At 60.0% G+C, this 112,679-nt stretch carries 104 protein-coding genes, 1 tRNA gene and 2 pseudogenes (2 of these 107 cut by a window edge); 50 read left to right on the top strand and 57 right to left on the bottom strand.

What is annotated here, in order from left to right; genetic code table 11:
* From ASD60_RS25470 to ASD60_RS25460, 3 genes are all read right to left on the bottom strand, one after another.
* Positions 1–768 carry the 5' portion of a response regulator gene (locus ASD60_RS25470; RefSeq protein WP_056856635.1) on the bottom strand. Its footprint begins 387 nt before the window's first position, so the window shows 768 of its 1,155 coding nt (coding positions 1–768); the start codon lies at positions 766–768; the stop codon falls past the left edge of the window.
* Positions 769–882: 114 nt separating this feature from the next.
* Positions 883–1,557: a MarC family NAAT transporter gene (locus tag ASD60_RS25465; RefSeq protein WP_056856634.1), complete on the bottom strand. Its 675-nt coding sequence runs from the start codon at positions 1,555–1,557 to the stop codon at positions 883–885.
* Between the two features lie 48 nt (positions 1,558–1,605).
* Positions 1,606–2,184 (bottom strand): hypothetical protein, encoded by a 579-nt coding sequence (locus ASD60_RS25460; RefSeq protein WP_056856633.1) that lies wholly within the window; start codon positions 2,182–2,184, stop codon positions 1,606–1,608.
* Positions 2,185–2,588: 404 nt separating this feature from the next.
* Between ASD60_RS25460 and ASD60_RS25455 the strand changes: the two genes are divergently transcribed.
* The 3 genes from ASD60_RS25455 (at position 2,589) to ASD60_RS25445 (ending at position 4,339) form a co-directional block, all read left to right on the top strand.
* Positions 2,589–2,891, top strand: a complete 303-nt coding sequence (locus tag ASD60_RS25455; RefSeq protein ID WP_056856632.1) for an ArsR/SmtB family transcription factor — start codon at positions 2,589–2,591, stop codon at positions 2,889–2,891.
* 62 nt (positions 2,892–2,953) lie between these two features.
* Entirely contained in the window at positions 2,954–3,928 is a 975-nt protein-coding gene (locus ASD60_RS25450; protein WP_056856631.1) for a zinc-dependent alcohol dehydrogenase family protein, read from the top strand.
* 42 nt (positions 3,929–3,970) lie between these two features.
* Positions 3,971–4,339 carry an antibiotic biosynthesis monooxygenase family protein gene (locus tag ASD60_RS25445; RefSeq protein WP_056856630.1) on the top strand — a complete coding sequence of 123 codons (369 nt, stop codon included), beginning with the start codon at positions 3,971–3,973 and terminating at the stop codon, positions 4,337–4,339.
* A gap of 231 nt (positions 4,340–4,570) precedes the next feature.
* Here the strand turns inward: ASD60_RS25445 and ASD60_RS25440 are convergent, their stop codons facing one another.
* The gene (locus ASD60_RS25440; protein ID WP_056856629.1) at positions 4,571–5,704 is read right to left on the bottom strand and encodes an aminotransferase class V-fold PLP-dependent enzyme; all 1,134 of its coding nucleotides are present in this window, start codon (positions 5,702–5,704) and stop codon (positions 4,571–4,573) included.
* Between the two features lie 175 nt (positions 5,705–5,879).
* Positions 5,880–6,335, bottom strand: coding sequence for a GFA family protein (locus tag ASD60_RS25435; protein WP_056856628.1), 456 nt, complete (start codon positions 6,333–6,335; stop codon positions 5,880–5,882).
* A gap of 104 nt (positions 6,336–6,439) precedes the next feature.
* Between ASD60_RS25435 and ASD60_RS25430 the strand changes: the two genes are divergently transcribed.
* Positions 6,440–7,330, top strand: a complete 891-nt coding sequence (locus ASD60_RS25430; protein WP_056856627.1) for a LysR family transcriptional regulator — start codon at positions 6,440–6,442, stop codon at positions 7,328–7,330.
* A 244-nt stretch (positions 7,331–7,574) separates the two neighbouring features.
* Here ASD60_RS25430 and ASD60_RS25425 read toward each other — a convergent pair whose 3' ends face one another.
* Complete coding sequence (locus tag ASD60_RS25425) at positions 7,575–8,129, bottom strand: GNAT family N-acetyltransferase (protein WP_056856626.1); 555 nt, start codon at positions 8,127–8,129, stop codon at positions 7,575–7,577.
* Between the two features lie 76 nt (positions 8,130–8,205).
* On the opposite strand from ASD60_RS25425, the pseudogene ASD60_RS25420 reads away from it, so the two are divergent.
* A pseudogene (locus ASD60_RS25420) lies at positions 8,206–9,255 on the top strand (IS1182 family transposase); the annotation flags it as partial.
* Positions 9,256–9,484: 229 nt separating this feature from the next.
* Here the strand turns inward: ASD60_RS25420 and ASD60_RS25415 are convergent.
* The 3 genes from ASD60_RS25415 to ASD60_RS25405 all read right to left on the bottom strand — a co-directional run bounded on the left by ASD60_RS25415 (position 9,485) and on the right by ASD60_RS25405 (position 12,640).
* Positions 9,485–9,895 carry a DUF5329 domain-containing protein gene (locus tag ASD60_RS25415; RefSeq protein ID WP_156386297.1) on the bottom strand — a complete coding sequence of 137 codons (411 nt, stop codon included), beginning with the start codon at positions 9,893–9,895 and terminating at the stop codon, positions 9,485–9,487.
* Positions 9,896–9,920: 25 nt separating this feature from the next.
* Entirely contained in the window at positions 9,921–11,495 is a 1,575-nt protein-coding gene (locus tag ASD60_RS25410) for a phospholipase D family protein (RefSeq protein ID WP_056856625.1), read from the bottom strand.
* 323 nt (positions 11,496–11,818) lie between these two features.
* Positions 11,819–12,640, bottom strand: coding sequence for a helix-turn-helix transcriptional regulator (locus ASD60_RS25405; protein ID WP_056856624.1), 822 nt, complete (start codon positions 12,638–12,640; stop codon positions 11,819–11,821).
* Positions 12,641–12,735: 95 nt separating this feature from the next.
* On the opposite strand from ASD60_RS25405, the gene ASD60_RS25400 reads away from it, so the two are divergent.
* A complete protein-coding gene (locus ASD60_RS25400) occupies positions 12,736–13,692 on the top strand; it encodes a threonine dehydratase (RefSeq protein ID WP_056856623.1) in 957 nt (318 codons plus the stop codon).
* A 214-nt stretch (positions 13,693–13,906) separates the two neighbouring features.
* Positions 13,907–14,368 (top strand): HvfA family oxazolone/thioamide-modified RiPP metallophore, encoded by a 462-nt coding sequence (locus ASD60_RS25395; protein WP_056856622.1) that lies wholly within the window; start codon positions 13,907–13,909, stop codon positions 14,366–14,368.
* Positions 14,369–14,445: 77 nt separating this feature from the next.
* On the opposite strand, the gene ASD60_RS25390 is transcribed toward ASD60_RS25395, so the two are convergent.
* The gene (locus ASD60_RS25390; protein ID WP_056856621.1) at positions 14,446–15,474 is read right to left on the bottom strand and encodes a D-cysteine desulfhydrase family protein; all 1,029 of its coding nucleotides are present in this window, start codon (positions 15,472–15,474) and stop codon (positions 14,446–14,448) included.
* Positions 15,475–15,700: 226 nt separating this feature from the next.
* Between ASD60_RS25390 and ASD60_RS25385 the strand changes: the two genes are divergently transcribed.
* Both ASD60_RS25385 and ASD60_RS25380 read left to right on the top strand, forming a co-directional pair.
* Positions 15,701–16,921 carry a YbfB/YjiJ family MFS transporter gene (locus ASD60_RS25385; RefSeq protein ID WP_056856620.1) on the top strand — a complete coding sequence of 407 codons (1,221 nt, stop codon included), beginning with the start codon at positions 15,701–15,703 and terminating at the stop codon, positions 16,919–16,921.
* Positions 16,918–18,153, top strand: a complete 1,236-nt coding sequence (locus tag ASD60_RS25380) for an MFS transporter (protein WP_056856619.1) — start codon at positions 16,918–16,920, stop codon at positions 18,151–18,153. The genes ASD60_RS25385 and ASD60_RS25380 overlap by 4 nt, the downstream gene beginning before the upstream one ends.
* On the opposite strand, the gene ASD60_RS25375 is transcribed toward ASD60_RS25380, so the two are convergent.
* Positions 18,137–19,018, bottom strand: coding sequence for a LysR family transcriptional regulator (locus ASD60_RS25375; protein WP_056856905.1), 882 nt, complete (start codon positions 19,016–19,018; stop codon positions 18,137–18,139). The genes ASD60_RS25380 and ASD60_RS25375 overlap by 17 nt on opposite strands.
* Positions 19,019–19,278: 260 nt before the next feature.
* On the opposite strand from ASD60_RS25375, the gene ASD60_RS25370 reads away from it, so the two are divergent.
* The 4 genes from ASD60_RS25370 to ASD60_RS25355 are packed head-to-tail and all read left to right on the top strand — an operon-like array spanning position 19,279 to position 22,898.
* The gene (locus ASD60_RS25370; RefSeq protein ID WP_056856618.1) at positions 19,279–19,593 is read left to right on the top strand and encodes a DUF485 domain-containing protein; all 315 of its coding nucleotides are present in this window, start codon (positions 19,279–19,281) and stop codon (positions 19,591–19,593) included.
* Positions 19,590–21,263 carry a cation acetate symporter gene (locus tag ASD60_RS25365; RefSeq protein WP_056856617.1) on the top strand — a complete coding sequence of 558 codons (1,674 nt, stop codon included), beginning with the start codon at positions 19,590–19,592 and terminating at the stop codon, positions 21,261–21,263. Before ASD60_RS25370 ends, ASD60_RS25365 begins: the two co-directional genes overlap by 4 nt.
* A 57-nt stretch (positions 21,264–21,320) precedes the next feature.
* Positions 21,321–21,875, top strand: a complete 555-nt coding sequence (locus tag ASD60_RS25360; RefSeq protein ID WP_056856616.1) for a cytochrome b — start codon at positions 21,321–21,323, stop codon at positions 21,873–21,875.
* A 3-nt stretch (positions 21,876–21,878) separates the two neighbouring features.
* Positions 21,879–22,898, top strand: a complete 1,020-nt coding sequence (locus tag ASD60_RS25355; protein WP_056856615.1) for an NAD(P)H-dependent flavin oxidoreductase — start codon at positions 21,879–21,881, stop codon at positions 22,896–22,898.
* Between the two features lie 202 nt (positions 22,899–23,100).
* On the opposite strand, the gene ASD60_RS25350 is transcribed toward ASD60_RS25355, so the two are convergent.
* The gene (locus tag ASD60_RS25350; RefSeq protein WP_056856614.1) at positions 23,101–23,988 is read right to left on the bottom strand and encodes a LysR family transcriptional regulator; all 888 of its coding nucleotides are present in this window, start codon (positions 23,986–23,988) and stop codon (positions 23,101–23,103) included.
* A 115-nt stretch (positions 23,989–24,103) separates the two neighbouring features.
* On the opposite strand from ASD60_RS25350, the gene ASD60_RS25345 reads away from it, so the two are divergent.
* Entirely contained in the window at positions 24,104–24,772 is a 669-nt protein-coding gene (locus ASD60_RS25345) for an MOSC domain-containing protein (RefSeq protein WP_056856613.1), read from the top strand.
* Positions 24,772–24,969: a hypothetical protein gene (locus ASD60_RS28990; RefSeq protein WP_156386296.1), complete on the top strand. Its 198-nt coding sequence runs from the start codon at positions 24,772–24,774 to the stop codon at positions 24,967–24,969. Before ASD60_RS25345 ends, ASD60_RS28990 begins: the two co-directional genes overlap by 1 nt.
* 1,369 nt (positions 24,970–26,338) lie before the next feature.
* On the opposite strand, the gene ASD60_RS25340 is transcribed toward ASD60_RS28990, so the two are convergent.
* Positions 26,339–26,698 (bottom strand): DUF6124 family protein, encoded by a 360-nt coding sequence (locus ASD60_RS25340; protein WP_056856612.1) that lies wholly within the window; start codon positions 26,696–26,698, stop codon positions 26,339–26,341.
* Positions 26,699–27,259: 561 nt separating this feature from the next.
* Between ASD60_RS25340 and ASD60_RS25335 the strand changes: the two genes are divergently transcribed.
* The 7 genes from ASD60_RS25335 (at position 27,260) to ASD60_RS25305 (ending at position 34,535) form a co-directional block, all read left to right on the top strand.
* On the top strand, positions 27,260–28,777 hold the full coding sequence (locus tag ASD60_RS25335) for a CoA-acylating methylmalonate-semialdehyde dehydrogenase (protein ID WP_056856611.1): 1,518 nt from the start codon (positions 27,260–27,262) through the stop codon (positions 28,775–28,777).
* Between the two features lie 109 nt (positions 28,778–28,886).
* Positions 28,887–29,276 carry a tautomerase family protein gene (locus tag ASD60_RS25330; RefSeq protein ID WP_056856610.1) on the top strand — a complete coding sequence of 130 codons (390 nt, stop codon included), beginning with the start codon at positions 28,887–28,889 and terminating at the stop codon, positions 29,274–29,276.
* Between the two features lie 34 nt (positions 29,277–29,310).
* Positions 29,311–30,354 carry an NAD(P)H-dependent flavin oxidoreductase gene (locus ASD60_RS25325; RefSeq protein ID WP_056856609.1) on the top strand — a complete coding sequence of 348 codons (1,044 nt, stop codon included), beginning with the start codon at positions 29,311–29,313 and terminating at the stop codon, positions 30,352–30,354.
* A gap of 106 nt (positions 30,355–30,460) precedes the next feature.
* Complete coding sequence (locus tag ASD60_RS25320; RefSeq protein ID WP_056856608.1) at positions 30,461–30,703, top strand: hypothetical protein; 243 nt, start codon at positions 30,461–30,463, stop codon at positions 30,701–30,703.
* Positions 30,704–31,054: 351 nt separating this feature from the next.
* A complete protein-coding gene (locus tag ASD60_RS25315) occupies positions 31,055–32,437 on the top strand; it encodes an iron-containing redox enzyme family protein (RefSeq protein WP_056856607.1) in 1,383 nt (460 codons plus the stop codon).
* A gap of 17 nt (positions 32,438–32,454) precedes the next feature.
* On the top strand, positions 32,455–33,399 hold the full coding sequence (locus ASD60_RS25310) for a class I SAM-dependent methyltransferase (protein WP_056856606.1): 945 nt from the start codon (positions 32,455–32,457) through the stop codon (positions 33,397–33,399).
* A 14-nt stretch (positions 33,400–33,413) separates the two neighbouring features.
* Positions 33,414–34,535: a carboxylate-amine ligase gene (locus ASD60_RS25305; RefSeq protein WP_056856605.1), complete on the top strand. Its 1,122-nt coding sequence runs from the start codon at positions 33,414–33,416 to the stop codon at positions 34,533–34,535.
* Positions 34,536–34,539: 4 nt separating this feature from the next.
* On the opposite strand, the gene ASD60_RS29215 is transcribed toward ASD60_RS25305, so the two are convergent.
* The 19 genes from ASD60_RS29215 to ASD60_RS25215 form a co-directional block, all read right to left on the bottom strand.
* Complete coding sequence (locus tag ASD60_RS29215; protein WP_177336606.1) at positions 34,540–34,680, bottom strand: hypothetical protein; 141 nt, start codon at positions 34,678–34,680, stop codon at positions 34,540–34,542.
* Positions 34,681–34,773: 93 nt separating this feature from the next.
* Entirely contained in the window at positions 34,774–35,397 is a 624-nt protein-coding gene (locus ASD60_RS25300) for an eCIS core domain-containing protein (RefSeq protein ID WP_236708510.1), read from the bottom strand.
* Positions 35,397–36,962, bottom strand: a complete 1,566-nt coding sequence (locus ASD60_RS25295) for an amino acid permease (RefSeq protein WP_056856604.1) — start codon at positions 36,960–36,962, stop codon at positions 35,397–35,399. The genes ASD60_RS25300 and ASD60_RS25295 overlap by 1 nt, the downstream gene beginning before the upstream one ends.
* Before the next feature lie 88 nt (positions 36,963–37,050).
* On the bottom strand, positions 37,051–38,211 hold the full coding sequence (locus ASD60_RS25290) for an iron-containing alcohol dehydrogenase (RefSeq protein WP_056856603.1): 1,161 nt from the start codon (positions 38,209–38,211) through the stop codon (positions 37,051–37,053).
* A gap of 3 nt (positions 38,212–38,214) precedes the next feature.
* Entirely contained in the window at positions 38,215–39,606 is a 1,392-nt protein-coding gene (locus ASD60_RS25285) for an aldehyde dehydrogenase family protein (protein WP_056856602.1), read from the bottom strand.
* 7 nt (positions 39,607–39,613) lie between these two features.
* Positions 39,614–40,987: a glutamine synthetase family protein gene (locus tag ASD60_RS25280; protein ID WP_056856601.1), complete on the bottom strand. Its 1,374-nt coding sequence runs from the start codon at positions 40,985–40,987 to the stop codon at positions 39,614–39,616.
* Positions 40,988–41,179: 192 nt separating this feature from the next.
* The gene (locus ASD60_RS25275; protein ID WP_056856600.1) at positions 41,180–42,352 is read right to left on the bottom strand and encodes a GGDEF domain-containing protein; all 1,173 of its coding nucleotides are present in this window, start codon (positions 42,350–42,352) and stop codon (positions 41,180–41,182) included.
* Positions 42,353–42,474: 122 nt separating this feature from the next.
* Entirely contained in the window at positions 42,475–44,511 is a 2,037-nt protein-coding gene (locus ASD60_RS25270) for an LTA synthase family protein (protein WP_056856599.1), read from the bottom strand.
* Between the two features lie 32 nt (positions 44,512–44,543).
* Positions 44,544–45,161 carry a hypothetical protein gene (locus ASD60_RS25265; RefSeq protein ID WP_056856598.1) on the bottom strand — a complete coding sequence of 206 codons (618 nt, stop codon included), beginning with the start codon at positions 45,159–45,161 and terminating at the stop codon, positions 44,544–44,546.
* On the bottom strand, positions 45,158–46,456 hold the full coding sequence (locus ASD60_RS25260; RefSeq protein ID WP_056856597.1) for a sialidase family protein: 1,299 nt from the start codon (positions 46,454–46,456) through the stop codon (positions 45,158–45,160). Before ASD60_RS25260 ends, ASD60_RS25265 begins: the two co-directional genes overlap by 4 nt.
* Positions 46,457–46,572: 116 nt before the next feature.
* Positions 46,573–47,493, bottom strand: coding sequence for a DUF2950 domain-containing protein (locus ASD60_RS25255; RefSeq protein WP_056856903.1), 921 nt, complete (start codon positions 47,491–47,493; stop codon positions 46,573–46,575).
* Between the two features lie 26 nt (positions 47,494–47,519).
* On the bottom strand, positions 47,520–48,974 hold the full coding sequence (locus tag ASD60_RS25250) for a DUF3300 domain-containing protein (protein ID WP_056856596.1): 1,455 nt from the start codon (positions 48,972–48,974) through the stop codon (positions 47,520–47,522).
* 211 nt (positions 48,975–49,185) lie between these two features.
* Positions 49,186–50,925, bottom strand: a complete 1,740-nt coding sequence (locus tag ASD60_RS25245) for a dipeptidase (RefSeq protein WP_056856595.1) — start codon at positions 50,923–50,925, stop codon at positions 49,186–49,188.
* 161 nt (positions 50,926–51,086) lie between these two features.
* The gene (locus ASD60_RS25240) at positions 51,087–51,386 is read right to left on the bottom strand and encodes a hypothetical protein (protein WP_056856594.1); all 300 of its coding nucleotides are present in this window, start codon (positions 51,384–51,386) and stop codon (positions 51,087–51,089) included.
* 109 nt (positions 51,387–51,495) lie between these two features.
* Positions 51,496–52,452 carry an MBL fold metallo-hydrolase gene (locus ASD60_RS25235; RefSeq protein WP_056856902.1) on the bottom strand — a complete coding sequence of 319 codons (957 nt, stop codon included), beginning with the start codon at positions 52,450–52,452 and terminating at the stop codon, positions 51,496–51,498.
* Between the two features lie 228 nt (positions 52,453–52,680).
* Positions 52,681–53,805 carry a sensor histidine kinase gene (locus ASD60_RS25230; RefSeq protein ID WP_056856593.1) on the bottom strand — a complete coding sequence of 375 codons (1,125 nt, stop codon included), beginning with the start codon at positions 53,803–53,805 and terminating at the stop codon, positions 52,681–52,683.
* Positions 53,806–53,842: 37 nt separating this feature from the next.
* Positions 53,843–54,661 (bottom strand): alpha/beta fold hydrolase, encoded by an 819-nt coding sequence (locus ASD60_RS25225; protein ID WP_201783984.1) that lies wholly within the window; start codon positions 54,659–54,661, stop codon positions 53,843–53,845.
* 335 nt (positions 54,662–54,996) lie between these two features.
* Positions 54,997–55,764, bottom strand: a complete 768-nt coding sequence (locus ASD60_RS25220; RefSeq protein WP_056856591.1) for a metallophosphoesterase — start codon at positions 55,762–55,764, stop codon at positions 54,997–54,999.
* Between the two features lie 60 nt (positions 55,765–55,824).
* The gene (locus ASD60_RS25215) at positions 55,825–57,231 is read right to left on the bottom strand and encodes an aldehyde dehydrogenase family protein (RefSeq protein ID WP_056856590.1); all 1,407 of its coding nucleotides are present in this window, start codon (positions 57,229–57,231) and stop codon (positions 55,825–55,827) included.
* A gap of 394 nt (positions 57,232–57,625) precedes the next feature.
* Here ASD60_RS25215 and ASD60_RS25210 point away from each other — a divergent pair.
* Together ASD60_RS25210 and ASD60_RS25205 are read left to right on the top strand one after the other, a co-directional pair.
* A tRNA-Gln gene (locus ASD60_RS25210) sits at positions 57,626–57,700 on the top strand.
* Positions 57,701–57,853: 153 nt separating this feature from the next.
* On the top strand, positions 57,854–58,246 hold the full coding sequence (locus ASD60_RS25205; protein ID WP_056856589.1) for a GFA family protein: 393 nt from the start codon (positions 57,854–57,856) through the stop codon (positions 58,244–58,246).
* Positions 58,247–58,288: 42 nt separating this feature from the next.
* Here ASD60_RS25205 and ASD60_RS25200 read toward each other — a convergent pair whose 3' ends face one another.
* Positions 58,289–59,356, bottom strand: a complete 1,068-nt coding sequence (locus tag ASD60_RS25200; RefSeq protein WP_056856588.1) for an alpha/beta fold hydrolase — start codon at positions 59,354–59,356, stop codon at positions 58,289–58,291.
* Positions 59,357–59,660: 304 nt separating this feature from the next.
* On the opposite strand from ASD60_RS25200, the gene ASD60_RS25195 reads away from it, so the two are divergent.
* From ASD60_RS25195 to ASD60_RS25190, 3 genes are all read left to right on the top strand, one after another.
* Positions 59,661–60,587 carry a Gfo/Idh/MocA family protein gene (locus ASD60_RS25195; RefSeq protein WP_056856587.1) on the top strand — a complete coding sequence of 309 codons (927 nt, stop codon included), beginning with the start codon at positions 59,661–59,663 and terminating at the stop codon, positions 60,585–60,587.
* Positions 60,588–60,706: 119 nt separating this feature from the next.
* The gene (locus tag ASD60_RS28595; protein WP_082557668.1) at positions 60,707–60,865 is read left to right on the top strand and encodes a DUF2986 domain-containing protein; all 159 of its coding nucleotides are present in this window, start codon (positions 60,707–60,709) and stop codon (positions 60,863–60,865) included.
* A 66-nt stretch (positions 60,866–60,931) separates the two neighbouring features.
* Positions 60,932–61,627, top strand: coding sequence for a tRNA (adenine(22)-N(1))-methyltransferase (locus tag ASD60_RS25190; RefSeq protein ID WP_056856586.1), 696 nt, complete (start codon positions 60,932–60,934; stop codon positions 61,625–61,627).
* 46 nt (positions 61,628–61,673) lie between these two features.
* On the opposite strand, the gene ASD60_RS25185 is transcribed toward ASD60_RS25190, so the two are convergent.
* The 14 genes from ASD60_RS25185 to ASD60_RS25120 form a co-directional block, all read right to left on the bottom strand.
* On the bottom strand, positions 61,674–62,234 hold the full coding sequence (locus ASD60_RS25185; RefSeq protein ID WP_056856585.1) for a YSC84-related protein: 561 nt from the start codon (positions 62,232–62,234) through the stop codon (positions 61,674–61,676).
* 209 nt (positions 62,235–62,443) lie between these two features.
* Positions 62,444–62,626: a DUF1289 domain-containing protein gene (locus ASD60_RS25180; protein ID WP_056856584.1), complete on the bottom strand. Its 183-nt coding sequence runs from the start codon at positions 62,624–62,626 to the stop codon at positions 62,444–62,446.
* 2 nt (positions 62,627–62,628) lie between these two features.
* Positions 62,629–62,985: a hypothetical protein gene (locus ASD60_RS25175; protein ID WP_056856583.1), complete on the bottom strand. Its 357-nt coding sequence runs from the start codon at positions 62,983–62,985 to the stop codon at positions 62,629–62,631.
* Positions 62,986–63,024: 39 nt separating this feature from the next.
* Positions 63,025–63,957 carry a CDF family Co(II)/Ni(II) efflux transporter DmeF gene (gene dmeF, locus ASD60_RS25170; RefSeq protein ID WP_056856582.1) on the bottom strand — a complete coding sequence of 311 codons (933 nt, stop codon included), beginning with the start codon at positions 63,955–63,957 and terminating at the stop codon, positions 63,025–63,027.
* Between the two features lie 19 nt (positions 63,958–63,976).
* Positions 63,977–64,252 carry a metal/formaldehyde-sensitive transcriptional repressor gene (locus tag ASD60_RS25165; RefSeq protein ID WP_056856581.1) on the bottom strand — a complete coding sequence of 92 codons (276 nt, stop codon included), beginning with the start codon at positions 64,250–64,252 and terminating at the stop codon, positions 63,977–63,979.
* A 253-nt stretch (positions 64,253–64,505) separates the two neighbouring features.
* On the bottom strand, positions 64,506–66,092 hold the full coding sequence (locus ASD60_RS25160; protein WP_056856580.1) for an arylsulfatase: 1,587 nt from the start codon (positions 66,090–66,092) through the stop codon (positions 64,506–64,508).
* A gap of 714 nt (positions 66,093–66,806) precedes the next feature.
* Positions 66,807–67,439 carry an SDR family NAD(P)-dependent oxidoreductase gene (locus ASD60_RS25155; RefSeq protein WP_056856579.1) on the bottom strand — a complete coding sequence of 211 codons (633 nt, stop codon included), beginning with the start codon at positions 67,437–67,439 and terminating at the stop codon, positions 66,807–66,809.
* On the bottom strand, positions 67,436–68,083 hold the full coding sequence (locus ASD60_RS25150) for a TetR/AcrR family transcriptional regulator (protein ID WP_056856578.1): 648 nt from the start codon (positions 68,081–68,083) through the stop codon (positions 67,436–67,438). The genes ASD60_RS25155 and ASD60_RS25150 overlap by 4 nt, the downstream gene beginning before the upstream one ends.
* Before the next feature lie 139 nt (positions 68,084–68,222).
* Positions 68,223–69,047, bottom strand: coding sequence for an SDR family NAD(P)-dependent oxidoreductase (locus ASD60_RS25145; RefSeq protein WP_056856577.1), 825 nt, complete (start codon positions 69,045–69,047; stop codon positions 68,223–68,225).
* A gap of 30 nt (positions 69,048–69,077) precedes the next feature.
* Positions 69,078–69,494, bottom strand: a complete 417-nt coding sequence (locus ASD60_RS25140; protein WP_056856576.1) for a MaoC family dehydratase — start codon at positions 69,492–69,494, stop codon at positions 69,078–69,080.
* 14 nt (positions 69,495–69,508) lie between these two features.
* A complete protein-coding gene (locus ASD60_RS25135; RefSeq protein ID WP_056856575.1) occupies positions 69,509–69,949 on the bottom strand; it encodes a MaoC family dehydratase N-terminal domain-containing protein in 441 nt (146 codons plus the stop codon).
* 29 nt (positions 69,950–69,978) lie between these two features.
* Positions 69,979–71,163, bottom strand: a complete 1,185-nt coding sequence (locus ASD60_RS25130; protein ID WP_056856574.1) for a lipid-transfer protein — start codon at positions 71,161–71,163, stop codon at positions 69,979–69,981.
* A 29-nt stretch (positions 71,164–71,192) separates the two neighbouring features.
* Positions 71,193–72,293: an acyl-CoA dehydrogenase family protein gene (locus ASD60_RS25125; protein WP_236708514.1), complete on the bottom strand. Its 1,101-nt coding sequence runs from the start codon at positions 72,291–72,293 to the stop codon at positions 71,193–71,195.
* Positions 72,294–72,608: 315 nt separating this feature from the next.
* Positions 72,609–75,428: a LuxR C-terminal-related transcriptional regulator gene (locus ASD60_RS25120; protein ID WP_056856572.1), complete on the bottom strand. Its 2,820-nt coding sequence runs from the start codon at positions 75,426–75,428 to the stop codon at positions 72,609–72,611.
* A 197-nt stretch (positions 75,429–75,625) separates the two neighbouring features.
* Between ASD60_RS25120 and ASD60_RS25115 the strand changes: the two genes are divergently transcribed.
* From ASD60_RS25115 to ASD60_RS25035, 17 genes and pseudogenes are all read left to right on the top strand, one after another.
* A complete protein-coding gene (locus ASD60_RS25115; RefSeq protein WP_056856571.1) occupies positions 75,626–76,780 on the top strand; it encodes a CaiB/BaiF CoA transferase family protein in 1,155 nt (384 codons plus the stop codon).
* Positions 76,781–76,815: 35 nt separating this feature from the next.
* Complete coding sequence (locus ASD60_RS25110; RefSeq protein ID WP_056856570.1) at positions 76,816–77,619, top strand: enoyl-CoA hydratase/isomerase family protein; 804 nt, start codon at positions 76,816–76,818, stop codon at positions 77,617–77,619.
* Positions 77,620–77,676: 57 nt separating this feature from the next.
* Positions 77,677–79,236, top strand: a pseudogene (locus tag ASD60_RS25105) (acyl-CoA synthetase); the annotation flags it as partial.
* Complete coding sequence (locus tag ASD60_RS25100; protein WP_056856568.1) at positions 79,236–79,652, top strand: PaaI family thioesterase; 417 nt, start codon at positions 79,236–79,238, stop codon at positions 79,650–79,652. The pseudogene ASD60_RS25105 and the gene ASD60_RS25100, both read left to right, overlap by 1 nt.
* Positions 79,643–81,166, top strand: a complete 1,524-nt coding sequence (locus tag ASD60_RS25095; RefSeq protein WP_056856567.1) for a long-chain-fatty-acid--CoA ligase — start codon at positions 79,643–79,645, stop codon at positions 81,164–81,166. The genes ASD60_RS25100 and ASD60_RS25095 overlap by 10 nt, the downstream gene beginning before the upstream one ends.
* Before the next feature lie 186 nt (positions 81,167–81,352).
* Positions 81,353–82,492, top strand: a complete 1,140-nt coding sequence (locus tag ASD60_RS25090; RefSeq protein ID WP_056856566.1) for an acyl-CoA dehydrogenase family protein — start codon at positions 81,353–81,355, stop codon at positions 82,490–82,492.
* Positions 82,493–82,523: 31 nt separating this feature from the next.
* The gene (locus ASD60_RS25085) at positions 82,524–83,732 is read left to right on the top strand and encodes a lipid-transfer protein (RefSeq protein WP_056856565.1); all 1,209 of its coding nucleotides are present in this window, start codon (positions 82,524–82,526) and stop codon (positions 83,730–83,732) included.
* On the top strand, positions 83,729–84,886 hold the full coding sequence (locus ASD60_RS25080) for an acyl-CoA dehydrogenase family protein (RefSeq protein ID WP_056856564.1): 1,158 nt from the start codon (positions 83,729–83,731) through the stop codon (positions 84,884–84,886). Before ASD60_RS25085 ends, ASD60_RS25080 begins: the two co-directional genes overlap by 4 nt.
* A gap of 21 nt (positions 84,887–84,907) precedes the next feature.
* Positions 84,908–85,909 (top strand): acyl-CoA dehydrogenase family protein, encoded by a 1,002-nt coding sequence (locus ASD60_RS25075; protein ID WP_056856563.1) that lies wholly within the window; start codon positions 84,908–84,910, stop codon positions 85,907–85,909.
* Between the two features lie 9 nt (positions 85,910–85,918).
* Positions 85,919–86,707, top strand: a complete 789-nt coding sequence (locus ASD60_RS25070) for a crotonase/enoyl-CoA hydratase family protein (RefSeq protein WP_056856562.1) — start codon at positions 85,919–85,921, stop codon at positions 86,705–86,707.
* A gap of 168 nt (positions 86,708–86,875) precedes the next feature.
* Positions 86,876–88,708 (top strand): DUF1302 domain-containing protein, encoded by a 1,833-nt coding sequence (locus tag ASD60_RS25065; protein WP_056856561.1) that lies wholly within the window; start codon positions 86,876–86,878, stop codon positions 88,706–88,708.
* A gap of 26 nt (positions 88,709–88,734) precedes the next feature.
* On the top strand, positions 88,735–90,102 hold the full coding sequence (locus tag ASD60_RS25060; protein WP_056856560.1) for a DUF1329 domain-containing protein: 1,368 nt from the start codon (positions 88,735–88,737) through the stop codon (positions 90,100–90,102).
* Between the two features lie 136 nt (positions 90,103–90,238).
* The gene (locus tag ASD60_RS29680) at positions 90,239–92,413 is read left to right on the top strand and encodes a helix-turn-helix transcriptional regulator (RefSeq protein WP_056856559.1); all 2,175 of its coding nucleotides are present in this window, start codon (positions 90,239–90,241) and stop codon (positions 92,411–92,413) included.
* Positions 92,414–92,545: 132 nt separating this feature from the next.
* Positions 92,546–93,898 (top strand): coniferyl aldehyde dehydrogenase, encoded by a 1,353-nt coding sequence (locus ASD60_RS25050; RefSeq protein ID WP_056856558.1) that lies wholly within the window; start codon positions 92,546–92,548, stop codon positions 93,896–93,898.
* A gap of 29 nt (positions 93,899–93,927) precedes the next feature.
* A complete protein-coding gene (locus ASD60_RS25045) occupies positions 93,928–95,010 on the top strand; it encodes a Zn-dependent alcohol dehydrogenase (RefSeq protein ID WP_056856557.1) in 1,083 nt (360 codons plus the stop codon).
* Positions 95,011–95,181: 171 nt separating this feature from the next.
* Complete coding sequence (locus ASD60_RS25040; protein WP_056856556.1) at positions 95,182–96,375, top strand: acyl-CoA dehydrogenase family protein; 1,194 nt, start codon at positions 95,182–95,184, stop codon at positions 96,373–96,375.
* A 13-nt stretch (positions 96,376–96,388) separates the two neighbouring features.
* Complete coding sequence (locus ASD60_RS25035; protein WP_056856555.1) at positions 96,389–97,531, top strand: acyl-CoA dehydrogenase family protein; 1,143 nt, start codon at positions 96,389–96,391, stop codon at positions 97,529–97,531.
* Between the two features lie 123 nt (positions 97,532–97,654).
* Here the strand turns inward: ASD60_RS25035 and ASD60_RS25030 are convergent, their stop codons facing one another.
* Together ASD60_RS25030 and ASD60_RS25025 are read right to left on the bottom strand one after the other, a co-directional pair.
* Positions 97,655–98,089 (bottom strand): MAPEG family protein, encoded by a 435-nt coding sequence (locus ASD60_RS25030; protein WP_056856901.1) that lies wholly within the window; start codon positions 98,087–98,089, stop codon positions 97,655–97,657.
* Between the two features lie 82 nt (positions 98,090–98,171).
* A complete protein-coding gene (locus ASD60_RS25025; protein ID WP_056856554.1) occupies positions 98,172–99,125 on the bottom strand; it encodes a diiron oxygenase in 954 nt (317 codons plus the stop codon).
* A 200-nt stretch (positions 99,126–99,325) separates the two neighbouring features.
* On the opposite strand from ASD60_RS25025, the gene ASD60_RS25020 reads away from it, so the two are divergent.
* Positions 99,326–100,282, top strand: a complete 957-nt coding sequence (locus tag ASD60_RS25020) for an AraC family transcriptional regulator (RefSeq protein ID WP_056856553.1) — start codon at positions 99,326–99,328, stop codon at positions 100,280–100,282.
* A gap of 185 nt (positions 100,283–100,467) precedes the next feature.
* Here ASD60_RS25020 and ASD60_RS29965 read toward each other — a convergent pair whose 3' ends face one another.
* Complete coding sequence (locus tag ASD60_RS29965; protein WP_056856552.1) at positions 100,468–100,866, bottom strand: hypothetical protein; 399 nt, start codon at positions 100,864–100,866, stop codon at positions 100,468–100,470.
* A 305-nt stretch (positions 100,867–101,171) separates the two neighbouring features.
* On the opposite strand from ASD60_RS29965, the gene ASD60_RS28590 reads away from it, so the two are divergent.
* A complete protein-coding gene (locus tag ASD60_RS28590; protein ID WP_082557667.1) occupies positions 101,172–101,936 on the top strand; it encodes a tetratricopeptide repeat protein in 765 nt (254 codons plus the stop codon).
* 20 nt (positions 101,937–101,956) lie between these two features.
* Here the strand turns inward: ASD60_RS28590 and ASD60_RS25005 are convergent, their stop codons facing one another.
* Entirely contained in the window at positions 101,957–102,874 is a 918-nt protein-coding gene (locus tag ASD60_RS25005; RefSeq protein WP_056856550.1) for a bifunctional helix-turn-helix transcriptional regulator/GNAT family N-acetyltransferase, read from the bottom strand.
* Between the two features lie 618 nt (positions 102,875–103,492).
* On the opposite strand from ASD60_RS25005, the gene ASD60_RS24995 reads away from it, so the two are divergent.
* On the top strand, positions 103,493–103,717 hold the full coding sequence (locus ASD60_RS24995) for a hypothetical protein (RefSeq protein ID WP_056856549.1): 225 nt from the start codon (positions 103,493–103,495) through the stop codon (positions 103,715–103,717).
* A 121-nt stretch (positions 103,718–103,838) separates the two neighbouring features.
* On the opposite strand, the gene ASD60_RS24990 is transcribed toward ASD60_RS24995, so the two are convergent.
* The 3 genes from ASD60_RS24990 to ASD60_RS24980 form a co-directional block, all read right to left on the bottom strand.
* Complete coding sequence (locus tag ASD60_RS24990) at positions 103,839–105,959, bottom strand: TonB-dependent receptor family protein (protein WP_056856548.1); 2,121 nt, start codon at positions 105,957–105,959, stop codon at positions 103,839–103,841.
* Between the two features lie 170 nt (positions 105,960–106,129).
* On the bottom strand, positions 106,130–106,408 hold the full coding sequence (locus tag ASD60_RS24985) for a hypothetical protein (protein ID WP_056856547.1): 279 nt from the start codon (positions 106,406–106,408) through the stop codon (positions 106,130–106,132).
* An 85-nt stretch (positions 106,409–106,493) separates the two neighbouring features.
* Positions 106,494–106,928, bottom strand: a complete 435-nt coding sequence (locus ASD60_RS24980) for a hypothetical protein (RefSeq protein WP_442966031.1) — start codon at positions 106,926–106,928, stop codon at positions 106,494–106,496.
* A 275-nt stretch (positions 106,929–107,203) separates the two neighbouring features.
* On the opposite strand from ASD60_RS24980, the gene ASD60_RS24975 reads away from it, so the two are divergent.
* Entirely contained in the window at positions 107,204–107,827 is a 624-nt protein-coding gene (locus ASD60_RS24975) for an NIPSNAP family protein (RefSeq protein WP_056856546.1), read from the top strand.
* Between the two features lie 27 nt (positions 107,828–107,854).
* On the opposite strand, the gene ASD60_RS24970 is transcribed toward ASD60_RS24975, so the two are convergent.
* From ASD60_RS24970 to ASD60_RS24960, 3 genes are all read right to left on the bottom strand, one after another.
* On the bottom strand, positions 107,855–109,228 hold the full coding sequence (locus ASD60_RS24970) for an NAD(P)/FAD-dependent oxidoreductase (protein WP_236708508.1): 1,374 nt from the start codon (positions 109,226–109,228) through the stop codon (positions 107,855–107,857).
* Between the two features lie 44 nt (positions 109,229–109,272).
* A complete protein-coding gene (locus ASD60_RS24965; RefSeq protein WP_056856545.1) occupies positions 109,273–110,220 on the bottom strand; it encodes a dihydrodipicolinate synthase family protein in 948 nt (315 codons plus the stop codon).
* Between the two features lie 61 nt (positions 110,221–110,281).
* Positions 110,282–111,208, bottom strand: a complete 927-nt coding sequence (locus ASD60_RS24960; RefSeq protein WP_056856544.1) for a 4-hydroxyproline epimerase — start codon at positions 111,206–111,208, stop codon at positions 110,282–110,284.
* Positions 111,209–111,509: 301 nt separating this feature from the next.
* Here ASD60_RS24960 and ASD60_RS24955 point away from each other — a divergent pair, with 301 nt between their 5' ends.
* On the top strand, positions 111,510–112,283 hold the full coding sequence (locus ASD60_RS24955; protein WP_056856543.1) for an AraC family transcriptional regulator: 774 nt from the start codon (positions 111,510–111,512) through the stop codon (positions 112,281–112,283).
* 135 nt (positions 112,284–112,418) lie between these two features.
* Positions 112,419–112,679 carry the beginning of a polyphosphate kinase 2 gene (gene ppk2, locus ASD60_RS24950; protein ID WP_056856542.1) on the top strand. Its footprint extends 558 nt past the window's final position, so only the first 261 of its 819 coding nucleotides appear in the window; the start codon lies at positions 112,419–112,421; its stop codon lies beyond the right edge, outside the window.

Genomic DNA, 112,679 nt, shown 5'->3' with positions numbered 1-112,679 from the left:
AGCGTCGCGGCCCAACGTGGTGTGGGTCTTCATGATTTCAAATTCATCCGCAGTGAACCGCCCCGGTTTGAGCAGGATGTGATCAGGAATGCCGATCTTGCCGATATCGTGCAGCGGCGCCGACCTGAACAACTGGCGGATGCTGTCATCGTTGAGCACTGGATTGAAACGCGGATGATCGCGCAGCAATTCAGCCAGCAGCCTGACGTAGTGTTGGGTGCGGCGGATATGGTTGCCCGTCTCGTTGTCGCGGGTTTCGGCCAGCGAAGCCATGGCGTGGATAGTGACATCCTGAATGGCCACCACCTCGCGAGTGCGGCGCTGGACCTCCTGTTCGAGGAATTCATTCTGGTCGCGAAGGAAGTCAGCCGCAGCCTTGATCTTCAGTTGGGTCTGCACCCGAGCCAGGACCAATGGTGGACTGATGGGCTTGGTGATGTAGTCAACCGCGCCCAACTCCAGGCCGTGGATTTCGTTTTCCAATGACGCCAGTGCCGTGAGGAAAATGATCGGGATGTCGCGGGTGCGTGCGTCTTGCTGCAGCTTGCGTGCGACCTCATGACCGGACAGCCCCGGCATCATGATGTCGAGCAGGATCAGGTCCGGCAGTGGATTGTTTTGCAGTATGCGCAACGCCGTTTCGCCGCTGTTGGCGGCCTTGACCCGATATTTGTCCTTGAGCAGATCGGCCATCAACATCAAGTTGTCTGGCGTGTCATCGACCACCAGAACGGTGGTCGCAGGATAAACATCCTGTTCAATACCCATGTCTTTTGGCTCCGCTGCCCTTTGAAGGATTGCCCAAAGTCCTTCCATTGCAGTCAAGCGTAGCTCTATTCATCGCGTTTGCTGCTGGAGTAACCGTTGTACTTGAGTTGTCCGTTACGAATGCTGGAACAGATGAGCATTGCTGTCGATGATGGTCTGGATGATTTCCACTGAACCATTAATGGCGAATTGCGCGCCCATGCACACGAGAAGAAAACCCATCAGCCGTGATATGGCATCAATGCCTGACTGTCCCATGATTTTCATGATGATTCCCGAACCCCGCAGGCATACCCAAAGTATGAGTGCGGTGAACAGGAAAATCAGCGGTGGGGCGACCACCAAGACCCAGGCAGGAAACAAGGTACTGTTTTTGATCGTGGCGGCGGAGCTGATGATCATCGCAATGGTGCCAGGCCCGGCGGTACTCGGCATGGCCAGCGGGATAAAGGCAAAGTTCGGTTGTTCCTGTGGGCCGTTGCTCAAGGAAGAGGGGGCAACAGTCGGCGGAAACAACATCTTCAAGCCCATGATGATAAGAATTCCGCCACCGGCCATACGCAAGCCCGGGATGGAGATGTTAAACGCGTCCATGACAAACGCGCCTACGTAGTAGGTCACTGCCATGATCAGAAAAACATAGAACGACGTCAGAAAAGCCTGGGTGTTTTTTTCCTTGTGACTCAACCCTTTACTCAAGGCGAGAAACAGCGCAACTGTCGTAGGCGGGTTCGTCAGTGGCAGCAGTGCCAATAACCCAAGGCCGATTGCGTTGAACAGATCTGTCATATCGAACTCAAGTCCTGTTGTTCGAGGCCACGTTATCGGCAAACGCAATCAGCGTGAGGTTTTGACCGTCATGACTTCGGTATAGATGGCATCGATTGTCTGCCCCACCTGAAGCTTCTTCATTCTTTCCTGAAGCTTCGGATCTTCGACTTTCAGGACAGTCGCTTCGCCCTCTGGCGGAAGCAAGGTCACCTCATGCTGTTTCAAGTCAATGCGGGTGATCTTGGACGTGACCTTGACCTCGCGAACCGCTTCACCGCCGGGATTGGGATTGTCCTTGGTGGCGCGGATGGTCATCGATTCCTTGCTAACGCCGGGTGTGCCGCCCACATCGGTATCGAGCACATACGCCACCGAGCGAACCACATGGATGTCGACCGTGTCGCCGACTTTCAGATTGTGCAGGTTCTTGGCCTGGTCTGTGAGTTGGATGGGCACCGGACTCTTGTCACGTCCTTCGATGGTGACCTGGTGGTTGGCGGGATCAACGGCCAGTACACGGGAAACAATATGGCCTTGCATGGAATTGCTGCCCAACGGTATGTCGTCGGCATGGGCCGTCAGGCAAACCGTCGAGAAGAGTGAGGCGAGGGCAATGACGCAGGGAAGGGAGCGGATTGATTTCATGGGCTGCTTTTCCGTGGAGGTTGGAAAGGGCGAATCCGTGCGCAGCAAGTTGGTCACTCGGTTACACGTCGATGCCTCTAGTTAAGCGGCCATTCCTGGCTTTAGCCAACATCTGGGCTGAGTAAGCGCCGAGATGGCACGTCCCGTCACCGGCAGTGAGTTCAACATTGACGGCGGACTGCTGGTCCGGTCGGCCGTGACACCATTGGTTGTGGAAGACACTTCGAAGGCCACAGAACAGGAAAGCCTGCCGCGTTCTGGGGGGAACTTCCTCTAGCCAAAGGGGGGAGGTCCCACGCACACCAGCCTCCGAAGCCTGCTTTTTGGGACGGTTGCAATTAAAAGCACAGAATTGTCTGAATTCTCATATTGACATATCGATAAATCTCGATATCCTCGGGTTTATGGAATTGATCGAAATATTCAAAGCCCTCTCAAACCCTACGCGTCTTGAAATCCTGAAAGGTTTGAAGGATCCCGTAAAGAACTTCCCTCCACAGGATGAAGGTGACGTTCTCACGGTCGGAGTGTGCGTCAGCAGTATTCAAGAAGGCATCGGGCTGTCGCAGTCAACGGTGTCCGGTTACCTTGCCACGTTGCAGCGTGTTGGCCTGGTCGAAGTCAGGCGAATAGGCCAGTGGACCTATTACAAACGAAATGAAGCAACCATCAATGCGCTTGCCGAGATCATAGGGAAAGATCTGTAATTTTTTTACCGTAGCATATCGAGATATCTCGATATCCCATTTTGTCGATACGAGGATTCATTATGAAAGCGATGATACTTAAAGCATTTGGCGGTCCTGAAGCGTTTGAACTCTGCGAGGTGCCCAAGCCTGTGCCGCGCGCGGGGCAAGTCCTGGTGCGGGTACACGCAACCTCCATCAATCCGTTGGATTACCAGGTTCGACGTGGCGACTATCCCGACCTGGTGCAACTGCCGGCCATTACCGGGCACGACGTATCTGGCGTTGTCGAAGACGTTGGGCCGGGCGTGACGACCTTCGTTCCAGGAGACGAAGTCTGGTACACCCCGCAGATATTTGATGGGCCAGGCAGCTATGCCGAGTACCACCTCGCTGCCGAAAGCATTGTCGCGAAGAAGCCACCCACGCTGAGCCATCTTGAGGCCGCAAGCCTGACCTTGGTTGGCGGGACGGTGTGGGAAGCGCTGGTCGTGCGTGCCGCGCTCAGAGTCGGTGAAAGCATTCTTGTACACGGCGGCGCCGGAGGCGTCGGTCATATCGCGATCCAGCTGGCGAAAGCCATGGGAGCAAGAGTGTTCACAACCGTACGCGCAGCAAACGCTGAGTTCGCCCGCAGCTTGGGTGCCGATGTGATCATCGACTACGAAAAAGAAGATTATGTTGACGCCGTCATGCGGGAAACAGGCGGCCACGGCGTTGATGTTGTTTTCGACACCATCGGCGGCAACACATTGTCCCGCAGCCCCGACGTGCTCGCTCAACTTGGCCGTGTCGTCTCGATCGTGGACATAGCACAGCCACAAAATCTCGTTCAGGCGTGGGGCAAGAATGCGAGTTATCACTTCGTTTTTACCCGGCAAAACCGCGGCAAGCTGGATGAGTTGAGCGCATTGATTGCGCGCGGCCAGCTGCGGCCACACGTTGGCGCTGTCTATTCGCTTGCGGACATTGCGCTCGCCCATGCTCGGCTGGAAAGTCCGAACAACGGTATTCGAGGAAAAATTGCGATTGCAGTCGAGCCATCGCTTATCGCGTAAACGCATGTTTTTTAATCGTTCAAGTCAATTGAGAGGAACACCATGATCTATGAGATCGCTCTGCTCCCCGTTCACAAGGAACGCATTGAAATGTTCCGACGTGCATTTGCCGACGTCGCACCTTTGCTCCGCCGCGCCAAAGGTTACGGCGGCCACTTGCTCGCGCAGGGAATCGAAAGCCCTGAGCGGTTCAACCTGATCGTGAGATGGCAATCACTTGAAGATCACACGCCGGGCTTCGAAGCGAGCGAAGACCATCGGCTGTTCATGATGGGCTTGGAGGAATATTTTTCGGCAGAACCGACGGTCTACCACATTGAGGGGGCAGCCTTTATGACTGACGAACATGATGGTTTAGACCATTCCGTTGGCATGGCTGCTGCCAGCGCATCAAGAGGTTTGTGGCCTTGAAGCCAGTTTCGTTTTCTCAAACTGCTTAGCGGTAATGCTGTTCACTTAAGGACGAACACCCGTGGCGAGGGAGCTTGTCGGATCGCCGCACCGTCCCGCCGGGGCGCGAAGCGGCCCTAAAAGGGACTGCTGCGCAGCCCAGCGGGAGCGAGCTCCCTCGCCACAGGATGCTAATGTTCGCTTAAGTGAACAGCATTACGACCCTCGGCGGGGGCAATTGAAGATAAGGGCTTAGTGAGCCATCACCTCGTCCAGCGCCTGCTCAAGGGTGCTGACCGTGCGCTCGATATTGTGCAGCTTTTCGAGTCCGAACAGACCGATGCGGAAGGTCTGGAAGTCGGCCGGCTCGTCGCATTGCAACGGCACGCCGGCGGCAATCTGCAGGCCGTGGGCGGCAAATTTCTTGCCGCTCTTGATGTCGGCATCATCGGTGTAACTCACCACCACACCAGGGGCCTGAAAGCCGGCTGCGGCCACGCTCTTGATGCCTTTGCCAGTCAACATGGCGCGCACCCGATCACCCAGCGCCTGTTGTTCGTCGCGGACTTTGTCGAATCCGTAGGCTTGCATCTCTTTCATCACTTCGTTGAACCGCGCCAGGGAATCGCTGGGCATGGTTGCATGGTAGGCATGTCCGCCCTGTTCGTAAGCCTGCATGATCTGCAGCCACTTTTTCAGGTCGCAGGCGAAGCTGCTGCTCTGCGTCTGCTCGATGCGCTCGAGGGCCAGAGAACTGAGCATCACCAGCGCGCAGCAAGGGGAGGCGCTCCAGCCTTTCTGCGGTGCGCTGATCAGCAAGTCGACTGCGCATTTGTGCATATCCACCCAAATCGTGCCTGAGGCGATGCAGTCGAGCACCAACAGGCCACCTACCGCATGCACGGCGTCACCAACGGCGCGAATGTATTCGTCGGGCAGGATAATCCCGGATGAGGTTTCAACGTGGGGGGCGAAGACCACCTGTGGCTTCTGCGCCGCGATGGCCGCCAGCACTTCGTCCAGAGGGGGCGGGGCGTAGGCTGCCTGGCGACCCGTCTCGACCGGTCGGGCTTTGAGCACCGTGGTGGCCGCCGGAATGCTGCCCATCTCGAGGATCTGGCTCCAGCGATAACTGAACCAGCCGTTGCGTATCACCAGGCATGGTTGGCCGCTGGCAAACTGTCGCGCTACCGCTTCCATGCCGAATGTGCCGCTACCCGGGACCACCGCAACCGCCTCGGCGTTGTAGACCTGTTTCAGGGTCGTGGAGATGTTCTTCATCACGCCTTGAAACGACTGCGACATGTGATTGAGCGAGCGGTCGGTGTAGACCACTGAGTACTCGACCAGCCCTTCGGGATCGATACTGGGATATAGCTTTGACATGGAGTGACTCCTTTGGCAGAGATATCAGTGGTATCGACCCTGCCCTAAGCCTTGGCAAATGACAAGATTGCTCGATTGAAAGGCGAGCTCTGTGCTCGCAGGTGGCTGCTGGGTCGGAGGAGGGTGGGCCTTAAAGATGCCTGCCCCCCCTTACGTTCGGTCGTTAACCCGTTACTTAAAGTGCAGCAATTGGTGCCTGTTCGCTGATGGCCACTGCGAATTCTTCGGGAGTTGGGCTTTCCGGCCACTGCGCTACGCCTTCTGGCAGCGAAATCCACGGCTGCTTACGCTTGACCCAAATGTGTGCCAAGGGCGTCAAACGGTCTGCGCCGTGGAGTACGCCGGCACGCAGGACACGCATGCCCGGGGCGGCGTCAGTCTCATTGAACAGGCGGGTGAAACACGTACTGCAGGCGTACTGCGTAGAGGTATGTCCTTGTGCAGTATGGATGTACGTCGTTGTGCTTCCCGAGATCTCGATAGCCTGAGCGGCACAGAGCATATGCAAGGCAAAAGCACTGCCGCTCCAGCGCTGGCAGTCAAGGCAATGGCATGCGTACAACGGTGCAAGTGCTTCAATCTGCAGTTGAAGATGGACTTGTCCGCATCGGCATTGACCGGTGAAACCCATGGTATTGCTCCTTATACTGCTGCGTTACGAAAGAGACGTGCATCATCCACGTTCCTCAAACCCGGCAGAAGACAATAAACGGAGCAACCGTTGGTACGAAATAGATGAGCGGCCTTGAATGGGAAAGTCAGCGAGTATTCCTGGCAGTGTTGCGCAGTGGCAGCCTGTCAGGCGCCTCCAGATTGCTGGGCATTGCGCAGGCAACGGCTCGTCGACGCCTGGAAAGCCTTGAAGCGGGTCTGGGGGTGAAGCTGTTCACCCGAACCTGCGCTGGCCTGGTGCCTACTGCTTCGGCACGTGGGCTTGTTCACCATGTCGAATCCATGGCGATGGCTGCCGAGGCGTTCAATCGCATGGCCAGTGCTGAAACGGACGTATCGTGCGGCACTGTCAGGCTCACTAGCAGCGCCTTTTTGGGCGTTGAGGTACTACCCGGTTTGCTGCGCGAGTTTCATTACAGGCACTCAACGTTGAAGCTCGAAATCAGTATCAACGATTCGCTGGAGAACCTTGCCCGACAGGAGTCAGACATCGCTGTGCGGCTCGTGCGGCCCAGAGAAGCCGAAGTCGTCGTGCGACGTGCTGGTGCTCTGCGAGTCGGCCTCTACGCAAGTGCCCAATGCCTTGAACGCTATGGCGAACCTGCAAGTCTCGAGGCCGTGCGTCGTGCGCCGCTGATTGGCCCCGACCGACGCTCCGCCGACAGGCGTCGGCTGATCGAGGCGGGACTGTGTGAGGCAGACCAGCCGTTCTCTATTGCCACCGACAACCACCTTGCTCAACTCGCTGCGCTGAGAAACGGCCTTGGGTTTGGCTTATGTCCAGCCACCGTCGCAGCGACCTATGGACTGATCCGGGTTTTGCCTGACAGCTTCGGCTTCGACGTTGATGTTTGGATTGCCATGCACAATGACCTGCGCAACGTCGGGCGGATTGCCAAAACATTTGAAGCCCTGAGTGAGGCGCTGTCGCTTTACCTGGACGAAAGCGCTTAGCCGAGAACGGACAGGAGATGGCATTCGAAGCGGGCGGCTTTCGGCCCAGAGTGTGTAAAAACGCCGACCAAAAATCGAAGTGCGCGCTCCTATGTCAATCTAGAAAAGCGCGTGGGGTCAACAGACCTGAAATTTACATAGGCTCGCAATTTTTTGGTCGTTTTTAACCAGTCGAGCCCTCGTGAGAGTTTTTACACAGTCTGGGCCGATAGGGGCCTGTAGCTCGCATTGACAGAAAACCAGGTCAAGATTCAGTCCTTGCGGCGAGCCACTCGCTTCGCGTCATCTCCCATACTTCAACCTGCATGGCCCCGGAGACGAAACGTCCTTCCCGTGTCTCGATCATGCGCATGCCTTCATGTTGGGACACCTTGCGCGAAGCGTGGTTGGCGACGGCCTTGGGCACCTGCATGACCGGGCGCAATAATGTTTCGAACCAGTAGGCGTTGATGACCTTGCAGGCTTCGCGCATGTAGCCGTTCCCCTGATACTGCGGGGCGAGCCAGAAGCCTCTGTGGTTGCCAGGCTGGTCATACAGGCTGATGCTACCGATGCTGCGCTCAGGTTGAGCGAGCGTGCGAATCATCCAGTGCCACTCTCGTCCCGCGGCCATGGCGGGTAGAGCCATATCGCGCACGTAAACCAGCCCGCCATCCTGCGGATATGGCCATGGGACGCGGCTGTCCAGATATCGGACGACCTCCCATTGGGGGAACAACTGCTGCACCGCCGCCGCATCAGTCAGTTGAAGCGGCGTGAGGATCAGGCGGCTGGTGTAAAGTGTGGGGGGGCAATCCATGGCATGAAATCCTTCGCGAGCACTGTGGCGGGTGTGATCGGTACTTTCTCAGACCATTAGCTGGAGTGTCGAGTGTCTGTGCCAGCAACTGGGATTGTTCTCGGAAGCGCTCGTTGCCATCGACGGCAGCAAGTTCAAGGCGGTCAACAATCGGGATCGGAACTTCACCAGCGCCAAGCTTAAGCGGCGAATGGAGGAAATTGAGTCCAGTATCAATCGCTATCTGACAGCACTCGATACCGCAGACCGTCGCGAGCCTTCCGTTGCCCAGGTCTAAGCCGAACGGCTCCATGACAAGATCGCGGCCTTAAAAGCCAAGATGCAGGAACTCAAGGAAATCGAGGTACAGCTAAACCAAACACCGGATAAACAGATCTCGCTAACCGATCCTGATGCTCGATCAATGAAAACGCGCGGAACCGGAATGGTCGGCTACAACGTTCAAACGGCGGTCGATGCGAAGCACCACCTGATAGTTGCGCACGAAGTAACGAATGATGGTGTTGATCGAGACCAACTGAGTTCTATGGCCATGCATGCCCGAGCGGCCATGGGTGTCGAAGAACTGTCGGCAGTCGCAGACAGAGGGTATTTCAAGGGTGAAGAAATTCTCGCGTGCCATGAGGCTGGAGTCACCGTTTTCGTACCCAAGACGGTGACCTCGGGAGCGACAGCGGCTGGCCGTTTCGGCAAAGATGATTTCATCTATGACGCATCAACGAACGAGTATCGATGCCCTGCTGGGCAAAGCTTGATCTGGCGTTTTTCACACGTTGAGAAAGGGCTGAAGTTCCATCGTTACTGGAGCTCACACTGTAAGAGTTGCACGTTGAAGCAGCAGTGCACGCCCAGTTCTGAGCGGCGAGTTAGCCGCTGGGAGCATGAATCAGTACTCGAGGCGATGCAAAGTCGCCTTGATCAAGCGCCAGAAATGATGCGCATCCGGCGCCAAACGGTTGAGCATCCCTTCGGCACATTGAAGTCCTGGATGGGCGCCACGCATTTCCTTACCAGAACCCTAGGCCGAGTGAGTACCGAGATGAGCCTGCATGTGCTCGCCTATAACCTCAAACGCGTGTTGCGGCTGTTGGGCAGCGATGCCTTGATGGCGGCGATGAAGGCCTGAGGCCTTTTTAGCGGCCTGATAGTGCATCTGGCATGTGCTCCGGGGGCTAAAACCCCAAGCAAAACCAGTAACACCAATTTGGCTTGGTTGAGGCCCTACAAGTCTTCAGTGCAGTGAAGAGCTACCGATTACTGCACCACAGCCATTGCGTTTTTACACACTCTGGGCCAAAAGCGGACGGTCAAGCGTCTCTTTGAAGCAGGAGAAGAGATGTAGCACCGTGAGAAAATCAGTTGCTGCCCTTCTTGAGTTGCCGTTGCCTCTGCAGCTCTCTCTTCAACCAGGTGCTGGCCGGTTCCACGACATCTGAACATCGCACCTCATAGGCGCGGCCACTCATACTGCTTTTAGTGGCAGCAAGCTCGATGAAGTCTTCTGCGCTGTGCACCTTGTTCTTGTCTTCGAGAAAATCCAGCTTCTTCTGCAGATGCGCCCGAGCCCGGGGACCTGGGTATTGGTTTCCGTTGCGCACAAACTGACACTCACTGTGCTCGACAAAATCCAGCAAGCCTTTTATCTCTTGAGTGACTTGAGGTGTGGGCAGAACTTGCCCTTCAGTGACGATGGCGAAAAGGCTGATACCCGCGGCCATTATCCATCGGCTGATCAACAGAGCCGTGCCCCTCATCCACATGTGCATGATCAATCCCGGTGCTGAAAGTCAGCTATAACATCTTCTCCAGCCCAATCGCGCTGCTCAGCCACGAATTGAAGCGTCGCCACCAACTCCCTGGCTCCGTGGTCAATGTATGCGGTTTGCCGTTGTCCTCGGTAACCCAGACCAACTGGTTCTTTTCCAGCAGGACATGATAGCTGAGGGGCGGTGACATACCTTCCAGGGCCAGTTCGCGCACCCGTCCGGCAAGTTGCGGATTATCCACCAACACCCCGACTTCGGTGTTCCACAGTATTGAGCGCGAGTCGAAATTGAACGAGCCGATGAACGCTTTCTGCTGGTCGAAAATCATCGCCTTGGTATGCAGGCTGGAGTCGGAACTATTGGAGGATCCGCTGTGGAACAGGCGCGGTCCGCTGTCGCTGTTGCCATTGTCGCCGGACTGGCGGCGCAATTCGAACAACTGCACACCATGCTTGAGCAAGGTTTTGCGATAAGGCGCGTAACCACCGTGTGCAGCGGGTACATCGGTGGCTTCCAGTGAGTTGGTCAGCAAGCTGATCGACACGCCGGCGTCGGCACGACTGGTCAAGTACACCACCCCGGGTTGGCCAGGCACCATGTAGGCTGAAACCATGATCAGTTCCTTGGTGACCCCGTTCAGCTCGGGTGCCAACTGAGTAGTCAAAAGCAAATACGGGGGTGGTTCGCCTTCCGACAAGACCTTACTCGGTGCATCCCACATCGCAATGTTCCAGGCCCAGATCAGTTCCCTGCGCCAGACATGCAGGCGAGGGTGGGTGGTGTAGCTCATCAATTGTTGGTAGAGCGCGTGATTCTGGATGCGCGTTTCCTCCAGGGATTCGTCCAGCCGGGTCCGCGTATTCTTAAGGTCCTTGGTTGTCGGCATGGTCCAGAGGAACTGCTCGATCGGCTTGCTCAGGGCACTGTTCCAGTACTGGTCAAAACTATGTCCCAGTTGTTCTGCAACCGGGCCGACACTGAGCATGTCGATGTCGGTGAAATTCTTGTTGGGTTCGGCATCGAAATACTCGTCCCCCAGGTTGCGCCCCCCGACGATGGCCACGCTGTTGTCCACCACCCACAATTTGTTGTGCATGCGCCGGTGTTGTTGCGACAGGTTGAACAGCCGGCCCATCGTTCGCGTCACAACGGTGCTGCGGCCCAGGTGCAGCGGATTGAATACCCGGATCTGAATCTTGGGGTGCGCAGCCAGCGACGCGATAATTCGGTCCAGGTCATCGCTGGTGGTGTCATCGAGCAGTATCCGCACGCGGACTCCGCGGTCGGCGGCGTCGAGCAGTTCGCTCACCAGTATCCGCGTGCTGATGCCGTCGTGAACGATGTAGTACTGCAAATCGAGGCTGCGTTGAGCGTTGCGAATCAGTTCGGCGCGGGCGCTGAACGCTTCAGCGCTATCGGATAGCAAGCGAAAGCCCGACTGGCCTTGATGCGGGGCTGCCTGGGCCTGGATAGACCGCCCGAATGGCGAGTCGCTTGCAGGCAAGGCTTGACTGGGTATGTGAGGGGCGTTGGGGGTCGTACAGCCACCAAACAGCAAGGTGAGCAACAGCAGAGCAAGCAGGGGCTGTTTGATTCCCACGGAGCGTACTCCGAGTAATGCGATCAGGGATGCCGGGTCCCGAAGAATGGTCGGTTGGTGCCACCAGCACTGCGGTGGTTTCGACCTTGCGGACTGTTTCTTCGATCTGCGGATTTGTTTTTGCAGAGTAGTTCATCCCGGTGGCAATTGCGGTGTTTGCATGACGCGCAAAAGAGGGTGTCGCCAGCAATCGACAAGAAAAAAATCAACTGCCAAAGCTTATGAAAATGACAGAGCGACGCATTTTCATGGCAGCGCAGACACAGGTGTCCAGCGCGCAGGTTTAGTCAGGGAGAGCTGGTGAACCGCGAGAGAATCAGGTGCTAACTAAATTGCGAGTTTCTGCGCAGCTGCGCCGGACTCACACCCAGGCGTTGCCTGAACAGGGTCGCCATGTGCGCCTGGGAGTTGAAACCGCAACGGTAGGCGATTTCCGTCAGCGTGGCGGTCGAGTCGCGCATCAGGGCGCGGGCTTTGGCGAGACGTCGGTCGATCAGGTAACTGTGCGGGCTCTTGCCGGTGGCACGTTTGAATGCCCGCATGAAGTAGCCTTCGGACAAGCCCAGCAATTGCGCCATTGCCTGAACTCCCAGCGGGCCATCGAGGCCAGCGTCAATGAACTCATCGAGCAAACGCAGGCGGTTGCCGGTTATCGCGTCAGCGCTCGGGGTTGCGCATTTGGTGTTAGCCGTCGTCCTTTGCGCCAAGGCGAGCGCCCAGGCCTCCCAGTCATCCTCCACGGATGCCCGCAACAAGGCGCTGCGCAGTCGCAGGGCGAGGTTCGTGGCTTGCGGGTCGATGCGGTTGTTGAAGGCACGGTCGCCCGCCAGCGCGATACCGTCAGTGCGCAGCACTCGCAGGTACTCGCCGCCCCTTGGGGATTCGGATAAAACGTCACACCCGGCAGGTACAAACGCCAGGCCGTTAGGCACGGCATTGAAGGGCAGTACCCGGTCGCTGCCGATTGCGTGCACGCCTCGCTGGCTGTCGTAGGCAAAGCCAATCGCCGATTGAGGCGCGACATAGCGGGTCGCGTAGGCGCAGCCGGGGAGCAATTCGATCAGCCACGGCCCGACTTCGACACGGCGGACCGGTTCAGGCGGTGGGGGTGACGGTTGGCGGTTTCGATGGCTCATGAAAACCATACTAATCAACCGCGGGTAGAAAAGGCAGGTCAGTTTTCTGAAAGCCGGTAGAGGGCGGCGTATCTACACTGGGCAAAACCTCAGGGGAGCAACTCATGCACAGACTGACTCGCGACGACATCGAACAAGCGGCCCAACGTGTTTATCAGGTCATGCCTGCCACTGCCCAATACCCTTGGCCCTTGCTGGCGCAACGGTTGGGTTGCACGGTGTGGGTCAAGCATGAAAACCACACGCCGACCGGTGCGTTCAAGGTGCGCGGTGGCATTACCTTCATGCATTGGCTTAAACGCGAGCATCCCGATGTGCAGGGCATCGTCAGCGCCACCCGAGGCAATCATGGACAAAGCCTGGCACTGGCGGCAGGTGCGGTGGGATTGCGCGCCTTGATCGTCGTGCCGCAAGGCAATTCACTGGAAAAGAACAACGCCATGCGCGGCTTCGGCGGCGAAGTGGTGGAGTATGGCCGCGATTTCGATGAAGCCCGTGAAGAGGCTGCACGCCTGGCGCAAGCCCAAGGCCTGTACCTGGTGCCGCCGTTCCATCCTGAGCTGGTCAAAGGCGTGGCCACCTATGCGCTGGAGCTGTTCAAGGCTGCGCCGGACCTGGATAGCGTCTACGTGCCGATCGGCTGTGGTTCGGGGATTTGCGCAGTGATCGCCGCCCGTGATGCGCTGGGTTTGAAGACTGAAGTGGTGGGCGTGGTGTCCAGCGAAGCTGCCGCCGCGAAGTTATCGTTCGACACGGGAGCAATATGCGAAACCGCCTCGGCCGATACCTTTGCCGACGGCCTGGCGGTGCGCAAACCCATTGCTGAAGCCTTTGCTGTTTACGCCCAAGGCGCGGCGCGGATCGTGTCGGTCAATGATCAGCAGATTGCCGAGGCCATGCGGGTGTATTACACCGACACCCACAACCTCGCCGAAGGGGCGGGCGCAGCGGCCCTGGCGGCGCTCATGCAGGAGCGTGAATCGATGCAGGGAAAACGGGTCGGCGTGATTCTGTCCGGCGCCAACGTCGACCAATCGGTGTTTGCGAACGTGATTGGGTAAAACAGTGCCTGGGCAAGTGTATCGCTGTGTATCCGCAGCCCTTGTTCGGAGACTGGCTTACAAATGCCCTGCAAGCCGATACATCCTGGATACACGGTTGCAGTCAAATAGCCCTGCCTTAGCGAGAAAGCAGATGCGCCTCGCACCACGGCTTATCGCCCTTAGTGGCAATGACCTTAGCGGCCTGGCCGCACACAGTATCCGGAGAATCACCATGTCCCGTATGTCGAACAAATCCCGTATTGGCCTGATCGCTGTTGCACTGGCCGGCAGCATGAATCTGGCATCGACCGCATTCGCTGCAGACGCTCTGCCTCAGGGGTATCAGCTGGCCTCGGCGGAAAAAACCAGTGAAGGCAAATGTGGTGAAGGCAAATGCGGTGCCGACGAAGCTGGCGCGAAAGTGACCAAGGCTGGCGAAGGCAAGTGTGGTGAAGGCAAATGCGGCGACGCCTCGTTCGCCCGTACCGACACCGATCACGATGGCCGCGTTTCGCTCAAGGAACTGCTGACCGTAGCCCCGCAAGGTGGTGAAGAATTCAAGGCGATGGACACCAACAACGACGGTTTCCTCTCCGAAGGCGAGGTCTACAAGTTCCGCACCAATCAATACACCTCCAACGGCAAGAAAGTACCGACCGAACTGTTCACCAAGATGAGCAAGGCCCAAGGCTGATCACTCGACACAGCTGTAAAAAAACCTCCCCGGGTTTGTGCCCGGGGAGGTTTTTTTATGCCTGGTGAAGTGCCAAGTCAGACGAACGCGCTTCGATAGGCAAACAGCCCGGGCAAGCCGCCAGTCATGACAAACAACAGGTTACTGCCCTGCGGGAATTCACCTCGGCGAATAGCGGCCAGCAGTCCGGCGAACGCCTTACCGCCGTAAACGGGATCGGTGAGCAAGCCTTCTTTGGACGCCAGCAGGCGCACAGCTTCAAGCATCGCTTCGGTGGGTGCGCCGTAGGCGTCGCCACGGTGGCTGCCGTCGACGTTGATGGCGCTTTCAACCAGCGCGGCGGCGGGATCGAGCAGGTGCAAGGTCTGCCGGGTTTTTTCAAGCGTCGTGGCCAGCGCTTGTTGTTCGTCTGCCAATACCGAGTAACCGGTAATCTGCGTTGCCGAGCGGGCGAGCGTCATGCCAGCCAGCAAGCCCGAGTGGGTTCCGGCACTGCCATTGGGCACGATGATCCGTTCGAACCGCAGGTCCAGTGCGTCAGCCTGATGCAGGATCTCGGCTGCGCATGCGGCGTAACCCAGGGCGCCCCGGGGACTGGACCCGCCCAATGGCATGACAAAGGGCTTTTTCCCCAATTCCCTGAGCTTTGTCACCAACTCGGCGGCGTAGGCATCCGCGGTCACGCCCCGCGCCAGTCGGTGCACGCTGGCGCCAAACAGATCGTCCAGCAGAACATTGCCGTTGTGGCAGAAATCGTTATCGGTGCGCACGGCTGACGGCGTCAGAATCAGTTCGCATGCCAGGCCATGGCGTGCGGCGACCGCGGCGGTCAGCCGCGCATGATTGGATTGAAAACCACCCCAGGTCACCAGCGTATCGGCGTTTTCGGCCAGGGCTTGCCCCAGTAGAAACTCCAGTTTGCGCAACTTGTTGCCGCCACCGCCGAGGCCGGTGAGGTCGTCGCGTTTGACGTAGACGTTGCACCCATTGAGTTCGGGCAACTGGCTCAGGCGGGTCAGTTTCTGGATCGGTGTCGGGCCTTCGAGCAAAGTCACCCGTGGGTAGGCAGCCAGCGCGGCATCAAGATGATTCAAGTCGTGGGGCATGGAGTTTCGCTCGTGGAGGGAAAGAACGCAGTGCATCGGCCACTGTAAAAAAGCCCGAGGGTGAAGATATAGGGTGGTTGCGGAATTACTGTTGATACACGGTGTAACTAACGGAGCGCGTGTCTGCCTTATCTTTAATAAAGATAACGGCTACCTGTTTAATTCGTTTATTGAGATATCTTGCGCGCGCGTACAGTCGGCCCAACTGAAGAAAGAGGGCCAGACGATGAACACTGTGAAGTCAATCACGACCGGTATCGCGTCACCACCCGCCAGCGTCTGGCGCGGAACGGTGGCCGGTTTTTCGGCCAGCCTCGTGGGGATCGGCCTGGCGCGATTTGCCTACACGCCGTTGCTGCCAGCGCTGGTCGGGGCGCATTGGTTCGACGCTTCCCGGGCGGCCTACCTGGGGGCGGCGAACCTTGCCGGCTACCTGGCGGGAGCGATTTTCGGCCGCTCACTGGCGGCGAAAACCTCAACCCGATTCACCCTGCGGGCGATGATGCTACTGGCAAGCATCGCGTTTTTTGCCTGCGCCTGGCCGGTGTCTTTCGCCTGGTTTTTTGCCTGGCGTTTTCTTTCGGGCGTTGCCGGCGGGGCCTTGATGGTCCTCGCCGCGCCAACGGTCCTGGCCCACGTTCCGCCATCCCGCCGAGGCCTGGCCGGTGGCCTGATCTTCATGGGCGTAGGCGTCGGAATCGCGGCTTCGGGGACGCTGGTGCCATTGTTGTTGCAGCAGGGTCTTGAACAGACCTGGCTCGGCCTCGGCCTGATCTCCCTGTTGCTGACAGTGCTGGCCTGGTGGGGATGGCCGACCGCGGATGCCCCGGTCAGCGGCACCTCACATCCGCGTCACTTTGCCGCTAACGGCACGCTCAAGGCGCTGTATGCCGAATACGCACTCAACGCTGCCGGTTGGGTGCCGCACATGATTTTCCTGGTGGATTTCGTCGCTCGCGGCCTGGGCCAGGGGCTGCAAACCGGTGCGCAATACTGGGTGCTGTTCGGCATCGGCGCGACTGTCGGGCCGTTGTTGGCCGGGCTGCTGGCGGATCGGGTCGGCTTCGGTCGCGCATTGCGAGTGTCGTTCATCATCGAGGCCGTTTGCGTCGCAGTCCCGGCTTTCGGGGTTGGCAGTGTCTGGCTGATGGCTTCCAGTGTCATCGTCGGCGCCTTTGTCACCGGAACCGTGCCGTTGGTACTGGGCCGCGTGCATGAAATTCTCGCCCATCATCCGGCTCGACAGACGTCAGCCTGGCAAACCGCCACGGTCGGATTTGCGCTGTTCCAGGCCGTCGCCGCTTATGGCCTGTCGTTCCTGTTTTCCTCCAGTGGCGGCAATTACAGTCTGCTGTTTCTCATCGGCACGTCGGCCATGTTGCTGGCCTTCGTGATCGATGTGCTGGCGGCTTTCCAGCGTCCGACAGCGGAGCCTCTGGTGAAATGAATTATGCCGAGCGCAATCGACTTTATTGGCGTCGCAATCTTGCCGTTTGTGTGTTCGGTTCGTTCACCACGCTGGTGAGCCTGAGCATGCTGTTGCCGTTCCTGCCGCTCTATGTGCAACAACTGGGCGTGACCAGCCAGGCCGATGTGGTGCAATGGTCCGCCGTGGCGTTCGGCGCAACGTTCTTTGGCACGGCGATTACCGCGCCGCTGTGGGGGCGGCTGGCCGATCGTTTCGGGCGCAAGCCAATGCTGGTGCGAGCGGCCATCGGCATGGCCATCGTTATGTCGCTGATCGGGCTGGCGCGGGACGTCACCGATCTGGTGGTACTGCGACTGGTCGCCGGGCTGATCGGCGGCTATGCGTCAGCCTCTATTGTCATGATCGGTTCCCAGGTGCCGAGGGAAAAGGCCGGTTGGGCCTTGGGCGTGCTGTCGACAGGGGCGTTGTCCGGTAATTTGATCGGGCCGCTGGTGGGCGGATTCCTGCCGCAATGGGTAGGCATTCGCGGCACGTTTTTCGTCGGTGGCGCGATGATTGCGCTGGCGGCGGTCACCACCATCGCGCTCATCCGCGAGGACTTCAATCGGGCTCGGGATGGTGCTCGACGAGTCGACAACAATCAGGCACCGGATGAACGTTCCCGATGGCCTGTCATCGGCGCACTGTTGCTGACCGCGATGATGGTGTTGCTGGCCAACATGTCGATCGAGCCGATCATCACCGTTTACATTGGTCACCTTGGCGTCGCCCTGGATGAGCAGGCGCGGATTGCTGGTGTGGTGATGGCCTGTTCGGCGCTGGGCAGTATCTTGACCGCCGCCAGGCTGGGGGCACTGGCCGACCGGGTCGGCAGCTGGAATGTGATCATTGGCTGCTTGCTGCTGACTGGCCTGCTGATGGTCCCTCAAGCGTACGTCACGCAATGGTGGCAACTGGCGGTGTTACGGGGGCTCATGGGCATGAGCATTGCCGGGCTGCTGCCGGCCATTGCCAAGCTGATCCGCCATTCGGTGGCGGAACACAACACCGGCAAAATTCTCGGGTACCTGCAATCGGCGCAGTTTTCCGGGCAGGTGATCGGGCCATTGATCGGTGGCCAGATCGGCGCGCATTTTGGCTTGCACCAGGTGTTTTTGCTGACCGCCGCGCTGCTGGTGTTGTGCGCCGCCGTCAACGGCTGGGTGAAAACCCGTTTGACTGCGATGCCCGGTTTTATAGCGCGGGAGTGACGCCCTCTACATGCACGCTTTGCAGAAAGGTCGCCAGCGCACTGGAAAAATAGCCGTCGATGCGCCGCACGAACACTGTCTCCACGTGAGCCAGTTCCGCGGGCAGTTCATGCACCGTCACCAACCCCGCGCGCGCCGCGTCGGCGATGACGCCTCTGGGCAAGAGCGTGATGCCGACGCCGGCGGAAACGCAGGCAATGATGGCTTCGATCGAGCCGAATTCCAGCGGCTCGGGCGCCAGCACGCCGAGCTGGGTCAGCAGCGTGTCCAGGCGTTGCCGATAGGAGCAGCCAAGGCGAAATACCACGGTCTTGAGGTTCTCGACCAAGGCGACATCGTCGATGCGCAGCATCGTTGGTGAAGTGATCAGCACCAGTTCTTCGCGAAAGGCGACTTCAGTGTGCAGTTCCGGGTGATTGACTGGCCCGACCACGAACGCCCCCTCCAGCTTACAGTCGAGGACGTCCTGGATCAGGCTGCACGTGGTGCCGGTGCGCACCACCGGGCGGACCTCGGGATAGGCCTTGGCGAACCGGGCGATCAGCTGTGGCAAACGCAGTGCGAGGGTGGTTTCCAGCGTGCCGATTTCCATCACGCCTTTGGGATGGCCGTCATCGCGGGCAGCGCTGGAGGCGTCGGTCAGCAATTTCGATAAGCGCGCGGCAAAAGGCAGGATGCGGCGGCCGGCGGGCGTCACCTGCACGCCTTTGGCGCTGCGCTGGAACAACGCAACCCCGAGCTCGTCTTCCAGCGAGCGAATCCTCGAAGAAACATTCGACTGCACGGTGTTCAGTTCGGAGGCGGCCTTGTTCATGCTGCCGTGGCGCGCCACCGCGTCCACCACCTTGAGATCCGCTACATCCATCGACATCACCTATCTCAAAAAGTAATAGCCATTGCTATGGCTAACGCTACAAGGAGATTAGAGACGAGGTCCATGGAAGACAAGTGAAACGACCCTTTAGATTCACCAAAAACGATCAACGGAATCATTAATGATCATTTTACATGATCACCTGCCAGGCATAGGTTGAAGGGGCACAGATACCGCAGCCAGTGGCGGATCGAGTCTGAATCTGAGGCTGTGGAACAACAATAACGCAACCACTGCTACACGGAGTCAACGTGAATCATGCAACCGAGTCAGCCAGAATTCGCAACCACCCCCGGTACAAGGATTTGGTCTCACGGCAGCGACGGTTCGTCACCTGCCTGACCGCCGCAACCCTTGTCCCGTACTTCACGTTCATCCTCGTCGCCGCTTTCGCACCCCAACTATTAGCGACGAAGGTTTCCGCCACCAGCATCATCAGCATCGGTTGGCCTTTGGGCGCGGTGTTCATCGTTGGGGCCTGGTTGTTTACCGGGCTCTATATTCATCGTGCCAACGGTGAATTCGATGACCTGACTGCAGAAATCCGCGCGGGGGCCATCGTATGAAACGCCTGCTTGTGAACCTCATCCTTCCGGTTCTGTTGTGCGTATTCGCCGCGCGCGCCATGGCCGGCGAAGTCATCCAGAACGTCGAAAAACAACCGATCAACATCACGGCGATCAGCATGTTCCTGGTCTTCGTCGTGACGACCCTGGGCATCACCTATTGGGCCGCGTCCAAGACCAAATCCATGGACGATTTCTACACCGCCGGCGGTGGTATCAGCGGTTTCCAGAATGGCCTGGCACTGGCCGGTGACTACATGTCGGCGGCGGCGTTGCTGGGGGTCACCAGCATGATCTTCTTCAACGGCTTCGACGGTGTGCTGTATTCGATCAGCTTCTTTGTCGCCTGGCCACTGTTGTTGTTTCTGTTCGCCGAGCGCATCCGCAATCTGGGGCGTATCACCATTTCCGACATCGCCTCGTTTCGTCTCGACCAAAACCGCATCCGCACTCTGACCGCTTTCGGCTCGCTGACGGTGGTGTGCTTTTATCTGGTGGTGCAGATGGTGGGGGCAGGGCAGCTGATTCAGCTGTTGTTCGGCCTGCCTTACAACTATGCAGTGATTGCCGTCGGCCTGTTGATGGCGGTGTATGTGACGTTTGGTGGCATGGTTGCGACGACCTGGGTGCAGATCATCAAGGCCGGGTTGTTGCTGGTAGGCGGCACGCTGTTGGCCTTTCTGGCGCTGAGCAAGTTCGGCTTTTCCTTCGATCTGCTGTTCGAAAAAGCCGTGGCCGCGCACCACGATGGCGAACGGATTCTGCTGCCGAGCAAACTGGTGGCCGATCCGCTGTCGTTGATTTCGCTGGCATTGGGATTGGTGTTCGGCACGGCCGGGCTGCCGCACATCCTCATGCGCTTCTTTACCGTGCCGGACGCCAAGCAGGCGCGCAAATCGGTGTTCGTCGCCACGGGGTTCATTGGCTTTTTCTACCTGATTGTCGCGGTGCTGGGGTTGGCTGCCATTGTCATCGTCGGACAGGATCCGGCCTTCTACGAAGGCGGCAATCTGGCGGGTAAATTGATCGGCGGCGGCAACATGCCGGTGATGCACCTGGCCAAAGCCGTGGGTGGCGATCTGTTGCTTGGCTTCATTTCCGCCGTGGCGTTCGCAACGATTCTGGCGGTGGTGTCCGGGCTGACCATGGCGGGCACATCGGCGATTTCCCATGACCTGTATGTGATGGTGGTCCGCAAGGGCAAAGCCGATGCCAGCGACGAGCGTCGCGTGTCGCGTATCGCTTCGGTGGGCATCGGTATCGTCGCGGTGGTGCTGGGGATTCTGTTCAAGGACCAGAACATCGCGTTCCTCGTGGCGCTGACGTTTGGCGTGGCCGCGTCGGTCAACTTCCCGATTCTGGTGCTCTCTATGTACTGGAAAGGACTGACTACCCGCGGTGCGCTGATCGGCGGGGTCGCTGGTTTGGTGAGCGCGGTCGGGCTGGTCGTGCTCTCGCCGGCGGTGTGGGTCAAGGTGCTGGGCAATGCCGAAGCGATCTTTCCCTACGACTACCCGGCGATCATCTCGATGAACGTGGCGTTCCTGTTCACCTGGCTGGGCTCCATTACCGACCGCAGTCACGGTGCAGTGCTTGAGCGCGAGCGTTTCGACGACCAGTTGATCCGTGCCCAGACCGGGCTCGGGGCCGCCCAGGCGGTCAATCACTGAGATCGTCGCGGCGACTTTTCCCTTCCTGATTTGCGACCTCTGCAAAAGGAGTCAGCCATGCAACTTAGAGACAATGGCTTGAGATTTTCACCCATCACCGTGGCCTTGCACTGGGTCGTGGCGTTTTCCCTGCTGGCGATCTTCGGCCTGCAACTGTTGATCAATATCGCCGCCAGCGAAGCCCTGCAACTGCAACTCGGCAGGCTGCAAAACCTGGTGGGCCTGGTGCTGTTCCTCGTCTCGATCTATCGATTCTGGGCGCGGATCACTTCGTACCATCCACTGCCGGTGGGCACACCGAATCCTATCGAAGTGATCATCAGTCGCTCGGTGGCGGTGTCGCTCGCCCTGGCGATGGTGCTGCTGCCGATTGCGGTCTGGGCGTCACGATGCGCAGCCGGTGAAGTGGTGGAATTGCCGGCTGGGTGGTGGATTCCGAGCATCCTGCCGGTCAATGAGTCACTCAAGCATGTGGTCGATGTGCTGTTCAATATCGGTGCCTCGGCGTTCCTCGCCGGGCTGGCGCTGCACATTTTCGGCGCGGTCAAAAATCACTTTCTCCTGAAGAACAACACGCTCAAGCGGATGCTGGGCAAACATGTGGAGCTGTGAGTCATGAACCAGGACAGACTTGATTTTGCCGGTAACGCCATTACCCGGCTCTGCGGCGTTCAGTACCCGATCTTCCTCGGCGGCATGGCGGCCATTTCCGGGCCGCAACTGGTAGCTGCCGTGGCCAATGCGGGAGGCATGGGGGTCCTTGGCGGCTTGCGTCTGCCGCCACTGACCTTGCGTCGCTGGATACAGGAAACCCGTGCCCTGACTGACCAACCTTTCGGCGTGAACCTGGTGCCGCAATTCGGTGGCCCGGATGTGTTCGAAGCGCAGTTCCAGGTGATCCTCCAGGAAAAGCCCAAACTGTTGTCGCTGTTTTATGCCGAGAAGTATGCCGCCGACATGATCCCCCGGGCCAAGGACGCCGGGCTGATCGTGATGGTGCAAGCGGGGTCGGTGGAACTGGCCAACATCGCCATTGCCCAGGGTGCGGACATCATCATCGCCCAGGGCAGTGAGAGTGGCGGGCATCTCAATCGCGGCACGATCGGCATCATGCCGTTGTTGACCTCGATCCTTGCGGTTTGCGAAGGCCGGCCGGTTCTGGCGGCGGGCGGCATCGCCCAGGGTGACGATGTCCGGGCGCTGATGTCGCTGGGTGCAAGCGGGGTGGTGGTGGGCACCGCGTTCATCGCCACCGATGAATCCAATGCCCATCCGCTGTACAAACAGAAAATCGTCGAGGCGACCACGGACGACACCGAGTACCGTACCGGTTACTCATTTGGCTGGACCTACGGCACACCCCATCGAGTGATTCCCAATCGGGATAAATGGAACCTGTTGCGTTTCATCGGCGGCGGCGCCCGGGCCATCGACAAGCCAAGGATGGCCGAGAAGCTTTCGCTGTATGCAGGGCAGGGCGTGGGCAAGATCCACAGCGTTGTGCCGGCGGCGGAGCGCGTGGCGGAGTTGGCACGGGGTTTGGAGCGGCTACCGGTCGCCGAGCTTGCCGTCACCGACCATGCCGCCACCGGGCGGTTCTTGCAGGAGCCGAGAAGGACACTCGGCTGGCAGTAGCAGATTCAACATCACCGCTGACTGACGCAAAGCCTTCGCGAGCAGGCTCGCTCCTACACTGGATTTTTGCCAGGCACAAAATTTGTGTGCAGCGCAGATCCCCTGTGGGAGCCAGCCTGCTGGCGATGACGATGGCAAATCCAACATCACCGTTGACTGACCCCGCGCTATCGCGAGCAGGCTCGCTCCTACAGGTTTTGATTCACGCCACCGCCGGCCGGGCGATCTGTTGTTGTGCCAAGCCGATGAAGGCACTCATCGCCGAGGTGATCATCGTGTCGTTACGGCGAATGAACACCGTGGAGACATTGGCGAATTCCGCTGGCAGTGTGTGGCAGCGGATCGCATGGCGCACGCTGCAATTTTCTGCGATGGACTTGGGCAACAGGGTTACGCCCATTCCCGCGGCGACGCACGACAGGATGCCGTCGAGCGTACCCAGTTCCATGATCTGGTTCGGCACCAGGCCGACCTGATAAAACCAGTTCTCCAGCGTCGAGCGATAGAAGCACCCGGTGCGAAACACCAGCACGGTTTGCTGAGGCATTTTTTCGATGAGGGCGGGCAGGGTTTCAAACTGATTGCTGCTGACCAGCACCAGTTCTTCGGTGAACACCTCTTCCTGGGCCAGCGCCGAATTCTGATGAAAGCCGCCGACAAACGCGCCATCGAGCCGATGCGCTTCGATCGCCTTGATCAACTCCACCGTGGTGCCCGTCAGCAGCGATAACTGCACGTCGGGAAACTGTTCGCGGTACTTGGTCAACACTTGCGGCAAGCGGATGGCCGCGGTGGTCTCCATCGAGCCCAACCGTAGCAAGCCTGTCGGGCTGCCGGTGTCCATCAATGCGCTGCGGCTTTCCTCGGTCAGTTGCAGAATGCGGCGGGCGTAACCCAGGAAAGTTTCGCCCGCCGAGGTCAGCACCACGCCGGACTTCTTGCGGATGAACAGCTCGCGATTGAGCTCTGCTTCCAGCTCTTTGACGCGCATGGTGACATTGGATTGCACCGTATTCACCTGCACAGCCGCGGCGGTGAAACTCCCCAGTTCAGCCACGGCGCAGAAAATCTTCAGTTGGCGCATTTCCATGATCGTTACCACCCATCATATAAAGTGATTGTGGACATATTTAATGATCACTTTACGAGCATTTCAGCGAATTAGTAAAGTGCTCGAAACGTTATGAAACGAGCGCAGTCCGCCGATGAAACTGACTTCAAACATTGAACATGTCTTCGCAGGAGGCTTGGCTGTCTTGCAGCCCGAAGGCCAGCAAACCGGCATCTACAAGCAACGCCGTGAAGGGCCAGTGCGTGTAGAGAGACAAGGGATTGTCGGCGATCAGCATGGTGACAGCCGCGTGCACGGCGGTCCGGAAAAAGCCGTTCATCAGTATGCGGCGCAACACTATGCGCGCTTGGCTGAAGCTTTCCCTGGCAGTGCCTCTGAGTTGAAGGCGGGCAGTCTCGGGGAAAACCTCTCTGCACTCGGGCTGTGTGAGGTCAGCGTGCACATCGGAGATGTGTTCCAGGTCGGCAGCGCGGTGTTGCAGGTGTCGCAACCGCGCAGCCCTTGTTGGAAGATCAATCACCGGTTTGATGCTGAGCACATGTCGATGTTTGTCGCCAGGGAGCGCATCACTGGGTGGTATTACCGGGTCATTCAGCCGGGTGGGTTTGAGGCGGGGGACCGGATCGAGTTGCTTGAGCGGCACTCGGCGCGGTTTTCCATTGATGAGTTCTGGCAGGTGCAGTTGTCGCATCGGCCGGTGATTGATGATTTGCTGGCGTTGGCGGCTGCGCCGGGGCTGGCTGAGGATTGGCAGCGGCGTTTGTCGGAGCGGGCGAAGTATTTGCACAAACGTGCGGGTTGATGATTGATCTGACCGTTGCGGGTGTCGTCGATCCCTGTGGGCGCTGGCTTGCCAGCGATGGCGGTCTATCTGCCGATGTGATTTTTGCGGGTGTGCGCGGTTTACTGTGGGAGCTAGCCTGCTGGCGATTGCTTTGTTTTGGGCGACGGGGATTTTTGATTGAGTACATATCCGTTGCTGCGGTAATGGCCATCTAGGATCTCCCGTGCGGGCACAGCCCCTGTGGGAGCTGGCTTGCCAGCGATGGCGGTCTGCCTGTCGATGTGATTTTGCGGGTGTGCGCGATTTACTGTGGGAGCTGGCCTGCTGGCGATTGCTTTATGGCAGGCGCTAGATGTCTTGCTGGTGTACTTATCCATTGCTGCGGTAACGGCCATCTAGGATCTCCCGTGTGAGCAAGTCCCCTGTGGGAGCTGGCTTGCCAGCGATGGCGGTCTGCCTGTCGATGTGATTTTGCGGGTGTGCGCGGTTTACTGTGGGAGCTAGCCTGCTGGCGATTGCTTTATGGCAGGCGCTAGATGTGTTGCTGGTGTACATATCCATTGCTGCGGTAACGGCTGCTTATGGTTCCGCTCTTACAGCGGGTCACTTTGAGGAGCGCAAAGTAACCAAACGCTCTTGCCCCTTTCGTTCGGTGCCTCGCTTAGGCTCGGCATGCCCTCGCTCCGGTCCTGCTCCGTGGGCCCGCCGCCATCGGCCATCCATGGCCGGGGGCGGCTAACCCGGCATCCTTGCCGGGTTGCCCACTGCGCAGAACCTGCACTCGGCCTCTCGATGGGGCAAGAAAAGCCAAAGCCAAAGCCAAAGCCAAAGCCAAAGCCAAAGCGAGGCGGCCTGACAGCCGACCTGATTGGCAGTTGAGCTTTGTTTTTCTGCATCTCCCGTGCGGGCACGGCCCCTGTGGGAGCTGGCTTGCCAGCGATGGTGGTCCGCCTGTCAATGTGATTTCGCGGGTGTGCGCGGTTGACTGTAGGAGCTGGCTTGCCAGCGATGGCGGTCGGCCTGTCGATGTGATTTTGCGGGTGTGCGAGGTTTACTGTAGGAGCCAGCCTGCTGGCGATTGTTTGTTTTGGGCGACGGGGATTTTTGATTGAGTGCATATCCGTTGCTGCGGTAATGACCATACAGGATCTCCCGTGCGGGCACGTCCCCTGTGGGAGCTGGCTTGCCAGCGATGGCGCCCTTCTGTCGCCGTGATTTTGCGGATGTACGCGATTCACTGTGGGAGCCAGCCTGCTGGCGATTGCTTTATGGCGGGCGCTAGATGTGTTGCTGGTGTACATATCCATTGCTGCGGTAACGGCTGCTTAGGGTTCCGCTCTTACAGCGGGTCACTTTGAGGAGCGGAACGTCGCCCGGCGCAAAGTAACCAAACGCTCYTCCGGTCCTGCTCCGTGGGCCCGCCGCCATCGGCCATCCATGGCCGGGGGCGGCTAACCCGGCATCCTTGCCGGGTTGCCCACTGCGCAGAACCTGCGCTCGGCCTCTCGATGGGGCAAGAAAAGCCAAAGCCAAAGCCAAAGCGAGGCGGCCTGACAGCCGACCTGGTTGTCAGTTGGGCTTGTGTTATTCCGGTGGGTCGATTTGGTCCAGCACTCGGTTCGCGGTGATCTCTGCCAGCATCACGCTGTTGGAAATGCCCAGCAGGGCATTGCGATCTCCGCCCTCCAGATGATCGACTAATTGGTGGACCATGACATCGACCGAGGCCAGTGTTTCCACCAGGTACACCATCAGGGTTTCGGTGGTGACTTCGGGGTCGACGGTGAACAATGTGCTGACGGTGCGAGGTGTGGCTTTGATGTCGGCGGTCGAGGGGAAGTGGAAGTCGAGGGCGCGTTCGGCGGCTTCGTTGAGTTTTGTTGAGTCGGGTTCGTACGGGGAGGTTGGATCGGTGTCTGGCGGGTTCGGCGTAGGTTTGATCATTTCGGACTCCAGAATTATGGAGCCGTCACCGACTTGCGACTAAACAAGGGTGGCAGCTGTACGCAGGTTAGTCGACCGGGGAGTCACGAATCCGGCGCGCCCGAAGGCGCCCTGCGCACAGCTACCATGAAGTGCAGGCATGAAATGACCTGACTATCTGGAAGCAGATGCGCCTCGTGAAACCATCGAGCGACTAAACCCGATCACTGATGAGCAGTGACGCGAATCAAGTTACCGAGCGGACCCAGGGCGCACAAGCCGGCGGATTCTGGCGTACCCGTAGGCAATGACGCAAGGTTTTGTAGCTCTCATCCAGTAACTGCCTACGGCTTTAAACACGCGTGTTCAGCGAATGTTTAATGCACAGAGGCAAGCGCTCATCCCCCGCAAACGCTGCGAATCTACGTTCACCATTTCTGATCCACAAGATCATTAATCATCATTTTACATGATCCAGCGGCTGGCCTACTTTGGCTCTACCAGCCGCACACACGCTGCGCCTGGCACTTTGCAGAACAACAAAAAGAGATGGCTCTTATCCACCAGCAGGGGACACCCGCCATGAACAACCAGCCAGTAGACATCGCACATTACATTCACGGCCGCGCAGTGCCGGGTACTTCCGGGCGCGCGCAGAACGTCACCAATCCGGCCACCGGTGCGGTGGTCGGCCATGTGGCCCTGGCCAATGTTTCTGAAGTCGACGCAGCGGTTCAGTCAGCCGCGGCGGCGTTTCCCGCCTGGTCGGCGACGCCGCCGCTGCGTCGTGCGCGCATCATGTTCAAGTTTCTGGCGCTGCTCAACGAGCACCGTGACACCCTGGCGCGGATGATTACCGCGGAGCACGGCAAGGTGTTCACCGATGCCCAAGGCGAAGTCACGCGCGGTATCGAAGTGGTTGAGTTCGCCTGCGGCATTCCGCAACTGCTCAAGGGCGACTATACCGAGCAAGTCTCCACCAACATCGACAACTGGACCGTGCGCCAGGCCCTGGGCGTGGTGGCCGGTGTCACGCCGTTCAATTTCCCGGTGATGGTGCCGATGTGGATGTTCCCGGTGGCCATCGCTTGCGGCAACACCTTCGTGCTCAAGCCGAGCCCGATCGACCCTTCGCCCTCGCTGCTGATTGCTGAACTGTTCAAGGAAGCCGGGTTGCCCGACGGCGTGTTCAACGTGGTGCAAGGCGATAAAGAAGCCGTGGATGCGCTGCTTGATCACCCGCAAGTCCAAGCCGTGAGCTTCGTCGGCTCCACGCCGATTGCCAACTACATCTACGAAACCGGCGCCCGTCATGGCAAGCGTGTGCAGGCTTTGGGCGGGGCGAAGAACCACATGGTGGTGATGCCCGACGCCGATATCGATCAGGTGGTCGATGCGCTGATTGGCGCAGCCTTCGGTTCGGCCGGCGAGCGCTGCATGGCGATTTCGGTAGCGGTGTTTGTCGGCGATGTGGCCGACAAGGTCATGCCGAAACTGGTGGAACGCACCCGCAACTTGAAGATTCTGGAAGGCATGAACCTGGCGGCTGAAATGGGGCCGATCGTGTCGGCTGCCGCCTTGCAGCGCATCACCGGTTACATCGAACAGGGCATTGCCGAAGGCGCCGAAATGCTGGTCGACGGCCGTGGCTTCGATGGCTCGCAGGCCGGTGCCGATTGTGCCGAAGGCTTCTGGCTGGGCGGCACGATTTTCGACCATGTCACCCCCGAAATGAAAATCTATAAAGAGGAAATCTTCGGCCCGGTGCTGGCGTGCATGCGCGTCAAGGACTTTGCCGAGGCGGTGGACCTGGTCAATGCCCATGAATTCGGCAACGGCACCGCTTGCTATACCCGTGACGGCCACATCGCCCGTGAGTTCGCCACCCGCATTCAGGTGGGCATGGTCGGCATCAACGTACCGATTCCGGTGCCGATGGCCTGGCACGGTTTCGGTGGCTGGAAGCGTTCGCTGTTCGGTGACATGCACGCGTATGGCGAAGAAGGCGTGCGGTTTTACACCAAGCAGAAATCGGTGATGCAGCGCTGGCCGAACAGCATTGCCAAGGGCGCCGAGTTTGCCATGCCCACCTCCAAATAGACTTTGACGCTTTCGGGTTTGGAAGGCGTGCTGGCGCGGGCTTGTACGCCATTCTTTTGTCCCGGGGGGCGAGCTCTTCGCTCCCATTTTTTTACCAGGGTGAATCGAAATGCCAATGCTCAAGTTCGACATTATCCGCGGGCGCAACGATCAACAGTTGCGCACGTTGCTGGATGCGGCACACCAGGCCATGGTCGAGGCGTTCGATGTGCCGTTCAGTGATCGCTACCAAAGCGTCACGCAACACAGTGCGCAAGAACTGATCCTGCATGACACCGGATTGGGGTACCCGCGCTCGGCCAACGTGGTGTTGTTGACGGTGATTTCACGGCCGCGCACGCAGGCGCAGAAAGTCACGTTTTACCGCTTGCTGGCCGAACGACTGCAAGTCGATTGCGACCTTTCTCCGGACGATCTGATCGTCTCGCTGGTGGAAAACAGCGATGCGGATTGGTCGTTCGGAGGGGGGCGCGCGCAGTTTTTGACCGGCGAGCTCTAGGGTTCGCGTTCACTCATCACATTCAGGTGCCGCCATGTCCAATCCTCTGTTGTCACTGTTGAACATTGAATTGCCGATCATTCAGTCGCCGATGGTCGGCGTCTCCACGCCCAAACTCGCCGCGGCGGTGTCGAATGCCGGTGGGCTCGGCTCTATCGGCATCGGGGCAAGCAATGTCGAACAGGCCCGGGCCATGTTGCGTGAGACGGCTGCACTGACCGACAAACCCTTTAACGTGAATCTGTTCTGTCACGCACCGGCCATTCATGACGCTGCGCGTGAAGCGCAGTGGCTGAAGTTTCTCGCACCGTTCTTCGCTGAGTTCGATGTCGCTGCGCCAACGGCACTGCGCGAGATCTACACCTCGTTCGTCGAAGACCCTGGCATGCTGAACATGCTCCTGGAAGAAAAACCGGCGGTGGTCAGTTTCCATTTCGGCTTGCCGGCGCAACCGGCCATCGATGCGCTCAAGGACGCCGGCATCGTGCTCTTGTGTTCTGTGACCAGTCTGGCCGAAGCGCAAGTCGCGGAGCGCGCCGGGGTGCACGCGCTGGTGGCTCAAGGTTATGAAGCCGGCGGGCATCGAGGGGTGTTCGATCCGCAACTGGACAGCGAGATGGGCACATTCGCCTTGGTACGCGTGCTGACCGAGGCCTGCCGGCTACCAGTGATCGCTGCGGGCGGGATTATGGACGGCGCGGGGATCACCGCGGTCATGCAACTGGGCGCCGGTGCCGCGCAATTGGGTACGGCGTTCATCCTGTGTCCCGAATCCTCGGCCAACGTTGCCTATCGCGAAGCCCTCAAAAGCCCTCGCGCCCATTTGACTCGAGTCACCAGCGTCATCTCCGGCCGACCTGCCCGGGGCATGGTCAATCGCAATTTCACCAGCCTCGAGGCCAATGCCCCGGCCTTGCCCGATTATCCGATTGCCTACGACGCCAACAAGGCGCTCAACGCGGCGGCAGCCGCCAAGGCCAATAGCGAATTCGCCGTGCAATGGGCCGGGCAGGGCGCGCCGTTGGCGCGGGAAATGCCGGCGGCGGCCTTGGTCAAGTTGCTGGCGGCAGAGATGTAGCGCAGCCCGGAGCAGGCCGCTCGTCCACTCGATCGCACGTCGTTCCCTTTGCCGATCTCACAAGAGTACGGCCCGGAAAGTCCGGACCTCTGTTGTGAGGTGGGTTATGACCAGCGATTCGAGTTTCCAGGAAAACATGCAAGACCCGAACAAGCCGCAAGGCTCTGTTCCTTCCAAACCTGAGCCTGGCAGCGACGATTCGCTGCCCAATCCAAACGACCCGGGCAAGTACGATCCGCTGACACAGCCTGACCGCGAAGAGGACCAGCGGCCGGAGGATTGGAACGAGCCGCCCAGGGACGTTCCCGAAGCGGATGAGCAATCCCCGCTGTCGGACGACAGGCGCTGACGACAGGAGCCCGGTCTATGAACCTGATGCTGTTCACATGAGGACGAACACCCGTGACGAGGGAGCTTGTCGGATCGCCGAACCGTCCCGCTGCGCAGCAGTCCCTTTTAGGGCCGCTTCGCGCCCCAGCGGGAGCAAGCTCCCTCGCCACGTGTGATCGTCCTCAAGTGAACAGCGCAGGTTTGTGAACCGGGCTTTTTGTGCGGCACATGCCACCGGTCCCGCTCTCCTGCAAGCCGATTGAATTTTCCGTTCAGGGCTAAATCTTCTATTCAACGAGCGAGCGTTTCGTGTTGTCGGCACCTGATGTCAGGGGCACAGCCAAATGCACTGCCCAGGAGAGAAATGCCCATGACTTTGTTCGAACCCTTGTCCAGCTCACCTTCAGCGCTTTCAGGCCCCGTCGCCGCCGGGCGCTATCGAGCGTTGTACGAACTGCTCTACACCAATGCGCCTGATGCCAGGCAGCAGGCAGAGATTTTCCTGCGCCAGCAACTGGCCCGCGCCGCCGAATTGCCTTGTGACCTGCCCGAAACGACGGAGCAGTTGCCATCGTGGGCACAAGAGCGGTGCTCGGCAGTGGCGCGGGACTATGCCGCTTACCTCGAAGAGCGCAAGCAGGGTGGGGCGCGCCGATATTTTTCAAACAAGGCTCATGCCTTGTATTTCCTGCAATGCGTAGCACCGACCAAAGAGGTCGACGGCGCTTGGCTGGCCGGTGTGCTGGATCATTGGCAAGACGTGCGTTACGACGGATTGCTGAACACGTATCTGGAAGAACTTGGCAGGGGGGATCCTCGGCAAAATCATGTAGTGATCTACCGCAATCTGCTGGCCGCCCACGACTGCGGCGATAAACAGGGGCTGTCGGATGAGTGTTTCCTGCAAGGCACGATTCAATTGGCACTGGGACAATGCAGCACGGCGTTCATGCCGGAAGTCATCGGCTACAACCTCGGCTATGAGCAATTGCCGTTGCACCTGCTGATCAGCGCTTATGAATTGCGCGAGTTGGGCATCGATCCGTATTACTTCACGTTGCATGTGACCATCGACAATTCCAGCAGCGGCCATGGCCACAAGGCTGTGCAGTCATTGCTGGAATTGTTGCCCATGGACGAGGGCCGCGACGAGTTCTTCCGGCGTGTCGCCGTGGGCTATCGCTTGAATGATTTGGGCATTGGCTCGACGTCGGTGATTGCCGGGTTCGATTTGCAACAGGAAGTGGTTGCCATGCTCGAGCGTAAACGCTGTTTTGGCCAGCATATGCACTCCGACTTTTGTCAGATTGAAGGCAAGACCGTCAATCAGTGGCTGGCGACGCCGGGCCAGATCGGCGAGTTTCTCGATGCCTTGCAGCGCAAGGGCTGGATCAAGCGCAACCAGTCGCCGCAAGACAGCCGGTTCTGGCGCCTGATCGAAGGCAACACGGCCGCCATGTTCGGGGTGTTCAGTGGTTATGAAAAACAATTGCTGCGCGACTGGATTGCCGGCAACTGGCAGGACGCGCAGCGGCCCAGGCCGATACCCCGGGACCAAGCCAACGGTGACGCCTGCGAGGCAAGCGAAGCGCACGACCCGGAACTCGTCGCGTTGCGCAGTGCCCTGAGTGATAAGTCGCCGCAGCAACAGCTTCAAACCCTGATCCCTTGGCTCTCGGCCCAGCGGCATTTTCGTCCGGCGGGGCTCTACGCTACCCGGCGTTTTATCGATTCGGTAGCCCGCTTGCGCTGAGCCTAGGAGAGACCTGCATGTCGAAACAACAAATTGCCGATCGAGCCCTGCTTGAGCTGGGCAGACATTTGCTCAGTGAAGACTATCGCTTCATCACCCCAACGCCGTTGACCCATGAGCGCGTATATCAACGCTTTTCTCCGCCGCTGGCGAAAAACCTGCGGGATGTCTTCGGCTGGTCGATGCCGTTTGATCACACCCTGTTTCCACGAGACGTCCTGGCAGGGCTGGAGCAAGCGGAGATCGTTGAGCGGGAAGGCCCGCTGTGGCGCAGCACTGTGCGTTGGTCCAGCCTCGAGGGTGGGTTGTATGCCCATTCGGCTTACCCGACCACGCAAGCCGACGCGGTATTTTTCGGCCCGGACAGCTACCGTTTTGCGCAATTGATCGACGCGCATTTGCAGCAGCGTTTCGAGCCTGTGCGCCGGGCCGTGGACATTGGTTGCGGGGCCGGGGTCGGCGCGTTGGTGATTGCTCGCGCTCATCCGCAGGCCGAGGTGTTGGCGGTGGACATCAACCCGCGAGCGCTGCGCTTGTCGGCCGTCAATGCCGAGCTGGCCGGGGTCGACAATGTCAGCGTGTACCAGAGCGATATCCTCGGCAGCGTTGAAGGTGAGTTCGACTTGATCATTGCCAATCCGCCTTACATGAACGACAGCCAGCAACGCGCCTATCGCCATGGCGGCGGCGCCCTGGGCGAAGCCTTGTCGCTGCGCATTGTTCGTGAATCGTTGCCGCGACTGCACAAGGGCGGCAGTTTGTTGCTGTACACCGGTGTGGCGATGGTTGACGGGCAAGATCCGTTTCTCGAAGCCATCCAGTCGTTGCTGACCGATCATGCCGTCGGCTGGACCTATCGAGAACTGGACCCGGACGTGTTTGGCGAGGAGCTGCTCAAACCCGGTTATGAACGCGTGGAGCGCATCGCCGTCGTGGCATTGACCGTGACCCGTCGGCACTGAGCGGAACTGTCGACATGAAGCGCGGGCCACGTTTCGGCATTGAAGAAGAATACTTCCTCACTGACCTGACCACCCGGCAGATGCTTGCCGAGCCCGCTCACCCGCTGCTGGTCGAATGCCGGGAAGCCGTCGGCAAAGGGTTTGCCTATGAAATGTTCCAGGGCCAAATTGAAGTGGCGTCGCCGATCTTCACCTCGACCGCCGAGGCGGCTGACTATCTCCACGGTGTTCGCACGCGCCTGAACCGGGCACTGAGCGGCCACGGATTGGGGTTGCTCTGCGCAGGCTCTCATCCCTTGGCGTTTTGGCGCGATCAGCGCGCCACCCCGTTGCCGCACTTCGCTCAGCTGTTTGCCGAATATCAAACGGTGGCGCAACGCAGCGTCCTGTGTGGCTTGCACGTGCATGTTGAAATCCCCGAAGGCATCGACCGGATTGCCGTGATGAACGAAGTGAGCCCGTGGTTGCCGCTGTTGCTCATGCTCAGTTGTTCTTCACCGTTTTGGCAGGGGGCTGCCAGCGGTTTCATGAGTTATCGGCAGGTGGTCTGCGACGGCTGGCCACGCATGGGCATCCCGGAGCACTTCGAGAACGAGCGTGAATATCAGCGTTATTTGGCACTAATGCAGCGCATTGGCGCGATTGAACAGGGTGGCAATGGTTGGTGGGGGTTGCGCCCGGCGAGCCGCTACCCGACGCTGGAGTTGCGCATGACCGATGCTTGCTCGCGTCTCGATGATGCGTTGCTGTTGGCGAATCTGTTCCGGGTGATGGTGGCGTTCGCCATTACCTGCGCCAACCCCGGCGCCTGCCATGATGCAATATCTCGTTGGCTGCTTGAGGAGAACCGCTGGCAGGCCAAACGACACGGATCGCAGGGGCGCTTTGTTGTCGATGCCGAAGGCACAGCGCTGAGTGCCGGCCAGTGGTTGCAACGGGCACAAATGCTGTTTGCCGAAACGGCCGAGCAGATCGGCGAGCCGCAGATATTCGAGCAGGCCAAAGCACTGTTGCTCTATGGCAACAGCGCCACGCGTCAGCTGGCTTGCCACGCCAAGGCCAGCGCCCAGGAGCCTGACTCACAGCGCAGCCTGCAAGCGGTGGTTGACCATCTACTCGAGGAAACGGCGGGCTGATCGATCAGTTGCCGTCCGCCACTTTGCGTTCAATCTCATCAATTTTTCGACGCAACGCCTCGTCTTCCTGTTCCGCCGTCTCGGGTGCCGCGGGGGGTGTCGATTCATCCTCGTGGTCTGCGGTGTCTCGGTCTTCATCGTTCATGGCGCACGCCTCCAGTGATATACCCATTGGAAGCGGCGCATGTGCGCGAGTTCGAGAAACCTCGGCAGGTTTCCGATGGACGTCGCTGGCCGTTCAAGGTGAGCGCGCAGACTCCGTTGGTGTTGTGCCGGTTCGCAGGTCTCGGCTTACGCGGGTTTGAATCTCGTAGGCAGGCGCTTCGACGGCGTTGTAATCACGGGTGTAACGACTGGCAAACTCGTGAACACCCCATTGCTGATATTGCTGCACATGCTTTAGTTCATGAGCCCACAGCGCGACATTGTTCTGCGCATCGTCGGCGCTGCGAAAGACGATGATGTCCACGAGCGTGACGGCGTTTATATCGGGATTCTGCAGCATGGTGTGTGCGGCATTCAGCTCTACGTCGTCGCCGACTTTATAGCGGACGGCATCAAGCACCTGAAGGTCGTAGTAGGGTTCGAGCTGCGCCCGGATATTCAGCGGGATAGTCTGCACGTCACCCATGGCGGCGGTATCGCGCGATTGCACGATCCAGTTCTCCAGCCCGGCGGCCGCCATCTGGTTCATGTTTTCGAAGACAGTCCCTAGCTCCCCCTCGGCGCCCGGGGCACAAAAACAAGCGACCACGCAGACCTGATATTGCCCGGCCGGGCAGGCGAACGCAGCGCAGGGAGCGCCGACGCAAAACAGCAGCAGCGCTGACCGGGCAACTCGACGTACAAGCGATTGTGGCATCAGCTTTTTGATTGCCTGTTCAACGCCGCTTCAGCCGCGGCGATTTCTGCCTGGCGCTTGAGGATGACATCCCCCACCGGCGGCCCTTGAAAGCGTCGGGCCTCAAAGCCGAACCAGACGATGGCCGTCAGCACCAGGAAACCGATGGTGATGTACAGCGCCCAATCGTTGGGTGGCTGAATGCCGATGACAAAAATGATCACCATCGAAAGCACCGACAGCAAGGCGAACACCGTGTACCAGAAGCGCCCCATGTTCCATGGCCCCATGGTTGGCCATTTCGAGGTGCCGTAGGCAAACAGGCCCAGCACGATGGGAATGATGAACGAGAAGAACAGGAAGATCACCGTGCAGGACACAACGATGGTGTAGACCGGTGTCTCACCGACCGAAATCACCGATGAACCCCAGTCGAACAATACGGCGAGCGTCGCCCCGGTCCATATGGCGGCTACCGGACTACGAAAGGTCGGCGAGACTGAGGACAGGGCTTTGGAGAAAGGCAGGCCACCGTCGCGGGAAAAGGCGAAGATCATCCGCGAAACCGAGGTCACCGTGGCCAAGCCGCAGAGCACCTGCGAGATGAAGATCGCCACGTACAACGCAAGCTTCAAAGTCGGGTTGACTTGAGTGTCCATGGCCCAGAAAAACACGCCCCAGCCTTTGCTCGCCGCCTCGTCCAGATTCGGCAGCATCAGCACGAATGAGCTGAGCATCACCCAACCGAACAACAGCGACCAGACCACCGACATGACCATGCCTCTTGGAACAGACAGGGCAGCATTGCGGGTCTCTTCGGAAGTGTGCGCGGAGGCGTCGTAGCCGGTGATGGTGTAGATCGGCAACAGCAGGCCGAGCATGAACACCCAGCCATTGGACACCGATGGCCAGACGTTGCCGCCAGCCTCGCCGGAATAGTTGCCGAACGTCACCAGCCGGGCGAATTCGTAACTGGGCGCCGAAATCAGGCAGACGATGGTCAGCGCCAGTGCGGTGGCGAAAATCAGGTAGCCGGAGAAGTCGGTAAGTCTCGCGGTCAAGCCGATTCCCAAGTGATTGCACAAAGCCTGGAGGCCGGTGAGGATCGCCAGGAAAATCACCCGGGTCGTGGTGGTGTCCTCCATGCCCAGTGCCGGACCGAAGGCGCCGAAGAAAAAGTAATAAGTGCCGACGTTGATCGCGCCGAGCACCGTCACCAGACCCAACAGGTTGAACCAGGCCGTGAGCCAGCCGGTGAAGCGGTTGCCGAGAATCGAGCCCCAGTGATACAGGCCGCCTGCGGTGGGGTAGGCCGAGGAAATCTGCGCCATGGCGAGGGCGAACACCCCGGAAATCAGGCAGCCGATCGGCCAGCCGATGCCGATCGAGGCACCGCCCGCGCCCGAGGTGCCCTGGGCGAGTGAGTTGATGCCGCCGGAGAGAATGCAGATGATCGAAAAGGAAATCGCAAAGTTGGAGAAAACGCCCATCCGTCGCGAGAGCTGCTGGGCATAGCCCATGCTGTGCAGCACCTTGATGTCATCGTCGTGCGGCGCCTCGGTGCCGGGCTGGCTTGCTGGGTTCATGTCGTGTGCCCCTTCAGGTTTTGAGACAGGCCGAACTGAGCCGCCGTAGGCTCGACCTGGTTTTCTGTAGGAGCGAGCAGGCTCGCTCCTACAGACGGCCGTGATATGCCGCTGCGAAAATCTGTGACGCGCCGTCCCGTGTCAGCGGCAACGGATTACCGCCCGCCGAAGGGTCGACAACGGCCATGTCTGCAATAAGCCCGGCCTGCTTGTCGTCCACGCCCAGCTCAAACAGCGTGTGCGGGACGGCAATGTCCTTGCGCAGTTTGAGGACGAAGGCCATGAAGCTGTCGAACCCCGGGGAGGGCAGGTGCAGGTAAGCCGCCAGGCGCGAGATGCGCTCCTCGATGGCCGGGCGATTGAACTTCAACACATACGGCATCAGCGTCGCATTGGTCATGCCGTGGTGAGTATCGTAAAGAGCGCCGATTGGATGGGCGAGGGCGTGCATCCCGCCAAGCCCTTTCTGGAACGCCGTGGCGCCCATCGCTGCCGCGGCCAGCATCTGCCCCCGTGCATCCAGATCGGAAGGCATGTGCACGGCGCGCACCAGAGCGTTCGCCACCAGGCGCATGCCTTCCACTGCAATGCCATCGGCCATCGGGTGAAAACCGGGCGCGCAGTACGACTCGAGGCAGTGCGCCAATGCATCCATGCCGGTGCCGGCAGTGACTTTGGCCGGCATGCCGACGGTCAGGGCCGGGTCACTGATGACCACGCGTGGCATCATTTTCGGGTGAAAGATGATGCGCTTGGTGTGGCTGCGATCGTCGATGATCACCGCCGCACGACCCACTTCGGAGCCCGTGCCAGCGGTGGTCGGCACCGCGATGACCGGGGCAATCCGGCTTTCATCGGCGCGGGTCCAGTAGTCGCCGATGTCCTCGAAATCCCAGACTGGGCGCGTTTGACCGCTCATGAACGCAATCAGCTTGCCCATGTCCAGGCCGCTGCCGCCGCCAAAGGCGACTACACCGTCATGGTTGCCCGCGCGCCAGGCATCGAGCCCGCCGGCCAGATTCGCTTCGACCGGGTTGGGCTTGAGGTCGCAAAAAAGCGCAGCGCCCAGCCCGGCGTCGCGTAAGGCATCCAGCGCGGCAGTAGTGATCGGCGCCCGCCCCAGGCCACTGTCGGTGACCAGCAGCGGTCGCTCGATGCCCTGGCTGCGACAGACTTCGGCCAGCTCGCTGATGCGGCCGACACCGAAGCGAATGCTGGTGGGGTAGTTCCAGTTTCCAGTCAGGCTCATGGCTCAGATCTCGTGGCGCAAATGGAAGGATTTGGCGCGGGTCAGGTGTTCATAGCCCAAGCGCGACAGGGTCACGCCGCGCCCACTGTTCTTCACCCCGGTCCAGGCCAGGGCGGGGTCCAGGTAATCGCAGCGATTCATGAACACAGTGCCCGTGTCGATGGCATCGCCCAGGTGTTCGGCCGCGGCGAGATCGCGGGTCCAGATCGACGCGCTGAGGCCGAACTCACTGTCATTCATCCAGGCAATCGCTTCGTCATCGCTGGCCACCGGCATGATGCCGACCACCGGACCGAAACTTTCATCACGCATGACCGACATCTGATGGGTGACATCGACCAACACCTGCGGCGCGAGGTAGGCGCTGCCCGGCACATCGGCGGTAAAGGCCTGCGGATCGATCAACGCCTTTGCACCCTGGGCCACGGCCTCGGCGATCTGGCCACGGACAAAAAACGCCGCGCCGGGTGTCACCAGTGGACCGAGGGTGGTGGCCTCGTCCAGCGGATTGCCCAGTACGTATTGGCGGGTCAACTGCACGAAGCGCTCGACAAACGCTGAGTAAATTGATTGATCGACGTAGATGCGCTCCACCGCGCAGCAACTCTGTCCGGAGTTGAAAAAGCTGCCGTCCACCAGGTTTTCCACGGCATGCTCAAGATTGGCGTCTGCCCGGACGTAGGCGGGGTCTTTGCCGCCGAGTTCCAGGCCCATGCCGAGAAACCTTCCGCTGGCGGCGCTTTCCATGGCCTTGCCTGCGTCCACCGAGCCGGTGAAATTCACCTGTTGCACACGTGCAGAAGCAATGATTGCGGCGGTCTGGGCATGATCGAGCAAGAGGTTCTGGAACACGCCTTCTGGCAGATTGGCGCGGCGGAAAGCCTCGGCGAACCGTTCACCGACCAGCAGGGTTTGCGAGGCATGTTTGAGGATGACGGCGTTGCCCGCCATCAGCGCCGGGATGACCGTATTCACCGCGGTCAGGTACGGATAATTCCACGGTGCGACCACCAGCACCGTGCCCAGAGGCTCCCGGTTGATACGGCGGCGAAAACCGCTGATCGGCGCAGGTTCGACCGCTGCCAGGGCCTGCGGCGCAATGGCGATCATATGCCGCGCACGTTCTTCGAAACCGCGCAGTTCTCCCGCGCCGAAGCGTACCGGTCGGCCCATTTGCCAGGCCAGTTCCGGGACGATCTGGTCTTTCATGGCCAGCATTGCGTCCACCGCAGCACTGCAAAAAGCCGCACGTTCGTTCAGTGGCCGACGTTTCCACTTCGCCTGGGCGATTGCGGCTGCCGCCAGTGCCTGCTCGAGCTGTTCCGCATCGACAGCTTGGCGTTCAGCGTAAACCCGGCCATCGACCGGTGAAACGAGTTCAATAGTCGAAGTCATGTCGATCTCAATAGCGCTCGAAACCGCGCTGCAGTTCCCAGTCGGTGATCCGCCGGTCGTACTCTTTCTGTTCCCATTCGGCGGTGTGCACGTAATGCTCGACCACCTCATCACCGAACGCTTCGCGCAACATGCTCGAGCCCTTCAGTGCGGCACTGGCTTCACGCAGGGTTTTGGAAACCTCAGGCAGCTGTTCATCGACGTAGGCATCGCCCTCGAAAGGAGGATCGAGGGTGAGTTTTTCGTCGATTCCGGCCAGCCCCGCGGCGATCAGTGCGGCGAAGGCCAGATATGGGTTGAGGTCGGCGCCGCCGATGCGGCATTCGATGCGGATCGATTTGCTGCTTTCGGCGCATAGGCGGAAACCGGCGGTGCGGTTGTCGCGGCTCCATACCGCGCGGGTCGGGGCGAAGGTGCCGGCCTGAAAGCGCTTGTAGGAGTTGATGTACGGCGCGAGAAAACAGGTGATGTCATTGGCGTACTTGAGCTGCCCGGCCACCCATGAACGCATCAGCTTGGACATGCCGAACTCGGCCTTGGGGTCGTAGAACAGCGGTTTTTTGCCGTTCTTGTCCCACAGCGAATTATGGATGTGGCTGCTGGAGCCAGCGGCGTCATAACGCCATTTGGCCATGAACGTTATCGCCTTGCCCTGCAACTGGGCGATCTCTTTGCAGGCGTGTTTGATGATGACGTGATTGTCGGCCATGGTCATGGCGTCGGCGTAGCGGATGTTGATCTCTTCCTGGCCAGGCCCCCATTCACCCTTGGAGTTTTCCACGGGAATGCCCGAGGCTTGCAGATGCTTGCGAATCGCCCGAAGCACCGGCTCTTCACGGGTGGTCTGCAGGATGTTGTAATCCTCGATGTAATGCCCGGCGGTTTTTGGCTTGTGGTAGTTGCGCTTGTGGATGGCCTCGTAACTTTCATCGAACAGGTAGAACTCAAGCTCGGAAGCGAACATGCCGACATAGCCGCGCTCACGCAGGCGCTCGATCTGTTTTTTCAGAATCGCCCTTGGGCTGTGGGGCAAGTCTTGCCGGTGGTGATGGTCGAGCACATCGCACAGCACCAGCGCCGTGCATTCCAGCCACGGCACTTTGCGCAAGGTACGCATGTCGGGTTTGAGGACAAAGTCGCCGTAGCCTTTGCTCCAACTGGCAGCGGCGTAACCTGGCACCGGCTCCATGTCGATGTCGTCGGCCAGCAGGTAGTTGCAGCAGTGGGTTTCTTCATGGCCACTGTCGATGAAGAATTCGACCTGGAATCGCTTGCCCACCAGCCGTCCCTGCATGTCGACCATGCACACCAGCACGGTATCGATCTCGCCGGAAAGGGCAGCACGCTTGAGTTCGTCAAAACTGAGGAATGGCTCGGTCATCACGGCAATCCTGCGCATTGTCTGAAACTGTCTGAGATAGCTGTTGCAGACGCTCTCCAGAAATTCCAACAACTGCCGCCGCGAGCATCGTGGGCAATAAGCTGATCCTAAGCTTAGCCTACTGTCGCTTTTCGCAAGTTCTCAGCCGTGCAGATTTTGCGGGATGGCCACCCAGGCCAGTGCAAACACTCATCAACGCACAACTCCAGGACTTGCCAGCGTCCGATCCACCAGACGGATACTGTCGCGTCCACCACGCTTGGATTCGTAAAGTGCGGCGTCGCCTTGCTCGATCAATGCCGCCAGACTGCTCGGCGGCTGGTCGAACAGACTGGCGCCGATGCTCAGGGTCACGGCTTGCGGCGTGCTGAATGACTGCACCGCCGCGCTGTGGAACTGCTCACGCAACGCATTGCCCATCGCCACGATTCGTTCGTTGGAGGCGTTGTTGAACAGGATGAGGAACTCGTCACCGCCCAGCCGTGCTGCAAGGGCGTCTTCGGGCACTACCGAACGGATCATCTCGCTCAGTGCAACCAGCAGTTTGTCGCCAGCGGTGTGGCCAAACAGGTCGTTGACCGGTTTGAAGTTGTCGATATCGATCAGCAGCAGGGCGCCTGGTCGAGCGCTGGAAACGTCGCGTAACAGGCGCGGAGCCCGCACCTCCAGGGCGCGGCGATTGTACAAAGCGGTCAGCGGGTCGCGTTCGGCCAGACTGGAGATGTGCTTCTCACGCCGGTATCGCTCGGTTCCGGTCATCGACAGCGCGATCAGCATGATTGCCATCACGCCCTCGACCAGGGAGATCTGAATGATCTCGCCACGAAAAGCCGCGAGATCTATCAGCGTGCCCGGTACCACCGCCGTCATTGATTTGATGAGATAGAACAGGCCATGACCCAGCAGCACATACCGCAGCTGACCTGCCCCCACACTCAATGACTTGCCGTGGGGGCGCAACAGGAAACTGGCCCGGAGCGAGAGCTGGGCGACCAGCAGTGAATTGGCCAGCAACATGATCTTTGACCACGACGGCTCATCCGGCAACAACAGCAGCGCCAGCCAGACGACGAACATCAAATACCAGGCACGGGACAGGCGCGCCTGGGTAAAGCGCGCCACACCCAGCAGGAAAAACCAGTGAGCTACCACCAACAGTCCGTTGGCGAACCAGATGCCGACCAGCAACAGCCCTATGCCACGCAGCAAGGCGAGGGTCGAGCCCACAGTGATTGTCGCGAAGCCTGCGCTCCAGAACAGCAGCGAGGGCTCCCGGATGCTCCGCCACTCGACAGCCAGGTACAGCGCGGCGGCCGCTGCCAGGGCAATCGAGAGGGTCAACATCGTGGGTGGGTCGAGCGCCATAGCCTTGCTGCCTTTCTGTTTACGGTCAAAAGGCGGGATTGTAAGCGTTTGCAGCGGTTTTTTGTGCGTGGCATAAAGCCACTGTGGGAGCGGGCTTGCCCCCTCCCACAGGGTTTGGAGGGTTACTCCCGCACGTTTTGAAAGAGCATCAAGCGCGAGGTTTCATGCATGCCGCGGGTCAGCTGCACCAGGCGTTTGAATTCTTCCGGATTCTGTTCGGCGACGTTGTCCGTGGGGGTCATCGAGGCCAGGTCGTGGAGTGTTGGCGAGCTGCCGTCGTGTTCCATTTGCACCATGTAATGTTGAGTTACGCCAGCAATCAACGGGAACGTTCCCTCACGCAATACCAGTGGTACCACACGCTCACCTTCGGGCGCCGGCTGCTGGATGTCACGCCCCATGCCGCCGTTGCGGAACTCAAGACCGGCCATGCCTGCCACGGTCGGCAGCAAGTCCACCAGGCCCACCGCTTCCTCGACCTTGCGCGAGCCGAGCAGACCCGGGGCGTGGATGATCATGGGCACGGCGTTGCTTTCCAGACCCAACTGCTCATAAGCGGGGGCCAGGTAAGGGATCTGCGCGATACGGGTGTTGTGGTCGCCAAACAGCACGAAAATGGTGTTGTCGTAGTAACCGCCGGCTTTGGCGATTTCCATCAGGCGTCCGATGTTGAAGTCCAGCAGGCGCACGGCGTTGTATTGCTCGACACTGCGCGAGCCAGCGGCCTGGACTTCTTCGAGGGTAGGGTGCTTGACCTCGAATCCATCATTGCTTTTGGGAATGGTGAAAGGACGATGGTTACCGGCCGTCTGTACATAAGCGAAAAACGGTTTGTCCTTGGGCAGCGCTTGCAGGATCCGGTCGGTTTCCTTGAACAGGTCCAGATCGGAAATGCCCCAGACGTCCACCACCGGCGATTTCCAGTCACGCTCCTCAAACAGGCGAACACCGTCGATGCTCTGGCGAATCAAGGCATTCATATTGGCCCAGCCGGAGTTGCCGCCGATGGTGTAGATCTTCTCGTAGTCGGTGAAGGCGTTGATCACTGAGTGCTGCCTGGTGATCAACGGGTTGCGTGTCGCGGTTTCCTGACGCGTGACGTCAGGCACCCCGGTAATGCTGGCCCAAACGGTTTTGGCGGTGCCGGTCACCGGCACGTAGAAGTGTTTGAAGAACCAGCTCTGGGTGGCCAGGCGATCGATGTTGGGGGTCGGATTGATCGGGTTGCCATAGGCACCGACCGCGCTGGTGCCCAGGGACTCAAGCATGACGAACATCACGTTTGGCGGTCGTGACCCCGCTACCTTGTAGGGCTGAGGCGCCTGGTGGCGGACGAAATTCAGCGATTGCGGGTCAGGCTGATCGACCCCCAGGTAGTTGGCCATGACCGAATAGTGTTCACGCACCTGCGCTTCGTCATAGCGGGACTGTCCAACCTTGACCGTGTCATAGAGGAAAATCACCGGATTCAGCCCCAGGGCGGCGATCTGGTTGTTGCCCGAGAAAAAGGCATCGCTCCAGCGCAGCGGGACGGGGTTTTCCAGGTTCATGTTCTCGACACGGCCCAGAATGCCCAGCAATACCAACACCACCATCACCGCACCGCCCCATGTGGCAGAGAGCGGGTGGATCGATTTGCGGTCGCGGTCCAGCGTCACGCGTTCCAGACGAACCAGGGCCAGTGTCACCAGTGCCAGCGTGACGAGCCAGCCCAGGGTAATCCACACCACCGGATAGGTTTGCCAGACCATGTCACGGGAGATTTGTGCGTCTTCGATAAAGCGCAGAACGGTGGCATTGATTCGCATGCCAAGGTACGCGTAGTGCCCGAAATCGATGATGTAGACCAGCAGCAGGGCACCCAGCGCCAGCACAATGTACAGGCGTGCGACCCAGCGCAGCAGGCGACTGCCGATGAGGTTCCAGCGCGGAATCCAGGCCAGCAGGGCCAGCGGCAGCATCACCAGGATGGCCAGGCGCAGATCGAAGCGAAAGCCGATGCCCAAGGTTTCAAGGACGGCATCGTCGCCGGACAGCGCTTTGGCGTCGAACCCGGAGAAGCCGGAAAAGAACATCACCCGTAGCAGGGCAAACAGCGCAAACAGTATCGCTGTGGCGCCCAGCCAGTAGTGCAGACGTCTCGATTGCAGCCAACCCATCCATGTTCCCCTGTTAATAATGTCGTCGAAGCTTAATGAGACCGGGATACGTTGCGTGCCGGAACTCGCCACTTGTTCAGGCGGCCATACAGTCCGCGCGTGAAAAGCAGCACAAGTGCAGCGCAGCAGTACAGACCCAGCAGCGGATCAACCAGGTAGTCCCAGTAGTTTTGCGAAGGTTTTATCCCGGCGATGAAGGCCAGGGTTGCGCTGGCCAGCATCGCCACGGCCAGAGGGTTGCGCAGGTAATACAGGCCCAGTGTGAGCAGCGCGAAGAAAACCAGCATCGGTCGCGGGCTGTAGCCGAAACGGTAAGGGTCCAGATCACTGAGCCCCAGTGTCGCCGGATACAGCACCAGCCCCAACACCGCGAACAGGATCAATACGCCGGTCTTGTTCTGCTGCGTAGGCGGCAGTATGTCGAGCCGGCGCAAGCAGCCCCATGCCATGAATACCAATGTGGTGATCGCCAGGTCATCGATGTGGCTGCGCAAGTACACGGCCAGTGACAGCCCGTCCAGCGGGATGAAACTGGCGGCCAACAAGGCCACCAGCAGGGCGATCCGCCCATGGCGGTTTAAACCGAACGATGGCAACAACAGAAAAATGATCATCGCGAAACTGACGTGGGCTTGCCAGAGATTGATCATTTGAGACGCTCGGACAGCCACGCATCGTTGAAAGTAACGTGCTTGATGAAGGTGTTGTTCCAGGAGTAGACCAAGTGATACATACCGTCGGGACTGCGGATGAAATAGGGGTATTCGTATTCAAACTCGCATCCCAGGGGGGAACAGACACGGGTGTCGAGATTGCTCAGGAACTTGGCCTCCAACGGTTGGCGCAGAGCGCCGCTGGAACCGCGAAATTCCTTGCCGATGATTTCCTTGTAGGCCTGCGGCGAAAACGGAGCCCCCGCTGGGTCAGGTGATTTGTCCAGGTCGCGCAACGAGCGCCAGTCGTCCATCTTGGCATCGGTACCATACAGACTCAGCTTGAAACGACCCTCCTGCAGGTCATTGAGTGCTACCAGCAAGCCGTGCTCGGGTGTCGCCACGGCCGCCAGCGAAGAGTTGGGGTTCGATGGGTCGAGCGGATAAGGCTCACTCCAGGTTTGTCCGGCATCTTCAGTGCGGGTGGCGAGTACACGGTGATGGGTGTTGCCGGCATATCGCAACAAGGCGATACCGCGCTGTCCATCGAGCGGGACCACCGTCGGCTGCAATGAATTCTTGCCGTGGCTGATGCGGTATTTGTCGATTACATCGCCGTCTGCGCTCAGGTAGAGGTATTCGGCAAACTTGCCCAGGAACTCGTGATAGACCGGCAAACCGATCGAGCCGTCGGCATGAAATACCGGCGCCGAGCGGACCAGCGTGCTGATGTTCAAGAAGGGCGACGTGATCAGTTGGCGCGGAGCGGACCACTGTCTGCCAAAGTCGTCAGACACCATCACGTTGACCGCGCTGCCGGCCCAACCGCCCATGGATACGGAGACATAGAACAGCCACAGACGATTATCCGGCGCCAGGGCGATCACCGGATTGCCCAGTTTACGAATATAGCGTTGGGTGCCTTGTTGGGTTGAATGGCGTGTGGCCAAGACTTGCTCTGCACCCCACTCACCGGTTTTCGCGTCGAAACGGGCGGAACGCACCTCTACATCGGCTGCGCCTTCGCGCGAGCCGGCGAACCAGGCGGTCATCAGGCTGCCGTCAGGCAAAGCGGTGACGGCCGAGGAATGCACGAAGTCGACCAGCCCGGACGAGGCAAAACGGCTGGTGTAGATGGGTTTGGCGACCTGATTGGCCACCGCCATCGCCGGTTTCATCAGGGCAAAAGAAGAATGAGTACTGGCAGGGTTGAGGAACCATGCGGTCGCAAAGATGCACACCAGTGCGAAATAAGCACCGACGGCAGGGACACCGGGAAGTTTGATGCGCATATAAGGCTAGGCATCTCTTGGCCCAATAAAGCGCGATAACCTATCAGTTGTAGTAGGCGATCAGGATTTCAGCGAGCCACTCATTTGTAAGTAGATGTGTTGGAGGCTCTAGGACGCTAGTGGAGGCCTTGAGCAGCGGTGGATCCGATCTGCTCCTGATCGTCGGTCACTTCCTTCCAGCTGTCATCCGGATCAAAGCGCTTCATCGCTCTTGCCAATTTCTCGCCCCCGGGTCCGAGGTCCTTTTCAAACACCTGGCCATCATGGCTGATCATGAAACTCATGACCCCGGTGTCATCGTATTTCGCCGGCCAGGCAATCAGGGCAAAGCCTCGGCTCATCTTGTCGCCAATGAGATAACTGTAGGCGCCACCCGGTGCGGAGGGGCCTTGGCCATCGAGGATGCGGAAGTTGTAGCCGTGCCAGTCTTCGCCGGCAATGGTTTTGCCGAACAACGGCCCCAGCGGGCTGATCTGGCCGCTGTCGTCGTCATCCCAATAGAGGCCGTCGTGCTGGCCGGGAGTGCTGAAGATCTTCTGCGCGTATTCGAGGGCGCCATCACCATCGTGATCGACTGAGGCGTAGTCCATCTGGGCGTCGTGGTACGTCAGCACCGATTGCACGGCGGCCAGTTCGTTGCGGCCGATTCGGCGTGCGCGGATTTCCCCGCTGCCAGCCTTGAGATCGAAATGCCAACCCTTGGCGTTCTTGATCATGGGAATAGGCAGCGTCCAGTGATCTCTGCCAACGGCCAGGTGCGCCTTGCGCTCGTTGGTTTTTTCAATGCTGTGTTGCTCGTGATACTGCTTGAGGAACGCATCCACGTCACTGCGTTGTACGCCTTCACGCGGGATGTAACTGCGCCAGTCGTCACCGAGCAGTTCTGTCAGGCGCGCCTGATCGGCGTGTTCCGTGCCCAGTGCTTCGACGAATGCTTGCGCGGCTTTTTCGGGTGTAGGAAACGCTTGCTGTGCCATAGCCATGCACGACCAGACAACGCCGGTGGTGATTGCCAGGACATGTGGCAACAAGCCCATGAAGGCCTTTACGCGACGATGGTTTTTCAACGGCGGCCCCCCCTTTGACGCGCTGGTGCGGATGGCCGACTGATCTGGTGGCCGGCAGACCGCGCCGCGCTGGGGCGCATGGCAGATGCCTGGCTGGCTCGGCCACGAGCCGCTTGTACATTGCTCTGAGACGGTGAACGTGCGCCGGCAAATGCGTTGTTGCGGGCACTGCCTGCACTGGCGGCCGGTCTGTTCTGCGCCGTCTGGCGCACTTGTGAACGGTCTTGTGAACGCTGATTGACCTGGCCGGCGTCTCTACGGGGCTGTTGATTCTCCCGAGTATTCCTGGCGGTGTTCTGGGCTCTGTCAGACGTTCTTGGTCGGTCTGCGCCGGACTGCGTGCGGTTGCCGGCTATGTTGTCCGACTGGGCTCGGCGGGCTTGATCGCGGGCTTCGCGATTGCTGGTGGCGGGGCGTTCGATACCGTGTCTGTCCATTGAGCTACGGGCTTTTTCACGTGCCTGGGCGCGTTGCGCGTTGTCGCCTCGATAGGCATCACGCTGATTCGCACCGCTCAGTTGGCGGCCGTATTGTTCACGGCTGCGGCTGTCCCGGTAAGGCACCCCATCGCGGTGAACGGCGTTGTGTTGCCACTTGTTATTGGTGATCTGGTTATTGCGATTGATGTTGTTATAGCGGTCGACATCGATGTCGATGTCGTTGTCGTTCCAGTCGCAATCACCCCACAACGAACCGATGATCGCCACACCGGTGCCGAACGCCAGTCCAGCCATCAATGCCGAACCGGGGTAATAGGCCGGTGGTGGCGGGTAGTACACGGGAGGCGACGCTGGATAGGCCCAGGTGCCGTAAGTGGTTGTCGGGTTATACGTGGGCACGTACACGACCTGTGGATCGGCAGGCTGAATGATGATGGTGGACGTGCTGCTGGCCGGGGCCGGGGCTGGGGCAGAGGCGGGTGCGGGCGCAGGCGCTTGAACCGTGACGTTCTGATACTGGTTGCTCTGCAGGTTGCCCGCCGCCTGGGCTTGACGACGCAGGCGTTGCACGCCGTTCATCACATCGTCGGGCTGCGCCAGGAAGGCATCACCCAGGCGTTGTACCCAGACAGGGTCCTGGCCCAGCGTGGCCAGCACCTGCGGAAAGGCGACCAAGGCCTGCACGCTCGGGTCCCAGGTCTGGTTCGCAACTTGTTTGACCGCATCATCGCCCTTGGCATCCGGGTGAGCCTTGGACCAAGTGACGGCCTCGGCGACTTCGCCAGGGTAGGTGGTCGCCATCAGCACCTGCGCCAGCAAGGGATCAGGATAAAGCGCAATAGGCGCCAGCATTTGATCCAGTTGTTCTTGATTGAACACCGCCTCTTTTACGGGCGCGGTGTCGGCAGCGTTTGCCGGGGCCGGTGCGGTTGTCTGCGTCGCTTGCGCCAGGCAAGGACCTGCGCTTAAAAGCAGCAATGCCGACATCGCGTAAAACAATGGAATACGCATTGCTCCCTCCCTGGGGTCGGGCAGGCCTGGAATGAGTGGATCAAGTTCAGCGAGGTCAATACCGACCTGGCAGGCGGCAGACCTCAATTCGTTGGCGCTTTTTAATCGTAGCAGTCAGCCGGAATTTGCCATGCCTTGCGCAACAATATTCTGAGATCTTGCGCGGTGGTGCGCAAAATGGACCCGCCAGAACGGCGGGTCCGAAGGTGCATCAGAGTTTCGGCAACTGACCGATACGGCCCATCATTTCGGTGACGATCTGCAAGTCGAGCAAAAACTGCTCGGTAGTCTTGAATTCGTTATCGTTGTGGCCGGTGTATTTGACGTCTGGCATTGCCAGGCCGAATTGCACACCGTTGGGCAGTTCATGCACCGAGGTGGCGCCAGCGGAGGTACCGAACTTGTGTTCCATGCCAAGGTTTTCACTGGCCACGGCGAGCAGGGCCTTGACCCATTCCCCTTCAGGGTTGCGATACATCGGTTCGGCGATCGAGTAGTCGAAGGCCACAGCGATGTTGCTTTTCTTGCTCCAGGCGTCGAGCTTCCCGGCGATTTCCGATTTAAGCACTTGCGGGGATTTGCCTTTCGGCACGCGCAGGTTGACCGCCAGTTTGAACGCTTTTTCATCCTCACCGACATAGGTCAGGGAAGTGGTCAGCGGCCCCATGAACTCATCGGAAAACCCGACCGCCAATTTGCCACCCAGGTAATCCAGGCCCCAGTTGTCGGCCGCGTAGCGAGCGGCGTCAGTGATGTGGTTGTGCTTGAGCGCAACCTTGCCGTCGAGGCCGTTGATGAAATCGAGCATCCTCGCCACCGGATTGACTCCGGATTCGGGCTCGGAGGAGTGCGCAGACACGCCGGTAACCGTTAGTTTGACGTCCTTGCCAACAACCTTGGCGGCGACCTCGAAGTTGCCACCATTGCGCTGGGCATATTCACTGCCGGCCTTTTGCAGGCTGGTGGCCAGTTCCGCGGGCTGGTCGGTCACCAGCGTGGCGACCGATGTCGATGGAATCTGGTTGGTGGCCAGGCCGCCGGTCATGGCGGTGATTTCGGCACCTTTGCCTTGGCCGGAACGCTTGGCGAAGCTGGCCATGACCGTGCCGTAGCCTTTTTCGGCGATCACTACCGGATAGCCGCCATCCAGCGCCAGGTTGTAGTTGGGCGTCGGGTTGCGTTCGAAATAGTAGGGGATGGCATCGCCCGTGGTTTCTTCGGTGGTGTCGACCAGCAGCTTGAAGTTTCTCGCCAGCGGCAGTTTCTCTTCCTTGATGATCTTCATCGCGTACATCGCCACTACGATGCCGTTCTTGTCATCTTCGGTGCCACGGCCATACATGCGGTCGCCGATCAGCGTGACCTTGAACGGGTCGAGGCGGGTACCATCCTGCAAGACCCAGTTCTCCGGGGTCACCGGCACCACGTCGGCATGGGCATGAATGCCCACGACTTCATCGCCATTGCCTTCCAGGGAGATTTCATAAACGCGGTTGTCGATGTTGCGGAAGTTCAGGTTGAACGCCTGGGCAAGACCTTTGATCTTATCGGCGATCTTGATGAATTCAGGGTTGTCATGTTGTTCCACACCGTCGACGCGTACGGTCGGGATGGCCACCAGTTCCTTCAAGGTTTCGGTCGCCGCGCTGCCGTATTTCACCCGCGCATAAAGGCCAAGCAAACGATGGATTTCGTTCTGTTGCTCAGCCGTCAGTGCCTTGTTGTTCAGGAAGGCGCTGATAGCAGGTCCGAGATTGTCGGCCTTGGCGATATCGCTCTTGGCCAGGCTGCCAAGGAACTGCCGGAAATCCTTGACCGAGGCATCATTGAAAGCCTTGAGAATGATCGCACTCTGTTGCGGTGTGATGTTGGCGTGGGCAGCGGAGGTGAACGTCGACAGGCTGGCGATCATCAGTGTGGTCGCGGCCAGGTGCTTGAGTGAAAAGTCCATTGCTGGGGGCATTCCTTTGCAGGCAGTGTGTGGGAAATATCTGATCGTTTAATCAGAAACGTTCCCAAACTAACACCGCGAGCGTGTGAAACGGGAGCCCCCTAAGTGGGATCTGTCGCACAGAAATGCAAAAGCGGCGCAGAAACGAAACATCCGATTTATCAATGCTTGCATTCCGCCAGCACCACTTGGCAGGTACTTGGCGTACCACCGGATCGTCCCGCATAGCGTGCGCAATTGCTCATCGATTTCTGGCGAGCCATGTTCAGGGTGTCGCCCCAGGCCAGGCCACCCTCGCCGACAGTGGGAAGGGCTTTGGCATAGCAGGCCGAACCGATGGTTGCGGACGAATAGCGAGCCGTGGCGGTTTTGCTCGAACATCCGGCGGTGAGCGCCAGGTTGATGGCGAGCAGGCAAGGCAGCAGCCATGACGAGCAGTGGTGCGTGTGTTTACCCGTCATCGCGCTTCCCCTGTGAAGAGGCTCAGATGTGTATCGTTCAGCTTAGACGGGATCAGGCTTACCGTCCGGCCTCTATTTGATTGTAGAGGCCGGATGCACCAGCAAACGGTCAGTAATCCCAGAACGCCGCTACCCAGCGAAACGCTTTGCCGTCGATGGCTACGCGGCCAACGGAAGGGAACGGCAGGTGCGTGGCGACAAACAGTTCACCGCTCGCCGCCGCTTCCTGCATCAGTCGAACCCGAACGCGAACCGATTCCTCGGGGTCATGTTCAAAGCCGTTGTGCCAGTCGGGGTGCTCGAAGGCCACCGGAAACAGGGCGTCGCCGGCGAAGGTCAAGCGTTCGCCACCGGAGTTCACGTAGACCACGCAGTGCCCCGGGGTGTGGCCACCGGTGACTTTGGCGACGACGCCCGGGGCCACCTCGTATTGGTCTTCGAAAGTTCGCACGTTGCTGCGGTAATCGTTGATGAATTGGTTGGCGGTGGCGCGCAGCACGTCCGGCACCGGCGCCGGCATGTCGGTGTGGGTGAAATCAGGTGTCTCCCAGAAAGCGACTTCAGTCGCCGACACGTGGATGCGCACGTCTGGCCGCAACTTGTTCTTCACGTCGTCGACGAGCAGGCCGCCGATGTGGTCCATGTGCATGTGGGTAATCACCACATCGGTCACGGATCCAAGATCGATGCCGGCGGCCTGCAGGCGCTTGGGAAATTGCCCGGCCCTTGGAAACCCTGGGAACTGCCCGCCGAGGCCTGCGTCGACGAGTATGGTCTGGTCGCCGCTGCGGATCACCAGCACGTTCAGCGCCCAGTCGAACGCGTCCGGCCCGAGGAACATGTCCTTGAACCAGGCGGCGCGGGCGGCGGGGTCGGCATTGGTAGACATCGTCGAGGTCGGCAGTGGCAGGACACCATCGCTGATCACCAGCACGTCAATCTCGCCGACCCGCACGGCATAGCGCGAAGGAACCAGTTCGGTGTCAAGCAAGCCTGGCTGCTGCTGACCATTGCCTGTCTGATGTGCGCCAGCCTTTTGGGATGGGTAATCCAGATGCGTTGTCATGCTCATTCTCCGATTGCCTGGGTCAAAAAAAATCGTTGGCCAATGCCGATTGTTCGCTGCGAAAGCGACGGATCGCCTGGAGAAAGAGTGTGCATATCGACGCACCGCGCTCGATACCATACGCAGGTATAGAACCGTAGGGCTTTAGCGTGATCGTTCCCAACCAAAGGTCGAAGTGCTGCGCGCCGGACAGCACGGTTGGCAGATTAATGGACGATCAGCTCGGTGTTAATTCGATGGTTGGCCGTTGGCTGGGGAAACCGGCAGGGAGAACGAGAAGGTCGCGCCCAGGTTGGGCTGACTGTCTGCCCGGATGCATCCACCGTGCAACTCGATGATAGAGCGGCAGATTGACAGGCCGATCCCCATGCCATTTTCCTTGGTGGTGAAAAACGCATCGAACAGCAGCGCGAGATGATGTTGATCAATTCCCGGGCCGTTATCCTGCACCTCCACCACTGCATGACTCTCTTGCCGATAAGTTCGCACGTGCAGCTCTCGGGGTGAACTCTTGTGGCCGTTCATGGCCTGCAGACTGTTCATGATCAGGTTGATCACTACCTGCTGTAGCTGGATTCGATCGCCCGACACCCAAAGCGACGGGGATGCAAACGAGCAAGCCACTCGCACCTTATGGCTCTGGATTTCCCGGTCAAGCAGGGCCAGCGAATCGGTTACTACCGATTGCAGATCGAGTTCTTCGTAGAGCGAATCGCTTTTGCGAGTCAGATCACGAATACGCTTGATGACCTCGGCTGCTCGACGCGCATTACTGGCCGCCCTGGCGATGGCGGCGCCGGCTTCCTTGAGATCGGGACTCGGGCGGTCGAGCCAGCGCTGGGCCGCTTCGGCACTGGAAGCTATCGCGGCCAGGGGCTGATTCACTTCGTGGGCAATCGACGCTGACAGCTCGCCCATCGTGGTGATTCGGCATATATGGGCGAGTTCGATTTGCGCGCGATGCAGCCGCGCTTCGACATCATGGGTATGGGCCAGCAAACTGAATTGCTCCTGAAGTTCATCGCGGGTGCGACGATTTTTCAATGCCAGCCAGGTGGCAATACCAATGGCCGTCAGACTGACAACGCAACGGGCCAGCGCGGCACTGAACGGATGATCGAGGTGAGAAAAAAAGAACGCGGCAGCCGTCAGCAGCGCACAGATCAGTGCAACCCGACGCAGCCCGCGGATCGAGCATGTGCCCATGGCCATCATGATGACCAGGACATAAAGCACTGCCACTGCGATATCCAGTTCCGTGAGGGTATCGACGATGAATATCGCGAAGGTAGTTGCCCAAAGCGCCAGGCACTTTGCCCTGACGCGCGGGGAGCCGGACATGACGTTCAGCATGATCCGGCTCTTGCGATGCTGCCGCAGCCCAAGGGCATCAAGCCTTGATGAACGCCAGAAGGTCGGCGTTGATCACGTCGCCATGGGTCGTGCACATGCCATGGGGCAGGCCGGGGTAGGTTTTCAGCGTGCCGTGGCGCAGCAGTTTGATCGACAGGTGCGCCGAGTCGGCTATCGGTACGATCTGGTCGTCTTCACCGTGCAACACCAGGGTCGGCACCTCGATGTTTTTCAGGTCGTCGGTGAAGTCGGTTTCCGAAAAGGCCTTGATGCAATCGTACTGCGCCTTGACCCCGCCATTCATACCCTGGCGCCACCAGTTGTCGACGATCGCTTCGGACAGTTTTGCGCCGGGGCGATTGAACCCATAGAACGGCCCACTCGGAAACTCGCGATAAAATTGCGTGCGATTTTCCGCCACGGCTTTGCGCAAGCCATCGAAGACGTCCATTGGAATGCCGCCCGGATTTTTCGCAGTGCGCAGCATGATCGGTGGTACCGCGCCGATCAATACCGCTTTGGCCACGCGACCACGGCCATGGCGCGCCACGTAACGGGCCACTTCACCGCCTCCGGTGGAGTGACCGATGTGCACGGCATTCCTGATGTTCAGGTGCGCCATCAGTTCAGCGACGTCGGCGGCGTAGGTGTCCATTTCGTTGCCGACAGCGGTCTGAGAGGACCGACCGTGACCACGGCGATCGTGGGCGATGACACGGAAGCCCTTGCTGAGGAAAAACAGCATTTGCGCATCCCAGTCGTCGCTGGACAGTGGCCAGCCGTGGTGGAACACGATCGGTTGGCCGCTGCCCCAGTCCTTGTAGAAAATCTGCGTACCGTCCTTGACGGTGAGCATCCCCGAGCCACTGGCATGACCGTCGCTTTTGCCCGGCGCAGCGGCGGTTGCCGATCCCTGTGTCTGCTGCGCTGCCAGCGCAGGCAGGGTCACCGCCAGGGCCGCAGCCATGGCGCCGGTGGTGATCAAGCCACGACGTGTGGTTCCGTTTGTCTCGTCAGTCATCGTCATTACTCATGTAGGTTCTGGAGGAGGGGGCACCTGCAAGGCCCGAGTACGTTTCCACGGCTGTGGAAAATTTATCGGCCAAGCAGGGCACTGACCACCAGACATGGGTGTTTGAAACTAACGCTTTGGTATGAAAAGCGGCCGGGCGAGGGCGTGCTGCAAGTGATTCAGACTGGCAGCTCGATGACCAACGCCTGATCAAATTCCGGGTTCTCATTGACCCCTTCTTTCGCATAGCCCCGGGCATTGCACACAACGCGGGTATCGCCCACCCGATAATCAAAGCTGCCATGGGTATGTCCATGCAGCCAAAGGGCCGGTTGCCACGCCTTGATCCGCTGCTCAAGGTCGGAGACAAAACTCGAATTGATCGGCGACTCGGCAAACATCGGGCTGATGCTTGCCCGAGTCGGGGCGAAGTGAGAAATCACCACCGTGGGCGTGGTGCTGTCGCGGGTGAAACAGTCATCCAACCAGGCAACGGTCTGCAGAAAAATCAACTGCGACACCGCCGGGCTGAACAGGTCTGCGAAATCGGGCGAGATTCTGATGCGGCTGAAGTCCCGCACCAACGCTGTCGCCAGATCAATGCCATGCGCCCGTTCTTGCGCGTCATCGTAAAGCCGATAGTCGGACCACAACGTACATCCCAGGAATCGCACACCTTGGTGGATGTATTCCGAGCGCTCCAGCACGTGGATCTGTGTGCCTTGCGTCAACGTGCGCAACTGTTCATGGGTCGAGATCAGGTCACTGCCGTAAAACTCGTGATTGCCGGCCACGTACACAATCGGAACAGGACATGCCCTGGCCCACTCTATGGCAGCAGCGGGCCGCGAGATGTCCCCGGCGAGCACGACGACATCGGCCTGCACGTCGGGAAACGGTATCGCGTTGACGGACAGGTGGATGTCGGACAGCAAGGCGATGCGCATGGGTCAGCTCCTGTATTTGCAATAGAACCTAGCGCACGAGATCGAAGCCGATCAAGCCGTTTATCCACGCACCGCCCGGGAACGCCAGACCATCATTTTCTCGACCTGCATTTCTTTCATGGTGTGAGGAATACCGCCCACGCCATGGCCGGACAGGCGCGCGCCGGCGAACGGCATCCAGTCGACGCGGAACAGGGTGTTTTCGTTGACCATCACCGCCGTGGCGTCGAGGTCCTGATAGCACTGCATGGCGGTGTCCAGATCGCGGGTGAATACCGCCGCCTGGAAGGCATAGGGCAGGGCGTTGGCCAGCTGGATCGCATCGGCCAGGTCGTCGTAGGCGTACACCGCCACCACCGGGCCGAAGACTTCTTTCTGCATCACGTTCGAATTGATGGACGGATTGAGCAAGACAGTGGGCGCGTAGCAGTTGTTGCCGAGTGCGCGGCCACCTGAGATCAAACGGGCGCCACCGGCAACGGCGTCGTTCACCCATTGGCTGACACGGTTCACTTCACGCTCGGCGATCAGCGGGCCGACATCGGTGGTGATATCGGTCGGATCTCCCACGACCATCGCGTCGCCCGATTGGCCCAGTCGCACGGCAACCTGTTCGGCGATGCTGCGATGGCAGAAAATCCGCTGCACGCTCACGCAAGCCTGTCCCGCGTGCCAGAAGCCGCCACGGGCAATGCGCGGCAGGGCATCGTCGAGGTCGGCATCCGCCGCGAGAATCACTGGCGCCACGCCGCCGTGCTCCAGCGCGCAGCGGGTTCCCGGAGCGAGGGTCGAACGCAACATCCAGCCCACCGCCGCCGAGCCGATGAAGCTGAAGAAACCCACCCGTGGGTCAGCCACCAGTTTGCCGGTGATCGCGTTGTCAGTCGGCAGCACCATCTGCGCCCAACCTTCGGGGAGGCCGGCTTCGGTCAGGATATCGAGCAATGTCCGGCAGCTCAGCGGCGTGTTGGCCGCGGGCTTGACGACCACGGGCGCACTGACGGCAATGGCCGGGACCACTTGATGCACGATCAGGTTGAACGGATGGTTGAATGCCGAGACGGCCGCAACCACGCCGATCGGTTCGTACTGGGTGAAGGCCACCCGGTTGGCCGAGGTGGCGTTCAGCCCCATCGGGATCACATGGCCGCCTTCGGTGCGCAGCACCTCGATGCAATTGAGGATGCCGTCGATGCCGCGCTCGACTTCGGTGATCGAATCCTTCAGCGGCTTGCCGCCTTCGCTGGCCGCCTGGGTGGCAATCGCCACCTTGCGCGCACCGATCAATTGGGCGGCACGTTGCAGGATTTCAATCCGCCGAGGCTTGGACAACCACTGGCTGCGGTCGCGGAAAATGCCATGGGCAACACTCAGTGCCCGCTCGACATCGGCCTCGGTGGAGACCACCACGTGACCGACGATAGCGCCATCGAAAGGGGCGTGCACTGCCAGGGATTGTTCAGACATGGGAGCTACCTCGAGTCAAACGAAAAAGGGGCGATTCAGGCTGCTGTGCCTTTCAAACCTGGCGCCAAGGTAAACGTTGGTGGTTGTTTGAAAAAATGAATAATTGAGAAGCTTATGTTCAGTTTATGAGAACACCCAGGGAGCGCATTGTCGGATCTGTCGCCTTCTTGTTTCACCCCAGATATCGGCCAGGAACCACGTATCGCCTCGTCGCAAGGCTGTTCGCGCCACTTGATACGCCAGTAACTGGCTGTTTTAAATCAAATAAATGTTAAGAAGGGCTTCCCAGACGTAACGAAAGTTGTTAAATTTCGCGCACTTTCGCAGGGGCTCTCCCAGGGCTTGCAAGCTGCGAAGTCAAAAACGAGTGCCAGGCACTCGCAGCAACAGCTACAGGGGCGTCGCCAAGCGGTAAGGCAGCAGGTTTTGATCCTGCCATGCGTTGGTTCGAATCCAGCCGCCCCTGCCATTTTTCCACATCCAGCTTCAATCACTCGGCCAATGAGGTGCGAGTCCTGGATGATTGTCTCTGCAACATATTCATCTCTGTAGTGTCTCCTCAAAGTAGGGCGTTGGCCTGGATTCAGCGGCTTGCAAGGCTTTATTTCACAGGAGGCACGGCATGCAGCGTTTCACTGGTGGTTGCCTTTGCGGCAACGTAAGGATTGTGGCGTCGGGGCTGCCGTACCGGGTGGGTATTTGTCATTGCCTTGACTGCCGCAAGCACAGCGGCGCGTTGTTTCAGGCGTCGGCGATTTTTCCTGCGGATGCGGTGAGTATCGAGGGGGAAACCCGCGACTACGCCGGACGGCATTTCTGCCCGCGCTGTGGTTCGTCCGTTTTCGGTCGCAGCGGCGATGAAGTCGAGGTGAGCCTGGGGGCATTCGATGCTCCGAACCAACTGAAGCCCACCTACGAACTCTGGACCATTCGTCGCGAGTCCTGGCTGCCTGCGTTTGCCCTTGCGCGGCAGTACGAGCGAGATCGAGAGAATCCTGGCCGTGAAGAGCCGTGAAACCGCGCAGAAGCCACGGCCTCTGCGCGTTTCGGATTGCCGTCAGAGGTGATCTGCGTCAATCACAGCCTTGGCGAACGCTTTTGGATCTTCCTGCGGCAGGTTGTGGCCGATACCGCCGTTGATCAGGCGGAATTCGTATTTGCCGGTAAAGCGTTTGGCGTAGTCCTCTGGATTTGGGTGCGGTGCGCCGTTGGCGTCGCCCTCGAGCGTGATGGTCGGTACGCTGATGGAAGGCGCCGTGGCGAGTTTCTGCTCCAACGCTTCGTATCGGCTTTCACCTTGCACCAGACCCAGGCGCCAGCGGTAGTTGAACACGGTGATATCGACATGGTCCGGGTTTTCCAGCGCTTTGGCGCTGCGATCGAAGGTGGCGTCGTCGAACGCCCATTTCGGCGAAGCCAACTGCCAGATCAACTTGGCGAAGTCATGGGTGTTTTTCTCGTAACCCGCGCGGCCACGGTCGGTGGCGAAATAAAACTGATACCACCATTGCAGCTCGGCCTTGGGCGGCAAGGGGTTCTTGCCGGCCGCCTGGTTACCGATCAGATAGCCGCTGACCGAAACCAGTGCCTTGACCCGTTCCGGCCACAGCGCCGAGACGATGTCAGCCGAGCGTGCACCCCAATCGTAGCCACCGAGCACCGCTTGCTTGATGTTCAGCGCATCCATGAAGTCGATGACATCACTGGCGAGGGCAGCGGGCTGGCCGTTGCGTAGCGTTTTATCCGACAGGAAATGCGTATCGCCGTAACCCCGCGCATACGGCATCAGCACCCGATAACCCTTGGCTGCGAGCAGCGGAGCGACGTCGTCATAGCTGTGAATGTCGTACGGCCAGCCGTGCAGAAGAATCACCACCGGGCCATCGGCCGGACCCGTTTCGGCATACGCCACGCTCAGCAAGCCGGCGTTGACATGCTTGAGCGGGCCGAAGGGAGAAGGTGCCGAATAGCGGGTGCCGGCACTGGCTGCAGCGGGTTGTCCGCTGGTGGTTGTTTGCCCGTAGGCCACACCGAAAGCGCCAAGCAAGGTGAATGCGAGGATCGACGAACCCACCAGTCGACGGCGGATTTTGCCATGGGTGTTGTTCTGCAGTGCCATCTTCATCGTGATGTCTCCGTTGCAAGCCATTGGCCAAGGGTTCTGGCTGAGCCCCTTCAAACCTTGCTTGCATTTGAATGCGCTGACGTATCTGGCCTGTGTCGAATCGCTGATCAGGTGAAAGCCTGTGTATCGTGACGGGATTCAGATACACAGTGATACAGAGCGACTGCTTCGATGCGCCATGCAACAGATCTTTGAGGATAGGTCGCTTTGAACCGCCAACACGTCGTCAATGACTTCCTTGTGATTCAAACGTAATCTCGCCAGTTCGCTGATCAAAACAACACGAAAAAATCAGGAGTCATTGATGCATCCAATCCGTCTCGGTCTGGTGGGCTACGGCAAGATTGCTCAGGATCAACACGTTCCAGCCATCACCGCCAACCCCGCGTTCCAGTTGGTGTCTGTCGCCACGCAAGGCCAACCCTGCGCTGGAGTAGAGAATTTTCGGTCGCTGGGCGAACTGCTGGAAAACGGCCCGCACGTCGATGCGATTGCGTTCTGTACTCCACCGCAAGGGCGATTCGCCCTGGTTCAACAAGCGCTGGCCGCGGGTAAACACGTGCTGGTGGAAAAGCCGCCGTGCGCCACGTTGGGTGAAGCAATGGCGTTGGTTGGCCAGGTCGCCGAGCAAGGCGTCAGCGGTTTGTTCGCCTGGCATTCCCGCTACGCGCCCGGCATTGAAGCCGCCCGTGACTGGCTGGCCACACGCACCCTGCAAAGCGTGCAGATCGACTGGAAGGAAGACGTGCGCAAGTGGCACCCCGGCCAAGCGTGGATCTGGCAACCCGGCGGTCTGGGCGTCTTTGATCCGGGCATCAACGCCTTGTCGATTGTCACCCATCTGCTGGCGCTGCCGCTGTTTGTCGAGTCCGCCGAGCTGCGCGTCCCCGACAACTGCCAGTCACCGATTGCCGCTTCGATCAAGATGTCCGATGCACGTCACCTCGACGTCCGCGCGGAATTCGATTTCGATCACGGTCATGATGAGCTCTGGAGCATCGAGATCCGCTGCGCCGAAGGCGTCCTGCGACTGGATAACGGTGGCGCGCTGTTGAGCATCGACGGCGTGCCCCGAGCGGTATCGGAGGAGGGCGAGTACGCGGCGGTGTATCGACACTTCCAACAGTTGATAGGCGACAAAGGCAGTGATCTGGACCTCCAGCCATTGCGACTGGTGGCCGACAGCTTTTTTGTCGGCAGCCGGACCCTGGTCGAGCCATTCTACGATTAACGACCGTTTGGGCGAGGGCACACGCACGTGAGCCTGCAAATGGCTCACTGGGTTTCCCTGCCGTCCGGTACGTTTGTTAAAGTGACGCTCAGTTGCCCAAGAATCGCCGAGTAAAAAACATGAATCGTCAAAAGAAACTACAGCAGTTGTTCAAGGAAAAGGCGAAAAAGGCCAGTGCCAAATTGGCACCGAAAAAGCCTAAGTACATCAGTAAGGCCGACCGGTTGAAATTGGCGGCCGAGTCCAGCCAGGACTCATCGGTGTCTGCTGAGAGCTGAGTAACGACGTATTGGAAACCGGCCGGTTGCGGCCTGAAGCATCGCTGGAAGTGAAAAGGGCTGCTTTTGAACGAACAGACATTGTCCACGCGCCTGGAGCGCGTGGCAGCGCAGGTGCCGGTAGGTGCGCGACTGGCCGATATCGGCTCGGATCACGGTTACCTGCCGGTCGCGCTGCTGCGTCGTGGCGTCATCGCGATGGCGGTGGCCGGCGAAGTGGCCTTGACGCCGTTCCGTGCGGCTGAACGCACCGTACGTGAGAATGGTCAGGATCTGCAGATCACTGTGCGTCTGGCCGATGGCCTGTCGGCAATCGAGCCGGAAGACGGGATTACGGCGGTGAGCATTTGCGGCATGGGCGGCGAGACGATCCGCGACATCCTCGACGCCGGCAGGGCACGCCTGAGCGGTCAGGAACGGCTGATCCTGCAACCCAACGGTGGCGAGCAGCCGTTGCGTCAATGGCTGATGGACAATGGCTATTGCATCCTCAGTGAAGAGGTGTTGCGAGAAAACCGCTTCTATTACGAAATCATCGTCGCCGAACGTGCCGAGCGGGTGCTGTATACCCCCGAGGAGCTGTACTTCGGTCCGTTGCAAATGCAGCAGCGCAGCCCGGCGTTTCTTGGCAAGTGGCAACGAATGCTGCGGCAGAAGCACAAGACACTTGGCAGCTTCGCCAGCGCGCGACAAACCGTACCCGAGGAGAAGGTCGAGGACGTCGCCCGACAGGCCCGGTGGATTGCCGAATTATTGGCTTAGAACTAACGAAGCCGCACATCTGCACGGCTTCGTGAGAACAGCCAGTTCAACGCTTGATGAGGGAAATCTTCGTACCTTCGATGCTGATCCCGGCCATCAAACCTTGCTGGTCGAAGATGAACGCGTAGGCATCGTCCTTGAGTGTCGAGCTGGAGAGGTTCTTTGATACCCCTTCATCGACTACCACGACCGTAGGCCCTACGCCGATCTCCCAACCCTTTGTGTCTGCGATGTATTTCACCGCTTTGTCGGTCATCAGGAAAACCACATATCCGTACGATTGGGCGCCTGCCTGTAGTCCCCACGAGCCGCTGACCGAGTTGTAATAGTCCTGGACCTGGTTGCCTTTCATCAGCACGCCTTCGCCGTAGCTGCCGCCAAACACAAGTCCGGCCTTGATGATTTTCGGGAAGACCAGTATGGCTTTGGCCTTTTTCGAAATGGTTTCGGAAAATGGGTTGGCCTTGTAGAGCGTTTGCAACGCTTGTCGAGAATCGGTGTTCAAGTCTTCGGCAGTGGCCGCTCCTGCATTGTTCAAGAGACTGACGGATGCCAGAGATGCAAGGGCGAAGAACAACGACAGGATGAATCGCGATGATTGAGTCATTTCCGTACTCCGAAAAGGGAGCATTGGATGGACTCAGCGTTCGACCCCTGCCGCCGGCAGGAACCGAATGCGCTGAATGTTATCCGGCGCACCCTAAAGTGTGTGAAATGCAGCTTCGCTCTTCATTGAAGTCGGCCCGAGGTTTCGGGATCGGTTGCGAGGCCATCATTGGTAGTGACCTCTGCGCATTGGCGGGGTTCCGGTTGAGCTTATCCGTGCGCCTTCTTCAGCCCCTTCAAGCGCACTTTCGCCCTTTGCACTGCGGCCATTTTTTCCGGCCGCTTCATGCGTTTCCACTTCCTGATGTCCTCCTTGCTTCTTCCACAACTCACACACAGTTCGCCGCTCAACTGGCACACCGAGATGCAAGGGTTTTCGATTTCTTTTGCCATCGTCAATTACCTTTAGCCAGACGCTTCTGCCAGTCGCCATGATGAGTGCGTTGACATTCCTCCTCAGAATCGAAGCGGACAGTGAGGTCTGATGGCGTCAGGTCGATGTTTGCCTCGTTCAACGCCATGGCCGTCAGCTCGAAGATGCGCGCCTTTGCGTTGACCTCAGCGAGTTTTTTATCGGCCTGGGTTTCGAACACCCAAGTGATCCTCAGTGTTTCAATCAGCTTGTTCAAATCGGCGGTGTGGGTGAGCCAGGTAAAACCTTTGATTTCACCCTTGGCTGTTTCGCACGCGTCGGTGAGCGTGGTTATCAATTGGCGTTCGACCCGCGCCAATTCACGTTTGCCTGGGGGCATTGGAGTTTCCTTGGGAGACAATGGAAGGGCGCTGTGCAATCAGACCGGACGAAACTCGACCGTCAGATGCCTGACTTCGTGAACCGGCTTGAGTCTTTCACGAATGCTGTCGGCGTTCGCAGTGGCATTACCCAGAACGCTGACGATGGCCGCGTGGGCTTGTGGCCCAATTCGCCACACGTGCAGGTCCGTGATGGTGGCATCCCCCGGGCTTTCAACCCGTTCGCGGATTTCCTCGGCAACGTGCGCATCTGTCTGATCCAGCAATACGCCTGCGGTATCACCCATCAAGGTCCATGCCCAACGCGCAATAACGATGGCGCCGACGATGCCCATGACCGGGTCCAGCCACACCCAGCCGAGATACCGGCCCGCGAGCAGCGCAGCAATGGCCAGAACCGACGTCAGCGCGTCGGCGATGACGTGGAGGTAGGCCGATTTCAGGTTGTTGTCGTTTCCGTGAGGGGCATGATCATCGTGGTGGTCATGGTCATGGTCATGGTCATGGTCATGGCTGTGTCCGTGGCCCAGGAGCAGGGCACTGATGACGTTGACGATCAAACCGACTATTGCAATGAGCGTAGCGGTGCCGAACTGAACTTGCGTTGGCTGCAACAGGCGCAACACAGATTCAACGCCTATGGTCAGGGCTACCATGCCGAGAATCAGTGCCGAGGCGAACCCGCCCAGGTCTCCGACTTTTCCCGTGCCGAAGCTGTAACGCTGGCTGGTAGCGTGACGTCTGGCGTATCCGTAAGCGAGCGCCGCGATGCCCAAGGCGCCGGCATGGGTGGCCATGTGAAAGCCATCGGCGAGTAACGCCATCGAACCTGTGATGTAGCCAGCGATGATCTCGCCAACCATCATCACCACCGTCAGCGCCACGACCCAAAGCGTGCGCTTGGCATTTTCGTCGTGCGCTGAGCCAAGGAACACGTGGTCGTGCGCGTGATTAATGTGGGTGCTGCTCATGAGCCTGTACCTGCGTTCTTCACTTGGAGTAACGGCGAATCGCTTCAAGAAGCTCTTCGACGCCCTTGTTACGCGCCTCTTCACTGAGTGCCGGGTTCGCGACGTGCTCCCGGGCGTGGTCTTCAATGATTTCTTCCATCAGCCCGTTGATGGCTCCGCGGGTGGCGGCGACAAGGTGCAGCGTCCTGGCGCAATCGAGATCAGATTCCAGAGCCCGCTCAACGGCCTGAATTTGTCCGGCGATGCGTTTGACGCGTTTGAGAAGATCGTCTTTGTTGGCTGCGATATGACCCATTGGATAACCCTCGATCCGTATTGATCGAATCATAGGTATACCCCCTATACCTATACAAGGGCCATTCAGCGGAGATTTGCCTACACATCATCGACTGGAGGTGGTGGCTACTGACAGATAACTTGCTGGTTGCAGGGCAAGGCACTGCGTTTACTCATAGGCAGAGGCATGGGGCACCCAGCAGAGGTGGGTCCCCCACGTATAGCCGCAGCAAAAGGCCGCCGCCGACCGCCAGGTCGACGGCGGCCTTTGCTCATGGCTTGGCTTGTGCTTTGGCTTTCTCTTCGATTTTCGCGTCGACCACCGCGCGAATCTGGTCGATGCTGAAGCTGGCCGGTTTCTGGCTGGGCGGGTACTCGATGAAGGTCTGCAGGAACCTTGCGGCCTTGGCCACTCCCGCTGCCAGCAGGTAGGAGTTTTTCACGGTCCAGTCGTAATACTGGTCAGACACGATGTCCGCCCGCTCATAGGGGTCCATCCGCAGATTGAACAGTTTCGGCACGCGCAACGGCACGAACGGGCTGCTCCAGACCGTGAATCCACCGGGATCGCGTTGCTCGGCGAAGACCACTTTCCAGTTGTCGTAACGCATCGAGACCAGCACGCCATCGTCGTTGAAATAGTAGAACTCCCGGCGCTCGCCTTTAGGCTGTTGCCCGGTCAGGTAGGGCAATTGGTTGAAGCCGTCCAGGTGCACTTTGAAGTTGGTACCGCCGGAAGTCGGTGCCCAACCTTTGAGCAGCTTGTTTTTTACATCGGCTTCGCCAGCCGCAGCCAGCAGCGTCGGGAACCAGTCCATGCCCGAGAACATTTCGTTGGACACTTCGCCGGCCTTGATCTTGCCCGGCCAGCGAATGATCGCCGGCACACGGTAAGCGCCTTCCCAGTTGGAGTTCTTCTCGTTGCGGAACGGCGTGGTCGCCGCGTCCGGCCAGGAGAACTGGTTGGGACCGTTGTCGGTGGTGTAGACGACGATGGTGTTGTCGGCGATTTTCAGGTCGTCGAGGGTTTTCAGCAGTTTTCCGACATCACCGTCATGTTCGAGCATACCGTCGGCATAGTCGTTGCCGGGCATGCCGCTCTGGCCCTTCATCGACTCGCGCACGTGGGTGAACAGGTGCATGCGCGTGGTGTTCATCCAGACGAAGAACGGCTTGTCGGCCTTCGCTTGTTTCTCGATGAACGCCTGTGCTGCGGCGGTGGTTTCGTCGTCGATGGTTTCCATACGTTTTGAGGTGAGGGCACCGGTGTCCTCGATCTTGCCGTCGGCAAAACTATGGATCACACCACGGGGTGTCCTGGATTTGACGAAGTCCGGGTCATCCTTGGGCCAATAAGGACGCTCGGGTTCCTCTTCGGCGTTGAGGTGGTAAAGGTTGCCGAAGAACTCGTCGAAACCGTGATTGGTCGGCAGGAATTCGTCTTTGTCGCCCAAGTGGTTCTTGCCGAACTGCCCGGTGGCGTAGCCTTGGGACTTGAGCGCCTGGGCGATGGTGAGGTCACGCTTCTGGATACCGATCGGGGCGCCCGGCACGCCAACCTTGGTCAGGCCGGTGCGCAGTGGTGACTGGCCGGTAATGAACGACGAGCGTCCGGCGGTGCAGCTGTTCTCCGCGTAGTAGTCGGTGAACATCATGCCTTCATGGGCAATGCGGTCGATGTTCGGCGTCTTGTACCCGACCACGCCCATGGAATAGGCACTGATGTTGGTCTGGCCGATGTCATCACCGAAAATCACCAGAATGTTGGGTTTGTCGGCAGCCCCGGCGGTTGCCGACAATGCCATGACCGTTGTCGCCAGCAGGGCGAGTTTCGGCAGCCACTTTTTTATGCGAGTCATCTGACTGGCTCCTTGTTGACGGGCGTCGCGAACAGCGACCGGGCCCGATCTTCAAGCGTCGTCAAAAGGATCGCGCCACCCGTATCAGGTGGCCGGCTACAGGGTTGCGATGTTTTGCTGGTGGACATATCCGTTGCTGCGGTAACGGCGACTTATGATTCCGCTTTTACAGCGGGTTACTTTGAAAAGCGGAACGCCGCCCGGCGCAAAGTAACCAAACGCCCTTGCCCCTTTCGTTCGGTGCCTCGCCTAGGCTCGGCATGCCCTCGCTCCGGTCCTGCTCCGTGGGCCCGCCACAGCAACCGAGGGGGCCTGGTAGCCGACCTGGCTGCGGCAATTACGCATTCCTCCTGTCGGAATGCGATTCCTGTGGGAGCTGGCTTGCCAGCGATGACGGCCTGACAGCCAGCTCTGAACGTCCGGCCAGACCCATTACCCTGTGGGGGCGGGCTTGCCCGCGAAGGCGGAGTATCAGTCGCCACTAATGCTGGATGTGCCGGCGCTTTCGCGAGCAAGCCCGCCCACAGAGGAATGGGTTCAGGCGCAAAATCATGGGTGTCTTCAAGGCCGCCATCGCTGGCAAGCCAGCTCCCACAGGGTGTGAGTCGCTCACGAAATCTGTGTGCATCACAAACCACTGTGGGAGCGGGCTTGCTCGCGAAGGCGGTGACGAGTGGCATGGGGAAGACAGTTGCTCCCACAAGAAAAGCGCGCTCAGAGCCCCGGGTTATCGATGTGCAGCACGGCACCGGTCACGCTCGCCCCGGCGCCGCTGGCCAGCAACAGCATGGGGCCATTGAGCTCCTGCAGTCCGGCGTCCTTGTCTCGGCCTGGGGCTATGACGTTGATGCGTATGCGGTGTGGTGTGAGTGACTGGGCCATGGCGCGGCTCATGCGGATCAGGCTGCTGTTGGGGCGCAGGCACGGGTTAGGCTCGCTGATGGGCTGCGGTGGCGGATCGATATTGACGATGCTGCCTCCGCGTTCGGCCCTGATCATGTGCAGGCTGGTGCAATGGACGATGTGATTGTTCAAGGCTACATGTTCGCGCTCGGCGCTGTTGTTGATCAGCACATCGACGCTGCCAAAGCGTTGCTGGACGGTGTCCAGGGCGGCTTCGATACTCGGCCGGCGGGCATTGTCGAGGCTGATGATCAAGACTTCGCCCCCTTCCCAGCGCAAATCCGCTGCCAGTTGCTCCAACTGCGCCGGGTGTTGCCCACCGAGGGCCACACGCGCTCCGGCACGGCTGATCAGCCGGGCGAAATGCGCGCCCAGTCGAGTGGTGGCGTCGGCCACCAGCACCGTCTTGCCGGTCATGGAAAAGGGCTGCATCAGATCGCTCATGGACGCACCTCCACAGGCATGGCACGGCGGGTGATTATGGCTTGCGGCACAGGCGCCCGAGGCGACGGGATGGTTGCGGCGCCGAGCATTTTCATTACCAGTACCGAGTAATGGCGGATGACGGCATCGATGTCCCAGCGGCCATCGGTGCGGTACCAGACGCAAGCATGGGTCAGCATGTTGAACAGGGTGCGCGCCATCAACTTGGGTTCGGCGCAGCTCAGTGAACCTTCCTTGACCCCTTGTTCTAGTAGTTCCTGCAAGGCTTTCAAATACTGGCGCCGGGCTTGGCGGACCTGCTCCAGATCCTCTTCGGGGAGACTGCGCAACTCCAGATTGCCGAGCATCGCCTCGTCCTGATGTTCCAGATGATAGCGTACGTGGCAGGCGATGAAGGCGAGCAATTTCACATCGGCGCTCGCTGCCTTTTTCGGCCGACGCCGCGCCCACTCCCGGGACACTCCCTGGAAATACTCGAGGATCAGCTCCAGCAGCAGTTCGTTTTTGCCTTTGTAGTAGAGGTACAGAGTGGAGGCATTGATGCCTGCTTCGCTGGCAAGCTGACGCAGACTCATCGAACCGTAGCCATTGCGCGAGATCAGTTTGATGGCGGCCAGGCGGATATTGCTTTCAGTCATGTTCATGGTGTGATCCTGCGTTTCTGCGTCCCTGTAGGAGCGCGCCCGCTCGCGAAAATGTCCGCGACATCGCGGGGTGCCAGGCAGCCAGCGTTATCGTTGACGACCATCGCGAGCAGGCTCGCTCCTACAAGTGCAGTTACGGTTATTGCAGATCGCCGGCCACAGCGATGGTTTGCGCGGTGATGTAGTTCGACTCCGGCGAGCAGAACAGGTACACGGCGTCGGCTGCCTCTTTCACGGTGCCCGGGCGACCCAATGGGTTGCGCTGACTGAACGACTTGGCCGCCTCCGGGCTGATGCCGACACGAATGTCACGACCTTCGATGCTCACAGTCGCACCGGCATGGGCATCGGCGCTGGTCATGCGGGTTTCGATGAAACCGAATGCAACGGCATTGACGTTGACTTTGAAACGGCCCCATTCACGCGCCAGCGCTCGGGTCATGCCGAGGACACCGGCCTTGGCCGAGGAGTAGTTCATCTGCCCGGCGTTGCCTTTGAGGGCCGAAACCGAGGAGATGTTCACCACTTTGCGGAACACTTCACGCTCGGCTGCCGCATCGGCCTGGGCTTGCGCCTTGATGATCGGGTAGGCGGCACGCAGGATGCGGAACGGCGCGGTCATGTGGCAATCGAGGATCGCGTACCACTGCTCGTCCGTCATCTTCTGGATCACGTCGTCCCAGGTGTAGCCGGCGTTGTTGACGATGATGTCGATGGCGCCGAAGTTGTCCATTGCGGTCTTGACGTAGCGGTCGCCGAAGTCCGGGGCGCTGACGTTGCCGTGGCACACGGCAGCTTCGCCACCCAGTTTGCGGATTATTTCAGCGGTCTCGTGGGCCGGATCGGCGTCCAGGTCGTTGATCACGATGCGCGCGCCTTCGCTCGCCAGTTTCAGGGCGATTTGCTGGCCGATGCCACGACCGGAGCCGGTGACCAGTGCAACTTTGCCTTCGAGTTTTGCCATGGGGTGTTGCTCCTCAGTTATCGGTTTTGTTTAGAGAGCGATCACGGCGTCGCCAACGATCTTGGTCTCGCCGTATTGATTGGTGGTGCGCACTTCGACCTTGATCCGTTGCTCGCCCTCGACCTCGAAGCGGTCGACGACAGTGCCGCTGCAGGTGATCTGGTGACCCAGGTGGGTGATGCCAAGAAAGCGCACGCCGAACTCGCGCAACTGGCGCTGGTCGACCCATTGGGTCAGCAGGCGACCGAGGTAGGCCATCGACAACATGCCGTGGGCGAACACATCGGGCATGCCCGCCCGGCGCGCGTAATCGGTGTCGATGTGAATGGCGTTGTAATCACCCGACGCACCGGCAAACAGAGCCAGGGTGGTGCGGTTGATCGGTGGGAGGGCCAGTGGCGGCAGGGTGTCGCCGATGTTGATTTTTTCCAGGCTTATGGCGTTCATCAGTGTTCTCCGCTTCAGCTGTTGCGCTGCACGAGCACGCTGCGCAGATCCGCGACGTGCTCACCGTGCTGATTGGTGACTCGGGTTTCGCGCACCACGAATTCCAGGGCACCGCCTTTCTTGTCGTAGATGTCGGCGATGCGCACCTCGAAGCGCAACGTGTCGCCGGCGTAGGCCATATGGTGGTAGCGGAAGGATTCTTCACCGTGCAGGATGCGCGCGGTGACGATGCCCAGTTCGTCACGCCAGGCGTTCGACGGAATCTGGAACTCCAGCGAGAACAGAAAGGTCGGCGGCAGTGGCAGGTTGGGGTGGCCGGCATCACGTGCAGCTTGCTCGTCGAAGTAGATCGGGTTGGTTTCCCCGGTGGCCTTGGCGAAGAAGCGCAATTGACCTGCTTCGGCGTTGACGAGGAAGGTGGGCAGTTGTCTGCCGATGTGTTTCTTGTCGATCATCGAAATGTCTCCCTGGATTGCCGGCCGTGTCAGTTCTTCTGGTACACGGTCACCACGCAGGCGCCGCCCAGGCCGAGGTTGTGCTGCACCGCAATTCGCGCGTTCTGCACCTGACGTTGCTCGGCGGTACCGCGCAGTTGATGGGTCAGTTCGTAGCACTGGGCCAGGCCGGTGGCGCCCAGCGGATGTCCTTTGGAGAGCAAGCCACCGGACGGGTTGGTGACCCATTTGCCGCCGTAGGTGTTGTCGCCGTCGTTGACCAATTGCTCGCCTGCGCCTTCGGCACACAGGCCCAGGCCTTCGTAGGTCAGCAATTCGTTCTGCGCGAAGCAGTCGTGCAACTCGATCACGTCGATGTCTTGCGGGCCAATACCGGCCTGGTTGTAGGCGATGTCGGCAGCCATGCGCGTCATGTCGAAACCGACCACGCGGATCATGTCCTTGGTGTCGTAGGTGCTCGGCAGGTCAGTGGTCAGGGCCTGGCCGGCCATCAACACGTCGGTGCGCAGGCCGTGTTTTTTCGCGAAGGCCTCGGACACCACGATGGCGGCAGCAGCGCCACAGGTCGGCGGGCAGGCCATCAGGCGGGTCATCACGCCTTCCCACAGCATCGGCGCGGCCATGACTTCTTCGGCGCTCACCACGTTGCGGAACACCGCCAGCGGGTTATTGGCCGCATGACGGCTGGCCTTGGCGCGGATCTTGGCGAAGGTTTCCAGTCGGGTGCCGTACTTTTGCATGTGCGCGTAGCCGGCGCCGCCGAACTGGCGGATGGCATTGGGCAGGTCAGGCATGCCGATCAGTTCGTTGGCCAACACCAAGGCACGCTCAGTGGCCGGTGCGCGATCGGGCCAGGCAGATTTCAACGCGCCCGGGTTCATGTGTTCGAAACCAAACGCCAGGGCGCAGTCCACGGCGCCGCTGGCCACGGCCTGACGGGCGAGGAACAGGGCGCTGGAACCGGTGGCGCAGTTGTTGTTGACGTTAATCAGCGGGATGCCGGTCATGCCCACGCGGTACAAGGCTTTCTGACCGCAGGTGGAATCGCCGTAGACGTAGCCGGCGTAGGCCTGCTGGATGTCAGCGAAGTCCACGCCCGAGTCAGCCAGGGCCTGGCGGATCGCCTGTTCACCCATGACATCGTAGGGCTCGTTGGTCCCCGGTTTCTTGAACTGGATCATGCCGACGCCAGCAACGAATACCTTATGGCTCATCGTGTATTTCCTTTTTTTGTTTTTGAGGATCAGAGCTTGCGCGCAATCAGTTCGCGCATGACTTCGCTGGTTCCGCCGTAGATGCGATTGACGCGGCAGTCGACGAACGCTCGGGCGATCGGGTACTCCATCATGTAGCCGTAGCCGCCATGCAGCTGGACCATGTCGTCGATGCATTTCCACAGGGTTTCGGTGGTGTAGAGCTTGGCGATCGCCGCTTCTTCGAGGGTCAGGCGCCGGCGCATGTGCTCGCCCAGGTAGTAGTCGACCATCACGCGCATGGCGGTGGCCTGGGCCTTGATGTCGGCGAGTTTGAACTTGCTGTTCTGGAAGTCCCATACGGTCTGGTTGAACGCTTTGCGGTCCTTCACGTACTCGAGCGTTTGCTCCAGCAGGCGCTCGAGCTTGGCGGCAGCGGACACGGCGATGGAGAACCGCTCCTGCGGCAGTTCACCCATCAGATAGGTGAAGCCCAGGCCTTCTTCACCAAGGCGATTGCCCACTGGCACGCGGACATTGTCGAAGAACAGCTCGGCGGTATCGGCTGCAGCCTGGCCGACCTTCTCCAGCTTGCGCCCGCGCTTGAAGCCGGCACGGCTGGCTTCCACGGCGATCAGGCTGATGCCCTTGGCGCCCGCGGACGGATCGGTCTTGCACACGACAATCACCAGATCGGCGGTCAGGCCGTTGCTGATAAAGGTCTTGCTGCCATTGATGACGTATTCGTCACCGTCGCGCACGGCGGTGGTACGCACAGCCTTGAGGTCGCTGCCGGTGCCGGGTTCGGTCATGGCGATCGCCAGGATGGTCTCGCCGGAGCAAATGCCCGGCAGCCATTTCTGTTTCTGTTCTTCGTTGCCGCAACGATTGATATAAGGAGCAATGACGTCGGAGTGCATGCTGAAGTAAGCACCGCTCACGCCAGCCCGGGCGAACTCTTCGTTGAACACTGCACAGTGGCCGAAATCCCCGCCGCCTCCACCGTACTCGGGGGGCAGGGTGATGCCCAGCAAGCCTTCGCGCCCGGCCTTGAGCCAGGTTTCCCGGTCGACCTGACCGGCCTTGTCCCAGGCTGCCTGGCGCGGCAGGCATTCGCGCTCGAAAAAACGCCGCACGGTGGTGCGAAACATCTCATGGTCGTCGCGGAAAACGGTTCGGGCGATATGCACGCAAGACTCCTCAATGATCACGGGCCCGGCCTGGGCCGGGCGCTGATGCAAGGCGCGAGCTGCGCCTTTGAACTGAGGGTTACGATAGGGTCGGGGGCTGGCCGGAACGCCACCCGAGGTGGGTGGCGGGAGGAAAATCAGAAAGCAGCCCAAGCCCCTGTAGGAGCGAGCCAGCTCGCGAATAACGCCCGGACATCGCGATCATTCAGGCATGGCGGGTCATCGTTCACGCCCATCGTCGGAACGCCGCCCGGAGCCGGCTCGCTCCTGCAGGATTCAGTGTCGGCTTGCGGCATTTTCCTGGGATTCGAGATCCCGCACCCGCGCCACCGCTTCGTCGCGGCTGTTGACCCCGAGTTTGCTGTAGATATGGCTCAGGTGCCATTTCACGGTTTCCGGAGACAGCCCCAGAGCACGGGCGATTTTTTTGTTGGGCAGGGCCTGGGCGAGCAAGCGCACCACTTCGATTTCCCGTTCGCTCAGGGGCTCCATGCCGCTGGTGAGAGGCTTGTTTGTCGGGGGCGGGGAGGGTTTGTCGCCTGGCACGGCGGGCGCAGTGACCTGCGCCGCCTGCAGGCGCTCGACGTAAAAGGCAAGCAGTGGGTCCAGGGTTTCTTTGCTGGCGATGTCCGAGATCAGCATCAACGCATCGGGGTGGGCGTCGAGCAAGCTGCGCAACAGGCCGAAGCGTTGACCGCGGCGCAGTGCTTCCATGACGTGATCACGGGCGGCATCGGTATTGCCGCGCTGAGACTCGATCACTGCGCTCAACACCAACAGGCGAACGGTGCCCAACTGACGGCGGTGCCGTTCACAGGTTTCGATCAGTTGCTCGATGCGTTTCAACGCACCGTCCAGGTCGCCCTGCTGAATTTGCCAGCGCGCCCGCGCATTCTCGGCCAGGATGTGGATTTCCTTGAGTGCACTGTGCCCGGCATCCGGGTGGCGTGCATCGATGGCTTCAAGGCGCGCCAGTTTGGTCCGGGCCTGCGAGTGCTCTCCGAGAATCATCAGCCATCGCACCTGCCAGGTCAGGCAGTAGGCTTGCAGGCGTTCCAGACCGAGTTTGATGGCGTACTCATCGAGCCGTTCGACATAAGCCAGGGCTTCCTGATGATTGCCCGCCAGCCATTGCACGTTCCACAGCACCTGCAACACACGCAACACCGAATCCGGAATGGAAATCCGCTCGAGAATATCGACCCATCCCGACAAGAGCTTGAAGGCAGCATCGACGTCATTGGTTTCGTACAGCACCTCACCCAGCAACGCGGCGGAGAGGTAGGTTGCATCGGCGCCGGCCTTGCCACAGTGTGCGGCCTCATGCATCACATCCCGATACACCCGCTCGGCCTGCTTCATCTGGCCTTCGAGGGCATGGCTCAAGCCAATCATGCAGCGGCCCTGAAGGCTGCCGGCGGTGGTGCCCAGCAGCGGTTCGCCATTGATCAGCAGCAGGGGGCGCTCGAGTTGCACCTGACGCGCCTTCTCGTATTCACCCCGGTGCATGTAGAGCCAGGAAAGGATGTTGGCGCATGAGCCAAGGGCGACACTGTTGCTGCCTGGTGGCGGATCGAGCAATTGCGGCAGGACGGTCATCGCCGCATCGGTGTCATCCCGTTGCAGCGCCAGTGAGGCCCGCAGGATCGCGATCATGAATCGATCGTGGACGTCAGCTTCGGGCACGTCGAGGAACAACTGATCAAGGCTATTGGCGCAGGCCACGAAATCCCTGGCATAGAGTTGCATCCGCGCCTTGAGAATGCGCAGTTTCACCCGCGCCTGCACTTGCTCGACAGGCAGCAGGCGAACCAGTTCGATCAACATCCGCAGGTCGCCATGGGCATACAGCGCTTCAGCATGTTGCTGCACCAGGTCGGCGGCGGCATCCGGGGCGCCGGCCATCACCGCATGGTGCACCGCCTCATCCAGATGCTGGTGATCACGAAACCAGGCCCATGCGCGGGCGTGCACCGCCTGTTGTTCGGCCGGGCTGCGCGAATCGAAATACTTGAGCAGGGTTTCGCGCAGCAGCGGGTGCAGGCGATACCAGGTTTCCGGCGCGGCACTGTCTACCGGAATCAGGAACAGGTTGTCCCGTTCCAGTCGCGCCAGCAAGGCGTTGGCCTCGCGCACCGCTTCCGGGTTGCCGCTGAGGGCGGCGCACAATGAGGCGCAAAAGCGGTTGCAGACCGCCATCAGCAACATCAAGTCGAGATCGGTCGGCGACAGGTGGGACAACACCTCGACTTCAAAGAACTTCGCGAACGCCTGGTCATCGCGCATTTGTGTCTGGTCGATGGACGTGACGAGCGAGCGGTTTTTCTTGCGACTGACCGCGAGCAGTTGCAGCCCGGCCACCCAACCGTCGGTCAGCTCATGCATGCGCTTGGCCTCCTGGGTGCTGATATCGCCCAGTTGTGCCTTGAGAAACTGTTCCGATTCGGTGGCCGTGAAGCGCAAATCCCGCAGGTTCAGGTCCAGCACCAGTTCCTGGCTGCGCAACCGCGCCAGCGACAACGGCACGGCACTGCGCGATACCAGGGCCAGATGCAGATTGGCCGGGGCGTAGTCGATCAGCCATTGCAAGGCCTGGTGAATGCCGACATCGGTCAAATGGTGCAGGTCATCGAGCACCAGCACCAATTCCCGCGAACGGCTGGCAATGCTGCGCACCAGGGTGATGACCGTACGTTCCACCGCTTCGCTGTCGATCCCGCGACCTTCCAGCTGGGTGGCCTCGTGAACAAGCACAGGGTCAACCTGTCCGAGGCTGGCCAGCAAATAGTCGAGGAAACGGGTCAATTCGTTGTCGTCGGCCGACAGGGTCAACCAGGCCACATCGAAGCCCAGCGGCAGCAGCGCCTGACGCCAGGCAATCAACGTCGAGGTCTTGCCGCAGCCTGCCGGCCCCTTGAGCACGATGCAGCGCTGGCGGCGGGCCTTGAGCATCTGATCTTGCAGGCGCTCGCGGGAAATCAGGCGTCCGGCACTGCGCGGCGGAATCAGTTTGGTGCTGACGATCGGCGACTGAGTCGGATTCAAGACCAGGCGGGCGGGCGTGTCCAGGGCATTGGACTTGCGGGGTTTGTCCATGGGGCTGTCCGAATCTTTTTTTGTTATGGGATTGCATTGAATCCACAGGAGTGTAACGCACCACCGGGCAGTCATGACCCTGTGTTTGGCATTCGCCACCCGATGCGGGTGGTGGTCCCCGGATAACGGATTGATTTACTGGATGGCACAAAATAGGGGTGCTGACTGGCGCTCCGTCAGAACAAGGAGCGGCGGCAATGGGCGTACTGAGCGGCATTCGAGTAGTTGAATTTGAGGCCATCGGCCCGGCGCCTTTCGGCACCATGCTGCTGGCGGACATGGGCGCCGACGTGGTGCGTATCGACCGTCCGGTCAAGGCCAGCGACCTGGGGCCGAAATTTGAAGGCAAGCGCGCTGACATCACCGGCCGCAACCGCCGCTCGGTCACTCTGGATCTGAAACGCCCGGAAAGTGTCGCCGCCGCGCTGGAGCTGATCGAGCGCGCCGACGTGCTGATCGAAGGTTTCCGTCCCGGCACCATGGAGCGCCTGGGCCTGGGCCCGGAGGTGGTGTTGGCGCGTAACCCGCAGTTGGTTTACGCACGCATGACCGGTTGGGGCCAGACCGGGCCGATGGCCGACCGCGCCGGCCACGACCTGAACTACATCGCGTTGTCGGGCGTGCTGTCCACCATTGGTCCGGCCGGTGGTCGACCAGTGCCGCCCTTGAACCTGGTCGGCGATTACGGCGGTGGCGGCATGCTGCTGGCCATGGGCGTGCTGGCGGCGCTGGTTAACGTGCAGCGTGGCGGGGCGGGACAGGTGGTCGATGCCGCCATGACCGAAGGCGCGGCGCAGTTGGGCTCGGTGATCTGGGGCCTGTTGGCCGGCGGTCATTGGACCGAGCAGCGTGGCAGCAACCTGCTCGATGGCGGTGCGCCCTGGTACGACACCTACCAAACCCTCGACGGCCAGCACATGTCGATCGGGCCGATCGAGGCGCGCTTCTACGCCGAAATGCTGGAGATTCTCGGGCTGGCAAACGCCGATCTGCCGAGGCAGCACGATCGCGCCGGTTGGCCGCGCTTGCGTGAGGCGTTTACCGCAGCTTTCCTCAGCCGTACCCGGGCAGATTGGGCCGAAGCGTTTGCCCGCAGCGACGCCTGCGTGGTGCCGGTGCTGGGCCTGGCCGAAGCCGCCGAACACCCGCACAGCGTGGCCCGTGGCAGCTTCATTGAGGTTGACGGCGTGGTCCAGCCAGTGCCGGCCCCGCGTTTTCTCGGCACGCCCTCGGCCCCGCCACGAACGGCGCCGCAACGCGGCGAACACGGGCACGATGCGCTGCGTGACTGGGGTTTCGACAACCTCGCCATCGAGCGTCTGCATGCGCTTGGCCTGGGCTTCAAGGCCTGACCTCCCACCCATAAAAACAACGAAGAGGTTAGTCCATGGCCATTCAGTTCAAGATCATCGATCACGTGGCGCTGATCACGCTCGATGCGCAACCGTCGAACAACGCACTGACCGTCAGCGAGCTGATGCACCTGCGCAAGACACTGGTGGCTTGCCAGGATGATGAGCAGGTGCGGGTCATCGTGCTCACCGGTGCCGGAGATCGCGCGTTTTGCTGCGGTGCGAGCCAGAAGGAGTCGTCGCTGTCGACAGTCGGTCACATCGCCAGCGCCATGAAGAGCCGCGAGACCGAAGCCGAAGAGGGTGGTTACACACGTTTGTTCGATCTCACTGATCTTGAGGTCTGGAAGCCACTGATTGCGGCGGTCAATGGTGCTTGCCTCGGGGGCGGTCTTGAACTGGCATTGCAATGTGATCTGCGTCTTGCTGCGCACGGCGCCACTTTCGGTTTGCCCGAAGTGCGCGATGCGAGCATTCCGGCCGCGGGTGGTGTGCAGTACCTGCTGCGGGCGGTGCCCGCCGCCCACGCGATGAAAATGGCCCTGACCGGCGAGCCGATCAGCGCGCAGGAAGCCTTGCGCATCGGCCTGATCGTCGACCTGCTGCCCCGGGAGCAACTGCTGTCGGCGGCCTTGACCCTGGCCGAATCAATCGCTGCCAACGGTCCGCTGGCGGTGCAGTCGATCAAGCGTCTGGCGCTGCAGACCGCGCATTTATCCCCCCGCGACTTCGTCACCCTGGCTCATCTTCATTGGGGGCTATTGCGCGATAGCAAGGACCACGCCGAAGGGCGTGCGGCCAGCAACGAACAGCGCGCCCCCAAATACACCGGCGCCTGACGGCGTTCTTCACCCTCGCATTCGTCCCGGCCTGACAACAATAATTCACAGGAAACGACCATGTATCTGACCCAAGGACTGCACCGTGTCTTGCAGCAACGCCCTCATGCCCTCGCCACGGTCTTTCGTGACCGGCGCCACACCTACGCACAGTTGGCCGAGCGCGTCGCTCGCCTGGCTGGCGCCTTGCAGCAACTGGGCATGCACACCGGCGACCGTGTGGGCCTGCTCGGTCTGAACTCAGACCGCTTTCTCGAGTATTACCTGGCCACCTGGTGGGGCGGTGGCGTGGTCAACCCGGTCAACATTCGCTGGAGCGTGGCGGAAATCGTCTATTCGCTGGACGACTGCGACACGCGGATCCTGATGATCGACGACACATTCCTGGCGATGGCCCAAAGCATTGCCGGCAGCGCCAGGGTGCGGCCACTGCTGATCCATATCGGCGAAGGCCCGACGCCTGACGGCATGTTGTCCTACGAGCAGCTGATTGCCGATGCCGAGCCGGTGGACGATGCCTTTCGTGGCGGCGACGACCTGGCGAGCATCATGTACACCGGCGGCACCACCGGCCTGCCAAAGGGCGTGATGCAGTCACACATGAACCTGTGGACCGCCGCCGTCGCGCGTGCCGCCGATGTTCCGGTGCCGGCCGATGCACTGACCCTGCACATCGCGCCGATGTTCCACCTTGCAGCGCTGTCGCGGGTGATCCTGATCTCGTTGCTGGGGTTGCCGAGCATTTTCGTCCCCGCCTTCGACCCGCTGAACGTGATGCAAACCATCGAGCGCGAGCGCATCACTGACATTCTGATCGTGCCGACCATGATCCAGGCCTTGATCATGCACCCGCAATTCTCTCGCCATGACCTCAGTTGCCTGCGCAGCCTGACCTACGGTGCGTCGCCGATAGCCGTGCCGTTGCTGGAACTGGCCCTCAAGGCCTTGCCGAATGTCGAGTTCACCCAGGGTTACGGCATGACTGAAGCCGCGCCGCCGATCTCAGCGAACGGTCCGGAAAATCACGGCCCCGAAGGTATCGCCAATGGCCGACTGCGTTCGGCGGGGCGCCCCGGGCTGGGCGTGACCGTGCGCATCGTCGACGAACATGACAACGAAGTGCCGCGCGGTACGGTGGGCGAAGTGTTGGTGCGTGGCCCGAACATCATGCTCGGTTACTGGAACAAACCCGAGGAAACCGCCAAGGCTTTGCGTGGCGGCTGGATGCACACCGGCGACGGCGCTTACATGGACGACGACGGTTACATCTACATCGTCGACCGCTTCAAGGACATGATCGTCAGCGGTGGCGAGAACGTTTACTCCGGTGAGGTCGAGAGCGCGATTTCCAGTCATCCGGCCGTCGCCGCCTGTGCAGTGATCGGCATTCCCTGCGCGCAATGGGGCGAAGCGGTGCACGCAGTAATCGTGCTCAAGCCCGATCACGAAGTGCCTGGCACAGAGATTATCGAACATTGCCGACGGCAGATCGCCGGCTACAAGACGCCGAAATCGGTCGAGTTCCGCGCCGCGTTGCCGCTGTCCGGTGCCGGCAAAGTGCTCAAGCGCGATCTGCGTGAGCCGTTTTGGGCTGGCAAGGATCGAGGGGTGAGCTGATGGCGACGATCCCCGAGGGCTTCACCGCGCTGGAACAACGCTCGGGGTTCCTGCGCAGCTGTGGCGAATTTTATTTGCATGAAGTGCTGCCGATCCTGGCGGTGCGTCTGGAACCGCAGCACCTCAATTACGTGCGCATCGCCCACGGCGGCTTCCTCGCCACCGTCGCTGACAGCGCGTTCGGCGTGATTTTGCGGCGCCATTCGGTGTCGCAGTCGGTGGCGGTGACGGTCAATCTGAATGTCGATTACCTCGGCCCGGTGCGCGAAGGCGACTGGCTCGAGGCGCATGTGCAAGTGCTCAAGAGCAGCGGCACGTTTTTAAGCGCCTGCTGCCTGTTGAAGGTCGGCGAGCGTCTGGTCCTGCGTGCCAATGGCGTCTTCACCACCTGGAAAGGCCAGACACCATGTACATGACCCAATGCCTGCAACGCACCCTGCAGCAAAATCCGCATCAGCTTGCGACGGTATTCGGTGATCGGCGTCAGACCTACCGCCAGTTTGGTGAGCGCGTGGCTCGCCTGGCGGGCGCCTTGCAACAGCTGGGAATGCAAGCGGGTGACCGGGTTGGCATGCTGGCACTCAACAGCGACCGTTATCTGGAGTACATCATGGGCGTCTGGTGGGGCGGTGGCGTGCTCAACCCGATCAACACGCGCTGGAGTGTGCCGGAGATCGTCTTTTCGCTGGACGATTGTGCGACCGGGATTCTGATCGTCGATGAGCACTTCGCCGCGTTGGCCGAGAACATCCGCAAGAGCGCCCGCCACGCGCCGCGCTTCATCTACGCCGGGGAGGGCCAGGTGCCGGTGGGCATGCTCGGTTTCGAGCAACTGCTGGCACAGGCGGCACCGGTCGAAGATGCCGGACGCGGGGGTGAAGACCTTGCCTGCATCATGTACACCGGCGGTACCACCGGGTTTCCCAAGGGCGTCATGCAATCGCACCTGAACCTGTGGTCGGCATGCATGCCGCGCATGGTTGACATGCCGCCAATCCGTGACGGTCGACTGTTGCATGTGGCGCCGCTGTTCCATGTCGCCGGCATGGCGCGGGCGCTGATTCAGTTGCTGGCCGGTGAAAGCCATGTGCTGGTGGCGAGTTTCGACGCGGGTGAAGTGCTGCAGGTGATCGAGCGTGAACAGATCACCGAAACGCTGCTGGTGCCGACCATGATTCTCGCGCTGCTGGCCCATCCAGACTTTGCTCGGCGTGACCTCAGCAGCTTGAGGCGACTGACCTACGGCGCGTCTCCCAGCGCCGGTGAAATGGTCGAGCACGTGTTGGCCAGACTTCCGGATATCGAACTTTCCCATTCTTACGGGCTGACTGAAGCGTGCCCGGTGGTGTCGAGCAATCTGCCCTGGAACCACACGCCGGACGCGCGCAAGCGTGGTTTGTCGCGCTCGGTCGGGCGTGGCGGGTTGGGGGTCTATGTGAAGATCGTCGATCCGCAAGGCCGGGAGGTTGCGCGTGGCACGGTCGGCGAGATCATCGTGCGTGGGCCGAACATCATGCAGGGCTATTGGAACAGACCCGAAGAAACCGCCAAGGCATTGCGTGACGGATGGTTGTACACCGGTGACGCCGCATACATGGACGAACAGGGCTACCTGTTCATAGTCGACCGCCTCAAGGACATGATCGTCAGCGGCGGCGAAAATGTTTACTCGGCGGAAGTCGAAAACGTCCTGGCCCGGCACCCGGCCGTGGCGCTGTGCGCGGTGATCGGCATTCCCCATGAACAATGGGGTGAGGCGGTGCACGCGGTCGTGGTGCGCAAGCCTGATGCGCAGGTCGACGAAGAACAATTGCGCCGATACTGCCGCGAGTTCATCGCGCCCTACAAATGCCCGAAAACCGTCGAATTCCGCGCCGAACTGCCGCTGTCGGCTGCGGGCAAAGTGCTCAAGCGAGAACTGCGCAAATAACCACACCCTGAACCCCTGTGGGAGCGAGCTGGCTCCCACAGGGTATTGCGTTGTTGCGTGAATTTCGCTTCTCCAGTCATCGCGCAATCGCTACCCGATCCGGGTGGCTGCACCACCCGCCCGCGTCAATACAGTGGACTCACGAACCAGGCGCAAGCCTTGCCTGGCAACCCACTGGAGAGCCCGATGCATATCAACCGTACCGTCTACCGTGAAGACCACGAAATGCTGCGTGAAACTGCGCGGCGTTTTTTCGAACGTGAATGCTTGCCCAAACAGGCTCAGTGGGACGAGGCCGGGCAGGTTGACCGGGAAACCTGGCTCAAGGCTGGCCGCCACAATCTGCTGTGCCTCACCGTGCCGACCGAATACGGCGGTGGCGGCGGTGACTTCGGTCACTCTGCGGTGTTGATCGAAGAGCTGTACCGCGCCGGGGTTTCGGGCTGGAGCCTGGGTGTGCATTCGGACATCGTCGCGCCCTATATCGTGCGTCTGGGCACCGAAGAGCAGAAACACAAATGGCTGCCGAAAATCTGCACCGGCGAAACCGTTCTGGCCGTGGCGATGACTGAACCGGGCACCGGTTCGGACCTCAAGGCGATCCGCACCACCGCCGTGCGTGACGGCGACGAATGGGTGATCAATGGCAGCAAGACCTTCATCAGCAACGGCCTGACCTGCGACATGGTGGTGGTCGTCTGCAAGACCGATCCGAGTGCCGGCGCCAAGGGCTGCAGCCTGATCATGGTCGAGTGCGACCGCGAAGGTTTCCGTCGCGGGCGCAAGCTGGAAAAGGTCGGCCAGCATGCCGCCGACACCGCCGAGCTGTTCTTCGACAACGTGCGCGTGCCGGTGGGCAACCTGCTCGGTGAGGAAAACAAAGGCTTCATGCACCTGATGGAAGAGCTGCCGCAGGAGCGCCTGGTGATCGCGTTGTACAGCGCCGCCAAACTCGAACGCCTGCTGGAACAGACCATCGAGTACGTGAAGGATCGCAAGGCGTTCAACCAGACCGTCTGGGACTTCCAGAACACCAAATTCAAGCTCGCCGACATCAAGGCCCAGGCCACGGCCGTGCGCCTGACCATCGATCACTACATCGGCGAACACATGCGTCGTCGCCTCACGGTCCAGGAGTCGGCCATCGCCAAGCTCCTGGCCACTGAAACCCTGTGGAAGTGCATCGACGACATGGTCCAGTTGCATGGAGGTTACGGCTACATGATGGAGTACCCGATCGCCCGCGCCTTCGTCGACATGCGCGTGACCCGGGTTTTCGGTGGCACCAGCGAAGTGCTGCGCGAACTCATCGCGCGCCAGTTGTGATCCTTTCCCCCTCATTCTTCCAGGTGACACCATGAGCGAAAAAGTACTGGTTGCCGGCGTCGGCATGATCCCGTTCCGCAAGCCCAGCGACAGCCCGACCTACGTGCAGATGGGGGCCGAAGCGATACGTCTCGCCCTGGTCGATGCGGCGATCGATTACAGCCTGATCCAGGAGGCTTACGCCGGTTACGTCTATGGCGACTCCACCTGCGGTCAGACCGTGCTGTACGAAATCGGCATGACCGGGATTCCGGTGGTCAACGTCAACAACAATTGCTCGACCGGCTCCACTGCGCTGTTCCTGGCGCGCAAGGCCATTGAATCCGGTTCTGCCGATTGCGTGCTGGCGGTCGGCTTCGAACAAATGCAGGCCGGCGCTTTGAAATCCCATTGGGACGACCGCCCGCCGACCCGCGAGCGTTTCCTGCCGATTCTGCGTGGCCTGACCGCCGATATGGAGGGCATGCCGCAGGCCATCCGTACCTTTGGCGGTGCCGGGCGCGAGTACATGGACAAATACGGCTGCAAGATGGAAACCTTCGCCGCGGTACGCGCCAAGGCCAGCCGTCATGCCGCCAACAACCCGCTCGCTTTGTTTCGCAAGGTGCTCAGTGTCGAAGACGTGATGAACGACCCGGTAATCCTGCCAGGCGTCATGACCCGTCTGATGGCATGTCCGCCGACCTGCGGTGGCGCGGCGGCGATTCTGGTCTCCGAACGTTTCGCGAAAAAGCATGGCTTGCGTCGTGACGTGGAAATCGTCGCCCAGGCGATGACCACGGACACGCCGCAATCCTTCAACTTCGAAGAACCGTCAATGCTCGATTGGGTCGGCACGCACATGACCCATGCCGCCGTCGGCCAGGTGTACGAAAAGGCGGGCGTCGGACCACAAGACATCGACGTCTGCGAGCTGCACGACTGCTTCGCCCAGAACGAAGTGATCTGCTACGAGTCGCTGGGGTTTTGCCCCGAAGGCGGCGCGGAAAAATTCGTCATGGACGGCGACAATACCTACGGCGGACAAATTGTCGTCAACCCATCCGGTGGCCTGCTTTCCAAGGGCCACCCACTGGGCGCCACCGGTCTGGCACAGTGCTACGAGTTGACCCAGCAATTGCGCGGCAACGCCGATCAGCGACAGGTCGAGGGCGCACGCCTGGCCATGGCGCATAACCTCGGTCTGGGTGGGGCGTGCGTGGTGACGCTGTACGGTAAAGTCAACGGGGGTGCCCAGTGAGCAGCCTGCTCGACGCCTTCCGCTTGACCGCGTTGCCCGACCACGCGCAGGCCTTTCGGGCCGAAGTCAAAAGCTTTCTGGCCGAGCACTTGCCAATGGTTGCGGCCGATGTGCGGGCACGCAGCTGGACCGGTTTCGACGCCGCTTTCAGTCGCAAACTGGCACAGCGTGGCTGGGTCGGTCTGACCTTGCCCGAATCCTACGGTGGCGCCGGGCTCGATGCCTTCAGCCGCTTTGTGTTGGTCGAAGAGTTGCTGTCGGCCGGTGCCCCGGTGGCGGCGCACTGGATCGCTGACCGCCAGAGCGGGCCGTTGATCCTGAAGTTCGGCAGCAACGCACAGAAAGATTTTTACCTGCCGCGCATCTGTGCCGGACAAGCGTTTTTCTGCATCGGCATGAGCGAACCCAACTCAGGCTCCGACCTGGCCAGTGTGCGCAGTCGGGCCAGCCGTTGCGAAGGCGGGTGGCGCCTGAGCGGTCGCAAGATCTGGACCACCAATGCCCACCATGCCGATTACATGATCGCTTTGGTGCGCACCAGCGGTTCGCCGGAAGACCGCCATAACGGGCTGTCGCAATTCATCATCGATCTCAAGCAACCGGGCATCAGCGTACGGCCCATTGTTGACCTCGCCGGGGATGCGCATTTTTCCGAAGTGGCGTTCGACGATGTGCTGCTGGGTGAGGACGCGCTGGTGGGCGAGGAGGGCAGTGGCTGGAAACAGGTCAATGCCGAACTGGCGTTCGAGCGCAGCGGGCCGGAGCGCTTCTATTCCAGCGTGGTGCTGCTCGACCTGTGGGCAGAGACCCTGCGCCGCAACGGTGCCAGCGTCGCCGAGACAGCGTTGCTCGGCGGTTTCCTTACGCAACTGACCAGCCTGCGCAATTTATCGGTGGCGCTGACGTCATTGCTCGCCCAAGGGCAGAGTCCGGTGGTGGAAGCGGCGTTGGTCAAGGACATCGGTACCGAATTCGAACAATCGATTCCGGCCGCTATTGCCGCAGCCATCAGCGCGAATCCGGATGCTCCGATTGACGATGAGCTGTACCGCACCGTCGCCTACCTGAACCAGGTCGCGCCGACTTTTTCGTTGCGCGGCGGCACCCGGGAAATCCTGCGCGGCATGATTGCCCGTGGCCTTGGCCTGCGCTGATATCGAATAGGAAACATCGTCATGTTCACTGAAGCCATTGAGAAAATACTGACTGACTTGTGCACCCCGGCGCTGGTTCGCGCGGTTGAAAACGGCGACCGCGCCACGGCGCTATGGAGCGCATTGGAGAACGGCGGGTTTCTCGAGTTGTTGACCCCGGAAGTGGCGGATGGCGCGGGGCTGACACTGGAGTCGTTGTTCCCGATTTTCCTCGCTTTCGGCCGTCATGCACTGCCGCTTCCGGTAGCCCAAAGCATTGCCGCACGGGCACTGATGCGTGACTGCCCGCATGCACCGCCGAGCGGCATGTTGACCCTGGCGGGCGCGGCTTTCCGGCAGGCCGATGATGGCTTGTGCGTACCGCGCCTGGCCTACGGCACCCTTGCCGATTTTGCCTTGGTGAACCTGCAGGGCGAGTTGTTGTTGCTTGACTGCAGTCAGGCACGGCGCGAGCCCGACGGTGTGCATGGCAGCCAGTGCGCCACGCTGTATTGGCCGCAGGACGCCGGCGGCGTGTCTCTTGGAAGCAAGGGACAAGAGGCTCGCCTGTTTAACGCTGCCATCCATGCAGCGTCCATTGCCGGCGCGATGGAGAAGGTGCTCGGCATGACGCTTGAGTACTGCAATGACCGGATCCAGTTCGGCAAGGCCATCGGCAAATTCCAGGCGGTCCAGCATCAGCTCAGCGTCATGGCGGAGCAGGTGGCCGCTTCCCGAATTGCTGCCGAACTGGCCTTTGCAGGCGACCGTCCGGTGCCCGATTTGATTCCCGCGGCCATCGCCAAGGCCCGCACCAGCATGGCCGTTCCACAGGTGACCGCCATTGCCCATGCATTGTTCGGCGCTATCGGCGTGACCGAAGAGCTGGATCTGCAACTGTTCACTCGGCGCCTGCACCAATGGCGGGTCAGCGAAGGTTCGGAGACCTGGTGGAACAACATCGTCGGCCAGGCATTGCTGGAGAAACCGAAGGTTACCGCCAGTGAATTCGTGCGCACTGTTACCCCGTCACAAACTGCTTGAGGACACCCCATGAGTGAGTTTCTGAAGTACGAACAACAGGGGCATGTCGTCACCCTGACGATGAACGACCCCGAGCGCCGCAACCCTTTGACGGGCAATAGCGCTGTTCCCGAGTTCCTCGAAGCCATCGAACGGATCGAGCGCGACAGCAGTGTGCGCGCGGTCATCATCACGGGCGCAGGCAGCGCGTTTTGCTCCGGCGGCAACGTTCGCGACATGGATCGATACGCGCAGATGTCGGGCATGCAGTTGCGTCAGGAGTACCGCACCGGCATTCAACGACTGCCACTGGCGCTGTTCAATCTGGAAGTGCCAGTCATCGCCGCGGTCAACGGCGCCGCCATTGGTGCAGGCCTCGATCTGGCCTGCATGTGCGACATCCGCGTGGCATCCGAGCAGGCCAGGTTTGCTGAAAGCTTCGTCAAGCTCGGGATCATTCCCGGCGACGGCGGTGCGTGGTTGTTGCCGCGCATCATCGGCTTGTCGCGGGCCACCGAACTGACCCTGACCGGGCAAACGATCGATGCCCGCCAGGCCGAGCAATGGAACCTGGTGTCCCGCGTCGTCCCGGCCGGGCAACTGTTGGACAACGCCAGGGAAATTGCCGCGGCGATCGCTGCCAACCCACCCCACGCCGTGCGTCTGGCCAAACGGTTGTTGCGCGAAGCCTTGCATACGCGACTCGACACGCTGCTGGAAATGTCGGCGACCTTCCAGGTGCTGTCGCACCAGACGGCCGATCACCGGGAGGCGGTAACGGCGTTCATCGAAAAGCGCTCCCCGACTTTCACCGGGTAAGTGTCACCAGGCGTAACGCCCGTCGAGCGCATCTCGAAACGGGTCGTTACGCGGCAATGAAAAGTGCAAAAAAACACGTCCTTCAAATCACCCATTCGGGTGTGAGGGCATCCCGGGAGCCTCGCTAGCATGGGCTCTCACCACGTCATCCTTAATCGGGGAAACCGCATGACAAAAACAACAATGCGCGGAGTCTTTCAGCCAAGTCTGCTGGCCGTCGCTGTGATGGTTGCCACCTGCGCGAGCAATCAGGCTCATGCTGTGGATTTCAACATCGGGGAGATTCAAGGGACGTTCGACTCGTCGCTGTCGGTAGGGGCCAGTTGGTCGACGGCCGACCCGGACAAGCAGTTCATTTCCAACTTCAACTCCCAAGGTGTCACTGGCGGCGAGTCCTCGTCGCGGACGACCGATGACAACCGCCTGAACTTCAAGAAAGGGGAGACCTTCTCGAAGATCTTCAAAGGCGTGCACGACCTGGAGCTCAAGTACGCAGACAGCGGCGCATTCGTGCGTGGCAAATATTGGTATGACTTTGAACTGATGGACGAGAGCCGTCCGTTCTATGACATCAACGACTCGGGACGTGATCGCGCGGCGAAATCGTCCGGGGCGATGTTCCTCGACAGCTTCGTCTACCACAACTACAACATCGGTGATCAGGTCGGCAACGTTCGCTTGGGCAAACAAGTGGTGAGCTGGGGCGAAAGTACATTTATCGGCAACTCGATCAACAGCATCAACCCGATCGACGTCGCAGCCCTGCGTCGTCCGGGCGCGGAAGTGAAGGAAGGCCTGATTCCGGTCAACTTGCTCTACGTGTCCCAGGGGCTGGCCGATAACATTACCGCCGAAGCGTTTTATCAGCTGGAGTGGGACAAGTCGGTGGTCGACAACTGCGGCACGTTCTTCGGCAATGACGGCGTACCGCAAGGTTGTAACGACCGCCTGGTGGTTGCCGGGCTGGATTTGCCACCGGGTGCGGCACGCAACACCGGCGGTCTGGCTGCCGTCGCGGCAGGGACCGACGACGCCTTTATTCCACGTTTGAAAGATAACGATGCGCGCGACAGCGGACAGTATGGCCTGGCCCTGCGCTGGTACGTGCCGGAGGCGAACGACACCGAGTTCGGTGCCTACGCAATGAACTACCACAGCCGCAACCCTTACCTGAGCATCAATCAGATGAGCAGTGCCGCTGGCGGTGTGACTTCGGCGCGCAGTGTCCGTTATTTCGTCGACTATCCGGAAGACATTCGCCTTTACGGCTTGAGCTTCCAGACCAACGTTTCAGGCGTATCGCTGGGTGGCGAAGTCAGCTACCGGCCGAACATGCCGTTGCAACTGAACACGGCTGATTTGCTGTCTGCGGCGACGTTCGGTGCAACTTCGCCGCTGATCACTACCGGTTTTGCCGGCCGCAATCTGGGCGCCGAGGTCAACGGCTACAAGCGCATGCCAGTGACCCAGGCCCAGGTCACCGCGACCCAGTTCTTCGACCAGGTACTCGGTGCCAGTCGCCTGACTGTGGTGGGTGAGGTCGGTTACAACCATATCAACGGCCTGGGCAAGGCCGACGGTTCCGACCTGCGTTTCGGTCGCAGCCCGGCCTTTGGCAGTGGCGAACTGCAAGGTGCGGCGGGACCGGCTACTTGCCTGGGCACTGCCGCCGGCACGCCGACTGCCAGTAACCCGGCGCAGGAATGCAACGACGATGGTTTCTATACCAGCAACAGTTGGGGCTATCGCCTGCGCGGCAAGCTCGATTACCAGAACGTGATCGCCGGCATCAACCTGTCGCCGAACCTGGCCTGGTCCCATGACGTGTCCGGCTACGGTCCGAACTTCGATGAAGGGTCCAAAGCGGTCAGTGTCGGGGTAGATGCCGATTACCTGAACACCTACAACGCCAGCCTCAGTTACACCAATTACTTCGGTGGCGATTTCAATACCAACGTCGATCGCGACTACGTTGCGCTCAGCTTCGGCGTGAATTTCTGATGCAACCCTGCCAGAGGAAACTGAACATGAACGCACGTTTTATTCTGCGCGCCGGCGCACTGAGTCTGTCGTTGCTGGCCAGTGCTGTAATGGCCGCCGTTTCGCCCCAGGAAGCCGCCCAGTTGGGCACCACGCTGACACCGTTGGGCGCACAGAAAGAAGGTAACGCCAACGGTAGCATTCCGGCCTGGGCCGGTGGTTTGAAGCCCGGTGCGGCGGCACTCGAGAATGGCTTTCTCGGCGATCCTTTCGCTGGTGACAAGCCACTAATGGTGATTACCGCGGCCAACGCCGACCAGTACAAGGACAAGCTGACGCCGGGCCAACTGGCGATGTTCAAACGCTATCCGGACAGCTACAGGATCCCGGTGTACAAGACTCAGCGCACCGCGGCGTCACCGCAGAACATTTACGACATTGCGAAAAAGAGCGCGGTGACCACCGAGCTGACACCTGACGGTAATGGCCTGCAGAACTTCACGCAAACCCGTTACTACCCGTTCCCGATTCCAAAGAATGGCGTCGAGGTTTACTGGAACCACACCAACCGCTATCGCGGCGGCAACATGGAGCGGCAGGCGGCTCAGGCTGCACCGCAGGCCAACGGGTCGTACTCGATCGTCGAGTACGACGACAAGCTGGCATTCCCGCAGCTGATGGAAGGGGTCGAAGGTGGGGAAGGTGACAACGTTCTGTACTACTACAAACAGGAAATCACCGCACCTTCGCGCATGGCCGGCAGTGTGATCCTGATCCACGAGACCATCGATCAGGTCAAGGAACCGCGCCTGGCATGGGTCTACAACGCCGGACAGCGCCGCGTACGCCGTGCGCCGCAAGTGGCTTACGACGGGCCGGGCAATGGCTCCGACGGCATGCGTACCGCCGACAACACCGACATGATGAACGGCGCGCCGGATCGTTATGACTGGAAGCTGGTGGGCAAAAAGGAGCTGTACATCCCGTACAACAACTATCGCTTGCAGTCGCCGAAAGTGAAGTACGACGACATCATCAAGCCGGGGCACATCAATCAGGACCTGACCCGTTATGAGTTGCACCGCGTGTGGCATGTCGAGGCCACGTTGAAACCGGGCCAGCGCCATGTATATGCCAAGCGTGACATGTACTTCGACGAAGACACCTGGCAGCTTGCCGAGGTCGATCACTACGATGGTCGCGGACAGCTGTGGCGAGTTGCCGAAGGCTATGCGATCAATGACTACGAGCGCGGCGCTTCCAACTTCGCCATGCTCGGGATCTATGACCTGATCGCGGGTCGCTACAACGTATTGGCCATGACCAATCAGGCCAAACATGCAACGACCTATGGCATGACCGCGAAAATGACCGACTTCACCCCATCGGCGCTGCGTAACGCCGGCATTCGCTGACGTCGGGCCCTGGCTTGAATCCAACGCCCTGTTCGCAGGGCGTTGTGCTTTCAGGCAGGCCCCACCTGATGCGGGTGGCGCGCAAACAGTCGGCTCGCCCAATGATGGCATCCTCACACCATCAGCGAGGTCCGCCATGTTTGTGCCACGGCCGCATCTGTGCGACGTACTCAAGCGCGAGCAGTGTCGCTTGCAACTGCTTTGCGCGCCTGCCGGTTATGGGAAAACAGCATTGCTGCGCGAGTATTTGCGCGGTGAGGCGGTATGGATGAGCCTGGGTGGCTTGCCGCAAACACTGGAAGGTTTGAGCAAGATGCTGGCCGGTCAGCTGGGCTTGGCGCCCGAAACGGTGCCTGATGCCTTGCTGGCGTTGCTCGACTCAAGGGACCTGCTGACTGCTCAACCGTCATCGCTGGCAAGCCAGCTCCCACAGGGAAATGCGATCAACTGTGGGAGCTTGCCTACCAGTGATAGGGCCAGTCCAGGCAGCGAAAATCCAACACTTCGCCTGGTCTTCGATGACTTGCCAGCGCAAATGCCGGCAAACCTCAATCACTGGTTCGACCAACTCCTGTCCCTGCGAAATCCGGGCTTGCAGGTGCTGGTCACCTGCCGCCAACGCCCCGAATGGAACTTGCCGCAGCTGATGCTCGGCGGGCAATTGCTGGAGCTGGATGCCCGGCAATTGGCGTTGCGGCCTGATGAATTCGAGTCGCTGGTCAGTGTGCTCATGCCGACCGCGGACATCAGGTCCAGGGAAAAACTGTGGCATCAAACGGCGGGGTGGTGCGCCGGTGTTCGTCTGCTGCCGTCTGCGTTGCTCGGCGCCTACCTCGAGCGTGAACTGCTGGCGCGTCTGAACGACGAACAGCGCGAAGTCCTCTACGGACTGGCTCATTTGGCCAAGGCCAGCGCCGATCTCTGCCAGCAACTCTGGGAAGAACAGCAGGGCGCCAGGGTCTTCAGAAGTCTGCTCGACGCCCAGGTTTTTTTTGTCCCGATCGACCACCAACCCGGTTGGTTCCGGTTGTTGCCTGCCGTGTCGCAGGCGCTGCAAGACAGGTTGAGCGGCGTGCCGTTGAATCGGTTGCGCTTGCGCGCCTGTCAGTTGCTGGGCGTACTGGGGCAGGTCGACGATGCGGTCGAGCAAGCACTCAGTGCTGATCAGCCAGAAGTGGCCGCAAGCTACATGGAGCGCTTGTGGCTGAGCTGGATCCTCAGCGAACGGCATCTGGACCGCTTTATTGATTGGCGCGAGCGTATCGAACCGCAATTGCTGCAAAGCAGCTCGCGGCTGATCTATTTGTGCGCCAAGGCGCTGCTGTTCAGTGGTCGACTGGACGAGGCCGAGGAGTGCCTGCAACGGCTGGGGCGTTTTTGCCCGCTGCCCGATCGCAAGCGCAATCAACGCCTGCTGGCTAACTGGCAGGCGTTGTACGGCACCCTGCACACCCTGCGCGGCAACGTCGAACAGGCGCGCCTGCATTGCCACGCAGCGCTGCGATACCTGACCGTGCAGGACTGGCTGTCAGTGTTGTTGTGTCATTGCACCCTCGCACGGATCGACATGCAGACCGGAGAACTCAACGAAGCCCAGGTGTTGCTGGAACACTCGCTGGAGCTTGCAAGGCGCCAGGGCAGTCGCGAAGCCGAGGTGCTGGTGAACACAGATCGAGTCCGGTTGCTGTTGCTTCAGGGAAAATCGGCGCTGGCGCATTCGCTCTTGCGCACTGAACTTGCGCAACTGACGGGCAGCAGAACCCAGCCCTATCCACTGCTCGGGCGGCTGCTGTTCCTGCAAGGCGAGTTGCTGTTACAGCAAGGCCGCGCCGATGAAGCCGAGCAAGTGGTGCAGGCGGGACTGATGCAGGTCCGCGATTGTTGCGCGCCATTTGTGCTCAATGCCTATCTGTTGCTGTCCGAGATCGCTTCGCGCAGGCATGACCAGGAACAGGCGCAGCAGCTGTTGTGTGAAGCCGAGCGACGCATGCATTGGGGCAGGATCGACAGCGCCTGCTACCAGGGCCCGATCGAGTTGCAGAGAAACCGCAATGGATTTCGCGATCAGGGGACCGACATTGACGTCCCCGCCGTGGCACGCATGCCGGATTATCAGGACGGTCTGACACCCCGCGAAGTGTCAGTGCTCAAGTTGCTTGCCGAGGGCATGTCGGTGCGCGAGGTCGGCCATCGCCTGTTCATTTCGGTGAATACCGTCAAGACCCACGCCAAGAACATCAACGTCAAGCTCGGCGCCTGTCGTCGCACCCAGGCCATCAACAGCGCCAAGGCCATGGGCATTCTGGCCTGAACCACACCACTTGAAACGCCACCCACCTGATCCGGGTGGCGGCGTGGCGCGACCGATGGTCAACCATGCAGTGAACCCGACGCAATGCTGCGCAATCGCGGTGGCGTCCAGACAACAACAAGAGAGGTAGTGATGAGCGCCATCGAGAGTTGGACGAGCACGGACATCCGCACGGTGCTGGAAAAACAGAGGGCGGCCTTCCTGGCCTGCGAACCCTGGAGTGTCGAGCAACGCTGTGAGTTGCTTGAGCGGGCGATCGGTCTGCTGGTCAATCACGAACGGGAAATCATCGACGCGCTGACGGCGGATTTCGGCCATCGCAGCCCCGGTTTCTCCAAAGGCAGTGAAGTGCTTTCGCCACTGGCGACCCTCAAACAGACCCAGGCCGAACTGGCCGAGTGGATGCGCCCGCAGCAACGGCAGGCCCGAGCCGGTGAAGCCTGGGTTCAATACCAGCCGCTCGGCGTGGTGGGCATCGTGACGGCATGGAACGTCCCTGGCTACATGGTGTTCAGTGGTCTAGCCGGCGCCCTTGCCGCCGGCAATCGGGTGATGATCAAACCCTCGGAATTCACCCCAAAGACATCGGCCCTGATCGCGCGCCTGATTCGTTCGGTCTACGCCGAAGACGAAGTGGCGGTGGTGCTGGGCGGTGCCGACGTTGGCCAGGCGTTTTGCGGCCAGCCTTTCGACCATCTGTTGTTCACCGGCGCCACCAGCATCGGCAAGCACGTTCTGCGTGCCGCGGCGGAAAATCTGGTGCCGGTGACCCTGGAGCTGGGCGGTAAATCGCCGACCATTATTTCCCGCACGGCGGACTTCAAGGACGCGGTGGCCAAGACTGTCATCGGCAAGTTGCTCAACGCCGGTCAGTTGTGCGTCGCGCCAGATTACGTGTTCGTGCCACGGGAATCGGTGGAGACCTTCATCGGCATCGCAAAAGCGGTGGTCGCCGGATTTCTGCCGACGCTCAAGGACAATCCCGAATACACCTCGATCATCAACAGTCGGCATTACGAGCGCTTGCTGGGCTACCTCAGTGAAGCGCGCGAGGCCGGTGTCGAGCTAGTCGAATTGAATGCCGGCGCTGAAGACTTCAGCAACGCGACGCGCAACAAAATCGTGCCGACCCTGTTGCGCGATCCCGGCGACGATCTACGGGTGATGCAGGACGAAATCTTCGGCCCGTTACTGCCGATCAAACCCTACGACACCATCACCGAAGTGATTGCCTGGATCAACGCGCGGCCACGTCCGCTGGCTCTCTATTACTTCGGCAACGATGCCGCCGAGGAAGCGCAAGTGCTGTCCCGTACCTGTTCCGGTGGCGTGACCCTCAATGGTGTATTGAGTCACGCCAGCACCGAAGGCTTGCCGTTCGGCGGCGTCGGCCAGAGCGGCATGGGTGCCTATCACGGTATCGACGGTTTCCGCACCTTCAGTCATGCCAAAGCCGTGTTGCGCACGGCGCCAAACCCGGCCTGAACCCCTGATTAATTTTTGAGAGAACTGCCATGAAAGCTGCTGTATTCCACCAGGTTGGAGCTCCGCTGGTCATTGAAGAAGTGGGCATCAGCAAACCGGGCCCGCGTGAAGTGCTGATCCGCACCAAAGCGGTTGGTGTCTGCCATTCGGATTTGCATGTGATTGACGGTTCGTTCCCGTATCCGGGGCCATTGGTGCTGGGCCACGAAGCGGCCGGTGTGGTCGAACAGGTCGGCTCCGAAGTGCGTTCGGTCAAGCCGGGCGATCATGTCGTCACCTGCCTGACCGTGTTCTGTGGCCATTGCGAACATTGCGTGACTGGCCACCTGGCACGTTGCGTATCGCCAGAAACCAAGCGCGGCGCGGATGAAGAGTCGCGGCTCACGTATGTGCAGAAGCCGATACCGCAGTTCGTCAACCTGTCGGGCTTCGCCGAACAGATGCTGGTGCACGAAAACGCCTGCGTTGCGATTCGTCGCGACATGCCACTCGACCGTGCCGCCCTGCTCGGTTGCGCGGTGACCACCGGCACCGGCGCGGTGTTCAATACCGCCAAAGTGCGTCCGGGTGAAACCGTGGCCGTGATCGGTTGTGGCGGGATCGGTCTGGCGGCCATCAATGGCGCAGCACTGGCCGGGGCAGGGCGCATCATTGCCATCGACATGCTTGATTCGAAACTGGAGTTGGCCAAGCAGTTTGGTGCCACCGACTTGATCAATGGCAAAAACGGCGACGCGGCCAAACAGGTGATGGAGCTGACCCGTGGCGGTGTGCATCACGCTTTCGAGTGCATCGGCCTCAAGCAGACCGCCGAGCAAGCGTTCGCCATGTTGGCTCGCGGCGGCACTGCCACTGTGATCGGCATGCTCAAGCCCGGCCTGAAAATCGAGCTGGACCCCCTGCAACTGCTACATGAACGCCGCATCCAGGGCTCGCTGATGGGCTCGAACCGTTTCCCGGTCGACATGCCTCGGCTGGTGGACTTCTACATGGCGGGCAAACTCAAGCTCGACGAAATGATTTCCCAGCGCATCCGGCTTGAGCAGATCAACGATGCGTTCGACGAGCTGCGCCGTGGCGAGTTGGCGCGTTCGGTGATCATTTTCGAGTAATTGCCGTAATTCCGGTAGGAGCGAGCCTGCTCGCGAAAAACCAGAGACCGCCACGGGGTGTCAGGCCGCCAGCGTCATCGTCGGCGACCATCGCGAGCAGGCTCGCTCCTACAGGTTTTTTTGCTGCATTCGAATAAGTGCCTGAGCATTCGGTTTTTTTGGAGTGGATGGATGGACATTGATTTCACAGCGGACGAACGCGCCTTTCGCGAGGAGGTTCGTGCCTGGTTGCGCGACCATTTGCCCAGCGAATTCGCTGCGCGCATCGCCCAGGGCAAGCGCCTGAGCAAAGAGCACCAAGTGCAGTGGATGCGCACACTCAACCGCCAGGGCTGGCTGGCCCCTGGCTGGCCGGTCGAGTTCGGTGGTACCGGCTGGACTGACGTGCAAAAGCATATTTTCGACGAAGAGTGTTTCGCCGCCGGCGCGCCGAAGGTCTCATCGTTCGGCCTGAAAATGGTGGCTCCGGTCATCATGAAGTTCGGCACGGACGAACAGAAAGCCCACTTCCTGCCGCGCATTCTCACCTGCGACGACTGGTGGTGTCAGGGTTATTCCGAGCCGGGTGCGGGCTCTGATCTGTCGTCATTGAAAACCCGTGCCGTGCGCGACGGCGATCACTATGTGGTCAACGGCCAGAAAACCTGGACCACTCTGGCGCATTTTGCCGACTGGATGTTCTGCCTGGTACGAACCGACCCCGAGGCTCGCCAGCAGCGGGGCATCTCCTTTCTGTTGATCGACATGCAGACGCCGGGCATCACCGTACGACCGATCATCACCCTTGACGGTGAGCATGAAGTCAACGAGGTGTTCTTCGATAATGTGCGGGTGCCGGTGGCCAATCTGGTTGGCGAGGAAAATCAGGGATGGACCTGCGCCAAGTATTTGCTGACCCATGAACGCACCAGCATTGGCGGAATCGCCCACAACAAGGCGCTGCTCAATCGTCTGAAACAGATTGCCAGTGAAGAGCGGCGTGATGGCCGGCCATTGATCGATGACCCGCTGTTTCGCGTACAGATCGCCGAAGTCGAGATGCAATTGATTGCCGCCGAAATCAGTAGCCTGCGGACCTTGGCGGCCGTTCGCGATGGGGGAGTTCCAGGCGCGGAGAGCTCGTTCCTGAAGATCAGGGGCACCGAAATTCGTCAGGCGATTACCTGGTTAATCAGTAAAGCCGTAGGCCCCTACGCCATGCCGTTCATCGAGGATGAATTGGGTTACGGCACCGAACCGTTGCTGTACACCGATTACAGCAGCGCGGCCACCTATCAGTATCTGGATGCGCGCAAGGCTTCGATCTATGGCGGTGCCAACGAAATCCAGAAAAACATCATCGCGAAAATGATCCTAGAACTCTAAGGCGCCCCCGATCATGGATTTCAAACTGACAGAAGAGCAGCTGATGCTGCAGGAAACCGCCGGGCGCCTGGTGCGTGATGTTTACGGCTTCGAGCAACGAGAACAGTATCGCCAGAGCACGCACGGCTTCAGCGTGCCATTCATGCAGCAGTTGGGCGATCTGGGATTATGCGCAGTGCCCTTTGCCGAAGCCTACGGCGGCTATGCCGGCAGCGGCGTGGATAACATGCTGATCATGACCGAGCTGGGGCGCGGACTGTGCCTGGAGCCTTACCTGCACTCGGTGATCTTTGCCGGTGGCCTGATCGCGCAACTGGGCAGCGAAGCGCAGAAGGCCAGATTGTTGCCACAAGTCGCCGATGCCAGCCTGCAACTGGCGGTGGCGGTCGATGAGCCGCAGGGTCATTACCAATTGCATGACGTGCAGACTTTGGCCGAGCCGGTAGACGGTGGCTGGAAACTCAATGGCCGCAAGTCAGTGATCATCGGCGGGCAGAGCGCCGGGCTGATACTGGTTTCGGCACGCACCAGCGAGGGCGCGCGGGATGAAAATGGCATCAGCCTGTTCCTGCTTGATCCGCAAGCCTGCGGCGTGCAGCGGCGCGTCTTCGATACAGTGGATGGGCGCAAGGCCTGCGATCTGTTTCTCGAAGACGTGTTCGTCGCCAGCGCCGCGCTCCTCGGCGAACCAGGCCAGGCGTTGCCAGCGCTGCGCTACCAGCAGGGCCGCGCCATCGCCGCGCAATGTGCCGAAGCTATCGGCAGCATGGAGGCTGCCTGTGCGTTGACCCTCGATTATTTGAAGACGCGCCAGCAATTCGGCCAACCGATCGGCAAGTTCCAGGCCTTGCAGCACCGCATGGTCGATATGCGCATCGAGCTGGACCAAGCCACTTCGATGACCCTGTACGCCGCCTGTGTGGCCGATCAGGCAGACAGTGACGAGCGCCGCCGGGTCTTGGCGGCGGCCAAATTCATCGTCAGCCGCGCCAGCCGTTTTGTCGCCGACCAGGGCATCCAGTTGCACGGCGGGATCGGCCTGACTTGGGAATACATGCTGTCGCACCACGCCAAGCATTTGCTGATGGTGGCGCGTCAGTTTGGCGATGACGATCACCATTTGCAGGCTTATGCGAAGCTGATGCCGGCAGCGTAAGGCAGTTTCAACTGAGAAAGACGGTGGCGGCGATAGCCGCCCCGGCGCCTTCGAACGGACCTGTGCAATCAGCACACCACCGGGCGTGATGTTGTAAGGCAGACCCCGTACGAATTCATCTCTCTATTTGAGCATTCCTGCGCCGTAACAAACGGCAATGACAATGAGTGCGAGAAAACAGATCAACTGTATGCAAAAGAAGGTAAACCGAACCGCGACGAACGTATCGGTTTGCACATGGGATACGTGAACCAGAGACTGACACACACGAGCGATCAGGACGATTATGGACAAGTAGCTCACCGCAGGACCGTCCAACCCAAGGGCTGAAATCACGAAAACGATGACGCCAAAGACCGGCAGATTTTCCACACAGTTCGCATGAGCTCTGGTCCCGCGCCGATACCAATCCTCGCCTTCGAGCTGATCGCTCCGGAAAGAAGCGATCGGGACATTCGACAACAGGATTCTGACCCAGCGATAGACGCCAACGGTTGCCATCAACAATAGTAGGGTCCAGGTCGCAAATCCAAGCAGCATCCACATCGCAATCGTCATGGCTGCCATCCTCAATCAATCATGTTTCAGCACGTCATTCCACTGTCGCGCGACCGACACGCGGTCGGTCGCAACGTATTGATCAATGGCTCATGATCGGTGCCAGCGCGGTCTGAATCCTGGACATCTGTGTTGGCGTTGTCATGCGCGCAAGCAGCCGTGCAAAGTGTGGATGTTGCACACCCGAGACAATGTATTGCCAGCGGTAGGCTCGCAGCACGCAGGCTTTGATTTGCGCGGTCTGCTCGACACTGAACGATCGTGAGGCATTTCCAATGAAGTAGTCGGCATCGGCTGTCGATTGCGCCTGCAGGATGGCGTCTACCGCCGCCACCAGCCCAATCAGGTCGTTCACGGCATGGTCGCGCTCGGCCAGCGAGAGTTTTGCGTGCTCTGCCTGCCACTCCAGTTCATCGAGTACGACGTGCCGGCTCTCATCCTTCCAGTGAAATTTGAAGACGTCCTTGAACAGTGGGCACAACTCCTCACGCGGGGCGATGCTTTGCACATAGTGCGTCTGGACAAACAGCTCGATATGACAGGTCAGCGCCAGCACCGCCCAAGTGCTGGCCGCCAGTACCGCGCGCGCCACATCGTTCGGATCGGCAACTTGGCGATAGCCTGCCGGCAATTGAGTACCCATCATCGTCTCAATGCGCCGGAACAGCTCCTGATGCTTGATCTCGTCGTTGGAAAAGCGAACCAACGCTTCGAGGGCAAGCTGATCGTCAAATACATGGGCCCGACCCTGATCGAGCATCTTGGCACTGATAAAACGCTCGACCAGGCCAAAGATATACGCATAGGTCCGGCCCTGAATCTGGCTAAGCAGGCGGGCGTCGTCTGCGGCGAGAAAGGTCACACGGTCGATATGCGAGAGGCCGTCGGGCAAGAATTTTCGCGAGAAGTCGAAGCCGCGGTCCTGCAGCAAGTCGCGATCGATCTGCCATTCCGCTTTCTTCGATGAGCGGACAAGTTGAGCATAACGGGCGGCATTGCCTGAATCCGGGCGGGGCAGGGTAGTGGCAGCGTTCATACTGATCTCCGGCTGGCGTGGTCGAGTTGGAATAGGGCCAATTACGGTTAACGCGGGAGTCAATGACCATCGGTGTAGCGTCTGTGGATCGTCTCGATCACTGAGTCCTCGTTGGTGCTAATCTAGGCCTCGCCGCTCAGGCGGCGAATGACCAGTGCGCCTGATTACTTGCTCCAAACTCCGGAAAGGAGGGCTGGCAATTGCTGGATGCGCTATCTGATGTGCTGCGTGTGATTCGGCTGTCCGGGGGGATCTTCCTCGAGGCAGAGTTCACTGCGCCCTGGTGTCTCAGCGGAAGAATCTCTGCGGACGATTGCAAACCGTTCCTGGCGGCCCCGCGACACATCATTGCATCGCATTTTGTCGCAGCGGGGCACATGCAATTGCGGGTCGACGATGGTGCCACCCTCGACGTGCAGGCAGGCGAACTCATTCTGCTACCGCGCAATGACGTTCATACGTTTGGCAGTGATCTAAGCGTTGCCCCGATGTCGGCGCGCGAAGTCATTCAGCCGCCGCAAGTCGGTGGCATATCAAGAATCAAATGCGGTGGGGGCGGCGAGGCCACACAGTTGTTGTGCGGCTTCCTCGGCTCTGAAACACCGTTCAGTCCGTTGCTTTCGTCGTTGCCATCCTTATTGAAACTGGACGTCCGTGCGACGCCTTCGGGTGCCTGGATTGAAAGTTCATTTCGTTTCGCCGTCAGTGAAATTGCGGCGGGGCGCGTCGGCTCGGCAACGGTCATCGCCAAACTCTCCGAATTACTGTTCGTCGAAGCCGTCGGCCAGTATGTCGCCAACCTCCCCGCTGAACGGCGCGGGTGGCTGGCGGGCTTGCGAGATCCACATATCGGGCGCGCGCTGGCGCTGCTCCATGCTCGTCCAACCGAGGGCTGGACGGCAGAGGCGCTGGCGATTGAAGTGGGCATGTCGCGCTCGGTATTCGCGGAGAGATTCACGGCGTTGGTCGGACAGCCACCCATGCAATACCTGACGTTCTGGCGCATGCACGTGGCGGCTCAACAACTACGCGAGGGTCGCGGCAATGTGGCGCAAATCGGCTTTGCAGTGGGCTACGAGTCCGAGGCCGCGTTCAGTCGTGCATTCAAACGACAGTTCGGCACATCCCCCGGTATCTGGCGCAGGCAATCAGCATGAGAGGGGCTGGCGCCTGAGGACGCTCACATCAAGGCAGGCAGAAAATGTTTGATAGAGCCGTGCGCAATTCGTCAGGCTGGGGTTGATCCAGCGCCTAAGCCCTGCAAACAACTTTGGCGCCGATCGGATGTACGGATGCCCGCGTTGAAACTCCACACGCAAGACGTGGAATCATAGGCTTCGCATCAGCGACGATAGTACCGGTGACCGTCCTCGTAACGGTGCCGCATGGCGCGGTCCTGGTGGCGCTCCCAATCACGACGGCGTTCAGCTTCTCGGCGGGCTTGCTCTCTGCGCCAGTTATCCCGGCGCCAGTCGTCTCTGCGCCAATCGTGTCTACGATCGTGCCAACGGTCGTCATGCCAGTATCGGTCGTCATGGGCAAGCAACGTTGCCGGTTGCTTGCCGGCCATACTGGCCAAGGCCGGCCAAGGGTTGTCTGCGGCCTGGACAGGTGCCTCAACGGCTGTGGCTTGCTTTGTGAAAACGGGGTCTGAGGCCTTCAACTGTGTGGCGGATGCCGAGCCCACTGCCGCAAATGCCAACAGGCCGAAGAGCACCAACCGTGGGACATGGAATTTCATGAGTGAAGACAACCTCTGATGGAAGATTGGACGTGTGGCCTATGACTGCGACGCTTGAAGACCGCGTGCTTAATCAGCGCATCTGCCTATCCACATAGACCGATATACAGAGAAAAGTTCTAGGGAACCGTTACTTAAATAGCCAGCGGTTTTCACTCGCTAGAGAAAAAAACAAGAACAGTTGCCGCGGTCGTTACAGCAGGAACTTCCGGTGTTTGGCTTGGTCAATAGCGGCCCTGTATCGGAAGCGCCGAACAGCGCTGTTTACGGCAGTACCTTCCGAGTTCAGTCGAGTAAGTCCCCTGATGCCAATCAATAACCATTTGTCAGGTCTCATCCTGGTGCTCTGTGCCTTCGCGTCGTGCGGTTCTGTCGCTGCCGAGCGACGAGCGAGCGCGCAAAGCAACAGCGCGTCGACCACCCTGATCGAAACAGCCTCGCGCCAGTATGAAAATGGCCAACTGGACCAGGCTGCCGCCACGCTGGAGCGCGCCCTGCACATCCAGCCGAACAATCCCGCGACGCTGCATTACCTGGGTGTTTTGCGACTTCAACAAGGGCAGTACCAGCAGGCTGAAACCTTGGCGGCGCGCTCGAACATGCGGGTGGGTAACAACGTCCAGTTGCGCAACCGCAACTTCCAATTGATTCAGGCGGCGCAGCAGGCCCAATCATCGGGTACCCCACCAAATGCCACCGGGGACGTGGTTGCGGTACAGAAGGGGTTGGAAGAGGAAGCCCAAAGGCGCCGCGTAGCGGACATGGCGGCTGTTGAGGAGTCCGCTTCGGAAATCGGGCGTGACGCTGGCAACCTGAGTCACGCAGAGGACAATCGGGTTTCGGCTGCACCGACAGTTGGCAGAGCCGGGACCGCAGGGGCGTTCCAACAGTCTAATGTCGTCCCAGAGCCCGCGCCTGCTGAATTTGAAATTCCCCGTGGCCACATGCCACCCCCGGGCAGATGCCGAATCTGGTTCCCTGATCGCCCGCCGGGGCATCAGCCCCCACCGGGTAAATGCAAGAAGCTGCGTGATCGGGTTCCTTCAGGTGCTTACTTGGTGCGCGGTTGAGTTCCCGACTGCTCAGACCACTACAGATCCCGAGCCCAAGTCTGGCTGACCAGGTCTTTTCCGAAACTGTGTACCGGTTCCTCTTCGGCCAACTGAAAACCTGCCTTTTGATAGAGCTTTCGCGCATCGCAAAGCACGCTGGTGGTCCAGAGCATCATCTTTGTGTAACCCGCATCCCGTGCAAATCTGAGACTTTCTTCCAGCAATCGATTGCCGATTCCCATGCCTCTGGCACTCGCATCCACGTAGAGCATTCGCAGTTTGGCGGTCGTCTCGTCATGCCTGACGACAAACACCGAACCGACGACCTTGCCATCTTTTTCCGCGATCCAGCATCGCTCGCAGGATTGATCGAATTCACGAAGGTACTTGGCGACGATTTCTGCCACCAGCGCTTCGAACTCCGAGTTCCAACCGTATTCGCGAGCATATAGCTGAGCTTGTTGCTGAACGACAATTCCCATGTCACCCGCTACAGGATCGCGCAGGAGGTAGGAGGGATCTCTGTCGCCCAATAGCGTCTGTATCTGTTTCATGGCTTGGGCCAATTGATCCTGCTGTGGCTCAGGCAAGCCTTGCAGCATCAACACGACTTCCTCACGAGCGGCGTGCTCCAGCGAGGCCAGCACGGTGCGACCTGGCTCGGTAAGCTGGATCTGAGAGGCTCGGGCATCGCTTGTCGAACGCGTCTTGCCGATCAAGCCTTTTTTCTCGAATCCGCCGATGACTCGGCTGACGTAACCGGCGTCCAGGCCGAGCATCTGACACAGGTCTGAACTCTTCAGGCCGGCACTGGCGCCCAATTCGAAAAGGATACGCGCCTCGGTCAGGGAAAATTCGGCCTTGAGCAAGTGTTCTTGCAGGGCGCCGATCTGGCGGGTGTAGAACCTGTTAAAGCGGCGTACCGTTTCGGCGCGCTCAAAAATGGTGGCGGACATGGAAGCTCCATATATTTGCTTTTGGCAATTATATGGTTGACCGAGGCAACGATGTCAATCGTGTGATGAGAATTTGAATGATGCATGCCAATGATTTTCACGACACGTTTTTGAGAATGTGGGCGAGCCCTTTAAACGAACGGGAGCCGATCATGGGGCGCCGCTTCCAGGCGCAGTCGTTGAGCGGTGTATACGACCTGTTTGTACTGTAAGCGACATGTCATCGAACTCTGCCAGGCGTTTACCTGTCGACCCATCACCTGTTTCTCAACACTCGAGCGGTGTCTTCTGCACGATCGCGATCATCTCGCGACCGTCTGAGCAGACCATGGTGATCGCGATGAACTGTCTTATATGTGTCGGTACTGCGCAGCGCATTCAATGTCTTGGCCCCTGGGAAGAGCGGGACTGTCCAGAGTGTGGTCGCTATCGCGTGTCGGATGAGCTCATCATGATGCTGATGGAGCAAGGGCAAATATTCGATGTGAACAAAACCAGACGTTGGCTAAGTAGTCAGCGAGTGGCGGGGGCTGTTCCTTCAATCGAAGTCCATGAAGCACTGCTGCTGCCCTGAAGACAGCGGCATCGGTTGTACTTCTTTCATTTTGGAATCCACCCATGCACCTCTACACACTGCAATACCTGTTCAACGGCGAATCTCGTGAGGTCGAGCTCGAACTCAAGCAACCTCAACTCTCCGTACAGGAGGCGACAATGCATCTTTTGCAGCTGCATTTCGGAGATGGCGAGAACAGCCTGCTGATGCCTTCAGCGGACGCGACTCCGAAAGAAATCCTGGCGCAGGCTGAACGGCTTGGATTGACCCGGATCAGGGTGGTTTGAGTTGAACAGCATCGATTCAACGTCAAAGGCAATCTGCTCAATAAACCCGATTAGAAGGTAGCTTAGCGGCCGTTTTCCATCGCTCCATTCACCGGCTGCCCGATTGCTCTTTGCCAAAGCCTCAAAGCAGGCTCCACGACACCCCGACATACATCGCCATGCCTTCACCAGGCGTGGATCGCGCCGCGTCGAGCCCTTTGTCGTCGTAGCCCGGGGTGACGGTCGCGGCGTAGTGCTTGTCGGTCAGGTTGCGCATGTCCAGCCATGTCTGCCAGTCGCCCTTGGGCGCGTTGTAACCCAGGGTTGCACCGAATATGGCGTAGGGATCGGCGTAGAAGCTGTTGGCGTAGTCAACCGCAACCTTGGACGCCCATTGAGTGTTGACTGCTGCGAAGAAACCTAGCGGCCAGTCGAAGCGCAGTTCACCCTGGTAGTAATGCATCGGCAGGCCCGGCAGGCGGTTGTCGCCGAAACGCTCGTCGTCGCGGTAGTGGAAATCACTGAAGGTATAGCTTTGGCGCAGGGTCAGTTGGCCACCGCTGTCCGGCGACCACAGGCTGCTCGTCAGGCCGGCTTCCACTCCCTGGTGCACGGTAGGGCTGGCGTTGAGTTCATAGGGCGTGGTGGCATTGGCGTCCGGCAACACCGAGAGCAATTCGTTGTGCACCTGGGCGTAATACCAGGACAGGCTCCATTGCCCCAGCGAGCTGTCACCGCGGCCGCCGATTTCCAGGGTGGTAGCGGTCTGGTTTTGCAGCTCGATCGGATCGCGCTGGGCACCCGTGGCCGGGCCGGTGCCTGCCGGGAAGCGCACGTTGGAACTGTAGATCAGCGACCAGGGGTGCGGCGCTTCAACCGAGCGGCTGAGGTTGCCGAAAAGCTGCAGATCGGGCGTCAGTTGATAGCGCAGACCCACGCGCGGAGCGTAGTCCCAATCGCTCAGGCTGGTCTTGCCGCCGGTTTGCGGGTAGGTGACTGCGCTTTCCCTGCGGGTATAGATGGCAGCAAGGCCGGTGGTCAGCCACAGGTCGTCGGCGATCTCCAGATCATTGCCCAGATGCAACACGGTGTCCGAACCCTGATAGGTGAAATCGCGAATGTGCGTGCCCGGCGCATAGCCAGCGGTGTTGCCGGTGGGAATGCGCACCTGTTCGCTGGCGCCGGCATTGGGCAGGTGCTTGGTCACGCGCAAGCCCAGCGTGCTTTGGCTTTGCAGGCCCCAAAGCGTATCGCGACGCTTATAGTCGAACGTGCCGCTGACGTCGGTGTACGCAACCTTCAGGCGATTGGGTCCTTCACGCAAGTCCATGGGGTAGTCGTGGTAGACAAGGCCGGTCTGGATGCTCGAATCGTCGTCGATGTAGTAGGTGGTCTTGTTGCCGATAAAGGTGCTGCCGGGCTGCTCACGGCGGTCGTCGCGCGTCACATAGGCGGGGTTGGCGGCCCGTGGGTTGTGTTCGATGGAGTGCTTGGTCACTCGTCCGGCAAGGTCGTTGTCGGTCTGGCGATAGCGCAGGTAAAAGCGGGTTTCCAGGTTCGGGTTGAAGCGATAACCGAAGTTGGCAATCACGCCCTGACTGTCGCTGGCGGTGTGATCCTGATAACCATCGGCATTGGCGCCGGTCAACGACACGTAGTAATCGAAGTCACCCAAGACCTGCCCGGAGCTGACCTGTCGCTGCTGATAACCGTGGCTGCCGGTCGCGTAGCGCACTTGCAACTTCGGTGCGTCGTAACCGGTGTGGCTGACGTAATCGATGGCGCCACCCAGCGCCAGTGCACCCCTGTCGAACCCGTTGGCACCGCGCAGCACTTCCACATGATCGAGCCACAGCGGCTCCAGCAACTCATAGGGCGTGCCGCCAGGGCCCGTCAGCGGCAGACCGTCGAGCATGGCGTACAACCCTGAAGCGTGGGCGCCCGGAGCCCGGTTGATCCCCGATCCGCGGATCGAAATCTTCACCCCTTCGTTGCCCGCAGACTGGGCGTAAATCCCCGGCTGGTAGGCCAGCACATCCTGGTTACTGGCCACGCGGCCTTGCAGGGGGCGGCGCATGTCGACCACATTGCTGCCACCGGGGACTTCTGCCAGACGGGCCTTGGCCTGTTCGATCTCTAGGTCTTGGCCACTTTGATCCTCAGCCCCGATCAACACTTGCCCCAACTCCAAGCCTTGGGCCATGGCCGGACAAACGAGGGCCAGCCCCAACAGCGCAGCGGGGAAGGTTTTGGGCGAGGGCATCGAACGAACTCCAGACATATGGATACGGGCAGTGAACACTGCGACGTAGATATGTACGAAGGGAGCACATGGGAATTTGCTTTTTTTGCGGCAGGAGCCGAGGCGTCGGCAAGGCGGGGAAGCAAAAGCCACGCTCGGAATACCCATTCCGAGCGCATCTTCAAATCCTGTTACTGCTTCGGTTCTTTGACTTCATCTGGCGAGCCGCTGGATGTCGCGGCGTCTTTTTCTGCGGCACTCGTATCCGCTCCGGAGTTGGAGCCTGACGCCTCTTCGCCTTTTTTGTCGGCCTTGTCCTCGTTGGATTGAGCCGCTTTACCCTGGTTCAGGCCCGGTAGGGCGGCAGGCGGAACAGCGGGGTCGGTAGCAGTCTCGTAGGCAGCGAAGGCGAACAGCGAACTAGTCGACATCAAGCTCGCAAGCAGAAACACAGCGGCTTTACGCTTCATGATTCGAGTCTTCCATTGAAGGGATGTACAGTTTTGGAAGGGCGGGGAGTGGGAACGTGCTGGTTAGCTGACCAGCGGTAATGGCCTACTCGTCACAGGCATCGGCGACGGCTTTCTCGGCGCGTATGAGTTCTTGCTTGATGTCCGTGGTAATGCGCTGTTTTTTCAGCTCCTGGCCCAAGAACGGTTGCTCGCCGCGGGATTTAACCTCGGCATCCTCGGCAACGATCTGCTTCTCGATGGCGGCGGAATGCTCGTCGATCACCGCGTTGACCTCCGCTTCATTGCGGGCGGTATCCAGGGCGCGAACCAGTTTGCCGGCCTCGGCTTTTTCAGCCTCGGCATAGGCTTCCACGGATAAACCGGCAGTCATGGCCCGGACTTGGGTTTCGAGGTTTTTCAGATGCTCCTGGTTTGCCTTGCACACCGCTGCCTGGCGCTGGTTCTCGACCCGCTCCCATCGGTTAAGCCCATAGGACGCAGCGCCCACAACGATGAGCGTCAGGGCGACACCCAGCATTTTGCCTTTCAAAGCTCACCCCGCATGCGCCGTGCGCAACAGTTTTTCGGGTTCATTGTGCGACTCCATTTCCGGATAAAAAAGCGTAGCAGACCCTTCATGGGATTCATTATCACTTGGTCGTGAGACGAGAGGAGTGTGGCTCACTGTTCACCATCCTGGTGATAAGGCTATTACCTAGGCCACTGCGGCAAAAGCCGTCATCGAATGGGAGGCGCGTCAATATCCTTGTTGCAGGCGCTGTCATAGGCTGGGGCAAATTGTCGGAGTGGGTTATGGTTTTTTTTGAATTGATCACTTTTACGGTGCGCGTACGCACGGTGGCGGACGCCCTGGCGCGCATCGAACTCGGGTTGGCACAGCCTGAAGTCGGTGGAACGCTGATGGGATGTTGGGCTTCGGAACTGGGCAAGCTGAACCAGATCGCCGTGTTGCGCGGGTTTGCGGACGAATGCCATAGGCAGGCGGAGCGCGAGCGGTTCCTGCTGGCTGGCGACGTCTTTGGAATCAGCCCGTTCATCACCGATTTGCGCATTGAAAACTACACGCTGTTTCCCTTTCTTGAGCCCCTGGTCGCAGGCCGACACGGCCCTTTCTACGAACTGCGCGTGTATGACCTGATCAGCAGCGGCCTGCAACCCACGCTGGACGGTTGGCGCAAAGCCATCGAAGCTCGAACCGCCGAACAGTATTCACCGGTTTACGCGGCGTTTTACGCCACCGACGGCTCGCTGCCGCGTTACTTGCACATCTGGCCCTGGACGACACTGGAACAACGCCTGCAAGTGCGCACCCAATCCGTAGCCGACGGCGTCTGGCCACCGGAAAACTCCGGCCCTCAACTGCGCGACATGTGCTCGACGATTTACCTGCCGGCGAAGTTTTCGCCTTTGCAATGAGGCGGCTGTCCGATCGACGATTGATGCTCAAAAACGCTCCAGCCTGTATGCCTCCACCGTTGGTAATCCAAGGCTGTGCGAAGCACTCGTTGGCGAAACCAATTGAGCGATCATTTCGGCCGTGACCGCCGCCTGCGTCAAACCCAGGTGCTGGTGGCCGAAGGCGAGCAATACCTTGCCGTCGCACGCGCTGTCGATGATCGGCAGAGAGTCCGGCAGGGAAGGGCGAAATCCCATCCAGGGCGTGGCGGCGTCTGCGTTCAGGTCACGACGGAACAGGCCCTTGCTGAGACGGTGCAACTGCCATGCGCGCTGCATGCTCGGCGGGCTCTCGAGACCGGCGAACTCGACGCTGCCTGCCAGCCGCAGTCCGTCAGTCATGGGCGTCATGATGAACTTGCGCTCCAGCGAGGTGACGGCGAACGGCAACCGTTCGTGCTCATGCGGCAGCATCAAGTGATAGCCACGCTCGGTGTCCAACGGCACCTTTTTGCCGGTCAAAGCGTGGGTGAGTTTCGCTGAATGGGCACCGCAGGCGATCAGGATTCGCCGACTGCTGACCAGGGCTTGATCGGTGACCAGCGATACACCGCCTGCGTCCAGATGTCCGCCTTGCACCCGTCGCTTGAGGAAATGCACACCGCAGGTCTTGGCGGCGTGTACCAGTTCACAGACGACGCGATAAGGGTCGAGGAAATGCCCGGTGCGCTCAAAGAACAATCCCCCCTGAATGTGCTCGCTCAGTTGCGGCGCGGCATCGCGTACGGCAGTGGCCTGCCAGCGCTCGACCGGCACCTGCTGCTGGCGCAGGCGTGCCTGTAGCGCTTCGATCGCCGGTTGCGAATCCGGGCGCTCAAATACCAGTAACGAACCATCTTCTTTGAGCAAGTCAGGCCGCACGATCGCCTGCAACAGGCGTTGCCACGCGCCAAGGCTGCTCTCATTGAGCGCGCGGATGCCGGCCACCGTGCGCTGGAAAGGCGCCGGGCGCAGGTTCATCAACAGCCGGGCAAACCACGGCAGCGCTCGCGGCATGTACTTCCAGTCCAGGCGCAGCGGCCCCATCGGGTCCAAGAGCATGGCGGGCAAGCGTTTGACAATGGACAGTTCGGCGATGGGAAACACCTGTTCGGTCGCCAGATGCCCGGCATTGCCGAACGAGGCGCCGTGGCCGGGCTCCTGCTGATCGAGGACCACCACCCGCAATCCTTGACGCGCCAATTGCAGCGCGCAGGCGACGCCGATGATCCCGGCACCGATGACGGTTATGTCGTGCCGATCGTTTGCAGTGGAGTGGATAGCATCCTGCGCCAGGTCGGTAGCTGGATTGATCGCCCGAATCGCTTCGTGGCGACCCGTCGTGGCGTGCTGGCCGTTCAGCATGTTGCCTGTGAGCGTCATGGCATTTCCTGAAAATAGCAGAGGACGGAAACAAAAGCGGAGCGTCAGGCGACGTTCTGCTCGGCCGACCAGTGCTCGTACCACTGGCGGAACAAGGCGTACTGGTTTTCGGCGTAACGGCGCTGGGCATCGCTGAGCACATCGGTTTCGTTGAAATGCAGGGCGTATTCCCTGTCACCGTTAAGCACCATCAGGTGTTTGTAATACAGCACCAGGTCACAACCCTCGTCGAAGGACGACAGCACTGTCATTGCCGCTTCCAGTTCCCGAGCCTGCCGGCGAGCTTTGGCGTCACCTTTGGCAGCTTGTTTGCTCAGGGCCACCAGTTGCAGCACTTCGCGCGGCAGTGCATTGCCGATGCCGGTGATGGCGCCGGTGGCGTTGCAGTTGACGAAGCCATGCACCACTTGGGTGTCGACCCCGACCATCAAGGTGACATCGTCGTCCCTGGAGGTGATGTGCTCAGCGGCGTAGCGCAGGTCGGCGGCACCGCCGAACTCCTTGAAGCCGATCAGGTTCGGGTACTCGCGACGCAGTTCGAAGAACAGGTCCGCACGGGTGGCGAAGCCGTAGTAAGGGCTGTTGTAGATCACTGCCGGCAACCCCGGGGCAGCCTTGAGAATGGCGGCAAAGTGAGCTTTTTGCGCGGTTGCCGAAGCACCACGGGACAGCACGCGAGGAATGACCATCAGGCCATGGGCGCCGACTTTGGCAGCGTGTGCCGCGTGGGACACCGCTTCACGGCTGTTGACCGCACCGGTACCGACAATGGTTGGTATGCCGGCGGCAACCAGACGTGCCACGCCTTCCTGACGCTCGGCTTCGGTCAGCAACGGCCAGTCCCCCATGGAGCCGCAGTACACGACGGCGCTCATGCCGATGTCGATCAGTTCGCGACCCTTGGCCACCAGCGCGTCAAAGTCCGGTTTGCGATCGGCGGTGCACGGGGTCATCAGTGCAGGAATGCAGCCGGTGAAGATGTTGTCGCTCATTGTGGTAACTCCTTGCAGCGTTTATTCAGGTCGGTTGAGGGTGTGGGCGCCGCCGAGGGGCTTAAATGCCCCACGCAAAGGGATCCTGTTCGTCGATCAGCAGCGTGGCATCGGCAGTCATGTAGGCACGGCCGGTGATGGAAGGGCGGATGCGTTCACCTTCCCATTCGAAGCTGCCGACAAACTGGCTGGCGGTGATGCTGGCCTGGACCCAGCGCTCACCGGCGGCCAGTTTGCCGTCAGCCGCCAGGCAAGCGAGTTTGGCGCTGGTGCCGGTGCCGCACGGCGAGCGGTCGTAGGCTTTGCCGGAGCACATCACGAAGTTGCGGCTGTCGGCCTGATCGTCGTCGGCAAACAATTCGACATGGTCGATGAGCGCGCCGTCTTCGCCATAAATGCCTTGGGCTTCGAGTGCCTTGAGCATCGCCCAGGTGTATTCAGTCAGGGCGTCGACGTTGTCCATTTGCAATGTCTTGCCGTGGTCGGACACCAGGAAAAACCAGTTGCCGCCCCAAGCGATATCGCCAAAGACACGTCCATGGCCCGGTACCTCGACCGGCACCTGCTGGCGATAGCGGTAAGCGGGGACATTGCGCAACGTGACGTTGCCGTCTGCATGCAGCGTGGCGCTGACCGGGCCGACCGGCGTGTCGATCTTGTGCTCGCCAGGGCCGATCAGACCCAGATGCTGCAACGAGTTGACCAAGCCGATGGTGCCGTGACCGCACATGCCGAGATAGCCGGCGTTGTTGAAGAAAATCACCCCGCAGGTGGCATCCGCCGATACCGGTTCGCAGTACAGCGCGCCGACCAGTACATCGTTGCCTCGAGGCTCCAGCAGGCAAGCCCTGCGCCAATGGTCATGCTGGTCGCGCAGGGCATCGCGTTTCTCGACCATGGTGCGGCCTGGCAGCTGCGGAAAGCCTTTCATCACCAGACGAGTCGGTTCGCCGCCGGTGTGGGAATCGATGATGTGAACCTGTTTCATAAACCGTCCAATTTGAGAGGCACCAGGTGCCGGTTCAGAGAGAAGTCTGGATCGATGCGCCAAACGGGAGAGCGGCTGTGATGTCACTGATAACGCTGTTGTCGTGGGGCGCCGAGGGCAGCAATGGCGATAGATTGAACGTGCCGGAACGGCTGCGATTGATGGTTTGTGCAGGTCGCGATGACGAAATCAGCACAATGCCGGTGGCTGATCCCAGGCCCGGATCCCGTCTCGACACTGCCCCGGCCTTGGGGCAATCTGTTTGGCTTTCGTCGATCCGGACCGTGGGAGAGTGAGACTCATGACGAAGAACGCCTTTGCGATCCTGTGCCAGGGGAACGAGGAGCAACGTCCCGAAACCATGGAGCAATTGTTGGCAGGCGTAGCGCTTGTGCTACCGATGCTGGACGTCATTCCCAACGCCGCGATCTTCATCAAGGATGTTCAGGCCCGCTACGTCATGGCCAACCAGACGCTGGTGCAGCGTTGCGGCCTCAAGCACCTGCAACCGTTGCTGGGCAGAACCAGCGCCGAGGTCTTTCCCGCGCAATTGGGGCCTGGCTATACCGAACAGGATCGCCGGGTACTGGAGCAGGGGTTTGTCCTGGAAGACCAACTGGAGCTGCATCTGTATGGCAGCCGCGAGCCCGGTTGGTGCCTTACGCATAAACGCCCGCTGTACAACCGCAGTGGCGAAATCATGGGCCTGGTGGGCATTTCAGTCGACCTGCAATCGGCCAGCGACACCCATCCGGCGTATCAGCGCCTGGCGGCAGTGGACGAACACATCCGCCTGCATTTCCACCGTCGAGTCAGCCTTGGCGAGCTGACGCGAATCGCCGGCATTTCGGTGGCGCAACTGGAGCGCTACTGCAAGCGCGTGTTCCACCTGACGCCGCGACAGATGATCCAGAAAGTCCGCCTGGAACACGCGCATCGTCTACTTCACACCGATATGCCGATCACCGAGGTCGCCTTGCAGTGCGGCTATACCGACCACAGTGCTTTCACCCGCCAGTTCAAGGCGTTGACCGGGTTTACCCCTCGTCAAATTCGGCAAACCACGGGAAATTGATAGGGGGAACGATTTTCACCTGCCTCGCCATGCCGGGCGTTTGACCTTGGACTAGACTCACGCCGTCAGATGAAGCGTCGACTCTTCAGCAACCGCTGCCAATACATCCGTCATTGGCATTTTTGAGGTTTGGTCATGGCAAAAGATAAGAAAAAAGCCCTTAAAGTTTCTGCTGAACCCCAAAAGTTGACGAACAAGGACTATCTGGAGCAATTGCGCCACTTGCACGTCGAGCTGGTCAAGTTGCAGGAATGGGTCAAAGAGAAAGGCGTCAAGATCTGCATAGTGTTCGAAGGGCGTGACGGCGCGGGCAAGGGCGGGACGATCAAGGCAATCACCGAGCGGGTCAGCCCGCGGGTCTTTCGGGTGATGGCGCTGCCTGCGCCAACCGAGCGG

The sequence above is a fragment of the Pseudomonas sp. Root562 genome (genome assembly GCF_001427125.1).
Lineage (GTDB): Bacteria > Pseudomonadota > Gammaproteobacteria > Pseudomonadales > Pseudomonadaceae > Aquipseudomonas.
This window is presented reverse-complemented; position numbering and strand designations above follow the sequence as displayed.

What these genes read in the sequence shown, in the direction of transcription:
- ASD60_RS25130 (WP_056856574.1), bottom strand. Translation starts at nt 71,163, where the DNA reads ATGAGCCATAAGGTATTCGTTGCTGGCGTCGGCATGATCCAGTTCAAG.
- ASD60_RS25095 (WP_056856567.1), top strand. Translation starts at nt 79,643, where the DNA reads ATGTACATGACCCAATGCCTGCAACGCACCCTGCAGCAAAATCCGCAT.
- ASD60_RS25160 (WP_056856580.1), bottom strand. Translation starts at nt 66,092, where the DNA reads ATGACTCGCATAAAAAAGTGGCTGCCGAAACTCGCCCTGCTGGCGACA.
- dmeF (WP_056856582.1), bottom strand. Translation starts at nt 63,957, where the DNA reads ATGAGCAGCACCCACATTAATCACGCGCACGACCACGTGTTCCTTGGC.
- ASD60_RS29965 (WP_056856552.1), bottom strand. Translation starts at nt 100,866, where the DNA reads ATGAAATTCCATGTCCCACGGTTGGTGCTCTTCGGCCTGTTGGCATTT.
- ASD60_RS25340 (WP_056856612.1), bottom strand. Translation starts at nt 26,698, where the DNA reads ATGATCAAACCTACGCCGAACCCGCCAGACACCGATCCAACCTCCCCG.
- ASD60_RS25350 (WP_056856614.1), bottom strand. Translation starts at nt 23,988, where the DNA reads ATGGAAATGCGCCAACTGAAGATTTTCTGCGCCGTGGCTGAACTGGGG.
- ASD60_RS25230 (WP_056856593.1), bottom strand. Translation starts at nt 53,805, where the DNA reads ATGCTGAACGTCATGTCCGGCTCCCCGCGCGTCAGGGCAAAGTGCCTG.
- ASD60_RS25265 (WP_056856598.1), bottom strand. Translation starts at nt 45,161, where the DNA reads ATGATCAATCTCTGGCAAGCCCACGTCAGTTTCGCGATGATCATTTTT.
- ASD60_RS25100 (WP_056856568.1), top strand. Translation starts at nt 79,236, where the DNA reads ATGGCGACGATCCCCGAGGGCTTCACCGCGCTGGAACAACGCTCGGGG.
- ASD60_RS25310 (WP_056856606.1), top strand. Translation starts at nt 32,455, where the DNA reads ATGTCGAAACAACAAATTGCCGATCGAGCCCTGCTTGAGCTGGGCAGA.
- ASD60_RS28990 (WP_156386296.1), top strand. Translation starts at nt 24,772, where the DNA reads ATGATTGATCTGACCGTTGCGGGTGTCGTCGATCCCTGTGGGCGCTGG.
- ASD60_RS25330 (WP_056856610.1), top strand. Translation starts at nt 28,887, where the DNA reads ATGCCAATGCTCAAGTTCGACATTATCCGCGGGCGCAACGATCAACAG.
- ASD60_RS24965 (WP_056856545.1), bottom strand. Translation starts at nt 110,220, where the DNA reads ATGAGCGACAACATCTTCACCGGCTGCATTCCTGCACTGATGACCCCG.
- ASD60_RS25155 (WP_056856579.1), bottom strand. Translation starts at nt 67,439, where the DNA reads ATGAGCGATCTGATGCAGCCCTTTTCCATGACCGGCAAGACGGTGCTG.
- ASD60_RS25315 (WP_056856607.1), top strand. Translation starts at nt 31,055, where the DNA reads ATGACTTTGTTCGAACCCTTGTCCAGCTCACCTTCAGCGCTTTCAGGC.
- ASD60_RS25400 (WP_056856623.1), top strand. Translation starts at nt 12,736, where the DNA reads ATGCACAGACTGACTCGCGACGACATCGAACAAGCGGCCCAACGTGTT.
- ASD60_RS25150 (WP_056856578.1), bottom strand. Translation starts at nt 68,083, where the DNA reads ATGAACATGACTGAAAGCAATATCCGCCTGGCCGCCATCAAACTGATC.
- ASD60_RS25090 (WP_056856566.1), top strand. Translation starts at nt 81,353, where the DNA reads ATGCATATCAACCGTACCGTCTACCGTGAAGACCACGAAATGCTGCGT.
- ASD60_RS25120 (WP_056856572.1), bottom strand. Translation starts at nt 75,428, where the DNA reads ATGGACAAACCCCGCAAGTCCAATGCCCTGGACACGCCCGCCCGCCTG.
- ASD60_RS25255 (WP_056856903.1), bottom strand. Translation starts at nt 47,493, where the DNA reads ATGGGCTTGTTGCCACATGTCCTGGCAATCACCACCGGCGTTGTCTGG.
- ASD60_RS25065 (WP_056856561.1), top strand. Translation starts at nt 86,876, where the DNA reads ATGACAAAAACAACAATGCGCGGAGTCTTTCAGCCAAGTCTGCTGGCC.
- ASD60_RS24985 (WP_056856547.1), bottom strand. Translation starts at nt 106,408, where the DNA reads ATGAAGCGTAAAGCCGCTGTGTTTCTGCTTGCGAGCTTGATGTCGACT.
- ASD60_RS25245 (WP_056856595.1), bottom strand. Translation starts at nt 50,925, where the DNA reads ATGGACTTTTCACTCAAGCACCTGGCCGCGACCACACTGATGATCGCC.
- ASD60_RS25430 (WP_056856627.1), top strand. Translation starts at nt 6,440, where the DNA reads ATGAGCGGCCTTGAATGGGAAAGTCAGCGAGTATTCCTGGCAGTGTTG.
- ASD60_RS25060 (WP_056856560.1), top strand. Translation starts at nt 88,735, where the DNA reads ATGAACGCACGTTTTATTCTGCGCGCCGGCGCACTGAGTCTGTCGTTG.
- ASD60_RS24970 (WP_236708508.1), bottom strand. Translation starts at nt 109,228, where the DNA reads ATGACGCTCACAGGCAACATGCTGAACGGCCAGCACGCCACGACGGGT.
- ASD60_RS25405 (WP_056856624.1), bottom strand. Translation starts at nt 12,640, where the DNA reads ATGGTTTTCATGAGCCATCGAAACCGCCAACCGTCACCCCCACCGCCT.
- ASD60_RS25460 (WP_056856633.1), bottom strand. Translation starts at nt 2,184, where the DNA reads ATGAAATCAATCCGCTCCCTTCCCTGCGTCATTGCCCTCGCCTCACTC.
- ASD60_RS25180 (WP_056856584.1), bottom strand. Translation starts at nt 62,626, where the DNA reads ATGGCAAAAGAAATCGAAAACCCTTGCATCTCGGTGTGCCAGTTGAGC.
- ASD60_RS25425 (WP_056856626.1), bottom strand. Translation starts at nt 8,129, where the DNA reads ATGGATTGCCCCCCCACACTTTACACCAGCCGCCTGATCCTCACGCCG.
- ASD60_RS25280 (WP_056856601.1), bottom strand. Translation starts at nt 40,987, where the DNA reads ATGACCGAGCCATTCCTCAGTTTTGACGAACTCAAGCGTGCTGCCCTT.
- ASD60_RS25335 (WP_056856611.1), top strand. Translation starts at nt 27,260, where the DNA reads ATGAACAACCAGCCAGTAGACATCGCACATTACATTCACGGCCGCGCA.
- ASD60_RS25440 (WP_056856629.1), bottom strand. Translation starts at nt 5,704, where the DNA reads ATGTCAAAGCTATATCCCAGTATCGATCCCGAAGGGCTGGTCGAGTAC.
- ASD60_RS25175 (WP_056856583.1), bottom strand. Translation starts at nt 62,985, where the DNA reads ATGCCCCCAGGCAAACGTGAATTGGCGCGGGTCGAACGCCAATTGATA.
- ASD60_RS25270 (WP_056856599.1), bottom strand. Translation starts at nt 44,511, where the DNA reads ATGGGTTGGCTGCAATCGAGACGTCTGCACTACTGGCTGGGCGCCACA.
- ASD60_RS25005 (WP_056856550.1), bottom strand. Translation starts at nt 102,874, where the DNA reads ATGTCCGCCACCATTTTTGAGCGCGCCGAAACGGTACGCCGCTTTAAC.
- ASD60_RS25300 (WP_236708510.1), bottom strand. Translation starts at nt 35,397, where the DNA reads ATGCCACAATCGCTTGTACGTCGAGTTGCCCGGTCAGCGCTGCTGCTG.
- ASD60_RS25215 (WP_056856590.1), bottom strand. Translation starts at nt 57,231, where the DNA reads ATGTCTGAACAATCCCTGGCAGTGCACGCCCCTTTCGATGGCGCTATC.
- ASD60_RS25240 (WP_056856594.1), bottom strand. Translation starts at nt 51,386, where the DNA reads ATGACGGGTAAACACACGCACCACTGCTCGTCATGGCTGCTGCCTTGC.
- ASD60_RS25360 (WP_056856616.1), top strand. Translation starts at nt 21,321, where the DNA reads ATGCAACTTAGAGACAATGGCTTGAGATTTTCACCCATCACCGTGGCC.
- ASD60_RS25450 (WP_056856631.1), top strand. Translation starts at nt 2,954, where the DNA reads ATGAAAGCGATGATACTTAAAGCATTTGGCGGTCCTGAAGCGTTTGAA.
- ASD60_RS25045 (WP_056856557.1), top strand. Translation starts at nt 93,928, where the DNA reads ATGAAAGCTGCTGTATTCCACCAGGTTGGAGCTCCGCTGGTCATTGAA.
- ASD60_RS25235 (WP_056856902.1), bottom strand. Translation starts at nt 52,452, where the DNA reads ATGACAACGCATCTGGATTACCCATCCCAAAAGGCTGGCGCACATCAG.
- ASD60_RS25290 (WP_056856603.1), bottom strand. Translation starts at nt 38,211, where the DNA reads ATGAGCCTGACTGGAAACTGGAACTACCCCACCAGCATTCGCTTCGGT.
- ASD60_RS29680 (WP_056856559.1), top strand. Translation starts at nt 90,239, where the DNA reads ATGTTTGTGCCACGGCCGCATCTGTGCGACGTACTCAAGCGCGAGCAG.
- ASD60_RS25355 (WP_056856615.1), top strand. Translation starts at nt 21,879, where the DNA reads ATGAACCAGGACAGACTTGATTTTGCCGGTAACGCCATTACCCGGCTC.
- ASD60_RS25380 (WP_056856619.1), top strand. Translation starts at nt 16,918, where the DNA reads ATGAATTATGCCGAGCGCAATCGACTTTATTGGCGTCGCAATCTTGCC.
- ASD60_RS25040 (WP_056856556.1), top strand. Translation starts at nt 95,182, where the DNA reads ATGGACATTGATTTCACAGCGGACGAACGCGCCTTTCGCGAGGAGGTT.
- ASD60_RS25025 (WP_056856554.1), bottom strand. Translation starts at nt 99,125, where the DNA reads ATGAACGCTGCCACTACCCTGCCCCGCCCGGATTCAGGCAATGCCGCC.
- ASD60_RS25195 (WP_056856587.1), top strand. Translation starts at nt 59,661, where the DNA reads ATGCATCCAATCCGTCTCGGTCTGGTGGGCTACGGCAAGATTGCTCAG.
- ASD60_RS25075 (WP_056856563.1), top strand. Translation starts at nt 84,908, where the DNA reads ATGTTCACTGAAGCCATTGAGAAAATACTGACTGACTTGTGCACCCCG.
- ASD60_RS25260 (WP_056856597.1), bottom strand. Translation starts at nt 46,456, where the DNA reads ATGCGCATCAAACTTCCCGGTGTCCCTGCCGTCGGTGCTTATTTCGCA.
- ASD60_RS25115 (WP_056856571.1), top strand. Translation starts at nt 75,626, where the DNA reads ATGGGCGTACTGAGCGGCATTCGAGTAGTTGAATTTGAGGCCATCGGC.
- ASD60_RS25200 (WP_056856588.1), bottom strand. Translation starts at nt 59,356, where the DNA reads ATGAAGATGGCACTGCAGAACAACACCCATGGCAAAATCCGCCGTCGA.
- ASD60_RS25125 (WP_236708514.1), bottom strand. Translation starts at nt 72,293, where the DNA reads ATGTTTCGCACCACCGTGCGGCGTTTTTTCGAGCGCGAATGCCTGCCG.
- ASD60_RS25390 (WP_056856621.1), bottom strand. Translation starts at nt 15,474, where the DNA reads ATGCCCCACGACTTGAATCATCTTGATGCCGCGCTGGCTGCCTACCCA.
- ASD60_RS28590 (WP_082557667.1), top strand. Translation starts at nt 101,172, where the DNA reads ATGCCAATCAATAACCATTTGTCAGGTCTCATCCTGGTGCTCTGTGCC.
- ASD60_RS25275 (WP_056856600.1), bottom strand. Translation starts at nt 42,352, where the DNA reads ATGGCGCTCGACCCACCCACGATGTTGACCCTCTCGATTGCCCTGGCA.
- ASD60_RS25085 (WP_056856565.1), top strand. Translation starts at nt 82,524, where the DNA reads ATGAGCGAAAAAGTACTGGTTGCCGGCGTCGGCATGATCCCGTTCCGC.
- ASD60_RS25110 (WP_056856570.1), top strand. Translation starts at nt 76,816, where the DNA reads ATGGCCATTCAGTTCAAGATCATCGATCACGTGGCGCTGATCACGCTC.
- ASD60_RS24960 (WP_056856544.1), bottom strand. Translation starts at nt 111,208, where the DNA reads ATGAAACAGGTTCACATCATCGATTCCCACACCGGCGGCGAACCGACT.
- ASD60_RS25325 (WP_056856609.1), top strand. Translation starts at nt 29,311, where the DNA reads ATGTCCAATCCTCTGTTGTCACTGTTGAACATTGAATTGCCGATCATT.
- ASD60_RS25035 (WP_056856555.1), top strand. Translation starts at nt 96,389, where the DNA reads ATGGATTTCAAACTGACAGAAGAGCAGCTGATGCTGCAGGAAACCGCC.
- ASD60_RS25225 (WP_201783984.1), bottom strand. Translation starts at nt 54,661, where the DNA reads ATGCTCACCGTCAAGGACGGTACGCAGATTTTCTACAAGGACTGGGGC.
- ASD60_RS24955 (WP_056856543.1), top strand. Translation starts at nt 111,510, where the DNA reads ATGACGAAGAACGCCTTTGCGATCCTGTGCCAGGGGAACGAGGAGCAA.
- ASD60_RS25385 (WP_056856620.1), top strand. Translation starts at nt 15,701, where the DNA reads ATGAACACTGTGAAGTCAATCACGACCGGTATCGCGTCACCACCCGCC.
- ASD60_RS24990 (WP_056856548.1), bottom strand. Translation starts at nt 105,959, where the DNA reads ATGCCCTCGCCCAAAACCTTCCCCGCTGCGCTGTTGGGGCTGGCCCTC.
- ASD60_RS25135 (WP_056856575.1), bottom strand. Translation starts at nt 69,949, where the DNA reads ATGATCGACAAGAAACACATCGGCAGACAACTGCCCACCTTCCTCGTC.
- ASD60_RS25140 (WP_056856576.1), bottom strand. Translation starts at nt 69,494, where the DNA reads ATGAACGCCATAAGCCTGGAAAAAATCAACATCGGCGACACCCTGCCG.
- ASD60_RS25345 (WP_056856613.1), top strand. Translation starts at nt 24,104, where the DNA reads ATGAAACTGACTTCAAACATTGAACATGTCTTCGCAGGAGGCTTGGCT.
- ASD60_RS25185 (WP_056856585.1), bottom strand. Translation starts at nt 62,234, where the DNA reads ATGACTCAATCATCGCGATTCATCCTGTCGTTGTTCTTCGCCCTTGCA.
- ASD60_RS25070 (WP_056856562.1), top strand. Translation starts at nt 85,919, where the DNA reads ATGAGTGAGTTTCTGAAGTACGAACAACAGGGGCATGTCGTCACCCTG.
- ASD60_RS25220 (WP_056856591.1), bottom strand. Translation starts at nt 55,764, where the DNA reads ATGCGCATCGCCTTGCTGTCCGACATCCACCTGTCCGTCAACGCGATA.
- ASD60_RS25305 (WP_056856605.1), top strand. Translation starts at nt 33,414, where the DNA reads ATGAAGCGCGGGCCACGTTTCGGCATTGAAGAAGAATACTTCCTCACT.
- ASD60_RS25415 (WP_156386297.1), bottom strand. Translation starts at nt 9,895, where the DNA reads ATGCACATGTGGATGAGGGGCACGGCTCTGTTGATCAGCCGATGGATA.
- ASD60_RS25455 (WP_056856632.1), top strand. Translation starts at nt 2,589, where the DNA reads ATGGAATTGATCGAAATATTCAAAGCCCTCTCAAACCCTACGCGTCTT.
- ASD60_RS25435 (WP_056856628.1), bottom strand. Translation starts at nt 6,335, where the DNA reads ATGGGTTTCACCGGTCAATGCCGATGCGGACAAGTCCATCTTCAACTG.
- ASD60_RS24980 (WP_442966031.1), bottom strand. Translation starts at nt 106,928, where the DNA reads ATGCTGGGTGTCGCCCTGACGCTCATCGTTGTGGGCGCTGCGTCCTAT.
- ASD60_RS25445 (WP_056856630.1), top strand. Translation starts at nt 3,971, where the DNA reads ATGATCTATGAGATCGCTCTGCTCCCCGTTCACAAGGAACGCATTGAA.
- ASD60_RS24975 (WP_056856546.1), top strand. Translation starts at nt 107,204, where the DNA reads ATGGTTTTTTTTGAATTGATCACTTTTACGGTGCGCGTACGCACGGTG.
- ASD60_RS25320 (WP_056856608.1), top strand. Translation starts at nt 30,461, where the DNA reads ATGACCAGCGATTCGAGTTTCCAGGAAAACATGCAAGACCCGAACAAG.
- ASD60_RS25030 (WP_056856901.1), bottom strand. Translation starts at nt 98,089, where the DNA reads ATGACGATTGCGATGTGGATGCTGCTTGGATTTGCGACCTGGACCCTA.
- ASD60_RS25465 (WP_056856634.1), bottom strand. Translation starts at nt 1,557, where the DNA reads ATGACAGATCTGTTCAACGCAATCGGCCTTGGGTTATTGGCACTGCTG.
- ASD60_RS25295 (WP_056856604.1), bottom strand. Translation starts at nt 36,962, where the DNA reads ATGAACCCAGCAAGCCAGCCCGGCACCGAGGCGCCGCACGACGATGAC.
- ASD60_RS25365 (WP_056856617.1), top strand. Translation starts at nt 19,590, where the DNA reads ATGAAACGCCTGCTTGTGAACCTCATCCTTCCGGTTCTGTTGTGCGTA.
- ASD60_RS25205 (WP_056856589.1), top strand. Translation starts at nt 57,854, where the DNA reads ATGCAGCGTTTCACTGGTGGTTGCCTTTGCGGCAACGTAAGGATTGTG.
- ASD60_RS25285 (WP_056856602.1), bottom strand. Translation starts at nt 39,606, where the DNA reads ATGACTTCGACTATTGAACTCGTTTCACCGGTCGATGGCCGGGTTTAC.
- ASD60_RS25050 (WP_056856558.1), top strand. Translation starts at nt 92,546, where the DNA reads ATGAGCGCCATCGAGAGTTGGACGAGCACGGACATCCGCACGGTGCTG.
- ASD60_RS28595 (WP_082557668.1), top strand. Translation starts at nt 60,707, where the DNA reads ATGAATCGTCAAAAGAAACTACAGCAGTTGTTCAAGGAAAAGGCGAAA.
- ASD60_RS25375 (WP_056856905.1), bottom strand. Translation starts at nt 19,018, where the DNA reads ATGGATGTAGCGGATCTCAAGGTGGTGGACGCGGTGGCGCGCCACGGC.
- ASD60_RS25250 (WP_056856596.1), bottom strand. Translation starts at nt 48,974, where the DNA reads ATGCGTATTCCATTGTTTTACGCGATGTCGGCATTGCTGCTTTTAAGC.
- ASD60_RS25395 (WP_056856622.1), top strand. Translation starts at nt 13,907, where the DNA reads ATGTCCCGTATGTCGAACAAATCCCGTATTGGCCTGATCGCTGTTGCA.
- ASD60_RS24995 (WP_056856549.1), top strand. Translation starts at nt 103,493, where the DNA reads ATGCACCTCTACACACTGCAATACCTGTTCAACGGCGAATCTCGTGAG.
- ASD60_RS29215 (WP_177336606.1), bottom strand. Translation starts at nt 34,680, where the DNA reads ATGAACGATGAAGACCGAGACACCGCAGACCACGAGGATGAATCGACA.
- ASD60_RS25145 (WP_056856577.1), bottom strand. Translation starts at nt 69,047, where the DNA reads ATGGCAAAACTCGAAGGCAAAGTTGCACTGGTCACCGGCTCCGGTCGT.
- ASD60_RS25165 (WP_056856581.1), bottom strand. Translation starts at nt 64,252, where the DNA reads ATGGGTCATATCGCAGCCAACAAAGACGATCTTCTCAAACGCGTCAAA.